This window comes from Virgibacillus sp. NKC19-16, from assembly GCF_021560035.1.
In the GTDB taxonomy this organism is placed as follows: Bacteria; Bacillota; Bacilli; order Bacillales; family Amphibacillaceae; genus Virgibacillus_L; species Virgibacillus_L salidurans.
The window spans coordinates 1,498,716-1,614,058 of record NZ_CP074373.1 but is presented as its reverse complement, the minus strand read 5'-3'; the positions used below and the strand labels follow the sequence as shown (position 1 = coordinate 1,614,058).

Genomic DNA, 115,343 nt, shown 5'->3' with positions numbered 1-115,343 from the left:
TTCTCCCGGTCCACCTATGAAAGCTAATGAAGGAAATAACAATTCCTGCATCAAAGGGCGGGTTACTACATTATTACTCAAGCATTCGGGATGGGCCCTTGCAGTAGTTATTAATTCCTCTGTTGTAAGACGGACTTCATTTTGCTTCCCTATCCATTCCCCATTATCACTGCGCATAAGCAATATTCGTTCATTATTTTTATGATAAAAAAGATGCCCGTCAGTAGAATCCACGTCAAGCGATAGGGAGTAGCCTTTTTGCTGTAATTGTGAAAAAGCAGCATACACGCCTTCGCTTATCTCAGGCTGGTTTTCAATTAATTGAATAAAATAACTACTTTCTAATTGACGGACTTTCGGATCTGCGGAATCAATTAACACTAAACCTTCCTCGGTAAATAATTGATAAATAACACGTGCAAAAAAATCCACATAGGTAGTAGATTTATCCAGACATCCTTTAACCGTTTCATATAAATCTTTCGTATATTGCGTTTCTGTTAATTGCTCAAATAGTTTATTTAACCATGCATTACTCTCTGACTCGTCCATATGGATATGTGATACAGAGTGTTTTTCAAATCCGCGTTGAAGAAGTTTGTGTTTTTTCATTTGCGCCTGATTCGGTAAGTATATATGATTGATTTCATCTAAATCATGATCCTCTCCAGCAATCCAGAAAACGGGTATAACAGGGATGTTTAAATCAGCTTCCTGTTGTTTGGCAAATTGGATGATTGAAATAATTTTATTAATCGTATACATCGGCCCTGTCATTAACCCAGCCTGTTGTCCACCAATAACAACAACACTGTTATCCTCTTTTAATCGTTCTATATTATGATAGGTTGAATCAGGAGCTTCCCATTGTTTATTAATCATACGTAATACGTTTGCTAAACCCACACGGTCAAAGGAGCGATTTTTCAAGTCTTTGACTCGCTGCTCGCCGCTTTCAAAAGGCATGTAATCAAAAAATTGTTTCATTTGATCACTTTTGTTTCGATAATCATAAATAAATTGACTTTGTCTATGTAACTGTATCGGGTCGATCTGCATAGATCTCATGCTCCTTCTATTCATAATGTCCACCATGTATTGTACATAAAACCAACATGAATTTCATTTAATCTGTTTTAGGAGGCTTCTATTAGAAAAAAATTCGCTGTATAACCCCTATCAATACTAAACAGATGTATAAAAACAGGAAAATTAAGAAGCACAGCCGCCAGAGTGTTTTAAATGCTTTTGTCAGTACTACTTCGGTTCTCGCCTTCCATTGCAGAATTATGATTCCGGCGAGCATACTTAAAAGCAAAACTAGCATAATTCCAATAAATTGCTGGTCAAAAATGTCGGATAAAAGTATCAGGACAGCTATCATATATAAAATAGTTGTCCAGTTAACGGAAATGCGGATCGCCTTCCATTGATGATCATATAATCTCAAGGATATTTTATATACAATCCAAGTGGCTAAGATGGGAACAGTTATAAAAAATGCTATGAAATATATAATAAAATCAACCATCACTAGTTAATTCCTTTCTTCATTTCGAATGCTTTTATAATATTCATTACCTCTCGCCTTTTTCGGTTATGTCCAGTTGTTATATTGTACCAAACAGATTACCCTTTTGGCTTTTATTTTTATAATTATTGGTTCTTTTATTTCATTCTGCTCTTATTTATATTATAATAAGTCTTAGAGATAATTCTGACATCAAAGGGGGAAGGGTTACCATGACAAATGTAAAAATCGAGAAGCTTTTAATAAATTATAAAACATTGGAAGAATTTAAGCACTTCAAAGAATACGGAAATCAGGAATTATCCATGATAGAGGACTTGCAAAATAATATCGTGGAAAATGACAGTGAATCTCCATTTTTCGGAATTTACTATGGTAATAATCTTGTAGCTAGAATGAGTTTGTATAGGGTTACAGCAAAATATGACGCTTATTTCGAGCCACCTCAAGACTATTTAACGTTATGGAAACTAGAGGTATTGCCTAGCTACCAAGGAAAGGGGTACGGAAAAGCATTGGTTGATTTTGCTAAAGCCAATAATTTACCTATTAAAACAAACCCTCGAATTAACTCTCATGGTTTCTGGGAGAAAATGGGCTTTCAAAAAGCACATTATGATATGGAGAGAGACCTGGGTGAAAATCCCTTAATTTGGCTCCCGGAAGGTGTTCAAGAACAAGAAATCCATTAAAAAGAACGAGACATGAATGTTCATTCTCATTCATGTCTTTTCTATGCAGGTACAGCTTCGCCAAAACCAGGTTTTCTAACATTCATTCTTTTTGGTTTGTCTTTACCCAGCCCCATAATTTCCCCATCTCACCCCAGGCACTATCATAACGCAGGAGTTGTTGTTTCAGGCGTTCATTCTCCTCTTTTAATTGATTCATTATCTTTTCTTGTTCTTGTTGGATTATATTATTTTCATCAGGATAATTTGATTTTATTTTTTCCAATAATCCAATAGCTGTTTCTATTGTATCTCTTTCTTGTGTATTAGGTTCTGTGAAACTCCAGATATCTTTCCTGCCAGTTTGTTTTCTTTCTTCCTTGGCTAGTTGAACGCGGTCCTGATAATCTTTGCGAATGGTTGCATTCCATCTGAATCCACATGCAGCTGATGTACGTGATAATTGTTCTGCCACTTCTTTAAACGCTTCTAGTTGCGTTTTACCATCCCGGATATGGCGCAATACAGTTTCAGCTAAAATAATATCCTCATCTTTTGTCCAAGCATCTTGACGGGTTGCGTTCATATCATCCCTCCTTATACGTTTGCTATCAATGTATGCAAAAAATAGGAGTGATAGAATAAATTCTTTACGCTTTTCGTGCGAAAAATTGCCGGACAGCCTCTTTATGTTCCATTGAATCCCATAGTTGAGAACAATTACGAACTTCTTCATTCATTAAAGAAGATAGTCCAAGACTGGATAGTTTTTTCTTATATTGGCTCTTTACTATTTTCATTTGATCATAAGATTTCTGAATATACGGTTGTAATAACTGATCGCGGTCATTCCAAACTTCAGCACTAACAATATGTTGTAGCCAGCCACGTTCTTTTAACTCACTTGCATCAAATGCATTCGCCTCCATCAACCATTGCAAGGCAAAACTTGGATTGACTTTTTCATATAAAAGCACGCCACCGCCCCATCCGGGAATAATTCCAAGTTTAGTTTGCACAAAACCAAACCTGCTTGTCTCTCTTGAAATTCGAATATCACAAGCAGTTGCAATTTCACAACCTCCACCCCAAGCATCTCCATTTAACAGGCAGATTGTAGGAACAGGAAATGATACAATTTCATAGAGAACTTCTTTCATCGGGTATAAATGTGTAAAAGCTTCATCTGATGTTAGATTTCCATGTAAATAATTTAGATCACCACCGGCGGAGAATATTTTTTCACCCGCTCCGGTTATAACTAAAAACGTGATAGAATCCTGTTTAGCTGTGTCCAGACTACTTTTTAATTCATCAACCATTTCTTCAGATATTGCGTTATGTTTTTCGGGTCTATTTAAACAAATTTCTCCGTAACCTGCTGAAGATTTGTGGTATGTAATCGTTTTACTCAATTAAAGTCCCACCCTTCATTCTATAATGGATAAAAAAACAGATCACCTTATAGTGACCTGTCTGTGAAATATAAAATTCCATTAGCTGCTTACAACTTCCTTACCATCATAATGTCCACATGATTTACAAACATGATGCGGTTTTGCTAATTCACCACAATTGGAACACTCTACCATGCCAGGTACGTGTAATTTTTTATGCGTACGGCGTTGATTTTTTACCTTTTTAGAAGTTCTTCTTTTTGGTACTGCCATGACTTACACCTCCTTCATATCACGAGAGCTTAGAATCCGAATCTTTACTGTTGCTTTTTATCATCATCTTTAAGTAAAGACTCCAGCTTTTTTAAACGTGGATCTATCTTCTTTTCATCTGATTTCTGTGAAACAAATTCCCATCCTTGCCCTTTCACAGGGGCTTTTTCCTGATCACCTTTTGAAAATACTCGAAATGGAACTTCCAATAAAATATTTTCTTTTATATATGGGGTCAAGTCAATTATTTCTCCATCTACTGGATGAATTTCACTTTCCTCTTCTTCTTCCCCATAGTATGGTGATGTTGAAAACACCTCATCCGCTTTTATCTCAAAAGGATAGGGTACATCCACCAATGTACGGGCACATGGTAAAATCATTTCTCCCACAATAGTAAATGAAAAAATGATTTGCTCGCCCTGATAGATATATCTACCATGAACTCGAACAGGTTTAATTTCACGTATATCATTTTTCATTGTTTCCAGTTCAGAAACATCTACCTTATCATCAAAAGGATAAGGCTCATGATTAGCATCTTTTCTAATTTGACCTAAAATAAATTTCATTTGTAATCACCTCAAGGCAACAAGAGTTATTCTAAAAGAAAAGTAGAGTTTTGTCAAGATATTTCTTTAGATACGGATAGCCTTCCCGTTCTCTGCAGCAGTAACCCTATTTTTTAATTGTGTAAAAGTGCATACATCGGTTTTTTTTGATACAATAATTACCATCTTATTTATAGGAGATGAAACCATGAAGGCATGTGGTCTAATCGTTGAATACAACCCTTTTCATAATGGGCATCAATATCATGTCCAGGAAGCAAAAGAAACTTCCGGAGCTGACTGCATGATTGCTGTTATGAGCGGGTCCTTTCTGCAAAGAGGTGAGCCGGCAATCATTGATAAATTTCATCGCACGCGTGCTGCACTGCAATCAGGTGTAGACATCGTTTTGGAATTACCATCCCCCTATGCTGTTCAAAGCAGTGATCTATTTGCAGCGGGTTCTGTTCATACATTACACGAAATAGGTGTTTCCAGTATTAACTTTGGCAGTGAATCTGGTGATATCTCTCATTTTATAACAAGTTATAAAACCTTTAAAGGAAAAGAAACTGTTTATAAAAAGAAACTTAAATCTCAGCTGGATCAAGGCGTATCTTTTCCAGAAGCAAGCAAGTTTGCCTATCAGCAAATCGGCTTAACAACCGGTACGATAGATTTGGCAAAACCAAACAATATACTCGGCTTCAGCTATGTTAAAACAATTCTGGAAAACAACCTGCCAATTCAACCATTAACCATACAGCGAACAAACAGCGGCTATCATGATCAAACGATCACTAGCTCTATTGCAAGTGCTACAAGTATCCGTAATGCATTATTTGAAAATGGCGGTATAACACCAAAAATTGCTGAATCAATTCCTGCAGAAACATATCGGCAACTCGAACAATATAAAAGTGAGGCTACTACGTGGCATACATGGGAGGAATATTTCCCGTTGGTTCATTACCGTGTGATGACAATGACACTGAATGAACTTGCCGCAATTAACGGGGTTGATGAAGGTCTGGAATATCGCATTAAAAAAACAGCAAAAGATGCAACATCATTTATGACATGGATCGAAGCAATTAAAACAAAAAGATATACGTGGACAAGGCTACAACGTATGTTTGTTCATATTTTAACAAATACCACCAAAATTGATATGAAAGAGATGCTAGCTTCGTCTTCCGTACCCTACATACGGTTACTTGGATTAAATCAAACAGGCAGGTCCTATATAAACCAGATTAGAAAACAGCTGGATATCCCTATTGTGAGCAAATTAAGCCGAAATATTGATCCAATGCTAGCTTTTGAAGAAAAAGTCAGCAATGCGTATTACAGCATTTTACCGCCAAGACAAAAAAATCAGCTACGCAAACAGGAAATACAACCACCAATAGGCATATAAAGACAGACCTTCGAATCTTTAAGGTCTGTCTTTATCTAGTTATTTGCTTTCTATCTCTTGTAAATAGGTCAATGCATCACTAAAGGTGTCTACTGGAATAATTTTCATATCTGCATCAATCTCTTCAGCCGTTTCTAGAGCCAATTGATAGTTGGAATCTTCGGCACCATTTTCATTTGGTGCAAAGAAAATATCAACACCTTCTCGGTTAGCAGCAACAATTTTTTTATCAATCCCACCTATTCTGAGCACATTCCCGTCATAGTCAACCTCGCCCGTACCAGCGATTTGATAACCTTTCGTTATGTCGGTTTCTGTCAGCTGATCGTATATTTCCAATGAAAACATTAACCCTGCACTCGGTCCACCAATGTTGCCACTGGAGAAGTTCACTTCAGGGTCAACGGTAACGCTCCGATCTGTTACTAAGCTGATTCCAATTCCAACTTTATTACCTGAATCACTAAATTCTTCTAATGTAATATCCTCTGTTAGTCTTTCTTCGTCGCGTACAATTTCAAGTGTTATCGTATCATTCGCGTCTTTATTTTCAACATAGCTAATCAAATCATCTGCTTCATTTATATCTGTACCGTCTATTCCAATGATACGATCACCCATTTGAAGCTTGCCATCGGCAGGCATTCCCTCCACTACGGAAACAACGTAGATACCATTATAATCAATCGTAATATCCTCATTCGCCGCTTCATAAGCAACAACTGTCGAAGCTTCCTGCGAGCTTTCCATCATTTGGAGTTGAGCTTGCATATATTCATCTTCCGTAATACCTTCAGGGCGAACATGATCAAGTGGTACGATCTCACTGTGTGGAAGAATCATCGCCCAAATATATTGGACAGGAGTCGCCTGCCCACCACTGATTGTGACAAGATGCATGTCCCCTTCACTCCCGTGGCCATCCTCCACTTCAACAATAGGGTTCAATGCATCTGCTGCACCAGGTTTTTGAATATAATAGTCAAGCTGGTATGCAGCAAGAAAATAAGCCACGATAACGACAACTATCAAGGAAATTATATGTTTTTTTGTGAATTTCATAAGTAAGGGGCCCCTTCCATATCCAACGCTGATTACGTGTAAATAATACAGCTGTAAAAAAAGTGTATGGCATAAATAGGATGTGTATGTGCGTATATTTATAGAGAGTTGTACAAAAACAAAAAAAACACATCTATATTTACTATAACAAGATAAAATTATTCTACTACTATCTACTTAAGATGTACAGAGCAAGGGTCATTCACTAGGAGGCTTTACTATTGAAACAAATATTGAAAACGATACTCTTATCGGGTGTTACAAGCTTTTTTGCTATTGCTTTACTAAAGTTTCCTGATCAGGCATTGGAGGCCAGTATCCGCGGATTAAACATATGGTGGGAAAGCGTTTTTCCGTCCTTGCTACCTTTTTTCATTACTGCTGAATTATTGACAGGGTTTGGTGTAGTTAAATTTATCGGGGTATTATTTGAACCCATTATGCGACCGTTGTTTAATGTTCCTGGTGTGGGAAGCTTCGGGTGGATGATGGGTATGTCAAGCGGTTATCCAACCGGGGCCAAAATCGCCGCTAGACTCCGTGAAAAAGAACAACTCTCACAGATAGAAGCGGAACGCCTTGTTTCTTTTACAAATGCCTCGAGCCCATTATTTATCTTCGGGGCAGTATCAATTGGTTTTTTTCATGATGCTAAATTGGGTGTTTTACTTGCGACATGCCATTATGTAGGTAATGCGATTGTAGGGATCTGTATGCGGTTTTACCGAAACAAAGAAGACAAGCACATCAAGCTTATAATGGGGAAAAATAAAGTATCCATTGGTCGAGCTTTTAAAGAGATGCATCGAACACGATTAAACGATGAGCGTCCGTTAGGCGAAATCATCGGAGACGCTATCTTGAATTCTATTAAGACGCTCGTGATGGTGGGCGGGTTTATAGTTCTTTTTTCTGTAATTACGAAATTACTATTCTTAATTGGTATATCTTCTACCATTGCTGCTGGTCTTGGACAAATATTTCATATATTCACATTGCCTGTTGAATCAGCGCTGCCCTTTTTATCAGGACTGTTTGAGATAACCATCGGCGCACAGGCCCTGTCTCAACTAACAACAGATACATTTCTGCAGGTAGCAATCCTTATAAGTTTTATCTTAGGCTTTAATGGCTTTTCCGTTCAAGCACAAGTTGCAAGCATATTAGCTAAAACGGATATACGCTTCGCCCCGTATTTTTTTGCACGATTTTTACATGGCATCATTGCTAGCATATTAACAATTATTTTGTATAAACCGTTGTATTTGGATAAACAAGCCTTTGAAATGAATGACGTACCTGTCTCCCAGGAGGTAGGCCAAAACTTCTGGGTCACTATCTTAGATATGTTAAACCAAGTAGGCCCATTAGTTACAATCAGCTTTTTGGGAATAGCTGTATGTATCATTTATAGAAGAAGTATAAAGAAAGATGCTGCATAGAACATTATGCATGCATCTTCCCCCCAAATTAATTATTGAACTTTTTCTTTAAAGCCTTTTCCACAACACCCGGAACAAGATCGGAAACATTAGCATTATATTTTGCTGCCTCTTTAATAATACTGGAGCTCAAGAATGAATACTGATTATTTGTCATCATATAAAATGTCTCAATTTCTGGATTAAGCTTTTTATTCATGGAAGTTAGTTGCAGTTCATATTCAAAATCACTGACAGCCCGCAGACCTCTTATGATGGCATCTGCTTTTTTTTCAGTAGCATAATCCATTAGTAAATAATCAGAAGAATCTACCGTAACATTTGGCAGGTCATTTGTAGCTTCTTCTATAAGTTTAATTCTCTCTTCAACCGAGAATAAAGGGGCTTTCGATTGATTATTAAAAACCGTCACTTCTACGTGCCCAAAAATCTTAGCGCCACGCTGAATAATATCTAAATGTCCAAGTGTAATCGGATCAAAACTCCCTGGACAAATCGCTAATTTGCTCATGGATGAGTGCTCCCTTCCTTAAATCTTTTCATAAATGGTAATTCCGATCATCCCGCCATAATTCTCTTGTTTCATTACAGAAAAATAGTCATGGCTCTTTGGTAGGTTTTCAGAAACATCATGCTCACAATAGATGAATCCACCTTTTTTTAGTAATTGGAGTTGAACAATCTCATTTAAATACGTCTCATAATTTACTGTCTTGTACGGCGGGTCAAATAAAATGAGTTCAAATTGTAAGCCTCTTTTGGCCACGGCACGCAGTGCGCGAAATGCATCTACTTTAAATACCTCCGTTTGTTCCTCTAGTTTCAATGCTTCTACATTCGCATGAATAGTATGTATCGCTTTTGGATGCTTATCAACAAAAATCGCTTGATCCATCCCTCTACTCATTGCCTCAATGCCCAATGAACCGCTACCTGCAAATAAATCCATTACAGCTCCACCTTGAAAATATGGACCGATAACCTGGAACAAGGCCTCTTTCACCTTATCTGTTGTAGGTCTTGTAGATTTTCCCGGAACAGCTTTTAATCGTCTACCCTTATATAGTCCTGAAATTACACGCATCAGCCCACCCCAATATACACTATTCGACATTAATCCTACCATAAAAACAGCTAAATTAGGTAGTAAATTGATAAAAAAATAGCATACAACGTATATTATTTTTTTCATTGTACATACTTACCTAATGAGGCAACTAATTGTTAGCTTGGTTGTTTCAAAACTCGGAGAAGACTTAAACTTCCCCATAAGTTCTTCCTCCGGTTTCTCCTCTCCCTTTGCCTTTTGTTTTTATAAAAGGGTCCTGCAGATGTAATTTCTGCAGGATTATTTTTTTGCTAAAGGCCATTTTCGTAACTATTATTGTTTTTAAAGCTTTGCAGTTGATACTTAAAGACGACGTAATTACCGTTTGCTATAAGTATCTGCTATAATCGGCCGTCCGGGATCGCTCCGGACCGTTGCGCACCTTAGGGCACGGCCTAAGCCTCCTTGCCCGGCAAGGGGTATGCCGAGTTGTCCGCAATGGACGGTTTTAGTCGGCCTTCCTTAGAATAGTCCTGCGGGGGATTCCCATGAAATGAAATTTTCACTATATCGTCTTTTATATCTTTTGTGCCAAAAGCAACAAATGTTTTCGGTGGGACGGACCTTTGGTGCAGTCCCCTTCTTTCAGAAAAAACCATGCTAAAAAACCTTGCGAACACAAGATTCGCAAGGTTTTTAAATACCCATTTTATAATCATATTGTTTTGCCTTATCCGGTTTTGTGTTTTCAAAATTTGTTTGGAGAAAGGGCTTATACGACCGATCTACTTTGGAAATAAATGAAAGCTTCAGTAATTTTTGCTCTATAGTTTCCAGTTCAGATTGATCAACATAGATTACAGCATATTTTAATTTTTTGGATGTATAAATCAGATTTCCATATCGTTTAATTTGCTTTATATTTTTCATATGTTGAAACCAAACGATAATTCCTTGCCGATTCACTCTCATAGTATGTCCTCACTAACATTTTATTTACTGGCAATATATTAAGACGCGCAACCACAAGTTCCACCGCTTCCACATCCACAGCCGCTATCCGTTAAAGCAGCACCGTCTTTGGGAGCTTTGATATCTTTACTAGTACTTAATGCTACATATTCGCTTATTTCATCCAGTAACTTCTGTAAATTACGCTCAGCTATTTTAAAAGAAGCAACCTTATCGTTCATATCCATTTCACGCTTGGAAGCACGAACTTGTTTCATTATTTCATTATAGTCCGGATGATACCTTCCAAATCGTTGTACATCGTCATAGTGACTCTTTATATCTTTAAATTTTTTAATTAACTTCTGTGCTTCATTATCTTCATTCAGCTCTTTTTGGGAATTATTGTATGCCTTCATCACGTCCGAATCCAATACCATCTTACCTAGCAGTTCTGAACGGTCAAGTATATCAACATATTCCATCGTAGCTATCATAATACAAACACCTCCACCATTATCATAGCATTTTATTACTCAGATGAAAATGGAAAAAGTATTAATCTTTCATTTCCTCGGCAAATCGAATAAGCATTCCAAACATTTGTACTTGATTGTTTATTTTTTCTAATTGTTGTGGGAATGTTTTTCCATAAAATTTTTTTGCCTCCTTTTCTATTTCATTGATTCGCTCTGGTTCCCTGGACAAATACCGGTACCAGATTGGATTATAACGAACAAACATAGCCAACCTGGGGTTTTTAGATAAATAGTTATAGTTAGCAGAATCCATCTTTTTCCTCCTTAATCCCTAAACAAATTAAAAAGTTCTTTTGGTTTATCGCTTGACTTTTTATTTTCCTGAAATTGATTGATTCCACCTTGTATCATGGAAATCGTATTGTTTAATTGATGTACTTGTTCTTGTACTTTGTCTAAATCCATATTTTTCGTAAGCTTCATCAGCTGACGGAATATTTCAGCATGTTTTTGTTCTCCCTTTTCATCGGTTTTATCATCCTTGTTTCGATATTGGCCCCAAAAAGGATCATCCTCACCAAGTAGTACCCATTTTTCATAGTATTCCTGCCATGATCTCCCATTTTTTCTTACTTCTTCAAGCAAAACTGGGTGTTTATTCATAAACTGTTTGAATTCCAACACAGTCGGATGCAGTTTATCCCCGCTCATTTAATTCACCTCATCACTATAGTCATCTATTACTAATTAATTTATGTTGATTCATAAATACCGTGCGAAATCAAAACGAAAAAAACCCACTCAGTATGTCAGCTGAGTGAGTTTATTTACGGTTTTTCCAGGAAATTTTGCGTATAGTAGAAACGATAAACACCAACCCCTAAATGCGTATAGTCTCCATTTAATAGTGCTTCCCGGTGCCCTTCACTATTCAGCCAACCTTCCATTGCTGCTGGTGCATCCGGATATTGCGCTGCAATATTTTCCCCTGCTGTAGCATAGAATATATCCTCAACGGACAGGCGCTCCTTTAATCCATCACCATTCTGACTGTAATGGGAGAAATAATTATTTTCAGCCATATCTTTACTATGTGAAAATGCTACTTCACTAACAGTGTCTTCCCAATTCAACGATGGTCTTTCATGCTGATGTCGCATGACATTCGTTATATCAAATATTTGCTTTTCCATTCCTTCTTCAACCTCAGCCCACTGCTCATCCGTTAAATCCGGTTCGTCCGGTAAATCACCGCGATATTCCAATTCATATGGTCGATGCTTAAGTAATGTGTCAGCTGTTAAAACGCGTATAGAAGATAACTCTTGTGTAAATGTATCAAAATAAATTTGTATAAATATATTATCCGAAACCTTGACTAATGGACGTGTCTTCAAATCATCCTGATTCAGTAGAAATATATAAGAAGAGAGCCCTTGACTGTATGTTAGCTCATTTGAAAATGACAACTGATCATCTACGGCATCGTATCCTTGTCCAACTTGAATCGGTTCTGTATCCAGGGCATTTCCAGCTGCGTAAACGGTTATTATTTTGTTATCTTGCATTCCAAATTGAATATATTTATCTTTACTGTCTGTATACACCCACCACGTGTATTCATAGGCGCTTCTGTCTGTGCGGTTAGGCTCACCTAGAGCCTCAACCAATACTTCCTGAGACTTACCTATCCATTGTAATAAATCTTCTTCTAGTAGCATATCTTCTTCTTTTTCAGGTGCTCTTTTTGTTTCAATCTGGCTATCTTTTTCTTTCACTACATCATTTATGCTATCGATTGCTTCTTCAGGAGAATTAGTATTTAGTTCAAATACATAGAAAGCTCCTATTCCAAGTAGCGCTAGTAAAACTATATTTCGAATAAAACGCATAACAGTGATCATCCTTTTGCATTTAATTTTATAGAATATGTTCAAAAGTCCGGCAAAAATGACACTTCGAATGTCTTCGTTGCCTTGTTTCTCCGCTCCTTGGAAAAGGAAAACCACTTTTCCTGCGTACAAGAACGTTTGCTCGAAACTACGTCGCCTCGAACTTATCGGTCCTTTTTATCCTCCTTTTTGAACACGCACTTATAGTATATATTTCAACCTATGATTTCATATAACCATCCATTCTCTTTTCTCTATTATTTCATATGTTTTTTTAAAATAAAAAAGAAACAAAAGCATATTATCTTTTCGATTGCAAGTTACTTCATTTCGTATTATTATAGGTTAATGAGGACAAATATGTGAGGTGATAAAATGAGATTAGAAAATACTGGAATAGAAGATGTTATGATTGATGTTAAACCTCTGGATCATATAACTGGATTACATGCTTTTATCCGTGCAGAGCAATGGGATTATGAACGAGTGACATATGATTATAGAATTGATTCAAAAGAAAAGAACATTACATACTATATTCGCGTACAAGGCTATGCGGTCGAAGGTGATGTAGATCGTGGAAACGCTGTAATCAAGCTCTTAACTCCATTACTCGGGAAACATTATTATCCACACGGTGTTGAATATGGTGAAGGTGAAAATTTCCCGGAAAACCTCGTCGAACGAGCAAACAATTTAGTAACAAAATTAGCAGAAGAAATTAACCAATATAAGAAATAAGTCATCAAAGTCATCCTTATAAAAACCAACTGCTCTATCAGGCATAATCACCAGGCAGTTGGTTTTTTAATCAAAAGATGCAAAACGCTGATCTAATAATTGACACGCTTATTATTTATGTAATCCTTTAGACTACTATGAAAGGAGACATCGTATAAACTTGCTTCGTTCTATTTCAAAACGTCAATGGTCGCTTATTTTTTTGTTTATAATACTTTTACTGTTTATAATCTTTATATTACCTGTTTCCGTTCCTTTAATACTTGCATTAATCACCGCTCTGGCACTTAATCCACTTATTCGGTTAATACAACGAAAGGGGAAGATGAGCCGACAAATATCCGTAATCATTGTTTTTCTGCTTTTTTTGATCATAATGGGAGTTGCTGGTACATTTGCAGTCACGAAAGCAACCACACAGGTTGTAAATTTCGTGGAAAATATCCCCACATATGTTAATGAGATAAATGAGATATATGAAGATTGGGAGACAAACCTTCAACAATATACAAATAATTTACCCCCTGAATTTGTTAATCAGGTATCAAATAGTATTGAGGATAACTTAACTGCATTGAGTGAAACAGCAAGAGATACTATTACATTAGATAATATAGCACAATTATTCGCTAAGGTTCCATCCTATTTAATCAGTTTTATTGTATATTTAATTGCTTTATTTTTATTTATGCTTGAATTACCTGTACTTAAATCAAAGACATATAGTTTATTCACAAAAGAAACGGCTGAAAAAGTTTCCTTTATGAATAAGCGCTTAACCGATGTTCTTTTAGGTTTTTTCAAAGCTCAATTTCTTGTCAGCCTTATTATACTTGCGGTCACATTAATCGGACTATATTTAATCGTTCCGGAAGTTGCGATAATCATGTCCTTGATTATATGGATAATCGACCTCATTCCTATTATTGGCTCAATCGCCGTTTTGGGCCCGTGGGCATTGTTCATGCTGTTAAGTGGGGACATTACGACGGGCATACAATTAGCTATATTGGCAATTATATTACTTGCTATAAGGCGGACAGTAGAACCAAAGGTGATGGGACAGCATATTGGATTATCACCGCTGGCAACACTAATTGCTATGTTTCTAGGCCTGCAATTACTAGGTATTCTGGGCTTTATTCTAGGGCCATTATTTGTTATTGCATTTAATTCAGCAAAAGAAGCTGGCATTATAAAATGGAAAATTAAAATTTAAGAACAAAGTCTTAAAGCGCCCGATTAGCAACGTACAAACCGCGCTCAGCGCTGCGGGTGGTTCAACGTTGCCACGCAAAGTGGTGGTTTTAGTTAAACCTCCTCTTCCGCAATGAGATAAAGGAAACATGCCCCTGCAAAAGCGGTGTGCCGACGCCTAAGCGTCTGGCCCGGTTTTAGTCGGCCTTCCTTCCAACCCTAAACCGATGTTGACTTACCGTAATGGAGGAATGTGAAGTTTGGGGCTGCGCTAAATGCTCGCCCCACCGTAAAGATTTGCTAGTTGCTGGGCGCTGGAGCCGGACGAGGCCTATTCGGCTGCTGAATTATCTATAACCTCAAAATTTTATAATTTCTTATGTAACATAGAAAAAGGGTGAGCAATATAGTTACTCACCCTTTTTTATGTTCCTAATATAGCTTTAATTAAACTTGTAGTTTCTCCTCCATCAAAGAAAACATACAATAACAGATAAACGATAAATCCGGTTATGGCACTGAAAAACCATATAATACTTGTATACGGACCTAATTTTCTATGTTTGATAATTTTTCGTTTAAACGCTAATGTCAATGAAGTAATACCAAATACAGCACCTGTTGTTGCTAGTGTAATATGGAAAATTAAAAATATGGTATAATAGATCTCTAATTCCTCAGGCCCACCAAAGCTTGTATTTCCAGCAAAAATGGTTCTGGATACATAGATAATAAAAAACAAGATTGCACTAATAGCAGCTGCTATCATCGTTTTTCTATGAGCTTCCGCCTTGCCCTTACTTATAAATCTCCAGCCAAAAGCTACTAAAATGGCGCTTAATAAAATAAAAAAAGTACTTAATGTCGGTAAAACAGGCATATTTTTCTTCACGTATCCTTTCTAATTGAGAAAACGCCAACTCCAAATGGAGTTAACTATTTTTTGTTAATTTATCTCCGCAGGTACAGGGTCTACTTTTTGACCTTCTTTATTAACCCATTTAAAGAAGACACTTGCCAGTAAGATTCCATACGTAATTTCCTGCACGACCTTCATAATAATGCCACCTAATTGCTGATCATACATTGTACTCAATGATGTAAACATCTCCGGCCCGGAAAGCGGAACCGCTATACCTGTTAACACATCTCCAGGTACACATAAGGCGAGTGCCTGCAACCATGCTCCGTCCTGTGTATACGCCGCGTATAATGGCTGGTCTGCGAATATAATTAACGCGCAGGCCGGCGTAATTAAAACACCGTTAGCAAGGATATAACCCATTTTTAAAACCGGACTCATAGTATCAAATTCTTTAAGCGGTGACACTATTGGCCACCATACAATGAAAGCAGCAATCAATATAATAATTGAAATAGATGAATGTGCAATCAATGATGATTTTGAAAAGTTAAAAATAGCAGGTATATGGTAAATTGAAAAAAGTGAATTAAATAGTAACAAGGAAACAATTGGTTTGGTTAAGACTTTCACAATAGGTTTAATTACTGGTGCATAAACAACCTTTCTCCAAATCCATGCTGGTATCCCCTTAATGATCAAAATAGGAAACACAAGATAATAGATCGCCATTTGAATCATGTGTGCCGTTAGCGTAATATGTGTTAACAAATCAATTGGAGAACCTTTTATAACATATAATAGAAATAACCCCAAGTAAAAATAGATTTGTTGCCTGCCGCTAGGCTTTTCAGTACCACCGAATTTATGACGATACGGACCCGTTATTAGAAAGTAAAGCAAAGCTAAAATTATAATATATGTTAAGAAATACGGACTCCACAACGCACGGAGGCCAAATATTTGCAGTTCCAGCCACATAATTACCCACCCTTAGAAAAACGTTGCTTACCACCAATTATTGGCGAAAGCTTTTATTTCTTATATTTAATCATTCGAAAGTTTATACCTACTAACATGTACATTGTAACGCAAATCATCAACTCGTACAGCTCTATATTGTGACGATTTTAGCAAAAAATATTTTAAGAAAGAAAAAGACCGGGAGAAAGATTCCCGATCTAATTAAATCACCACCAGGTGATCACAAGTAAAGCTGCAAGAACTAGGAAAGTGACGAATACACCACCATAGATAAATGCTGCTGGCATTTCATGTCCCTTGTCTTTCAGGTGCATAAAATAATAAAATTGAAAGCCAACTTGAATGACTGCTAAAATAATCAGCACTGGTATGATGAACATACTTTCCATTGCACCTGTCGCAACAAGAGAAAAGGCAATTATTGTAAGGCCAATCATTAAAGCAAACGAAATTACTTGTTTCTTCATTTCCTCTTTCTTTTTCTGTTTTTGGAAGGCATTCATTTTATTGGTATTCTCTGCCATAAATTACACCATCCCCATTAAATATACAACTGTGAAAATAAACACCCATACAACATCAATAAAATGCCAGTATAGACTGAATGTATTAAATTTTGGAGCGTTATATAAATTCAAACCTCTTTTAGCATTACGGACCATCAACGTAATAAGCCAGCTCAAGCCAAAGACCACGTGCCCTCCATGGAATCCAACTAATGTATAAAATGCAGATCCAAAAGCTGACGAACGGAAAGTGAAGCCATAATCAATAATATAGTGAGCGAACTCATATACTTCACATGCCAGGAAAGCAATCCCTAGTAACGCTGTGATCCCCAACCATAATTGCATCTTTTTAAAGTCATTATTTTTCATATGATACACAGCATACACACTAGTTAATGAACTTGTTAGAAGCAATACTGTCATAAGAAAAACAAGTTCCAATCCAAATATGTCATTTGAAGACGGTCCATCCGCTGTTGAGTTATTCAACGCGAGATAGGTACCGAACAAACATGCGAAAAGGACTGTTTCACCGCCAAGGAAGAACCATAAACCCAAAAATTTATTTTTACCCTCAAGGGTGGCTTTTTCTGGTTCCTGTGGCATTGTTTCAGGATTTAAGGAATGATCGTGACTCATCTTAGTCAGCCTCCCTTTCTAGTTCTTCTTTTGTAACATGGTGACCATGATCATCTTTCAACGATCTATACGCCATAGCACCAAGCGCTATTCCCATACCGACATAAACCGCAATAAGCCATGCACTATGATCCACTTGATAAATAAATCCGAAACTGGCGACAAAGAACCCGAATGTCATGATAAATGGTACAAAACTCGAATTCGGCATATGAATATCATCTACTGGTTCTGCGGGTGTAACCTTACCTTTGCCCTCCATTTTTTCAATCCATAAAGGATCCAGTCCACGAACCAATGGTGTTTGTTTAAAGTTATAATATGGCGGTGGTGATGAAATAGCCCATTCTAACGCCCGGCCATCCCATGGATCAGCTGGTGCTTTTGTTCCTTTAGCCGCTGTGTAAATAATATTAATCAAGAATACAATTACAGCAATAGCCATTAAAAATGCTCCAATCGAACTGACTAAGTTACCAGTATCTAATCCTTGATCTTCCAAAAACACCCAATAACGGCGAGGCATTCCCATTAATCCTAGGAAATGCTGGATAAAGAATGTTAAATGGAATCCAATAAAGAATGTCCAGAAAGTAAATTTGCCCATACCTTCGTGTAGAATACGTCCAAACATTTTTGGCCACCAATAATGTAGTGCTGCAAAAATTCCAAACACTGTTCCACCTACCATAACATAGTGGAAGTGGGCAACAACAAAGTATGTGTCATGGTATTGATAATCTGCTACAGCAGAAGCAAGCATAACACCTGTCATACCGCCAATAGTAAATGTAGGTATGAATGCTAAAGCCCATAGCATAGAAGAATTAATGGTAATACTTCCACCCCACATTGTCGCCAACCAGTTAAAGATCTTAATACCTGTAGGCACTGCAATAGCCATTGTTGCAATCGCAAAGATAGAGTTTGCTACAGGGCCTAGTCCAACTGTGAACATATGGTGTGCCCATACCATAAACCCTAGAAATGCAATCAAAATTGTTGCAAATACCATTGCTGTATAACCAAATAATCTTTTCTTGGAAAATGTTGGAAACACCTCACTGAATACACCAAATGCAGGGAGTATTAGGATATAAACTTCAGGGTGACCAAATATCCAAAACAAATGCTGCCAGATTACTGTATTCCCGCCTAATGCTACATCAAAAAATGCCGATCCGAACATACGGTCAAACATTAATAGAAATAAGTTAACAGTTAATGCAGGGAATGCAAATAATATTAGTACACTTGTGACAAAAGTAGTCCAAGTGAATAGTGGCATACGCATATATGTCATCCCCGGTGCACGCATGGTAACGATCGTAACCAGGAAGTTAATACCACCAATTAATGTTCCCGCACCCGAGAGCTGCAGTCCCATTACATAAAAATCAATTCCGTGTCCCGGTGACTGTAGTGATAATGGGGTATATGCAGTCCATCCTGCATCAGGTGCTCCTCCCAAAAACCAGCTACAATTTAATAATAGTCCACCGAACAAAAACAACCAAAAACCTAATGAATTTAAAAATGGAAATGCAACATCTCGTGCCCCGATTTGGAGAGGCATAATATAGTTCATTAGGCCAAGCAATAATGGCATTACTGCCAGGAAAATCATCGTCGTCCCGTGCATAGTAAACATTTCGTTATACAGACCTGCACTAATGAAATCATTTTCAGGTACTAATAGTTGAATACGTATAAACAAAGCTTCCAATCCACCGAGCAGGAAAAAAAATCCACCACCTATTAGATACAATATACCAATTTTTTTATGGTCTACAGTGGTTAAATAATCCCATAGCACAGCACCGAAGCCTCTCTTCTGAGTAGCTGCTATACTCAATGCTTAAACCTCCCTTTTTCATCTTCCATCCCAATAGTATAAATTATAAAATTAATCTCCTGCACTTTCCGGTGTTATTTCAGAAGGCTGCAATTGCATTAAATATTCTGCAATACTATTTGCTTCCTCTTCAGTAATATCATAATTACCGGTCATCTGGTTTCCAGGCTTGATCGATTCAGGATCCATAAGCCAATCGACCAAGTTTTCTTTTGTTGGTTCAAGAATACCTGCAATTTTAGAACGATCCCCAAACGATGTTAGATTTGGCCCAACTTGCGCCGGTGAAGAACCAATAGCGTGACAACCCATACAGCTATTCTCTTCAAATGCAGCTTTACCATCTTGTGCTACAGCATCTTCAGGTTCTGCTTCAGGGTCAACGTTTTGCATGTCTTCAACCCATTGATCGAACTCCTCAGGACTGACTGCAATTACTTTAAAGTCCATCAGTGAGTGTGATGGGCCACAAAGTTCTGCACATTTACCCCAGTAGACGCCTTCCTCATGCGCTTCTATATACATACTATTTTCGTTTTCAGGGTTGGCGTCCATTTTTCCTGAAAGTGCTGGCACCCAAAATGAGTGGATAACATCAGAAGCCATCATATTCAAATGCACCTTTTCCCCAACAGGGATGTACATGTCCTGACTTGTTTGAATTTCCTGCCCCTCATAATTAAAATGCCACCAATACTGATTACCGGTAACTTCTATATTCAACCCATCCTCTGAGCCTGTTTCATCAGCTAAATCAAATGTTGCCGTAACTGTTGGTACAGCAAGGATTATAACTAAAACAATCGGAATAACTGTCCAAACAGTTTCAAGTGTCTTACTACCTTCCACTTGCTTTGGTATGTAATTTTCTTGTCCCTTCTTTTTACGAAAACGTGATAGAACAATAACAAATACGAGAATTACAACGATAAACACAAACGTCATAATTATGGTGGAAAGGATAATTAAATCCATAGATGTCTCAGCGCCGTACCCCTTTGGTATTAGGGCTGATAAATTTTCTTGTCCACAACCGGCTAGAATCAGTGCTAATGAACCTAATAGGAATATAGCCTTCGATTTTCCCATCCAATCTTTCATCTATTCATACCCCTCTTTCTCCTTGTTGATTTTCTTAAAGCATATATTTTAAGCTAGTTATTCAGCTAAACATAGGTAATGTTACAACAACCATCATTAGAAAAAGTATCGTTAAGTAATTTATGGAATAAACAAAAATCGTATTCGCCCATTTCAGATTATCTTTTACGAATAGGCCTCTTAATCCGATAATGAGCCAACCAATATTAAGTAAAGTCGCAATCACTATGAACGTCGTACCAAGCGACGCTAAAAAAAACGGTAGTGGCAATAAGCTTGCAATATATACAATAATTTGTCGTTTTGTAAATTCAAATCCATGCACTACCGGTAACATCGGGATCCCAGCAGACTTATATTCCTTTGTCTTTTTCATTGCTAATGCTAGAAAATGCGGTGTTTGCCAAATAAACATGATTAAAAATAACACCAAAGGTACGACATGGAAATTGGGATCAATAGCTGCCCAACCAATTAAAGGTGGCACCGCCCCTGAAAAACTGCCAATGATAGTATTTAAGGTATACCTTCGTTTTGACCACATGGTATATAAAACGACATATACGAACCATCCAAACAATGCAAGTATTGTGGCTTCAACTGTTGTAAACAAGAGCAGTAGTAAACCAAGTACAGTAATTCCTATCCCCAGCCCCATAACTGTATGTAATGAAATTTTCCCAGTTACAGTAGGTCGATTCTTTGTTCTTGACATCACCAGATCAATATCAGCATCATACCAGTTATTAAGTATACATCCACCAGCAATAACTAATGCAACACCCGCCATTGTTAATAAAAATATATCCCAATACGCGAGAAATGAAGAATTAGTGAAATGGAGTGCTAACCAGAAACCCGCGAATGCAGTAATTAAATTAGAGTTTATAATACCAATTTTAACCAATGCTTTAAGATCAGAGAATAATGTTGTCTTTTGTGCTTTCGGGACAATTTCTTCGCCGCTAACCATGTGTGACGAAGGTGTCTCTATGTTGTCCATCTTGTATCCCCCCTTCTAATTCCACCGAAAGCATTATAATATCAAGTATACATGTTAACGATTAATATTATACGTTTATGCATACTGACAATTATTTTTATTGTATCATGGAATTCTATTACAATCTAATTAATTACATAACATTATTTTGCTTTATTTAAGCACTGACCTGACATAGTAACGCTTAACATAAGGAAATTATCCCTATATTATTTCTAGCAAACAAATGAACACAATGCAAGGGTTTTCTAAATTTTATACGGTGAAAATAGTAATAACCCCCCAGACTCTTACAATTCTGTGTCATTTGTCATTTTTTGAAGGTATTTCATTGCATTGTATAAAGGAAAAATATTATTATTAATCTATTGTAAGAATAAATTTTACATATATATGAAGTGAGGCTGTACTATGATTAAAACATTAAAATGGTTATCTGTTATCTCCACAGTAGGGATGACATTAATCTTACTGGGAGGAGCACTAGTTACAAAAACGGACTCCGGGGATGGATGCGGTGATAGTTGGCCATTATGTGAAGGACAGTTTTTACCATCAGTTATCTCACCTGAACTCGTAATCGAATTAAGTCACAGATTGGTTACAGGGGTTGTCGGTATTACTGTTGTCGCTTTAGCTATTATCGCGTGGAAATACATTGGTCATATTCGTGAAGTGAAATTCTTGTCTTTCATATCTGTCTTCTTTTTAGTTCTGCAAGCTTTCATAGGAGCAGCTGCGGTAATGTGGGGACAATCTGACTTCGTTTTGGCTGCCCATTTCGGAATTTCATTGATTTCATTTGCATCCGTCTTTTTACTTATGTTGCTCATATTTGAAATTGACAGGAAATTTGATACAACATCGTTGTTTATTCAAAAGAAGCACCGAATTGAAATTTATGCACTAACGATATATACATTGATGGTTGTTTACACTGGGGCTTTAGTACGGCATACCGAAGCAAATCTGGTCTGCGCGGATTGGCCTTTCTGTTCAAATACGTCACCGCTTGCTTTTGGAGGGTTTAGCTTCGAACAGTGGATACAGATGGGGCACCGCTTAGCAGCAGGAATTCTTTTCATTTGGACAATTGTCCTATTTATAAAAATGATGAAAAATTATAGGCATCATAGGATAATGTATTGGGGCTGGATTACTGCATTAGCACTAATTGCTTCACAAGTGTTTTTTGGGGCTATGATTATTTTCACCATGTTAAACCTGGGAGTCGCTTTACTACATGCTTTCGTCATCTCCTGTTTCTTTGGAATGCTGAGTTATTTCATTCTGCTGTCATCCAGGAGTGCTAAGTATGAAAAGGAACTACAAATAAACGAAGATAAACCTGCTTCGGGGAAATAATAAAAAACAGGTAGTAAGATTTCTTACTACCTGTTTTTTGGTTTTATTCAAATTCAATTAATAAGTCATCAACTGCAATTGATTCCCCATTTTCCACGTGTACATCTTTAATTACGCCTTCGTATGGAGCTTGAATGGTAGTTTCCATTTTCATCGCCTCGGTAGTTAGGATATAATCCCCTTTATTTACCTTGTCCCCTTTTTTACCAATTACTTCTATTACTGTTCCAGGCATTGTAGCACCTATATGTTTGTCATTGGACTTATCCACCTTAGGTCTTGTTGCCACAGTTGATTTGACACTTTCATCAGTAACGACGATCTCACGGGCTTGGCCATTTAATTCAAAATAAACGACACGGGTACCATCCGCTCTTGCTTCCGATATAGAAACCAATTTTACAATTAGCGTTTTTCCCTGTTCGATTTCGACTTCTATTTGCTCACCCAGTTTCATGCCGTAGAAAAATGTCGGTGTATCCAGAACAGACATATCCCCATACGTTTCAGAAAATTTATGGTGATCCATGAACACCTTCGGATACAATGCATGTGATATAAGATCAAAGCTTGTTACCTGGCGATCAAGCGATTGAAATAATGTTTCTTTTAATTGAGTGAAATCAATTGGATCCAGTAACTCTCCAGGTCGTACTTCGATTGCTTCTTTTCCCTTTAAAATAATGCGTTGCAGTTCTTTTGGAAAACCTTGATACGGTTGTCCAATATAACCTTGTGCAAATTCGACAACAGAATCCGGAAAATCGATGGACTCTCCGCGTTCATAGATATCTTCTTCAGTTAAATTATTCTGAACCATAAATAATGTCATATCACCTATTACTTTAGAAGATGGTGTAACCTTCACAATATCACCGAACATATCATTTACTTGGCGGAACATCCTTTTTACCTCATTCCATCGATCTCCCAGGCCTACAGATTTAGCTTGCTGTTTTAGATTACTATATTGGCCACCTGGCATTTCATGTAAATATATTTCAGTATGAGGTGCTTTCATGCCACTTTCAAAGTCTTTATAATATTCTCTTATTCCCTCCCAGTAATGGGAAAGTTCCTCATATGCATCTACATCAACGTTTGGCTGCCTGTGGGCACCCTCAAGTGCATGGTATAATGCCTGTGCACTAGGCTGGGATGTTAGGCCTGCCATTGGACTTACAGCGACATCCACTGCATCCACTCCAGCATCAATCGCACGAGAATACGTATGAATACCATTACCACTTGTATCATGTGTATGAAGATGGACAGGTAAATCTATCGTTTCTTTTAAACTGGATATTAATTGATACGCTGCTTCAGGCTTGAGTAAACCTGCCATATCCTTAATACCTAGAATATGAGCACCTGATTGTTCAAGCTGTTTTGCCAGGTTTAGATAGTAGGACAAATCATACTTAGAACGACCTGTATCTAATATGTCACCTGTATAACACATAGAAGCTTCAGCGATTTTATCATTCTCTCTAACAGACTCAATCGCTAGCTGCATTCCTTCAACCCAATTCAAACTATCAAATATTCGGAAAATATCTATTCCCGCATTTGCACTCTTTTCAACAAATTCATGAATGACATTATCAGGATAATTTTTATATCCAACCGCATTATTTGACCTGAGTAACATTTGCAAGAGTAAATTAGGCATTTTTTTACGTAATTTTAATAATCTTTCCCAAGGGTCTTCTTTTAGGAACCGGTATGCCACATCAAATGTAGCTCCACCCCACATTTCTACAGAGAAAAGATTAGGTAACATGCGAGCAGTTGGTTCAGCTATTCGATCCAGATCCTTCGTTCTTACCCTGGTTGCAAGGAGCGATTGATGTGCATCACGGAAAGTTGTGTCCGTAAGCTTAACTTCCTTTTGTTCCTTGAGCCATTTTGCTAAACCTTCTGGCCCTCGCTCGTCTAAAATCTGTTTCGATCCATTAGGGATTTCTGTTAAAATATCCGTTTTAGGTACGGTTAGAGCAGGAAAATCAGGTTTTTCCGAGTTTTCCACCCCTTCCATACCATTTACTGTTGTATGACCAATATATGCAAGCATTTTTGTACCACGGTCCTTGCGCTTTGGAAATACGAATAACTCAGGTGTTTCATCAATAAACGTCGTGTTATATTGCGCAGATAAAAATTTATCATGCAAGATAACGTTCTCTAGGAAAGGAATGTTCGTCTTAATTCCGCGAATTCTGAATTCCTTTAGATTTCGAACCATCTTTTGAGCTGCCTGCTCAAACGTTAATGCCCATGTAGAAACCTTAACCAGTAGGGAATCATAATGTGGAGAGATTTCTGCACCTTGAAATCCATCTCCAGCATCCAGGCGAACACCAAAACCGCCACCTGTTCGATATGCCATTATCCTTCCTGTATCCGGCATAAAGTTATTTAATGGATCTTCTGTCGTGACACGAGATTGTATCGCGTATCCATTCACTGTGATATTATTCTGCTCTAAATTGCCGATTGATTTATCAAGCATACTACGTCCTGCGGCAATTTTTAGCTGTGTTTGGACAATATCCACACCAGTAATCATTTCTGTAATCGTGTGTTCTACCTGTACACGCGGGTTCACTTCAATAAAATAATAGGCATCATCTGTTACTAAAAATTCAACCGTACCAGCATTTAGATAGTTTACTTTTTTCATTAATTGTACCGCGGCATCGCATATTTCCAGACGGCGACTTTCTGTTAAAGATAGACTTGGTGCAACTTCTACAACCTTTTGATGTCTTCGTTGAACGGAACAGTCCCTCTCATACAAGTGAACAATATTCCCTTCATCATCACCAATAATTTGGACCTCTATATGTTTTGGATTTTCAATTAATTTCTCCAGATAAATTTCGTCGTTACCAAAAGCTGACTTTGCCTCTGATTTCGCACGATCGTAAGCTTCCGGAACTTCTCCTTCACTTCGGACGATCCGCATGCCACGACCGCCTCCGCCTAGAGATGCTTTTATAATTATTGGAAACCCGTGTTCCCTGCCGAATGCTTCTACTTCACTTGCAGAATCAACAGGTCCATCACTACCTGGAATTACTGGCAGGCCAGCATCAACAGCCTGCTCTCTTGCTTTCACCTTATCCCCAAACATATTCAAATGCTCACTCGTAGGGCCGATAAAAATAATTCCTTCTTCTTCGCAGCGTCTTGCAAAATCGATATTTTCTGACAAAAATCCATACCCTGGATGAATAGCATCCACGCCCACACTTTTTGCTAGTTTAATAATCCCTTCAATATCAAGGTAAGCATCTATTGGCTTCTTGTCTTCTCCTATTAGATACGATTCATCCGCTTTATAACGATGATACGATCCCGAATCTTCTTTTGAATATATAGCAACTGTACGAATGTTAAGCTCAGTGCAAGCCCTAAAGACACGAATAGCAATTTCTCCTCGATTAGCAACTAACACCTTGTTCATTTGTTTTAACTCAGCCATGATTTTCCTCCTCTAGAATTAAACTTATTTCTTTCAGATATAGATTGTGAGTTTTCCTGTTCTGCTTCTGACTCTCTTTCCTGTTTCTTTACTGTCATTGCGATATTATTTAATATCCCCATTGAAATCAGCAGTACAAGTAATGATGACCCACCATAACTAACAAATGGCAAAGGAACACCTGTAATTGGCAAAAGACCACTTATTGCTCCAAGGTTAATAAACGCCTGTATTCCTACCATGGAAGATATACCTATCGCTAACAAGGCGCCAAAGCTGTCTCTTGTTTTTCTTGAGATAAAAATACCTCGTAAGACAATTGCAGCAAGCAACCCTATAACAATGATAACACCTATAAATCCTAGCTCTTCAGCAATAATGGCCATAATAAAATCAGTATGAGCTTCCATCAAATACCCTAACTTTTGCACACTTTGTCCAAGCCCTTCACCAGTCAATCCACCACCACCGATAGCAAGATAGGATTGGATTAATTGGTAGCCACCTGTTTCCGGTGCTTGAAATGGCTGATAGGCTCCTGTAAACCTTGCAATTCTAGTATCTGTAATCATATTTGGAGCAGCAATAGCAAATATAACTACCCCGATAAAGATAAGTATAAATAGATGTTTAAAGCGTATTCCGGCACTGAAAATAACTGCACATGCTATTAGAAAGATAATCGCTGCTGTTCCTATATCAGGCTGCATTACGATTAGACCTAAAATAACCCCTGTCAAAATTAATGGTGGCAAAACTCCTTTATTGAACTCACTAATATAAGCTTGCTTTTTGGAATAAACAGAAGCTAAATAAAGTATAAGACCTAATTTTGCAAATTCAGCAGGTTGTAAACTTATTGGTCCAACCACGAACCATGATCTGGCATTATTAACGGTAATCCCAAAAAATAGCACACCGATTAATAGCAGAATAACGCAGAATATGATAATTTTCATAAGCCTCTGGTAATACTTGTATGGAAATACACTACAGAATACAAATCCTACCATACCAATACCAAACCACAATGCTTGCCTGGTGAGGTAATGCGTACTCTCATTTCCTTCAACCACAGCAATTACCATACTGGCACTATAGATCATGACTAATCCAAAAGCCGTTAAAAGTATAGGCGTAATCATTAATGTAAAGTCATAATCTTTTAATCTCTTTATCATCTTACTTCTCCCCACTATGTAAGATAATTACAGATGAAATAGAATTATTAAATAGTATAACATAGTTTTAAACTATAAATTTCAATTTTCATCTTCTTTTAAAAATATTCTTACTGTACGACAGTAAACAAAAAAACCTTGCCACCCTTAGTATGCAGGCAAAGTTTTTGCTGTGTTACATTACGTCAGGAACGCGATTAATATGTGTATCACACAGACTTTTGCGTTGCTTCATGAAGTATATTTAGCTTCATCTCTAAATTTTCAAGAAGTGCTTTACCTTCATTTTCGCTGATTAAATTCAATCGTACAGCAAAGTCGATCTCCCGGGAGAGGCCAAACATTTGTGTATCCAGAACATCCTCATATACAGGACATTGTGGCATCGTTAAATTTTCAATTTGAACTTCTATCAGGCGCAAAATTTTATCAGCATCAGCCTTAAGAAGGGCATGGGCTTTTTCACTATGATTTACAGTCACCTCAGGCATCAAATTAATTCCCTCCGCAAAAAGACTTCTTCTATTCTTATATTATCGTTAGCAATAAGAAATTGCAAACATTTTTGTTATAAAAATTTCAATCGTTTACAAGTGAAATATTATATATTGTCTGCTATTCTAGGTAGAGATATATTGTGAGGGGATGAGATAATGATAATACCAATAATTGGAAATGTTACATATTCCATTACATTAGATCCGACTGTATGGATTTTTGATGACAGAAAAATATTACTGGACGAAGCATTTACAAGTTTAGATAAGCAAGACGAAACAGAAGATGAGCTAAAAAAAGCTTCCGAAGTTTGGGACCGGGCTATTGAAAAAGCCCCACCTGTGAATAGGAGCATATCGCGAATGGAAGGGAATAAAATATTAGAAAATTCCTATGTCATGCCGATTAATTACTTTTTAGACAACGCGGAAATAAATCCAAAAGCTGAAACAGCAACACTTGTAACAAATGATGAGGATGTGGAGATGCCACTTCATGATCTTTACAGGAGTTGTTTCTTATTCTCGGTGGAAGGAAAGCCTCTAAAAGAAGATGGGCCTGTACATCTATACTATATGGATGGTTCCAATAAGGAAGATCCAATCAAAAATGTTACCAAAATAATTATTAATTAATCGTTTAAGTGCGCTTTCAAATAGTTGTCGAATTAGAAGCAAGAAGGTCGAGGCGGCGTAGTTTTGAGCAGACGATCTTGCAAGCAGGAAAAGTGATTTTCTTTTCCATGGAACGAAACGTATGCTTTTAAATACGTGAGTAGCGAAAAACAAACCAACGAAGAGATTCATTGCTTATCATTCGATGACTTTTTGAACAACTCTTTAAAAAAAATGAACGTCTTCTTAGAAGCTGTTACACTATACTGCATGAGTTTTTTGTATATTTTTTCGTATTCCATCCAAAATAACCTTAAGTTGAGTATTATTTAGGAGGAATGCTGCATGAATATGCGGATAGCTATATTGCTTTTTGTTAGTGTATTCGTTATCGCTGGCTGCCAACAAGAAGAAGAACCTTTAGCAAATGAAGAAGACCAAAATAATAGAATTACACAAGTGGAAAACTCTGATCCAGCAGAGAGAAAAAATTTAAATAATGGTGAAATCGCCGACCACTTAGCTAATGTAGCAGGTGATGTACCAAATGTTAATGATTCAGCAGCAGTTGTTGCGGGGCCTTACACAGTTGTTGGGATTGATGTAGATAAGGATTTAGACCGCTCTAGAGTAGGTACCATCAAATATTCTGTCATGGAAGCACTCCAACATGACCCATATGGAAAAACAGCAGTCGTCGTAGCAGATGCCGATGTTATGGAAAGGATCCGCGGCATGGGAAATAAAATAAGACAAGGTCACCCTGTAGATGGCGTTGTAGATGAGGTCGCTGCAATCGTAGGAAGGTATATGCCTGAATTTCCTATAAATGAAGATCAGCCTCAGGAACCTGACCAAAACAAAGAGATCATGCCTGAAGAAGATGAACAACAGTTGGAAGATGTTGAAGAAGAACAATCCCACCATCAAAGTGAGGAATAAAAATAAAAAAGGTGATCCCTGCTTATGCTTGGGAATCACCTTTTTATGGTTTTTTAATTTGTATTTTCCTCTTTCACTTCATTATAGTATTGGACACCAAACTGCGAACCTTCATCGACCATTTTGGCATTGTCTCGCTGCGCAGGGCCACTGTCCGATGATTGATCTGGAATACCGGCATCTTCTAATAACGTATTCCCTGTATTTTTATTCGTTTTAAATTTATCTGTTACGTTTTTTGCGTTTTGTTTCAATTTATCCCGATTTTCTTGATCTTTTAAAAAATAACCTGTTACAGCAGCCCCTATGGCTCCTGCTGCTCCTGCAGATAAAATATACCTTTTTTTCATCAAAATCGCCCTCCCTATTTATTAATTTCTATTTTCCCCTATATAAATTTTTATAAACATGAAATACGTTTATAAGCGAACGCTTTCTATGTTATAGTATTTTACAAGCATTTATAATTTTGAGGTGAAAATTTATGCAGGTAAAATGTGTTATTTGTGATACTGTAGAAACGTTAGAAGATCATTCTCCAGAGGCAAAACGGTTAAGAAATCGCAGAGTCCATATGTATTTATGCGATACATGTTATGGGCGAATTGAATATAAAACGAAACAACGTCATTCTACAGGAAACTTCCATTTGTATAGAAAGAAGAAACAAAAGCATGACTTGATTTAAAGCTTGTTCACGACTTTAAATCCAAAAAAAACGCCTTATTCAGGCGTTTTTTTATGACTTTGATTTCCTTTTCTTTGCCTGTGCAATCTAAATCGATAAATCGCCAACACGAGCGAAATAACTATCAAGCTTTCTGTAATTGGCATTTGGAGAATACTAAATATGGTAATAATGTATGTACCAACAGCTAGCATGATATATACAAAAATCGTTTTTAAAAGTGGAAGTTTTCTTGCAAAACCTAATTTAAAAGCAATAGCTCCAAATATCAAATTAAGTACATAAAAAATCCAAAATACATTATCTGGAAAATTATTTAATACAAAATCAAAAATAGGACTGAAATTCGTGGCATCCATCTATCTTCCCCCATTGGTGCTGTTTGTAATTTTATTTCTTTATCCTTTACTCTCTCGTAGACTCTTTCACCATCATACTAAATGTTTAAGCTTCATGCCAGCCAAAGCAATTTGTTAACCACTCTAATTGGAACATTTACTAATTTTGTTATATACTATGTAGAGATTAATATAGAGGTGGTCCTATGAAAAACATTAACTTTCCCATGCTTTTATTAGCTATATTAGTAATTTCTCTGTTTGCAGCTGTAGGAGTGGGTATCGCCCTGCGCAATATTTGGCTTATATTACTTTTTCTTATTGCAGGTTTCCTGGTCATGGGATATGGCATTTCATTAAAACGAAAAAAAAGTGACTCCGTAAGCTAGGGAGTCACTTTTTTCCTTTTTGTAAATAATCGTTTATAATCCTCTTTTGAATGGTAGAATTGCAGGTCAGAACGGAGCTCTTATCAAGCATACTTACCGGATTTCCATCTATATCCGAAGTAATACCGCCTACTTCATCTGCAATAACAATACCTGCTGCTACATCCCAAGGGGCAAGACTCATTGATAAATAGCCATCCATCACACCTTCTGCTACATATGCTAATTCCAGTGCAGCAGAGCCGTATGTTCTGGATCCTCGAATCGTTCTCACAAAATCTTGCATCCGCTGCTCATCTACCAAACGATTTTCACATAACCAAAAATGATTCAGACCAAATATGACCTCTTCAAATTTTAAATTCGGATTTAAAGGAGCTAATTTCACATCATTTTTATAGGCTCCTTCATTTCTTTTAGCATAAAACAGAACATCTGCCATTACATCATAAATAATCCCTATTTCACCAACACCATCATGATATATGCCTACAGAAATGGCAAAATTCTTTTTCTGATGTACGAAATTCATCGTGCCATCGATTGGATCAATTATCCATACTGTTCCATTTAATGTTGTTAAATGATCCCCAAATCCCTCTTCACTTAAAATGTAGTGTTCAGGGTACGATGCTTTTATATTCGTTATAAAAAAAGACTCTGTTTCTTTATCCATTGTTGTTACAAGATCATTCGCATTTGATTTTGTAGCGATATCATATGGATCATTTATTTTATTTCGAATATTGGCTCCTGCTTCCAGAACCCATGATTTAGCCTGGTTAAAAAGGGTATCACGAAATTCTACATTCATATATTCTCCTCCGTTATTTTTCTGTCTACTATTCATATTATCAGATTAGAGGATTGGAGTCATTGTATTCGGATTGGTTTTTTTCTAATAAAAGACCTCCAATATGTATATTAAGATACGTTATTGGAGATCCTCAAATAGCTTTATTATTCATTTTCAGCTTTCTGTAACTGTAATCTTAGTTGCTCCAATCGTTCTTTTGCTTTTATAATTTGTACGTTATCATTGGCTTTTAGTGCATCATGAAGTGTTACAAGTTCATAATCAATTTCCATACGTATAACTGGAAGCTTTTCCTGGGCTTCTTTACGTCTTATTGCCTCCATTACATATTTCAAACTATTCACGCCCTCTCAGAACACTTTTAATATGTTTATGATTATTTTACAATTTTGGTACGGCAATTAACTTAAAATGAACGATTCATTTACTTTAATTTCCCCAAATGCCTTTATTTTTAAACATATTTTTTACTGTACATTCCTTGACTAAAACCTTTTTATACTTAATAATAATTAGTATCATTTACATGTATTACATGTTGAAAGGATGATAACATGTCATTTGAAGGTTTTGCGAAGAAAGATTTTAATACGTTTTTAATAGATGGTTTGGACGAACGAATGGAAGCAATTCAAACACGTATCCAGCCAAAATTTCAAGAAATTGGAAGTTATCTTGCTGACTATTTATCTGCTGAAATTGGCAATGAAATGTATTTACATATTGCAAAACATGCGAGAAGAACCGTTAATCCACCTAACGATACATGGTTAGCAATTGCTGATAATAAACGAGGGTATAAAAAGCATCCGCATTTTCAAGTTGGTTTATTTGATGACCATGTTTTCATTTGGTTGGCTTTCATTTATGAATTAGATCATAAAAGTAAAATAGCTGAAAGTTTTGTAGACGACTTTGAGAAAATAAAACAGCTTCCTGATCATTATGTCGTTTCGCTGGATCATATGAAAAAAAATAAAATAAAACTTAAAGACCTGCAACTAAAGGATGTGGAGCGGTTTCGTGATGTGAAAAAAGCAGAGTTTCTTATAGGCCAGCACTTACCTGTTGAGGACCCACGTCTAACGGATGGTGATGCGTTTTTAGAAACGGCAAAAGAGACATACAAAAGATTACTACCTTTTTACCAAAAAGCAATGGGAGCGAAATAATAAAGAATGAGGCAGCACGAGTTGCGATGTGCTGCCTCATTTCATTGATATTGTATTTGCTTGTGACTCCCTTGCCTTTTTTACAACTTGATAACTTGTATAGCCTGAAGCTGTTTCAAACTCCTTAAATAACGTTTTCTCTTCACTTTTAGATGGTACAATTTGCTTAAATTTGTTATACGCCTCTAATAATTCATCACGCTTCACTTGTTGCTCATACGCCTTTTCAATTAAACTGAAAAAACGAACGACATCAACTATTTCTTCTTTCGTCCATGTTTCATCAATGGGATAGTGGTAGTCCATAATAATCACCTCACATTTTTGACCATCTTTCGCTAACAGATTCTGCCTCTTTCCGAATGGATTGAAATAGTTCATTCACAGTCGGAATATCATTTATTCTTGCTGCGCCCTGTCCAGCCCAGCCAAAGCCTTTCGATTCGTCCCCATTGTTGATATAGCTTTTATTTGCTTCACCACTTATAAAATCTTTTAGTGACTCATACCCTTGATCCCTTTCTTCTATACGCAAGATTTGATCTGTCCAATGGTTTGATAGCGCTCTAGCTGGTGTACCAAGTGAACGCTTAATGACAACAGTAGCATTTTCATCAGCTTCAAGAATTGCTTGTTTATAATTCTTATGTGCATCAACACATTCCTTTGTAGAAATAAACCTCGTTCCCATTTCGATTCCTTCAGCACCAAGCGCCATTGCTGCCATCATACTACGGCCATCCACGATGCCGCCAGAAGCAATTACAGGAATAGAGACATGATCGACAACTTTTGGTGTTAATACCATTGCCCCTACATCTCCCCGACCTAGATGTCCTCCCCCTTCCTGACCAACTACCATTACAGCATCAGCACCTAATTCTTCGGCCTTTTCCGCTTGTCTCCTTGCAGCAACCAGAACAAGTTTTTTTATTGGATGGCCTTCCACCATATCTAGTACACCTTTTGGATTTCCACCCGTAACAGAAATCACTGGTACCTTTTCCTCAATAGCTACCTCTACCATATGTTCAAATGCGCGACCATGCTGTCCAATTGCAAAATTCACCCCAAATGGATTTGCAGTCATGGTTTTAGCACGTCTTATCTCCTTACGCAAGCTATCAGCAGAGGTTAAGCTCATCGCAGTTATTTGCCCTAAACCACCTGCGTTTGATACTGCTGCAGCCAAATCTGCATAAGCTAAATAAGCTAGCCCTCCCTGAATAATGGGATAATCAATATTTAACAGTTCCGTTACTCTCGTTTTCCATTTCATAAAAAAACGCTCCCCCTTGTTTGAACATTGTTATATGTATACTACCATTAATTGGTTAATGATGGCTAATCCTACTATCCAATCGAAAGCAGAAAAAGAGCTGCGATTCAACACAGCTCTTTTTCTCCTTTATCCGTTCAATTTTCATTACAAGTAGGACATGTTCCATATAGGGTAGTTACTTTCTCTTCATCATATGTTTCAATTACTTTATGACAATCTTGACAAATAATCGTTCCCATTGGCCCAGCTCCTTTTCTCGCTTAATATGTTATCATATTCATATTATAATATGTCACATTGAAAGTTACAACCCCAAATTAGTATAACGTTATTTAAAGTGTGCTATTTTATATGTTGCAGTTGAAAAAACAGCTAACCAAATGGCTAACTGTTTCATGATCAATATTTTTTATGCTGGCGTTTGTATTAAGTCCGGGTCAACCAGTTCATATCCCTTATCACGTAATCCATTAACAATATCGCTTAGAGCCTCTGATGTCCATTCCCTGTCATGCATTAATAAATTAGAACCAGCACTCAAAAATTCGGTATTAACCATAATATCTGCAAGGGCCTCTTTATCCATATATTCTTCATTCCAATCATAGCCATAGGACCAGTTCATTACTGTCATACCTTCTTCCTCAGCTACTTGGATGGAATAATCGGTATTAGCACCATGCGGAGCTCGGAAAAATGATGGGCGCTCTCCAATAATTTCTTCTACACGGTCGCTTAAACTGACGATTTCCTCTTTTTGTTCTTCCTCTGGTATTTCAGGTAATGTTGGATGACTATATGTATGGTTCCCAATTGCAAACCCCAATTCATGAATTTCCTTGAGCATTTCTTCTTCTTCAGGTGTATCCAAAAAATGCCCATTAACGAAGAAAATTGCGTCCGCATCCAGTTCATTTAACGTTTTAGCCATTTCAACCCCGTATTCATCCGGAGCATCATCTATTGTCAGCAGCACTACTTCTTCATCTGCATCATCTATCGGTACAACCGACCAGTTTTCTGAAATTTTATATTTAGGCTCCTCCGGTTCGGCTGCAACCTCTTCGTTTTCGACAATTTCTTCTGTTTCTTCCGTACCTTCTTCCACGTTTTCCTGATTGTTGTTTTCTGTCTGTTCTTCGGTATTTTCATTTTCTTGCTGACTGGATGAATCCGGTTCTCCAGCGGCAGGTTCATCGTTTCCATCGCATGCAGCCAAAACAAATAACAGTGCAATAGTAATATAAAATAGGCTTCTTTTCATTGTATGTACTTCCCCTCTTATAAATATATTTCTTCATCCATTATAATTGATAAGTATTGAAAATCCCACCTTAAATTAAGCAGCTTAAGGGTTTAGTTTTATTTTTACTGGGAATGTCAAATATAGTGGTTATAATTTCTCATTTCGTACAAACTAAGGGTAACTTGCACTCGAAAATTGTTGAAACATAATACTGATAAATGAAAGAATGATGTCATGCGGAATTTTAACCAGATGCTATGCTTTATGGTCAAAGAAAGACTTAAGGTTGCGTAACGATGCAAAAATAGAATAAATACAAAGGAGGTGCAAATAAGAGGCTGCTCCTAAACCACCACTTGGGGAGAAGCATAATGTAGCAGCAAGCGCACATTTTATTAGCTGTCAATGTCGAGAATTGACATGTTATCTAGGTATGTTATACTGCAAGAGTTTTGATAAAGTTTGTAGGGAGGTCTTATTATTAAATCCAAAAAAGTTACATCCGTTTTTTGGGTGTCTATTGCGTTAATATCAGTATTTATTATTTGGGGAGCTTTCTTCCCATCAAATGTTGACTATGTATTAGGCTTGATTGACGGTTTTATTTCGGAGACATTTGGCTGGTTTTATTTGTTGGTTACTACAGGGTTTGTTTTGCTTGCACTGTTTTTGATCTTTGGACCATATGGAAAAATCAAGCTTGGAAAGCCTGATGATAAACCGGAGTATAGCTATTTTACCTGGTTTGCATTTCTATTCACAGCTGGTATGGGGGTTGGTCTCGTATTCTACGGCGTGACGGAACCAATAACACATTATTATTCCCCTCCTTCTGCTGAACCTGAAACGATAGCTGCTGCAGAAGAGTCCATGCAATACACCTTATTCCACTGGGGATTCCATCCATGGGCTACATACGCGGTGCTTGCATTGGCTCTGGCTTATTTTAAATTCCGCCACCGGGCGCCTGCTTTGATCAGTTCCGCTTTTGCGCCACTGATCGGCGATCGATCTAAGGGCGGCCTTGGTGTTGCCATTGATACACTGGCCGTTTTTGCTACTGTATTTGGTATTGCAACATCGCTTGGACTTGGTGCGACACAGATTACAGCTGGTTTAAGCTATACCTTTGAAGGCATTCCAAATACACTGCTAACCAATCTATTGGTCATTTTAGTTATCACCGTGTTATTTATGCTTTCTGCTTCTACAGGCATTAACCGGGGTATCCGCTATCTGAGCTGGATAAATATTATTCTTGCTATTGCATTGATGGCCTTTGTATTCATTCTCGGTTCTTCTGTACAGATGATCGAATCATTTACAACAACACTTGGTAACTATATTCAAAACCTTCCAAGTATGACACTCGGCATGAATGCATTTACCGGTGAGAGAGAGTTTCTTAATGCATGGACACTCTTTTATTGGGCCTGGTGGATCGGCTGGTCGCCATTTGTTGGAACCTTTATTGCCAGAGTTTCCAGGGGAAGGACAATTCGTGAATTTGTCATCGGGGTTACTGCTATACCGGTAATATTCAGTGCCTTCTGGTTCTCCGTTTTCGGTATTGCCGGATTGGAAATGGATACAGCTCAAGGCGGCATTATCCACCAATTAATGAACGAAGCGGGCAATGAAGTAGCGTTATTTGCATTTCTTGAGTCACAGCCTATGGCAGCCGTTGTTATGGGTGTCGCAGTGCTCTTAATTGCATCCTTCTTCATCACTTCTGCCGATTCCGGTACATTTGTACTTGGCATGCTGACAACAGGAGGTAAGTTAAATCCAGGCCCGGGCGTGAAACTTATCTGGGGGATCATCCTTGCCGGAACTGCTGCGGTTCTATTGTGGTCCGGCGGGCTGAAAGCACTTGAAATGGCCATGCTGATTGCAGCATTCCCGTTCGCGATATTAATGATCTTTATGTGCATTGCGCTCATCAAAGCACTGAAAAGCGAACATGGCATTTTGCTAATGGAACACAAACAGCGCGAACATGATCCGCAGTTCCGGGAAAAGCAGAAGAAAGAACTGAGAAAAATGCGCAAAGGTTTCGAGGAAACACTTCCTGATGCTGATAAGGAAGAAATAGAAAATGAAAGAGATTCTTAAGTAAAAAGCTGTCCAGAAAAGGGAAGATACCCCACTCTGGACAGCTTTTTTGGTAGATGAGCTTCCTCGTATTATTCTCCTTCTCCATCCTCTGGCGCTTTTTGAAATAAAGCTTCCGGAATCATTTCAAAGCCTTCAATTACCGTGTTTTCTTCTACTTCCATCATTAAGAAACGTTTTCCATTGAAATGGACTTGGCGGACATATTTCAAGTCTTGTGGACTTATGGAGATATTCGCTATTTTCGTCTCTATTTTGATCGATTTTGAATTATATCTCGGTACAATGTTGTTTGCTTTAAATTCATAATGTTCATCATCAATCACTGTTTTAAAAGCAGACTCAACCTTTTCGGTACTGACATCTTCTATTCCACTGCTTTTTAACACGTTTTCTACATCTTTGTAGTCTAATTTCGGTGTATCTTCCTCTTCATTATCTTCTGCGACACGATGAATCTCTTCGTATACATTCGAAAGTGTGGAAGTATTGATATTTTGATCACCAGCTACGTTTTTCACAATTTCCTCAAAAACTAATTTATCCTGTGCAGCAGTCATGATTTCCTCCGCATTTAAAACTTCCTCCATAAAATGATAATCAGGTTCATTCTTTTTCCCTGAAGCATAAAGAACATGGTTCACGTCCTGCGCATTATACGTAATAGAAGGAAATAGAAATCCTGAAATAGGAGCTTTCAAATTGATAATTGGATCTACCACAATATTATATTTAAATTCCTTTTCAACATAATCAAATAGTAATTCTTTTTTCGGATCCTGTGTTTTATTCATACTGCATAAAATAAAGGGATGGGAATAAACCGTGTCACGTTCACTTACTTCCGCCTCACTACTTCTGTTCTTCATCGGCATCATATATTCTCCCCGAATAAATGTTACAACAATATCCATTTCGTATTGTTTATCCTTCAGCATTTTTTCTACGAGCTTGAGCATATGCTCCTTCCACTCTTCTGTATCATTACTTAAAAGGCCTTGATGAAGAATGAGCTGACTACCTTCTTCTACATCATGCTGAAACTTTAATTCAAATAACTTTTCATCCATTTGGCCGGATAGTACTTTTTTAAAATTATCTATAAACAGCTCTTGTTGATCAGTCTCCAGCATTTCAAATGGTGTACTCTGGTGATGGTAAATATCGCTGGATTCTTTCATGATGTACACATTAAAAATTTCATGTATTTTCAATAAATCATTATCCACTTTAAATTGCCTGCGGATATTTGCTATGTCATTTTTGTCCATCGTTGTCCCACTCCTATGTAGATTATCTGTATGTACCTTCGTATACACACATTCTACTATTTTATCATAGAAGTAAATAGTTTTTCCTGCTGTTTATAATAATTTGCAAACATAAAAGCTCTCTGATGGTAGACACCACCAGAGAGCTTTTTCACATACTCTATTACATACTATGAATTGGAGTTCCTAAAGCTACTTCTGCAGCTTCCATGGTGATTTCACCAAGTGTTGGATGTGCATGTACGGTTAAGGAAATATCCTCAGCTGTCATACCTGCTTCAATTGCTAGTCCAACTTCTGCAATCATATCACTTGCATTCGGTCCGGCGATTTGAGCTCCAATCACTAATCCATCCTCAACGCGCGTGACTAGTTTCATGAAACCATCACTATCATTTAGCGACAGGGCACGACCGTTTGCTGCAAATGGGAATTTAGATGCTTTTGCTTTATAACCGGCATCTTTCGCTTCTTTTTCTGTATAACCAACAGATGCGAGTTCAGGGTCTGTGAACGCAACAGCAGGCATTCCAATATAGTCAACTTCGGATTTTTCACCACTGATTACTTCAGCAGCTATTTTTCCTTCATAAGAAGCTTTATGTGCAAGCGGTGAGCCTGGTACGATATCACCAATTGCATAGATGTTATCAATATTTGTACGGCTTTGTTTATCAACTTTAATTAAACCGTTGTCGTCTGTCTCAATACCTACTTGTTCTAACCCAATTTCTTCTGTATTTGGACGACGACCAACTGTAACTAATACGTAATCAGCTTCAATCGTTTCTTCTTTACCGTCAACTTCATAGCTGACTTTCACACCATCTTTAGATTCTTCAACGCCTTTAGCCATTGCTTTCGTAACAACTTTTGCGTCTTTTTTCTTCAAGCGTTTTTTAACAACTTGTTTCATTTGTTTTTCGAAACCGCCAAGTATATCATCGGCACCCTCTAAAATAGTAATGTCTGTACCAAAGTTCGCATAGGCAGAACCAAGTTCCGTACCAACATAACCGCCACCGATGACAACCATTTTCTTAGGAATTTCTTTCAAATCAAGCGCGCCGGTAGAATCCAGTACACGATCAGAAAATTTGAAACTTGGAATTTCAATTGGTGATGAACCTGTTGCGATAATACAATTATTAAATTTATAGGTCTGAGAATCTTTTTCATCCATAATTTTTGCTGTATTTTTGTCAACAAAGTATGCCTCACCTTTTAAAATATCCACTTTATTCCCTTTCAAAAGGCTCTCAACACCTGAAGTAAGTTTATTAACTACGCTGCCTTTCCACTCTTGAACTTTAGAAAAATCTACAGAAACATTTTCGGTTGAAATACCTAATTCTTCATTGCCGTGAGCTTGTTCTGTTAAATGTCCTGCTTGAATCAAGGCTTTTGATGGAATACATCCAACGTTTAGACAAACTCCCCCGAGTGCCCCTTTATCAACAATTGTAACCTTCTGCCCTAATTGTGCTGCACGAATGGCTGCTACATAACCGCCTGGACCGGCTCCTACGACCAGCGTGTCTACCTCAATTGGAAAGTCTCCTACTACCATAATTCTACGCCTCCATCATAATTAATTGTGGATCACTTAGTACTCGTTTGATTTGATTTAGAGCTAATTGTGCAGTAGCCCCATCAACAATACGGTGATCAAAGCTCAATGATAATGTAAGTACGGGTGCTACTACTATTTCTCCGTCCCTAACAATTGGTTTATCAGCAATACGTCCGATTCCCAGAATAGCTGCTTCAGGGTAATTTAGGACAGGTGTGAACCATTGTCCACCAGCTGAACCGATGTTTGAAATTGTGTTTGAAGCACCTTTCATTTCATCTGGTTTCAGTTTACCATCTCTTGCCTTTTCTCCCAACTCATTTATCTCTTGAGAAATTGAAAAAATGGATTTGCGATCAGCATCTTTCACTACTGGTACCATTAAACCCCTATCTGTATCTGCTGCGATACCAATATTATAATAATGCTTGTTAATAATTTCGTCTGTTTCATCATCAATGGAAGCATTCATAATTGGATATTTTTTCGAAGCAGAAACTAACGCTTTTACAACATAAGGCATGTACGTTAATTTAATGTCCTGTTCTGCAGCGACTGGTTTAAATTTCTTGCGATGTGCCACTAGGTCTGTAACATCTACTTCATCGTGCAGGGTGACATGTGGAGCCTTCGTTTTTGAATTAACCATTGATTTGGCAATTGATTTACGAATACCACTCATTTTCTCACGCGTTTCCGGATATTCTGCTTTTGGAGCAGCAGAAGTCGTTTGTTTTTCTTCTTGATCCGCTGTTTCAGTTGTATCAGCTGTTTCAGCTTTTTGATCACCACTTAAGAAGCTATCGATATCTTCTTTTAAAATACGACCGTTTTTACCTGTGCCATTTACTGCTTGAATCTTCACATCATTATCACGTGCATATTTTCTCACAGAAGGCATTGCTATAACACGCTTATCATCTGTTTCATCATCACTTTCAGACGTTTTAGCCGCTTGTTTTTCTTGCTCTTCTTTATCTTCTTCACCTTTTGAGGCTGTCTCCGCTTCTTTTTCTTCTCCGCCTTCATCTGAAGCATCCGCTTCATCAGATTCATAGCCTTCTGCATCAAAGGTAATGAGTGTGTCACCAACAACTGCTACAGAGTCTTCCTCTACGTGAATCTGTTTAACAGTCCCATCTACCGGGGAAGGAATTTCAACAACAGATTTATCATTTTGAACTTCACACAATACGTCATCTTCTTTTACTTCATCGCCTTCTTTGAAAAACCATTTCACAATTTCGCCTTCGTGAATGCCTTCACCAATGTCAGGCAATTTAAATTCATATGCCATTATTACTTACCTCCTATCACGATTTTAATAATTAATTACGGTATTTACTTTTTCTATGATGTCTTTTTCGTTAGGTAACCAGATTTCTTCCGCATCAGAGAATGCAAATACAGTGTCTGGAGCTGTAACACGTAGTACGGGTGCTTCCAAATGCAGAATTGCTCTTTCTTGAATTTCAGCAACAACATTTGCAGCGACACCCGCCTGACGTTGTGCTTCTTGGACAACAACCACATGATTTGTTTTCTCCACAGACTCAATAATTGTTTCAATATCAATCGGTGAGACGGTGCGCAAATCTATAACTTCAGCATCTATATCATTTTTTTCAAGTTCGTCTGCCGCTTTTAAAGCTGAATGAACCATTGCACCATAGGCAACAATTGTTACGTCTTTTCCTTCGCGTTTCACATCAGCTTTCCCGAGATCAATGGTATATTCTTCCTCTGGTACTTCTCCACGGAATGAGCGATACAATTTCATATGTTCTAAGAATAGAACCGGATCATTATCGCGAATAGCCGAAAGCAATAAACCTTTTGCATCGTATGGTGTAGAAGGAATAACAACTTTCATCCCTGGTTGTTGAGCAATTAAACCTTCCAATGAATCTGCGTGCAGCTCTGGTGTATGCACACCGCCACCAAATGGTGCTCTGATTGTGACCGGAGAATTATGTGCCTCACCGGAGCGATAACGCATACGAGCCATTTGTCCATTAATAGAGTCCATTGTTTCAAATACGAAGCCGAAGAATTGAATTTCCATTACCGGTCGAAAACCTTGTAAACCTAGACCGATTGAAAGGCCACCAATTCCGGATTCACCTAATGGCGTATCAAATACACGGTCTTCACCGAACTCATCCTGCAGGCCTTCAGTTGCACGGAATACGCCGCCATTTTGGCCAACATCTTCACCAAATACAAGCACATTCTCATCATTCTTTAATTCGGTCTGCAAGGCATTGGTGATTGCTTTAATCATTGTCATTTGTGCCATGATCTACTTCGACTCCTTTTCTTTGTATTCTTCCATTTGTTCTTGCAGGTTTACTGGAAGTTCTTCATACATATTACCAATCAAATCCGTTACTTTTTGTTTTGGATAGTTATCAGCTTCTTTAATTGCTTTTTTAATGTCTTCTTTTGCATCTTCTACAACTTTGTTTTCTTCCTCTTCTGACCATATTCCCTTGTCTTCCAAGAATGTGCGGAATCGTACGATCGGGTCTTTTTTCTCCCATTCGTCATTAAGCTCATCCGTACGGTAGCGTGTTGGGTCATCACCGGACATTGTATGTGGCCCATAACGGTATGTTAATGTTTCGATTAGCATAGGACCGTCTCCGTTAATCGCACGTTCACGAGCATGTTTAGTTACAGCGTACACTGCTAAGACATCCATGCCGTCCACTTGTATTCCTTCAATTCCAGCAGCAACCGACTTTTGCGCCAATGTTTTTGTAGATGATTGCTTTTCTACAGGTACAGATATGGCAAAATAGTTATTTTGAACAAAGAAGATCGCTGGCGCCCCGTATGCTCCTGCAAAGTTAATACCTTCATAGAAATCCCCTTGAGAAGTTCCACCATCGCCTGTATAGGTTACTGCGACAGTCTTCTTACCTCGTAGTTTCATTCCTAAAGCTACCCCGGCAGTTTGAACATATTGTGCACCTATAATAATTTGCGGACTTAGAGCATGTACATCTTCTGGCATTTGGTTCCCATGGAAATGTCCTTTTGAGAACAAGAAAGCTTGATATAGCGGAAGGCCTTGCCAAATAAGCTGAGGTACATCACGATACCCCGGCAATAGAAAATCATCTTGCTCCAAAGCAAATTGACTTCCTAATTGAGAAGCTTCCTGACCAGCAGTTGGCGCATAGAATCCTAAACGTCCTTGACGATTTAGGGCAATCGAACGCTGATCTAATATGCGCGTATAAACCATTCTACGCATAAGCTCTTTTAATTCTTCATCTGATAGATCAGGCATATCATCTTTGTTGACAATTTCTCCATCTTCGTTCAGAACTTGGAACATTTCGAACTGACTTTCAACACTTTCAAGTACGTGTTTCAAAATAGTTCACCTCTTCCTTTCTTTATATCCATTTTTAAAGTTTTCTTTACTAGCCTTCCCAAATAAGAAAAAAATCTGTACCATTTTCACCTATTATTAATGTACCCTTTTTACCTATTCATCAATCACATAATGGATTTGCTTATATATATCTGTTACATAATTTAAGCGAAATTTATTAGTACAATTTTTAATCTAGTTAAATTCTATCCCATAAAGTATATTTGGTCAAATACTTTGTATTAGATAGTTTATTTTTACAAAAGTGTTCTAATACAATGTGAAAGTAACATCCTGTTCTGTTATACTCAAATCGTAAAACTGTACCATTTTTGATAACAAACTAAAAAAGGGAAGAAATAATCAATTGATTATTTCTTCCCTTACAATTACATATTTATTCAGACGTTCCTTCGTCCTCATCACCGGCCGGATTCTCTTCATATTCTACATCTATACCAGCTAATTCATAAAATTCCTGTTTTAAGGCATTATATTCAACCGTATATTCATTAAATTGTTCATTCGCTTCAAGTACTTGCTGATAACTTTCATTTATGGTGTTAATATGATCTGTTAACGTTTCCTGTTCCAAATCTTCCTGCTGCAGCATGGTGTACAATTCTCTTTCCAATTCCAAAGATTCAGTATATGCCGTATACAAATCATCATAAGCAGTATAACGATTATCCATTACATTATACATTTCCTCCGCTTTGGCTTTGGTCTCTTCTTCTTCAAGATCTTCAATCAAGTCTGAAACCTGATTGAATTCTTCTTGAGATGCATCAATACTCTCTTTTTCCAACTCTATTTTTTCCGATCGTTGGTCAACGATATCAATAGCCTGCTGGGAAATTTCTTGAATTTGGTCAAATTCATCCGTGCCTAAATCAATAAGTTGGCTATATAATTCCTGTTCCTGCTTTTCTAATTCGGTGATTTCCTCTTGCTGTTGTTCAAATCCTTCTTCTAATGAAACAGCCTCTTCCAAATGATTATGTATTTGTTGTTCCGTTGATTCTCCACTACATCCAGCTAAGATTGTACTTAAGCTGATTGAAAGAATAATGATTGATTTTTTTAAAGGGATACGCATACTTACCTCCTAATTCCTAACTCCATGATTTACTTTTCATAGTATAACACAAAACTGTATAAAAATAGCATCAATTTTTAGCTTGTCGTGTAGAAAATTTATGAAATATAAGCTCTAGTTATGATAAAATAGATATTGATGTGAGTATAAGGAGTGATTGTTATGATAACAATGAAAGATATTGTTCGCGAAGGCCACCCATCTTTAGTGACAATGGCAGATGAGGTGGAAGTTCCTTTAAGCGATGAGAATAGACAATTATTAAATGATATGATTGCATTTTTAAAAAATAGTCAGGATGAAGAAACAGCTGAAAAGTATGACCTGAGAGCAGGCGTCGGATTAGCCGCTTCACAATTGGGCATTAATAAGCGACTAGCAGCCATCCACTTCGAAGATTCTAATGGTAAACTTTACAATTATGGATTAGTTAATCCGAAGATCATTAGTCATTCGGTTGAAAAAGCATATTTATCAAGTGGCGAAGGATGCCTCTCTGTTGATCGGAATGTCGATGGGTTTGTTCCACGTCATGCACGTATTACGGTAAGAGCAACCGATATGGATGGCAACCCCTTAAAATTACGATTAAAAGGATATCCTGCCATTATTTTTCAGCATGAGATTGATCATACCAATGGCATTATGTTTTACGATCATATCAATAAAGATGATCCATTCGCAGTACCGGAGAACGCAAAACCAATTGAATGAAGTAGAGTAGGAGGAGGGCTTTCACCCTCCGACCTCTCGTCAAACCGCACATGCGGATTTCCCGCATACGGCTTTCACTCCGTCAGTTCCCCATTTCCGGGAGTGAGTTTGTTTCCTTATTTCACTCGCGAATTAGGAACGGTTGGTGAATAAGTCAACCAATGAGAGTAGTCCAGCTTGTGTCAATGCTTTGTTTGGTATGCGCCAATTGGATTCCATTGATCTCTTTTTCCTCATATAGGATCGAACTCTCATTCGAATCCATTCATCCAGTCGGGTGAACTTTTTCTTCACATTACCGATTTTGAAATAGTTGGCAAATCCACGAATTACTTCATTCAATTTGCGAATCATCTCTTCAAGGCTTTTCCCCTGTTGCCTTCTGGATAAAATTCTTATTTTATCCTTATACTTTCTGACCCTTTCCTCTGGAAGTACCATGTAATCTTTCCAAAAATCAAAGCCTAGAAACCGAAAACCTTCGTCAAAATGAACAACTTTCGTCTTTTCAGGATGCATCGTGAGTTTAAGATGATCTTCTAGGATTCCTTTAGCTGCTTTATAGGCACGTTCAGCTTTTGTTTTTGTCTTACAGAATACAATCGCGTCATCCGCAAAACGCACAACTGGAAACCCTTGTTGATTCATTTTCCAGTCGAATTCATCCAAATATACGTTCGCAATAAGTGGACTGATGACACCGCCCTGCGGAGAGCCGACTGTTGTGTCATACAACTGATCATCTTCCATGACACCTGCTTTTAACCACATTTCAATGAGGTCAAGCACTCGTCCATCGGCAATTTTAGTTTTAATCTTCTCCATGAGCTGGTCATGTGGAATCGTATCAAAATACGATTGAATATCCAGATCCACTACATATTCATATCCACTTTGTTTAGCCCTTTTCACTGTATCCAGCGCTTGATGTTGCGAATGTCCTTTTCTGAATCCGTAGCTGTGCCTATAGAACTCACGGTCAAACAAGGGTTCAATCATTTGTCTGACTGCTTGTTGGACAATTCGATCTCTAACTGTAGGAATCCCAAGCGGACGTTCTTTCCCATTATCCTTTTCAATATAGTGGCGAAGCACAGGTTCAGATCGATAACGTTTTTCTCTTATCAGACGCTGAATCTCTGTGAGATTCTGGCTTAATTGTGCCTCAAACCATTGGATGGTTTCTCCGTCCACTCCTGCACTTCCTTTATTTGCCTTGACGGCATTCCAGGCCTCGTGCAAGTTGGTCATACGATAGACCTTGTCAATAATTGAATAGTATTTACGCTTTGGTCGCATTTTTATCACCACCTTCGCGCTTACTCACCACATTGGTCTTATAGTCGCTACAAGAAACGATTCCTTTCTCATTCCACCGCAAGGAATTACGTGTCTAGGTTAAACCAATCGCTCCTATCCCTTACGATATACTCAGGTCGCCAGTTCACCTGTATCCTTACATGACTGTTCATGTTCGGCGGGACATTTCCCCTCTTGATGAACCTACTCTCATTTAAGGCGTTACGTTTCCCACTCACTTCCATTCACAATGTTGACGAAGCAGGTCCCTTCACCTCCATATCGTAACTTTTGATTACGCTATGGGTTGGATGACATCATGCATCCACTCATCCGAGTTTTCCCCTCCAAACTGTCACCAGCATTCATCGGCTCGGATTTCATCACTACTACGGAGCCATCCGCCACCTGCAGTACCATCGGTTCGGCTTTCCCTTTTTAGATTATACCTCCCCTACCTATCGATATTTACCGATAGGAGTCTACAGTGCTTCCCCCAGTAATTACACATTCTATTCCATCCATCCTGACCCTAATCACGTCGATGCGCCCAACAGGTCGTTTCCCTTTACTAGTTTTCCTGCAGGATATGCTTTACATAGGCTTCCCCGTTATCTTGGCGGGTCACCCGACATCGCCGCCACCTCTGGTTCACACACTGTTCCGGGCTGGAATTTGCCTGCAGACCTTTCAGATTCCTCTTCACAGAGGACACCCTGTCCATCCTTCTCCAAATCGGAGGGAGGATATCTACTTCGGCTACGTTACTTTAAAGGGAAAAGTTAACGGGTGGATTTGAACCACCTAGATTGTGCAACAGTAGGGCACACAAAACAACAGCTACCTGGAGAAGTAGCTGTTGTTTTTATTTTTAGCTCTTTTCAGTATTACTGCTTTTAAAACTTCGTAGTTGATATAAACTGCGACGTAGTTACTGTTTGCTATACGTATTTGCTATAATCGCCGTTCGGGAGCAGAGGCCTAGGTGAGACCCCGCAGTGCGCCAGCACGAGGAGGGCTCAGCAGCTGCCCGCGGAAAGCGAAGTGTATTACCGGAGCGGTGGATTAACAATCATATCAAGAAACGTCGCATTCTATATCTTTTGTGTCAAAAGCAACAAATGTCTTCGGTGGGACGAACCTTTGGTGCAGTCCCAATATTTTAGAAAGTAGCTTTATTTTTAAATTAACCCGAGCCTCCTCAGCCCTTTAGCAATGCCGTCATTTTCCACATCATCCGTAATATAATCCGCTATTTGTTTGAGCTGAGGCGCCCCATTTCCCATCACTACACCTGTACCTACCTCAGAAGTCATTTCCATATCATTCATCGCATCACCAAAACTGTAGGAATCGTCGATATGTAAACCACTTGCTTCTATCAGTTTTTTAACACCTACAGCTTTTGATCCCCCACCAGGCAACACATCACAAGAGTATTCATGCCATCTAACAAATTCCAATGACCCATGATTTTGGATAAAAGGTTTCTCTTGGTTCACTTCACAAAATAATAATGCCTGATATATTGTGTTAACTTTAAAAAAGTCCGGATCAACTTCCGGGTAATCAAAATGCAGACTATCCATACTTTTTGTGATCTGAGGATGATCTCCCTCAGATGCTCGCATATATTTCTCATCCATAAAAACCATGGGATAATTCCGTTCCCTTGCGTTTTCATAAAGCATAGCAAGTTCTTCCTGTCCCAGTGGATTGTTGTAAATGGTTTCTCCTTCAAAAACAACATATTGGCCGTTAAAACTAACAAATGATTCAATACCCAATTCCTTTCGAATATCTTCAAACATAAACGGTGCCCGGCCTGTTGCTATTGCGACATACACCCCATTTTGTTTCAACTTTTCAATAGCTTGTTTTGTTGATAAGGGAATTTTTTTATCATGATCCAAAAGTGTGCCATCAATATCAAAAAAGACAATCTTTTTATTCATTCCATCTCCTCCTCCCATCATTTTAGTATAAGAATCACTTCTCTGTAAAAAATAGGGGTAATAATAAATTTTTCGTACAAATGAAGTATTATTATTTCAATTTCCCTCCAATCGTACTATACTATAGATAAGAGGGATTGGATCGGTTGAACGTTTTTTGTTGCTTTTCTTAAATTTTCAGGAAGGAGATGTGTGTCCACATGCTAAAACGCCTAAGAGAAAAGCTAAAGAAACGCTGGAAGGACTTTTTAGGCCAAGGACGTGTACCTACAACTTGTGAAAAAGACAACCATTGATAAAACCAATCACAACAACAAGGTACCATTGAATATATAGCTATGTTACGGAAACACATTTTACGGAAGCCTTTTAAATACGGAATCTTTAAATAAATAACATTCAAGCTAAAGGTACGTTTTGTCTTTTGAGAACATGCTTGCCTTTAGCCATCTTAAAAATTGTAAATACAATAGAAAATGAAATTAAGGAGAGATGAAATGATTTATAAAGTATTATTTCAAGAATTACCACATGAAGTTCCTGTTCGCGAACGCACAAAGAGTTTATATGTAGAAGCAGAATCTGAACGTGAGGTACGCAATAAATTAAGCGATCGCGAGTTAAATATCGAGTATATCCATGTATTAAATGAAGCACATTTAAATTACGAAAAGCAATCCGAGAATTTCACTACGGAGAATGTGTAAATAGATGAAGTTTGTGAAAAATGATCAAACAGCCGTATTTGCACTAGGTGGGCTAGGTGAAATAGGGAAAAACACGTATGCCGTACAATTTCAGGATGAAATAATTTTAATCGATGCAGGCATGAAATTTCCTGAAGACGAATTACTCGGCATCGACTATGTCATCCCAGATTATAGCTATCTAGTACAAAACCAAGATAAAATAAAAGGATTATTCGTAACACATGGACATGAAGATCACATTGGAGGTATTCCATATCTCTTACGTGAAATTAATGTACCAATTTATGCTGGAAAACTCGCGCTCGGTTTAATTAAAAACAAATTGGATGAACATGGTTTATTAAGAAATGCTAAATTAAATACAATTCAAGAAGATGATGTTATTAAATTCCGTAAAACTTCTGTCAGCTTTTTCCGTACAACGCACAGTATTCCCGATTCCTATGGCATTGTTGTTAAAACACCTCCTGGAAATATTGTTCACACCGGTGATTTTAAATTTGATTTCACCCCTGTTGGCGAACCGGCCAATCTGACAAAAATGGCTGAAATAGGCAAAGAAGGCGTACTTTGCTTGCTTTCAGATAGTACAAACAGTGAAATTCCGGGCTACACTATGTCGGAAAAAGTGGTTGGGGAAAATATTAATGATATTTTTGGCCGGGTTGACGGCAGATTAATTTTTGCAACGTTTGCCTCCAATATTTACCGGCTTCAGCAGGTTATAGAAGCTGCCGTGAAGCACAATCGTAAAGTTGCTGTGTTTGGCCGCAGCATGGAGTCAGCAATCAATCTCGGCCAGGAGCTGGGCTACATTCAAGCTCCTAAAGATACATTCATTGAGCCAAATCAAATCAACCGTCTCCCTGCACAGGAAGTAACAATTCTCTGTACAGGATCCCAAGGTGAGCCAATGGCAGCTCTTTCCCGTATTGCAAATGGCACACACAGACAGATACAAATGATACCTGGGGACACTGTTGTATTTTCTTCATCACCAATCCCGGGAAATGCAGTTAGTGTTGGTAGGACAATTAATAAATTGTATCGTGGTGGCGCAGAAGTTGTTCATGGTCCCTTAAGTAATATCCACACATCAGGGCATGGAACGCAGGAGGATCAAAAACTGATGCTTCGCCTTATGCAACCGAAATATTTCATGCCAATTCATGGTGAATACAGAATGCTGAAAGAACATTTAAAGCTTTCGGACGCAACAGGTATTGATCCAACCCATTCATTTGTTATGGATAATGGTGATGTACTGGCACTGGGGAAAGATAATGCAATAATAGCCGGAAAAATTCCTTCCGGGTCGATATATGTTGATGGTAGTGGTATTGGTGATATTGGAAATATCGTACTTCGCGATCGTCGCATTTTATCTGAAGAAGGCTTGGTTATTGTTGTTGTAAGCATCAACATGAAGGAATTTAAAATTGCTTCAGGTCCGGATATTATCTCACGGGGATTTGTTTATATGAGAGAATCAGAAGACTTGATAAATGAAGCACAGAAAAAGGTTTCTGCCCACTTGGAAAAAGTGATGGAAAGAAGAACGACTCAATGGTCAGAAATCAAAAATGAAATAACCGACACAATAGCACCATTTCTTCATGACAAAACTAAACGCAGGCCAATGGTACTGCCGATTATAATGGAAATATAAAGAAGACATTGCTGGTAAAATAAATACCAGCAATGTCTTTTTAATGATGGCTGTTTTCTAAAAGATTGGGACTGCACCAAAGGTTCGTCCCACCGAAAACATTCGTTCTGAGCAGGAGTCAACGGTCCTTCGCTCGCCCGAACTGGTGAGGTGGTTATGTTTTGAATATTGATTACTAATGCAATTTAAAGGCAGTAAACACAATATTAGCGGAGGAAACACATGGAGACTCCTGCGGGAGGAAAGGCCTCGGTGAGACTCCGCAGTGCGCTAGCACAAGGAGGCTCACCAGCCGCCCTAAGGTGCGCGAAATGTGTTTCCGGAGCGAATCCCTGCTCTCAACCAGCGTTTGCAAAGGAATTATCACTACGTCGTCTTTTATATCAACTCCGACGATTTAAAAGCAACAATGCTTACGAAAACTTAATTATCAATGACAAGATGTTTCTCAAACCGGGATATGTCTTTATCTGCACCTATTACAATAAGAATATCCTCATCCTTCAATACCTCGTCAGCTCGTGGGGATACATTAATTTCCTCTCCTTGTCTAATTGCTACTATGTTACATCCATAATTTGCTCGGATATCAAGATCCACTAATGTTTTTCCTGCCATTTTCCTTCCAGCTTTCACTTCCACAATACTATGATCATCCGATAATTCGATATAATCCATAATGTTGTTGGAAAATATATGATGGGCGATACGCTTTCCCATATCTCGTTCCGGATGTACAACCTCATCGATGCCGATTTTATTTAAAATCTTTTCATGATAATCATTTTGAGCTTTTACTGTTATTCTTTTTATATCTAAATCAGTTAATATTACGGCAGTTAAAATGCTTGCCTGAATATTCTCTCCAATAGCTACAATAACATGATCAATATTTTTAATACCTATTTCTTTCAGAGCAGCTTCATCCGTTGAATCAGCAATGACTGCATGTGACGCTATATTTTTAAATTCATTCACTTTTTCTTCATCATTATCAATGGCTAGTACCTGCATCCCTTCCCTGCTTAGTTCCTGGCAAATACTACCACCAAATCGCCCTAATCCAATAACCGCGAATTCCTGTTTCATAGCTATTCCTCCATCTAACTGCTTTACGAACTATGTTTATCATACATGAGAGGATGAAAAGAGGGCAACCTTCGTGTCAGAAAGTTGCTATCTTTTTATATTGCATCTAGCATTTGAAATTGTGACTTGATTAAACCAAAGTATTCTCCACGTTGTGCCATTAACTCCGCGTGGTTACCGTTTTCCAGGATTTTGCCATTTTCCAATACAAAAATATTATCCGATTCCCTAATAGTTGATAAGCGATGTGCAATAATTATGGCTGTTCTCCCTTTTAAGAGCTTCGTTAAGGCTGCTTGAATTTTTACTTCCGTTTCCGTGTCAATACTTGCTGTAGCTTCATCCAAAATCAAGATACTAGGATTAGCAAGCAATGCTCTTGCAAATGATAATAATTGACGCTCCCCTGCTGATAGTACGTTCCCCCTCTCCTCCACTTCCGTTTCATACTCATCTGCCAGTCGCTGAATAAAGTCGTCTGCCCCTACAACGATTGCAGCATCCATCACTTCCTGGTCGGTAGCATCCGGCCTGCCAAATCGAATATTTTCCATAATCGTTCCGGAAAAAATAAATGTATCTTGCAAAACGACACTGATTTTTTGGCGTAAACTATCTACTTTAACATCTTTTAAATCATATCCATCAACTTTAATTGAACCTTTTGTTGGATCGTAAAAGCGACTGATTAAATTTGCTATTGTTGACTTCCCGCTGCCAGTATGACCAACAAGAGCGATCGTTTGACCCTGTTTAATATCGAGGGAAATTTCATGTAAAGCGACGCGATCCGCATCATAAGAAAATTCCACATGATCAAATTCAATGTGACCCTTCATATCTGTAAATGTGTATGCATTTTCTTTTTCTTTCACATTTGGTTGTTCATCCAGAAATTCAAATATACGTTCAGATGAAGCCATCGCCATTAATAACTGATTATACATTTGTCCAAGTCTGGAAATCGGCTCCCAGAACATCCCCAAGAAGAAGGCAAAGGTTACAAATGTACCCACCTGAATATTACCACTCAAAATTAAATAGGCTCCATACGCAATAAGGATAATTGTTCCTATGGCGTTACATATTTCCACAAGTGGACCAAACATGGCGCTTTTCTTTGTTGCTATTCGGAATCGTTGAAAGTAGTCTTCATTTATCCCATTAAAGAATTCAGCATTCTCCCTTTCCTGGGAAAAGGATTGTGTAATACGTATACCCTGAAGCCCTTCATTCAAATGTGAATTTAATCTGGATTGCTGGATACGTACTTCCTGCCATGACCGTCGGATCGTTCTTCTTAACTTTGTGGAAATAAAAAACATAAGCGGCAATACAATCAGAACTGCCAGAGCAAGTTCCGGGCTTAACACAAATAAAACAACCATAATACCCGTCAGCATCACTGTATCCATCAATAAATTAATGATCCCATTCGTAAAAAGCTCTTGCAGTGAATTAATATCATTCATAATTCGAACCAAAATAGAACCCGCTGACCGTGAATCAAAAAAACGATGTGACAGCCGCTGTACATGTGAAAATAAATGCTGCCGCAAATCATAAATAACATTCTGTCCCAGTAGATTTACCCATTTAATACGAAATGTATTTCCTACATAACTCAGTAAATATAAAATCCCTATCCCTATAACAAGATAGGTAAGCATGCCTAGATCCTCATTAAAAATAACGATATCAATGGCGACTTTTCCGATTAGAATAGGCACTGTTAAACGTACAGCGGTAGATATTAGCATGGCAATTACCGCACCGGGAAGATAGGTTTTTGAATAAGGTTTTAAATAGTTGAGCAGACGAATCATTTGTTTCCAGTTAAACGGCTTTTCAATCGCCTGATCGACTGTATAATGAAACCGCTTGAGATGGCGACTTTTTTCTTGTTTTGCTGCAAGACCCACAAGTATCCCTCCATACCTTTATTAATTTGCTGGATCCATAATAGCTTCCCTGTCCTGATATTGGATATTATATATTCGTGCGTAAGGGCCATTATTTTTAAGTAGCTCCGCATGTGTCCCCCGCTCTGTTACTTCTCCTTCATCTAAGACCAATATTTCATCTGCGTGTTTTAATGATGAAATTCGATGAGCAATAATAAATGATGTTCTGTCTTTCATGACTTCTTTTAAAGCCTTTTGAATGGAAAATTCTGTTTCCATATCCACTGCTGAAGTTGCATCATCAAGTATCAAAATACTTGGATTGATACAAATAGCTCGAGCGATGGCTATACGCTGTTTTTGACCTCCGGAGAGCCCCATCCCGCGTTCCCCAAGCATAGTGTCATATCCTTGTGGCATTTCCATAATAAAATCATGTGCCTGTGCTCTTTTTGCTGCATCGATGATTTTTTCCTCTGGCATATTCGGATTTCCATATCTTATATTTTCCCGAATAGACGTGGAAAATAAAAAGGCTTCCTGCAGGACAAATCCAATATATTTTCGAAGCGTTTTTAATTTATAATCAGAAACTGGTCTTCTATCAACCAGGACTTCTCCTTTTTCCGCTTCATAAAAACGGGTAATCAACTGCGTAATACTTGTTTTCCCAGAACCTGTAGCACCTATTAATCCAACAACCTTTCCAGAAGGTGCATCAAAACTGATATCCTTTAATGCCGCATCATCGTCCGTTGTGTATGTCAATGTTACATCTTTAAATGTTACATGGCCCTCTATTGCCCTGTCGATTGCATTCTCTTTTTCAACAATATCCTCCCTTGCATCCAAGATTTCTAAAAGTCGCTCTCCAGAAGCTTTTGCCTGTGAAAATTGGTTAATAATAAAGCCAAGGTTCATAAGCGGATTCATCATATACCAAACCAAGCTAAAAAATGCAACTAACTCACCTAATGCTAGATTTCCATTGATAACTAGATATCCTCCAAATGCCAGTAGTGCAACCACACAAATATTGCCGATAAACTCCATTAATGGAAAATATTTTGCCCAAATCCCGGACGTCGTTAAATAATTTTGCCGGTAATTTTGGTTACTGTTTGAAAACCTGCCAATCTCAAAATCCTCTCTGGATAATGACTTTACCGTATTCATACCACTGATATTTTCTTGTACACGAGTGTTTAATCTTCCGAAAGATTTTCTGATTGAGCGAAAAGCCGGATGAACCCGCCTGTCAAATCGATATACAACAATAATTAAGAAGGGCATTGCAGCCATTGTCACAATGGTAAGTGGAATGGAGTAAAAAGACATAACGATAATACTGCTTACAAACAACAATGTCGCTTGTATCAGGTCTGCAAAGCCAAATGACAGAAAGTTGCGGAACATTTCCACATCTGCTGTTAACCGTGACATTAAATCACCGGTTTTCGCATTGTCATAATATTTAAATGATAAGGTCTGTAATTTTCCATACAAGGCCTCACGTAGCTTATAAACTGCTGTGATCCCAAATAGGTCTCCTAAATATTGAAAAGAAAAAGAAGAAACAGCTTTGATAGCCATTAACACAAAAAATATAACTGCGATATACGGTATCAGATAGTATTGATCAGCCAATACAACATTATCAATCGTTTGTTGTAATACGATTGGGTATACAACTGTAATAGCGGTTACAAAAATCAAAAAGAATATGGACCAAAAGAAGTACCGTATATATGGCATGTAAAATCCTTTTAACTTTTTTAATGTATTCATCACATTCCCTCCCCAAATGATGTTTTTGCACAATGCACAATTACTAATATAACGGTTTTCGAAATAAATATCCACTGTTTTCACTAAATTTTTTAAACTTTTTTCTATTTCTTATATTGAAAAGAAAACATAAAAATACGCTTGCTCATTTAGCAAGCGCAGTTGTTAAAATTCCTATCAATTTGTACTAGCCTAGAACACGATTTATTCGTTTTCTCAGCATATTTATACCTCCACCATTACCGCCCTGAAAATGTCTTAGTTTTCCTTCATGATCAAATAAATAATATGCAGGAACATATCTCGTGCGAAAAGCATTTGTTAATTTATGCTCAGTGTCTATGATTATTGGCTGTGAAATCTCTTGTTCTTTGGCGACGCTGCGTATCTGATCAAGATTGAGATCACTTTCGGAACGCGGCATATGAACTGCTATTATATTCAACTCATCACTATAGGCATCTCTGAATGTATTCACTTTAGGCATATCTTTTTTACATGAATCACAGCTTACAGACCAGAAATGAATTAATGTAGGTTTATCTCCGATTATGTCCTTTTTCTCTAATGGTCTACTATTTAACCAGTCCGTTCCTCCATCTAATTCAGGCATTTGGTCTCTTAATTTCATTTTTACACCCCTTCCTTGATATTAAAAAAGAAGCTGAATCCATGAATGTTGACCCAGCTTCTTTATCATATTCAGATTTATGATTAACGTTTCTTGAGGTTAAGATAATTTTTCATTCACCATTTGACAGATATCATCTGCATTTTGACCTGTAGCATTTATAACCGGACCTGCGATACTTGTTGTTGCTATTCCTGTCATATCTTTATCCTGACCGGTTATGATACAGCAATCGCAATAAGCCGCATCTTCCGGTGAACGCAACTCAACTACTTCATGCCCCATTTCCATTAATGCCTCTTTCACATCCGTTAATGCCCCTTCTACTCCAATACGCGCCATCCTTTAACCTCCCTAAATATGAATATTCATATTTAGTCTCTGTATAGAGGGAAAAGTTATACAACACACTTTGACAAAGTAAAGTTTGCATGCAAATTAAAACCCTTCCCTGAATGCTTATAAGGGCTAAGACTGTTTAGGATTTTGATGTGTATATATCTCGTTTTAACCGTTTTAAAATTGCTCTTCTGGTTAGAATACCATCAAAATACCCTTCTTTATCCGCAACGCAAACAAACGAATGATTGATAACAGCATTCATCCCGTTCAAAAAGGTATCCTCTTTTAATAAGCAGGGTATATCATCATTCATTACTTCATCAACGCGTATATCAGAAAGCTTCTCAAATTCAATATGTTCCAGTCCTAATATTTGATTTAAAATGCTTGTCATTCCGATAGTGCCTACTAATTTATAAGATGCGTCTAAAACAGGCACAGCGGAGTAACCAGTTTTAATCAACACTAACAACGCATGTTCTAACGGATTGTTCACTTGTACATGCGCAACTTTATCCGAATCGATCATTACATCACCAACGGCTATATCTGTCAATTGATTATCCTGTGTTATACTCATAACAAAAAACGCCCCCTATTTAAACTCTTTTCATACATTTTTATCGCATTTCATTTGTCAAAATCTTTAAAAAGAAACCGCTTACCTATACATATCTACATTTTATTTTACCATATATCATAGAAAGAAACATCTCTTTTAAATTATGATATTGACCTACTTTAAAAATTACATTATAATATGTGCATATGAGCATATTATATAGGAGCTGAGATAATTGACGTATGATCCTATTGATGAAAATTTAATCGACACTATCTCACAAACATTCAAAGCATTATCCGATCCAACACGAATTAAAATCCTGCATTTGCTTTATCATCAAGAATGTTCGGTAAGTGAGATCGCAAATCTATTGGAAATGAACCAATCCACTATTTCTCATCAACTAAAATATTTAAAACAGATGCGATTGGTTAAAAATAGACGTGATAAAACAAAATATTTCTATTCCCCTGATGATCATCATGTGATGAATTTACTAAAGCAGACAATTGAACATGCAAAGCACACGCGTTAGGAGGTAGACCTTTTTCATGGGACATAATCATAGTCACGATCATTCTCATCATACAAGCAACACCCGCGTTTTATCCGTGAGTTTTATATTAATATTTACATTTATGATTGTAGAAGCAATTGGTGGATTTCTAACGAATAGCCTTGCTCTCCTGTCAGATGCTGGGCATATGTTAAGTGATGCAGCAGCACTCGGATTAAGTCTGCTCGCGTTTAAGGTTGGCGAGAAAAAGGCAACCCAGGATAAAACATACGGATACAGGCGTTTTGAAATCATTGCCGCGTTTATTAATGGAATAACGCTAATAGCAATATCTATATATATTTTCTATGAGGCATTTCATCGATTTTCAGACCCTCCCACGGTAAGTGCAAGTATGATGATTATTGCATTTATCGGATTGGTAGTTAACATCATTGTCGCCTGGATGTTAATGCGTGGTGATTCCAAGGAAAATTTAAATATTAGAAGCGCACTGCTTCATGTATTTGGTGACTTACTTGGCTCAGTTGGAGCACTAATTGCAGGTATTCTTATTTTCTTATTTAACTGGAACGTTGCTGACCCGATTGCAAGTGTTATTGTAGCATGTCTGATTATCATCTCAGGATTCAGGATTACGAAAGATGCCATCCACATTTTAATGGAAGGAAAACCTGACCATATAAACATGGATAACATAATCGAAAACTTATCCAGGTTAGATGGTGTGAAAGATGTCCATGATCTCCATGTGTGGTCCATTACATCTGAATTCCCTGCAATGAGCTGCCATGTAATTGTCGATGATACAGTTGACCGGGATCGTTTACTACAAAAAATCAATGAAATACTGAAAGTCAATTTTAATATTTCCCATTGCACCATACAAATGGAGGGGTTAAACGCATCCATCCATAATGAATCTGATTACTGTGATTAGATATTGAATTAAAGGCGTCATAGAAGTTGAGCAATTTCCCGATAATTATGATTATATTTTTTCGCCAATATTTTTGCCCTTATTCGTGCTATAATCTTATTAGCTTCATGTATGAGGTTATAGAAAGGTTTGACAATAATGAACAGACGAACGTTCTTGAAGAAAGCACTTGGCAGTTTTTTAGCACTTGTTGGTCTAAGTGGCGGTACATACTATTACGCCCGGGAAATTGAACCGTCATTGCTTCATATAAATGAAAATAATATTACATCTAATAAGATTCCAGCTTTATTTCATAATTTCAAAATCGTACAATTCTCCGATACACACATCGGTTTTCATTACACACTCGAACAATTTAATGAATTAGTAGCGGAAATTAACGCACTTGAACCAGATTTAATTGTGTTTACAGGGGATCTTGTCGATAACCCCTTTAATTACCATTGGAGTGATAATCTAACGGAACTATTAAACAAATTAAACGCTTCACATGGGAAATACTGGATATACGGTAATCATGACCATGGTGGTTATGGTACTGAAATAGTTAAGGATGTAATGGATCAAGCTAATTTTAACCTATTAATAAATAGTCATTCCATTATTGAAAAGGATAACGAACACATCGTATTAGCTGGTATAGATGATGTCATGCTTGGTCATCCGGACTTGAACACAACCCTGCATCAAGTTAATTCCGATCTATTTACTATTTTGCTGGCACATGAGCCGGATTATGCGGATACAACGGCGAATTTTCCTGTGGATATTCAATTATCGGGACATAGCCATGGTGGACAAGTTCGGTTTCCGTTTATCGGCCATTTGCACACACCACTATATGCGCAAAAATATGTAGAAGGTAAGTACACCTTCGATAATGAAAGACTCTCACTATATGTCAATCGCGGTATCGGAACAACTCGACTGCCTTATCGTTTTTTATGCAGACCTGAAATTCATGTATTCACATTAAATAGTGTAACCTGAAGCAAGTAGTCTATGCTGACAAATTGTCATAGATATGTCGATTTAAAACATTTATTCTAGTGTTATACTGTATCTAAAGCAAAATAAAGGCTTACGTAGAAAGGTAGGGTGAACATGAAGCGATTCCAGATTTTAATATTAGGTGGTTTAGTCCTATTTCTTGTTGCCTGTGGAGAAGATATTGAGACAAATATGTCTGAAGATGTGGCAGATTTTGAGTTTACAACACAGGATAACGGGACATTAAGTCTTGATGATTTAGAAGGAGAATGGTGGGTAGCGGATTTTGTTTTCACGAATTGTACCACCGTTTGCCTCCCGATGACATCAAATATGTCCAGTTTACAGTCAATTATGGAGGAAGAGAATCTTGATGCACAACTTGTTTCTTTCAGTGTTGATCCGGAATATGATACACCTGAAGTATTGAAAGAGTATGCTAATGAATACGATGCTGATTTAAGTAACTGGACATTTTTGACAGGGTATGACTTTGAGACCATTAAGGAATTTTCCATCACATCATTTCGTTCAATGGTAGCAGAACCACCATCTGATTCAGATCAAGTAACCCATGGAACCAGTTTCTTCCTGGTTAATCCGGAAGGGGAAGTCATTAAACAGTACAATGGCGTGGATTCCAGTGAAATGGAAGTAATAGCTGAGGACTTAAAAGCTGTATTATAGAAATTGCTGCAAAGGAGTTTCCGCATGAAAAAGAAGACATTGATTCTTGTATTGGTTTTAATAGGTATCATTCTTATTGCCGGGTTTACTATTCCTAAAAAGACCCACCCCTCTGCCGACACAAGAATTATTCTTGAACATAATAAAAGCACTTATATTGCACCGTCCTGTTTTGAACAATCTGATCCGACAAATTTTCTTGAAGATGCCGAATTGCAAGATGCAGAAGACCTAAACTATGAAGCTAATGGCGCGTGTACAGAGGACGCCTTCGAAAGCGAACAGGACTCACTTGTTGTTAGTCTCCTTAAGGATATAGGCATTTTAGATAAAAAATGGGATAATATTTAGAGCTAGCTAAAGAAGAGCAGAAATATATATTTCTGCTCTTCTTTATTAGAGACTGTTTACTAAAAGATTGTTGCTTTTGGCACAATAGAAATAAAAGACGACGTAACTTAAAATTAAGGATGCTTCTTATTACCCGCTGCGGAAATACATTTCGCTTTCCGCGGGCGGCTGGTGAGCCCCCTCGTGCTATCGCACTTCGGGGTCTCACCTATGCCTTTCCTCCCGCCGGAGTCTCCATGTATTTCCTCCGCTAGTGCTGTACTGTTTTACGACTTCATCACATTTATTTACTTCCTGTTTAATTAAACAGCAGCTACCCACTTTTGATGGTTGATTGGAGCGGAGGACCGTTGACTCCTGCGGGAAAAGCACGAGTCTGAAGACCCCGCAGGAAGTGGTTTTCTTCCGAGGAGGCTGAAGCCGTGCCCGCGGAAAGCAACGGTCCGCAGCGGAAATCAACAAGCACTTATATCGTCTTTTATATCAACCGCGAAGATTTAAAGGCAAAAATACTTACGAAAAGAGCCTTATTAAAAAACATTTGCACTTGGACAGGCTTTACGATAGGATAAAGACAAGCATTATGAATATGATAGAAAAGGAGGAAAAACAATGAAGGAGAATATCCAGTTAAGTGATCTTGCGAAAGCTTTGTTTACCATTAACCGTCATGCAAAAACGGCACCTGAGCCTCAACATTTATATTTTATAAAAAAAGAAGCAATCAACCGCCTGTTGAAGGAAAAACGAGCTACAAAAGTAGGACTCCATTTCTCGGACCAGCCAAAATTAAGTAATCAGCACTCCACCCTGCTTGTAAAAGTAGACAGTTATTATTTTCATATACCTCCAGCAAAGGAAGACTTCAAAGAGCTTGAACATTTAGGTTCACTTGATCATAATTACCGTAATCCACAAACAAAGATGTCCTTATCACAAGCTAAGAAAATAGTCTATCGTTATATCGACTGGAAACCAAAGGAGAAAAGGAATGCTTCCGTGCCCAGAAAAAGGCATACTTCTTCCTATTTCACCCCATCCTCATTAGGGAAAATGGAATGGCCACCAAAGAAAACACATCGAAATTATTAGTATCACGTTTCAATCCTCCTATAGGAAGGTATTATACTAGTAAAAGGAGGACTTTACATGATAGAACTTAACGCCTTCATGTCTGAACTAAAAGGATATGCGGGACAAACGCATAAGTTAAAAGATCATTATGAAAAATTATCTGAATCAGAAAAAAAGCTGGTTATGGACGCAGCACCAGAGCGTTTAGATTCACCTGAAGAAATATTTCATCCAGTATTCCGCTGGTTGGAGAATTTGCAGAATGAACTAGATGTGAAAGACGGAAAGTAATAACTTTAAAAAGCGTATCGCTTTCATGCATACGCTTTTCTAATTTATTTTCTTAATAAATCGCCGGTAACTATAGAATAAGATAAGTACAACCCCAAAAACAGCTAAGGTTTGTAATGTGATTTTCAACAAATTAATCCGTAAATGATGTAAGTCTCCTATGAATAAAACCACTACAAAACAACTAACAATAACCAATAAGCTGCTAATAATATAACTTAGTAATTTAGCAGACCGGTTCGCTACAAACCATTTAATAAAAGGTTGTACGAAGACATAGCTAATTATTATTCCTATGGCTATAATCAAAAAGTAGATATGCTCTTCCTTTATTCCTAAAGGTGTAAGCCGCGATAAATTAATCCAACTTCCTATAAACATATATTCTCCCCTATTCCACACTCCGACTACATTTAGTTATAGTCTCAACATTTATTATTTCAAATATACGTTCATATATCCTAATTTTGTCATTTATTTGATATAATCAGCTTAAAGCATAAAAAGGGTGGTATGATACGTTGAATAAAGCTTTTTTATTCATAATTATTGGTGCTGGTTTGTGGGGGACCATTGGCTGGTACGTGAAGAATTTATATGCATTTGGGTTTACACCTATGGAGGTCGTTACACTAAGGGCGTGGTCTTCTGCCATTTTATTATTACTCTATTTAGTTATCGTCTCACCCAAAAAGTTGAATCTACATACACCAAAAGATATAAGATACTTTTTAGGTACAGGCATTTTAAGCATCATCTTTTTTAATTATTGCATGTTTACAGCAATGGAATTATCTACAATCCCTGTTGCAACAGCATTACTTTATACAGCACCGGCTTTTGTAACAATTATGTCTTTTTTTCTATTTAAAGAACCCCTGACAAGGATAAAAATAATTGCCCTAATAATTACGTTGTTTGGTACTTGCTTGGTTGTTGGGGTAATTCCACTGAACTTACAAGCACTTCAGATTAGCAGCATTTTATTTGGACTTGGATCAGGAATTGGTTATGCGCTATACAGCATCTTTAGTAAATTTGCATTGAAAAAATACACAAGTTTAAGTATCACAACGTACACATTTATCGTCGCAGCAGTTGCTTTATTGCCTTTTTTTCCATACCAGGAAAAGGCTCATTTGCTTGCAGATCCGACTGTATTGTTTTATGCATTCGGACTCGGATTCCTGCCAACAGCATTTGCGTATATCATTTACACCTATGGACTGCAGCAGACGGAAGCATCAAAAGCTTCTATCTTAACGACAATTGAACCCGTTGTAGCAACGTTTATCGGTGTTTTTATTTTCCAGGAGGCGTTTACGTTTATCCAGATGGTGGGAAAGGCTTTAATTATTGGCGCGGTCGTGATCATTCAGGTGAAACCACATACAAAAAACGCAGGAGCGACTTAATGTCGTTCCGGCGTTTTTTCTGTTGCATCTGCCTGCTTTTTGTCCAGTCTCATTTCTAATTGGGAAAGGCTTTTTTCATCATCCAATAGTTCCCTTTTATTTTGCTGAACGAGTTGTTCAAAGTTTAATGACTTTGGTCTCATAATATAATACACTCCTTTTTTTATCCTTTAGTACTAGTATACCCTATTTTTCCTCCTTATAGGTTACAATTGTTTGAACATTTTATGAAATTTTTATATTATATTTAATTTGGGGCTTAAACACATAGTCTTCGGCATAAAACGTACAAATCATTAAAACTATAAAATTATGATTAAGAATGATTGAAAAATATAGGGTTGGATGTACAGGAAAGCATTGTATAGAAGGAAAACCTAGCATTAGACAAGCTTATAGCAATATGCTAGATACTAAGTTATAAACTAATCTGTTCGACTTTGTTTCATCGTATCATAGTGGTTCAATAATAGATCCAATTCCTGACTGAGTTCAATGGAATCAATGTGGGTAAAGCCCTTTTCCGTTGCAACTTCAGTCATCTGTTGGCGCAAAAATTCTATTCGTTTTAAAAGTTTATCTTCAGGATACATTATAATTAAATTTAGTACCTCCTCAAGTTTTTTCTTTACTTTAGCACAGGTAAACAGATAATGACAAGCCTTATCTAATGTTCAGCCTACAACGAAGTTTTATCCCTAGAATCCTTGTGTTCACTATGATAATATAGTATTGAAATATCTTTTTTGGAAGATAGGAATGTTTAATAAGTACAGGCTTTAACGATTGGCAAGTTGTCTAAAGAAAGGATGTATCTGTTGGCTGAAGCGAAAAAGAAAAACGAATGGCTCGAATGGGCAAAGGCGATTATTATTGCTATCATAATAGCTTTCATTTTACGAACCTTTATATTTGCCACTTCGATCGTTGAAGGAGAAAGTATGGAGCCAACGCTAGAAAGCGGTGAAAGAGTAATCGTTAATAAGGCGGTTTACCTACTTGATGAACCTGAACGTGGAGATGTTGTCATCATTCAAAGACCTTCGAAAAATTATGTGAAGCGTGTCATTGGCTTACCTGGTGAAACAATTGAAATAAATGACAGTGCGTTATTTATTAACGGCGAGAAGTATCAGCAAAGATTTTTAAATGAAGAGGACTTACAACGAACTGGTAGTACAGGTCCCATTCAAATACCTAGTGACTCTTACTTTGTAATGGGAGACAATCGCGGGTTAAGTAAAGACAGCAGGAATGGTTTGGGATTTATTGCAGAAGATGAAATTATTGGAAGGTCTGAATTTATCATATATCCATTCAGTGAATGGGGCAAGACAAGATAAGGGTCGGGTGTTTGTCCGACCCTTCTTTCTATTCTAGGAAATTATAAAATTTTGATGTGTGTGGATAAATTAATAGCCAAATAAGCTTCATCCGGCTCCAGCACCCAGCAAATCTTTACGGTGGGGCGAGCATTTAGCGCAGCCCCAAACTTCACATTCCTCACTACGATAAGTCAACATCGGTTCGCTAGGCTAAAGGAAGGCCGACTATAACTGGGCGCTTTCGCCTTTGTTCTACTATTCTCTATCAAAAAGGCAGTAACCTACATTCAAAACGATTATTCCTAAACAAACAACTCCGAAAGCAATCTCCCACATGAGCGTGACCTCCTTCATATTATCTATGTACCGTTTAGAACATCTCTAGAAAATATAATATTCCTCCCTACTATCATACCAAGATCCTTCCCCTAAATAAAGTAATATATGATCTAACAATATAAACAAATTAGCCGATGATCATTTTTTCTTTTGGATAATGGTAATTTCCGCTTTTTTTATTCCTTTTAAATATGAATAAAATCGTGATTATACCAACCCTGCCAATAAACATGAGAAACATAAGGATAATCTTACTAAATGCAGACAATTCACTTGTTATACCAAGAGAAAGACCTACAGTTCCAAAAGCTGATGTGACTTCAAAGAGAATTTGGCTTAAGGAAAATGGCTCTGCAACCGAGATAAGTATAATAGAGCTAAATACAAGTACAATCGCCAGTAAGGCAACGGTGACAGCTTTCAACAAGTCTTCCTCATATACTTCCCGATTAAAAATACGAATGCTTCTTCTGCCTCTAGCAAATGTAATGATAAAAATGACTACAAGAGCAAAAGTTGTTGTTCGAATACCACCGCCCGCACTGCTGGGAGATGCTCCGATAAACATTAAAAAAGACATAAACAGATGATTTTGCTCTGTCAGCTGACTGACATCCATTGTGGCAAGGCCACCACTTCTTGTTGTTACCGATTGAAATAATGCATAAAACAATGATTCATGCCATGATTTTCCTGTAAAAAAATTTCCGACATCGAGTAAGTAAATAAAGATAGTACCTGTGACGATCAGTATTAGAAAAGTAGTAGTCGTAACTTTTGTAAACAAACTGAATCGCATTTTTCCTCGTTTGCCGATTTTTGATAAAATATATTCTTTTAATTCAATTAGAACTGGGAAACCAATAGCACCAAAAATAATTAGGATCATGTTTATTAACTGTACGAAGTAATCATCTTTAAATAGAACTAACGACTCTCCTGTAATATCAAATCCACCATTTGATACAGCACTTATCGTTCCAAAGAAACCTTGCAAATAAGCTTCTCCCACAGTTGGAAAATACTGCAGATAATAAGTTCCCAATATTAAAAAACTAATCAATTCGACCGTTAATAATAAATAAACGATTTGTTTAATCAATCGAACCATGCCTTCAAAAGAAGTTTGATTTTGGTCTGTCATAATTAAACGACGTTCTTTCAAGCCAATTTTCTTACCTAAAAGAAGCCAAATAAAAGTACCGATTGCCATAACCCCTACTGCACCCAACTGCATAATAAATGCAAGGACGATAATACCAGTTGTGCTGAGTGTGTCCGTAATTACTATGGTACTTAATCCGGTAACACTTAATGCGCTTACTGCTGTAAAAAGAATATCGATAAACGGAATATTTGCATCTTCCTGATAGTTGACAGGGAAGGACAAAATTACAGTTGATAAAATAACAGTGATAAAATAAAAAATCAATAAAATCTGTACAGGTGAGAGTTTATTTATCCACTGAGAAAATGGATATCGATGGTTCATATATATTTCTCCTTACAGCTCATAATAATTAATGGAAAAAATCACCATCTTTTTAGTCTAACCTTTTGTTTATTACTTCCTTAAATTTCTTTATCAAATCATTTCCCTGATATCCTTCATCAATTAAAGCTATTAGGATTTCTTCCACTTTATTTTTACGTCGATCAACAATTGAGCCTAAAAACAACACATTCATATGTTCTCCAATTTCATTAACTCCGATAATGGACGTTATAAATGTAGCTGGTTCATTACTCTCTTTTGTGATTTTCACTTGAACCATAATCTCATTTCTTTTCTTCAAGTCCTTACAATAATCCAGATATGAATAGTCAATAAAGGCTTCGATAACCCATTGATTATTATCATCTTCCCGATTAATGGCAAGACCATCTTTTAAGGGAATTTTCTTTGGCATAAGATTGTCATCTCTTTGTTCAATAATTTCCAATGATTTCAGCTTAAATGTTTTCATCTACTCCCTCCCCTTTTGTTTCTTCATAATTGTAACAAAAAAACCTGACAATTAATATTTTATTCTCAATGAAAAAATATCACTAAAATGTTTTTCTGTTAATACCCCTGTTAACTTTTTTAAAATATTGTATAATTGATATATTCGTTCGTACACTTCACGCTGAGTACTTCATTGCCTTGACGAATTGATAAACCATTTTATAATTGGGGCGAGTTTATGAAGAAATGTTTATTAGGTATAACGATCCTTTTATTGCTATCAGCATGCGCCAACAGTGAACCTGCTATCGTGAAAGAAGAAACCGTGCCCGAACCTGATAGTGAGCCTGAATTAGTTGAAGAGGAAATTGACGACGCGGAGCAGGTAGATGAATTTATCGAATTCCCGCTGCAAGATGAACAAATCACTGTTAACTTAGAAATGGTTCCGATATTAAGTGAATACTTAAGTGCAATTCCGGATCGAAAAAAGGAAATTGAAGAAATGAGGATAGATCGCCTAACTTCCAAAGATGAAAGTATTTACCTACTTGAATTCTCATGTCACAATGAATTATGCTCTTATTTATTGTTCAGTCAAGAAAAAGAAAAACAGGCATATCTTTTAGCAGATTTGGCAAAAGCGAGTAATATTATCACATCACCGGATAACACAAAATTATTATTCCAATTTAATCGTGAAGGATCACTTCCGCTTCCATTAGCAAATATAGTTGTTATTGATATCGAAAATTGGAAGACCGTATCGTTGAGTAATTATACAAATGACGCTAACATATTAGACTATACTTGGCCCCTACTGCAAGCAGAATGGATCGATAATGAAACGATCTCCGTGGAGAAGCCATCTGTAATCGAACCAACCGATGAACTTATAGATGAATGGCTAAAAACAGAAGAGGCAAGTACGACGAATATCATTATGCGTACAAATTAAAGGAGTTATTATTAATGAACAACACAGTAGAAACTATGCTCAATCATCGTTCTATACGTAAATTTAAAAAAGAAAAACTAAGAAAAGACCAAATACATACCATCGTAAAAGCAGCACAACAAGCTTCGACCTCGAGTCATGTTATGGCATATACCATTATTGGAATCACGGATGAGAATATAAAGGCAGAATTATCAGCTGTATCAGGACAACCTTATGTAAAAGATAATGGTCACCTATTTGTATTCTGCGGAGATTTGAATCGCGTTTACCAACAAGCCTCTAAGGAAGAGCAATTACAAATGCAGGAAAGTATGGAAAGTACAGAGCAATTTATCGTAACAACCATTGATGCAGCGTTAGCAGCGCAAAATGCATCCATAGCAGCAGAATCAATGGGACTCGGTATTTGTTTTTTAGGTAGCCTGCGAAATGACATAACGCGTGTAAGCAATTTACTTGGACTTCCAGAACGCGTCATCCCTTTGTTCGGGCTGGCAGTTGGCTATCCGGATCAGCAGCCTGAAACCAAACCGCGATTGCCTCTCGAGATTGTGTATCATGAAAATGAATATGAAAATGATGAAAAGCAGCAATCCTTAATAACCGATTTTGATAATCAGCTCACGTCCTATTACCAAAATCGCTCAAGCAACACACGAAAAGATACATGGACGAACCAAATGATCCGTAAGTACAAACATCCCATACGAATGGATGTTACACCATTTATGAGGGATAAAAAGTTTAATAAAAGATAAATCTAAGCAGTACATCCGCAGTGATTGTACTGCTTTTTTATTTTCTAATTTCCCTAAAGGAAGAATGTAGAAAGTATATTTACACATCAAAACTCAAATTATAACTAATGACGTTATGAAAAAGGAGGATTCATATGACTGTAAGCAGCCAATTAAAACAAACCATTGCAGGACTTAAAAGTGCTCAGGCAAGTTTCGAGCAATTTGCACTGCAAACTGAAAATAAACAAGCAAAACAAATGTACGAAAATGCCGCTCAACAAACACAGACAGTCCTGCAAAGTGTTGAGCCAAGATCACAGCAAATCGAACAAGAAGAACCACAATACAAAGGATTTTAATATACTTTAAACTTGAGGTTGGTGGTTCGCCAACCTCCCATATAACGCATAAACAAAGAAATGGGTGAAATGGATGAACACCTTCAAATCGATTTTATTTATCAGCTTCGCACTTTTGCTAATTGGCTGTGGACCAACTCCCGAATCGCAAGGAAATAATAATAATATTGAATTGAATCAAATCTCTACAACATCAAATGCCATTGATCAAGGACCTGCAAATCAAGCAAAGGAATACTTAAGTAACTACGAAGAAATTACTTCCATAAAAGCAGTTAATACATCAAAGAAGTTGATGATCGCCATTGAAATTGAGCATCATGAACGATTTGGATTAGCTAATTTTCGAGAAAAACGAAAGAAGGAAATGAAAGAAAAATTTCCAAACATGGAAGTCGATCTCTCTACAGATAAAAAAATAGTCCTAGAACTTGATCGAATAGAAAAAGCACTTGAATCAGAATCAGTAACAAAGAAAGAACTTGAGAAAGCATTGGATAAAGTTATTGGTTTATCAAAAGAAGAGACTTAGGAGAAAAGAGTGAAATAACATGGCAGATAAAAAAAAGAAAAATTTACCCCCTGAAGCACAATCATACCAGGCATTTCAAGACAAACGTGAAGTAAAAAGACCCTTATTAAAAAACTGTATAAAAGCATTTTTAGTTGGTGGATTCATCTGTTTTATCGGCCAAATTATTACTACTTTCTATATTTACTACTTTAATTTCACCGAGCAAACAGCAGGAAGTCCCACCGTGGCAACACTCATTTTCATAACAATGCTACTGACCGGGTTCGGTGTTTATGATCGAATTGGGCAATTTTCCGGTGCAGGGTCAGCAGTACCTGTAACAGGATTTGGTAATGCGGTCATTTCTTCAGCTATCGAATATCGGACGGAAGGGTTTATCTTAGGTGTAGGCAGTAACATGTTGAAACTAGCCGGGCCGGTTATTGTATACGGTGTGTTTGCTTCATTTGTCGTCGCTCTCATAAAAACAATTCTTATAAAGTGGGGTGGGTTATAATGTTGGTCGGACATCAAACATGGACCTTTGAAAATAAGCCTGTCATTATCTCCACCGGTACAGTAGGTGGTCCATTTGAAGCAAATGGAAACATTCCGAATGACTTCGATATTTTGCATGAAGATATGTGGCAAGAGCAGGCATCTTTTGAAAAGTCACAGCAGGTAATGATGGAAGAAGCCTGTCAAGTAGCTGTTAAAAAAAGCATCATCGAAAAAGAGCAGGTCGATTTTTTTATAAGCGGTGACTTAATCAATCAAATTACACCCTCAAACTTTGCTGCAAAAACAATGGGTCTTCCCTATCTCGGTTTATTCAGTGCCTGCGCTACATCAATGGAAAGTTTGGCGTTAGCTGCTTTTTTCATAAATGGAGACGGCGCCAACTATGTATTAAGCGGAACGTCTAGTCATAATGCGGCTGCTGAGAAGCAATTTCGCTACCCTACAGAATATGGTGGTCAGAAACCACCAACTGCACAATGGACAGTTACTGGTGCAGGGTGTGCTTTAGTTGCTAAAGACGGTGTAGGGCCAGTTGTTACATCCTCTACCATTGGCAAGGTTGTCGACATGGGATTAACAGATCCATTTAATATGGGGGGGCTATGGCTCCAGCGGCTGTAGACACCATTGAGACACATTTCAAAGAAAGAAATGTGGATCCTAGCTTTTATGACCTAATCATTACAGGTGACCTCGGTCATATTGGTAGAAAGGTTTCACTGGATCTTCTGAATGACCGTGGTTTGGATATCAAAGAGGAACAGTATGTTGATTGCGGGCTTACCATTTACCGGGAAGGTCAGCCTGTTCTAGCTGGTGCAAGTGGACCTGCATGCTCGGCTATCGTGACATATGGACATTTTTTAAATCAAATGAAAAAAGGTGATTTTAAGCGAATACTTGTTGTCGCGACCGGATCCCTTCATTCACCAATGAGTGTACAGCAAAAAGATCCCATTCCTTGTATCGCTCACGCAGTTTCCATTGAGTCAGGAAGTGATACATGATGATATTTTTCTGGGCCTTCGTGGTAGGCGGACTTATTTGTGTTATTGGACAGATTATGTTTGATGTATTTAAATTAAGTCCTGCTCATACGTTAACTATTTTTGTTGTCTCAGGTGCTGTGCTTGATGGAATAGGATTATATGAACCATTGATTGATTTTGCCGGTGCAGGCGTTACCGTACCAATTACAAGCTTTGGCAACCAATTGGTTCACGGGGCAATGCAAGAAGCTGAACAGCATGGACTAATAGGGGTTGTAACCGGTATGTTTGAAGTTACCAGTGCAGGTATTTCAGCAGCAATTATTTTCGGTGTAATTGGTGCAATACTGTTTAAATCAAAAGGTTAGGAGTGGATTTTATGACGGTCGGATCACAGGTAAAAAGCTGTTATTCATCGGTGAAAAGTATTGAAGCAAGCTTGAATATGCTTTCTAATAAAGCGCAAGAACAGGAAACAAAGGATGCATTTAACAATGTACAACAAATCATGAACGAAATAAAAATTGACCTGCAGCAACAGGTTATACATCTTGAAAGAGAAGAACCACAATATTAGTCTAATTTCTGCCAAATAAAAAAGAAAGGTATGATTTCTATGCCGGATTGGATTATGATTATCTTAAGATCACTTACATTAGTAGCTATTTTATTTTTTATGACAAAATGGCTTGGTGCAAAGCAAATGTCACAACTAAATGTCTTTGAATACATTTCCGGCATTGTTCTGGGTGGAATTGTGGCAATTCATACAATAGATCCAAACAGCAATCTCATATATGGCATTTTAGCCATGGTTATCTGGTTCTTAGTGCCTTTTACTGTCGAGTTTCTTTCACTTAAAAGTAAATCCTTTCGTAACTTCACCGAGGGAAAAAGTACTGTATTTATTCAAGATGGCAAAATCATGGAGGATAACTTAAAAAAAGAAGGTTACTCGACCGATGACTTACTTGCGAAATTACGTGATAATAATGTATTCCTCACATCTGATGTTGAATTTGCATTACTCGAGCCATCAGGAACATTAAGTGTTCTACCCAAAAAAGAGAACCGGCCTTTAACAGCAAAAGACTTAGGAATAAAGCTTGCACCGGAAAAGGAACCCCAAACGGTGATCATGGACGGGAAAGTCTTACTCGAACCATTGGCAAATTTAAATTTAAATACAAATTGGTTAGAAACAGAACTGGATAAAATTAATGTCAGTATTGAAAACGTGTTTCTAGGCCAAGCAGATACAAATGGCCAGTTAACCGTTGATTTATATGATGACAAATTGGCTGTACCAAGCCCTTCAGAATTACCCCTTCTCCTTGCTACAATGAAAAAGTCCCAGGCTGATCTGGAGCTGTTTGCATTAGCTACGGAAAATGAGAACGCAAAACAAATGTATGAAAAAAACAGTAAAAAAATGCAACAAGCAATTGATATGGTCAGCCCTTATTTGAGTTAATAAAGCTCTTTTCGTAAGTATTGTTTTGTTGCTTTTAAATCTTCACCGCAGTTGATATAAAATGCGACGTAGTGACAATTCCTTCACACTATTTAAGTGCAAGGATAAGGATACCGCTACGGAAATACATTCCGCTGGTAGTCTGGTCACTAACGCTAAATTGTTCATAATCACTATTAAAAATTTCAAACCACCTTGCCAGTTCGGGTCAGCGAAGGGCGATGACTCCTGCGGGAATAGCACGTGTATGAAGACCCCACAGCGGCGGTTTTCCGCGAGGAGGCTGAAGCCGTGCCCTAAGGATGCGCATCCGCCCTTCGCTGACCCGAACGGCGGTTATAGCAAATACCTATAGTTTAGAAAACAGCCATTAATAAAGCTAGTAATCCTCTACTAGCTTTATTCTATACGTAAAGCAACTTTCCCGAATTGCTTCCCTTCCTTCAAATAGTCAAAAGCTTTCTCAGCCTCGTCCAATGAGAAAGTCCGATCAACGACAGGATGCATTTTAAAATTTTCTATATGTTCCAGCATTGCTCCAAGTTCCTGTCTGCTACCCATGGTTGTTCCGAACAACTGATACTGTCCATAGAAGAATTTACGTAAATTAAAGTCTACTGTATCGTCTGTGGTTGCACCAAATATTACGATTCGACCACCTTTTTTCAAAATCTCCAATGAACGGTTAAATGTGGCTTGTCCCACACTGTCGATCACTAAGTCAACCGTTTCATTTTCTAATTCTTTCGGCCAGTCGCTAGCTGTATCTAATACAATGTCGGCTCCCAATTCTTTGGCTTGTCTTTGTTTTTCCGCATTTCGGGAAGTGACAATTACTTTTGCCCCAACATTTTTCGCAAACTGAATGAGGTATGTTGCCACGCCACTGCCTGCCCCGGGAATAAATACGGTATCCCCTTCACTCACCTGCCCTTTTGTAAAAAGCGCCCGGTATCCTGTTAACGCGCCTAACGCTAGCACACCTGCTTCTTCCCAGGATAAATGGTCTGGCTTTTTCTCCACTTGTTCTGCATATAGGACAATTTTTTCAGCAAATGTACCATCATCGGGCATCCCAAGAATATCAAAACCCTTTGGCGGTGCGTCACTGTTATGCTCCCAACGTAAAGAAGGATTAATGATAACTTCATCACCCACTTTTACATTTGTAACACCCTCACCTGCCGACGCAATAACTCCAGCACCATCAGAGCCAAGTACTAACGCTTCTTCCTCGTCACCCCTTCGATTTGGAAGTCCCACATCACGTCGATTTAAACCTGCCACACTTAGGGCAACGACTACCTCTCCGTTCCCTGCAACCGGATCCTGAACGTCGTCTTTTAACTTCAATTCACCATATTCATGTACAAATGCTTTCATTCCTGTCACCCTTTCTCATAATATGTACTAAAGTCCGCTAATTGTTCTATATTCGTTACATCATGTGAGAATAACGGTACATAGATACGTTCCTGCTTTTGAAATGTTTCTTCAATCATGGATACATATTGTTTTTCATGCTCTCTTCGCTGCAACAAAAACTGTCCATCTGCATCATCGGGCAGGACTTTATTCACGATTACGGTCTTTACATGTAAATGATATTTATCCAGCAATTTAATAGCCTTTTGCGTTTCTAAAATCGGAAGTCTTTCCGGGTTCAAGACGAAAATAAAACCTGTCTCCCTCCCATCCAGCATAACCTCTCTGGCTTTTGAAAAGCGTTCTTGCCTTTCCCTGAGCACATCATAAATCGGATCCTCAACCGGGTCCCCATCATTTAACAGCTGGGAATAATTTTCATTCGTTTTTCTTCTTTTTTGCAGCAACCCATCTATCCAGACACCCATTAATTCAGGCAGTGATAATAACCGTATGGTATGCCCTGTCGGCGCTGTATCAAAAATCAGTTTATCAAAATGTGCCCGTTCCTCTAAAATAATGGATATCAGCTTATCAAATAAAGCCGCTTCATCTGCTCCCGGTGAGGCCTTTGCTGTGTCCAATTGCCGATGAACCTCTTCCATCATACTTGATTGTACGGTACCCTTAATATTTTCTTTCACACCTCTTATATATTTTTCTGTTTCTATATCAGGATCTATTTCTAGTGCAGACAGATTATTTGCAACCCATGTTGTTTTACCACCAATAGATTGCTTAAAAATATCTCCTAAATTATGTGCCGGGTCTGTGGACACAAGTAGTGTTTTATTGCCGGATTTCGCAGACTTCCAGGCAATTGCAGCAGCGGAAGTAGATTTTCCCACACCGCCCTTTCCACCAACAAAAATTATATTCTTTGCTAATACTTCCACGTTTGGTGCCTCCTTCTTCTTTACCATTACCTAGCAACAGCGAATTCCTGTTAGAGGCGATTTATCCATTCCCATACGCAAATGCCAGTCATGAAAATTCTCGATCATATATGGGTAAAGTTCCAACGTATAATAGTAAATCGGATTTGGTATACCAATCATCTCGGAATACAACAATAACAGAAACAAATCATCCTCATCCCGCAGTTCACGGGCAATTTCCTGACGGTGTGGCATGCTTAATACTTCGTCATAAAATTGAATCAACTTTTTTACATGCTCCAACATTGTCTCTACACCTCGCTTACTAAGATCTAAAGAAGAGACCATTCATCAATGATCTCTTCCCTATCATGTATTCCATTAATCATTATCAATTGGGTTATCATATTTTTTCGTCAGAACATTAAATGCGGTAAGCACAATCCACACTGCGAAAACGAATATGATCGCCCCAAGAACAAATAATAACATATCTGACTCTGTTCCATACCATGCCCATTCAAAGAAAACCTGCTGGAACATCGCGTATAATGTCATAAACATTAAGAAAATCATTGGTATCAACGTAATCGCATAATTACGTCCTTGTCGCTTCAGCCAAATAGAGATTAGCAATAGACTTATCCCCGCGAGCAATTGATTCGATGTTCCAAATAAAGGCCAGATTAGATAGCCACCTGAACCAAAGCCATTTGGACCTTGAGGAAGCAGTACTAATGCCGCACTTGAAACAACAGCTACAGATGTAGCCACATGTTTTTTGGATAATGCAGGTACTTTATACTCAATACCTAATTCACCAATAATATAGCGTAACAATCGTACAGAAGTATCTAGAGATGTAGCAGCAAAGCTTACAACAATAATAGATACAATTGTTGTAGCAATATCAGGCGGGATTGCTATACCTGAAGCAAGATTAGCAGCACCCACTACAAACACATCAAGACCCGCGCCATTCGCTTCTGTAAAGCTGCCATAAGTGGCAAAAAATGCATCCGAATTTGCAAAAAAGGTGCCGGCAGCAATAATCGAAATTAACGCTAATATCCCTTCACCGACTGCACCGAAGTAACCAACAAAACGCGCATCCGTCTCCTTATTCAGCTGTTTGGATGAAGTTCCGGATGAAACCAGTCCGTGAAAACCAGAAATAGCTCCACATGCTATCGTGATAAATAGAAGCGGAAACCAGGACGTATCAGGATTCGAATTTGTCACAGGTGCAGTCATTTCCGGATTTAAGAAAAGCAAACCTAAATATAGAATAGCGAGTCCCACAACAAGCTGATGCGAATTAATAAAGTCCCTTGGTTGCAGCAATTTCCAAACAGGTAAAGTTGATGCAAAATATACATAACCCATTAATATAATAATCCAAATTAGAAATGCGGACGACACAGCTCCTAAGCCGAATAAACCCGTACTTCCCTCTCCACCGAAGTATCCAACCAGATCAATTTGCAGGAAATCAACTCTACTTGTTATGATAGCTGTCGCATACATAACTACAAGCCCAATTATGGAAGGCCCCAACATCTTTCTATTGCCTTTGTAGACAGCATATCCGATCCAAATTGCAATCGGTATTTGAATAAATACCGGCAATACACTAGAAGGATACTGAATAAATAAATTTGCAATCACCCATGTAAATACGGCATTAACCATTAATAATAAAATTAAGATAATAAATAAAAATAGAATCTTCGCCCGCTGGCCAATTAATCGGTTTGCGAGTGTTCCGATCGATTGCCCTTTATTCCGAACGGAGACAACCAGTGTACCAAAATCATGTACCCCTGCAGCAAAAACAGTACCAAGGATAACCCATATAAATGCAGGAAGCCATCCCCAATATAAAGCGACAGCTGGACCCATTATTGGCGCTGCGCCTGCAACCGATGTGAAATGATGCCCCCATAACACAAATTTATTTGTTGGCACGAAATCCACACCGTCTTTGTACCTATGCGCTGGTGTAACATAATCAGGATCCAGGCGGTAAATCTTTTCTGCCACAAACTTTGAATAATAACGATATCCTAGGGCTAATACAATAATACCTATTAGCGCAACTAAAATTCCTGGCATTTTTCTAACCTCCCCCATGTTTTTTAGGAATCATCTGACTTTTTTCTGTACAATTCATTTCTAATTCAGACTTATCCTAATTAACGCTATGTTTATTTGTTTCTATGTAGTACAACTTTCATTTTATTTAATTATGATATAATTGTAAACTATTTAGAACTTTTATTTAAGAAAAAAGAGCCATCTCTATGTAGAAACAGCTCTGTCAATCCTTAGTATAATTTTCCCTGCCGAAAAAGCACCGTTGATAATTTCATTACTGCATGGATATAACAATTTTTCCGTAATGGAAACGCGTCCCCGAAATACTGCGGAAGTACCACATCAAGCGTCTCCTGCATTTTATCATGAAGGCGTTCATACACCTCTTCCTCTGATAAAAATTGTGTATCTCTCCCTTGCAGCCATTCAAGATAAGATACGATTACCCCACCGGCATTCGCTAGAATATCCGGTATGATAATAACTCCCTGATCACTTAAAAAGTCATCAGCCTCTGTCGTAAGCGGAGCATTGGCACCTTCTACAATAACTCTTGCCTTTATGCCCTCCATATTTTCTTTATGAACCTGATGTCCCAATGCTGCTAAAAATAACACATCAACATTCAGGGTCAATATATCATCACGATCCATGATGTCAGCCTTTATATCTACATCTTTAAGTTCTTTTTCACTGACAGGCAGTTCATTATTATTACGAGTAGTAAATTTCAGCAATTCAGGGATATCGATCCCATCCGAATTATAAAGGGTCACATTCTTATCACTTACAGACACAACTTTATTATTTAAATGGGGTGATTTATAAGCCTCCAGTGCTACAACGGAACCCACATTACCGAATCCTTGAATGGCTAGCGTTAAAGATCTCCCTTCATGATCCAGTGCCGTTTTCACAAAAATATTGTCCCGCTCTTTTAACCATTGATGTTGCGCATTCAAAAAATCATGCATCAGATAACGGAACGTAAAGTAAACGCCCTTTCCGGTTGCTTCTCTTCTTCCTAAGGATCCCCCATTTACAACACTCTTGCCTGTAAAGCTACTGCGGTATTTCATGCCAGGGCGAATGCTCTTATATTCTCCCATCATCCAGTCCATCTCACGCGCGCTGGTTCCAACGTCAGGTGCAGGGATGTCCTTTTCCGGTCCAAGAATATCACTGAAATATTGCACATACTTTTTACTAATTAAATGAAGTTCCTTCGTTTCATAATCTCTGGGATTAATAACAACTCCGCCTTTCCCACCACCAAAAGGAATATCATGCAAAGCACTTTTTAATGTCATAAGCGATGATAATTCAACTACTTCATCTTCATTTATAGCTTCATGAAAACGAATCCCACCTTTATACGGGCCCATAATATTATTATGCTGCACCCGAAAAGCCGGAATTCGCACAACTTTTCCGTTTTCCAAAGGCACTCTCAAAAAAGATTTATGCACATGATTTGGGGTGGACAAAATAGAAACGAGTGAACTAAAAGCTTTTTCCCTTGTTGCACTATGTAAATCCGGTAGGAATGTTTCATCATCCAATAATGCGTTTAATGACGCTTCGACAATTGTTTTTGTCCCCGATATATCTGCCATGTAAAGTCCTCCTCGTAAAGTCAATTCTTATTATTTCCAACGTAGTACATTTTAACCAAATTGTAACAAAAGTAAAAGCCCAAACCAATGTAGGCGGTTTAGGCGCGCGTAGTTCGTTAAAAAATAATTACAGCAAGAATTGTTGACAGGAATAAGCCGAGAATAACCGGGAAAAAGTTTTTACGAACAAGAGCCATCACAGAAACACCGCAAAATCCGGCAATTGCAATGAGTGACGACCATGCGACAAGCGTTCCTCCACCAGTCCATATCGATCCCATTTGCCCTATAGCTGCAAGTGTAGCAGCATCAATTGAACTTGTTTCGAGTGAGGCAGCCAGGGCACCGGTGAGCGGCAATCCGGAGAATCCTGAGCCATCAAGACCAGTAATTATTCCAATGATCAATACACTAAAAGCAGCGAGTAGGGCACTTTCAGGTAGAAATGCTTGTGTAGATTGTACAAGATCAAACAGCAATGCCGGAGGATTTTCATCTAGGCCCAAAATACTTCCGGAAAAATCCGCACTTCCCAGGAAGAAAAAACCTGCAATTGGAATAACCGGACCCATTGCTTTAAAAGCAAATACAAATCCATCTGTGATATGGTTCGAGATATAATCCAATGCATGCTCACGTCCAAAAGCGACAGTGGATAATAACAATAGAATTACAGCAACTCCACCAATAAAAGCTGCTCCATCGCCACCTTCAAGTCCACTCATTCTGCCGGATATAAGCTTTTCGTAAACCATGTAAACCACAACGCCCACGAGAACTAATGGGACCAGAACAGCAAATAACTTACTCCACATCGTTAAATGCAAGGACTGTGGTTTATTTGTTGATGCTGTTGTCGACTGTAATTTCTCAAGATCAATGTCATTTAATTTATCCTCTTTGGAACGGATTGATTTTCGATAGAGAAAATATGCCAAAAGGATCGCAGTCCCCCAGCTATTAAAGATAGCACTAACGCTTTATCGGCAACCAAAGCAGTGTCAATGCCAGCAGAAGTAGCTGATAGACTAGGTGCTACTTGCACAATATAATCAGAGGAAAGAGCCATTCCCTGACCGGAAATAGCAATCGCAACTGCAGCTGTCATTACAGGCAACCCTGCCCTTACTGCAGCAGGAACAAGTAAAGCGCAAATTAAAGGAACAGCGGGTGTCGGCCAGAAGAAAAGCGAAATAACATACGTCACGCCAACAAGAACAAAATAAGAAACATGCCCATTAATCATCATCTTCTGGATGGGCTGAATCATTTTCCGGTCTGCACCAAGATCACGTAAGGAATGCAGAAGCGCCAACATAAAAGTAATGATTAAAAATATGCTGAAAAGCTCCTGAGCGGCTACAAGATTCGCATTAAAAATGGCTGTAAATCCTTCAATGATACTTCCTTTGTATACCCAAGCAATTACAAATGTCCCTAACAGTGAAGGGAGTACAACACCTCTTCGAAAAATCATTGTTCCTATAATCGCAAGTGTAAATAAACCATACAACCAGTGAGCAATAGTCAGCTCCATATACGCTTCCTCCCATGATGAATAGTTCTATAGCCTATGCATGGAAGAAGAAAAGCGCGACAAACAAAAGGGAGCTTAACATGTTTTAGTTAAATGATAGATGGGAATGTTAATTATATAAAGCGAAGGAGGAGTTAAATATGAAACCATTCATTAAAGGATATTTCAATGATGAACACTTAAAAACAGATGTAAGTATATTAAAAGATAAAGGCATAGATAAAGATGATGTTTATATTCTATCACATGATGATGATAGAACAGATCGCGTTGCAGGCGGTGCTGATGCAAATACAATTGGTTTAAGCGAAATGGACTTCAAGGAAGCAGTTGGAAATATGTTCAACAGTAAAGGCGATGAATTAAGAACAAAACTTGAAGAAATGGGCTTCACCCAAGCAGAAGCAGAAAACCATGAAGAAGAAATGGACGAAGGCAAGATTTTCTTGATCGTAACCAACAATGAGAATGTAGGTAGCTACCTATTTTAAGATAGATAGGACAACCCAGTTTGCGGTTGTCCTTTTAATTTTCATTTTGCGGAACACAGTCTTCGCATAAAAGTTGCCCATCTTCATGTACCCCAGCAAAAAATCCGTCTTCACAATATACATTTTTCCCGCATGTTTGGCACGGACCAATTAATTCATGCATCATTTATCTCCACCTTTATATATAAAGGTAACCTCTAACTTGGAGGTTACCTTAACGCGAGCGAATAATCAATATTTTTATGCCGCCTTTAGTAATGTCTTTGGCTGCTTATGGAATAGAAAGAACACAATTGCGGTACACAATATAAATGAAGGAAGCATGTAGGATATATTGTAAACGAGTGAATAGATCCAGACAGGCTGCCCCTCAATCGCAGACTCAAAGAACACAATACCGGCAAAATAATGTGCGATAAAACGTAGACTTGATGCCAAGAGCACGCCTAACGTGATATAAGAAAGATAAGCTTTTGTTCTACCATCTTTAACCGCTTGCTGAACTTGACTGGCAAAAACACCTGCAAAGCCAAGGACCGTAAAGGCAAGCCCGTATTCAATCAGCCCTTGCAGCGGGTGCAGGATGTAAGCTGTACCTACAGCAACCTGCAAGATCCCCATAAAAACCCGGACACGAGTCCTCCTTTTAGTCCCCAGCGGAATGCGACAATAAAAATTGGTATCATCGCAAATGAAATGGAGCCACCCATCGCCCATATTTTAAAGGATAGGCCCGGGATAATATCCAGAAGCAATGCGAGTGACGTGAAAATCGCGACCTCAATTAGAAATAATATCTTGTTGGAACTCAAACGTTACTACCTCCCCTTTTTAAAGCAATTTCAAATCACACAAAAAAAGCAATGCCAAGGGGAAGACTTCCTGATGGAGGAATCTGCTCACATTACTTTTTATTCCATCAAAAAACCACCATCCCTACGCTAGTACTAACTAACAGGTTCGAAGGGTAAGAACAAAATCGTTCACTCTCAGCCAAATGGCTCCCCCTGTAGGCTTTTCATTCACTTTCTTTGTTATCATCATTGTACCTTATCTATCAGACTATGACAATGGATACTCAGCTTTTTAGTTATAGTTCCATAAATTCTTCTACATCATTGATACATAATTGAATAGCATTCTCCCAGAAATCCGGTTTCGTTAAATCTACATTCAGATGTTTTTCTGCCAAATCTTCCACGTTCATGCTGCCTGTATCACACAATAATGCGATATAATCATCTTCAAAGCTGCCGCCTTTTTCCTTCGCATGCGCATAGATACCAAGGCTGAATAAATAACCAAACGTATAAGGGAAATTATAAAACGGTACTCCTGTAATATGGAAATGTAATTTCGAAGCCCAAAAGTTTGGATCATAGTCTGTAACTGCATCATTGTATGCTTCTTTCTGAGCCCCAACCATTAACTCATTTAATCGGTTAACAGAGACCATCCCCTGTTTACGTTCTTCATAATAGCGATTTTCGAAAATAAACCGTGCATGGATATTCATGAAAAATGCCACACTCCGTTTAATTTTATCTTCCAACAACGCCTTTTTCTCGTCACTATTTTTTGCATTTTTAACAGATGCATCAGCTACAATCATTTCTGCAAATGTTGAAGCAGTTTCAGCAACATTCATCGCATATCCTTGATTTAATCCATTAACATCATTCATAACATGTTGATGATACGCATGTCCAAGTTCATGGGCCAAAGTCGCGATATTGGACGGAGTACCGGAATACGTCATGAAAATCCGTGTTTGTTCACTGTCCGGAAAACTTGTACAAAATCCTCCCGGGCGCTTTCCTGGCCGGTCTTCTGCTTCAATCCACCGTTTGTCAAATGCCATTTGTGCGAAATCGGCCATCTTCGGGCTGAATTCACGAAAATGGTCAATAATAAATTCTGCCCCTTCTGTATAACTCGATTGTTTAACTGAATCTGTCAAAGGTGCTCCAACATCGTACATACTTAATTTTTCTAATCCTAATAGTTCCGCTTTCTTCTTTAGATAATCAACAAAATGACTTTTGTTGTTTGTGATAGCAGTCCACATCGTATCAAGAGTTTCTTTCTTCATTCGGTTAATGGCTAATGGTTCTTTTAACACACTTTCCCAGTTACGGTGTTTATATTTCTGTAGACGGAACCCAGCCAAATGATTCAGTGTCTGGGCAAATAAATCAGCCTGACTGCTCCACGCTTTATCCAATTGTTCGGATACATGTTTACGTACAGATCTTGCCGGGTTGCTTAATTTATTGGAAGCCTGTCCGACAGAATAAGATTTAACCTCCCCATCCTCTTCAATCTCAACACTCATATTTCCGACTATTGTTCCATACATCTGATTCCACGCATGATAGCCGTCAACCGCCAAATCATTCATTAATACTTCTTCTTTTACAGATAATTGCTTTTTCGCTTGTTCTCTACTTTCATTTAATATAAAAGAAAGTTCCACTAGCTCCGGCTGGGTCAGCAGTTCTTCCCATGTTCCATCATTAATTGCAGCTAAATTTTGATTAAAATTTGTTCGGATCCCGCTCATTTCAGCCTTTAGAACATTACGCTGTCCTTCTAAAAGATTTGCTTTTTCATCCTTCACATCCTGTGCAGTTAAACAGCTGACAAAAGCAGAAGCTTCACGTAATTTTTTCATCGCACTTTCAAGCTGCTGAACAATGACAAGCAGATCCTGATTATTTTCTTTTCCTGATGCTGGGGTATAATTATTTACAGTAGCTGCAAGCTTTTCCATATCATTTCTTATGTTATTGACATATGTATGAAATTCCTCAGACTCGCTGCCCCAGGAAAAATAACATCCAGATCCCATGTTGGACTATACGTTTGTTGCATCAAACCACTCCCTTAATAAAGAATGTCTATCAACCTATCTTCTCATTATAGCGAAAAATAAAAATATTTTCATCCCAAAATTAAAGAACAGGAAAAATAAATTTCCTGTCCCCCATGTTTAATTCTGCTTCTTATCTCCCGTTAAACCCTTCTCGAGCAACGCTTCTTTTTGTCTATGCCCCTTTTTAGTTACATAATTATTCTTAAACCAAGCCATTAAAGAAGTAATAATGGTAAATAGAACAGATAGAAATTGTTCCACAAATACACTATCGATTGGCAGTGGTGATTTATCAAATAAAACAAGAATTTGATTTACAAGAGCTACTAGTAATGCAATGGTGCGAATTAATGTACCTTTGTCCATCGTCTCACCCCCCAGAAAAAATAAAGTATATACTATTATTTTCAATTCATTACGAAATGGGAACGGCGAATACGATAATTAGTCTTTATTACTAGCTATACATGCAACAATGTTTAACAAAGATAAATTAGGGTATTAATATAAGTGGATAATTTTCAAATCTAGTTCTTGACATTATCCGTTTATCATTTTATACTAGGTAACAGAAAGTAACCAGCGTGTTACATACCATATTTGGAGGGATTTATAATGACAAGAACAGTTTGGAACGTAGACACAGCTCATAGTGAGATTGGATTTTCCGTAAAACATATGATGATTTCAAAAGCAAAAGGTTCATTTGATGACTTCAGTGCTGAAATCGAAGCTAATGTTGACGATTTAACAGATTCAAAAGTGGAAGTAAAAATCGATGTAAGCAGTATTAACACTCGCCAAGAAGGCCGTGATGAGCACTTGCGTTCAGCAGATTTCTTCGATGTTGAAAAATATCCAAACATCACTTTTGTTGCAACTGATATCAAGAAAAAATCAGACAATAACTATGATGTTACAGGAGATCTAACAATGATCGGAACCACCAAACCGGTTACATTTGATATTGTATTTGAAGGTCAAAGCAAAGACCCAATGAGCGGTAATACAGTTGCAGGTTTCAGTGGCGAAACGACAATTAACCGTAAAGATTTTGGTTTAAATTGGAACGCTGCAGTTGAAACTGGTGGGGTACTAGTTGGCGAAGAAGTTAAAGTTCATGTAGAAATCGAAGCACACAAAGAAGCATAAATAGAAAAAGTCAAACGAGCTGTATTTTCCAACCGAAAATACAGCTTTTTTTATAACAATATAAAATAGCATGATTTTCCGACTTTCTAAATATTATTAGTTTTAATTGTCTGCGTCTGAGGTAAACTATAAGAGGAACTGTTATGAAAGGGAGGAATAATTTATGGGCTTAAATGTTACACAAAAACTGATAAAGGATCACCTTGTATCAGGAGAGATGAAACAAGGTGAGGAAATTAGTTTAAAAATTGATCAGACATTAACGCAGGATGCTACAGGTACAATGGTTATGCTGGAATTAGAGGCAATGGGTTTGGATTATGCAAAAACAGAAGCCTCTGCTCAATATGTAGATCATAATTTAATCCAAGTTGACAGTAAAAATCCGGATGACCATCTATTTCTCGAAAGTTCTGCTAAACGATTCGGACTCTACTACAGCAGACCAGGAAATGGTGTAAGTCACCCTGTCCACATGCAGCGATTAGCTAAACCAGGTAAAACACTTCTCGGTTCAGATAGTCATACACCTGCAAATGGATCCATGGGAATGTTTGCGATGGGGGCTGGTGGTATTGACGTTGCAATGGCCATTGCAGGCGAACCTATTTATATCACCATGCCTCAAGTGTTTGGGGTTAAATTAACCGGTAAACTGCCTGACTGGGTGAGTGCTAAAGATGTTATCTTAGAAATGCTTCGACGTTATGATGTAAAAGGCGGTGTAGGAAAAGTCATCGAATATTATGGCCCAGGACTTGATAATCTCACAGCAATGGATCGCCATGTTATTGCAAATATGGGAGCTGAACTTGGCGCAACTACAACAGTCTTCCCGTCAGATAAAGAAGTGAAGAAATTTTTAGCAGAGCAAAACCGAGCAGACGATTGGGAGGAACTGATTGCAGATAAAGACGCAACTTATGACCTCCATGATGAAATTAATCTTTCTGAGCTGGAGCCATTAGTCGCAAAACCGACCAGTCCGGGGAATGTCGTTTCTGTCAGTGAGGTCGCAGGAACACCAATCTACCAATCCTATATTGGTTCGTCAGCAAATCCTGGCTACAGGGATTTTGCTATAGCTGCTGAAATTGTCAAAGACAAAACCATCGCGCCAGGTCTTTCATTTGATATAAATCCTACATCGCGTCAAATGTTAACAAACCTTGTAAAAGAACTTCATATCGCAAGTCTCTTGCAAGCTGGAGGCAGACTGCATCAGGCTGGTTGTAATGGATGTATCGGTATGGGGCAGGCGCCTGCATCAGGCAGAAATAGCTTACGAACAACACCAAGGAATTTCCCTGGAAGATCAGGAACGAAAGAAGACAGTGTCTTCCTCACCGGTCCTGAAGTAGCTGCAGCTTCTGCTTTAACTGGTAAAATTACGGATCCGAGAACACTCGATTTCGACTATCCAAAAGTGAAGGAAGTTAAGAATGCAAATGTAGATGATGATCTATTGGATCCGCCACTTCCTGTTGAAGAAGCAAGACAGGTTGAATTAACCAAGGGGTCAAATATCGTGTCCATTCCCGAAATGGATGCATTGCCAGATACATTAGAAATACCCGTATTATTAAAGATGAGAGATAACATCTCCACAGACGAAATTCTTGCAGGTGGAGCGCGTGTACTTCCATATAGAAGTAATCTTCCGGAAATCAGTAAATTCACCTTTGAATCTGTTGACTCCACATATGTTAAACGAGGTCTTAACAGCAAGGAAAAAGGCGGTCATGCGATTGTCGCAGGGTTTAATTACGGTCAGGGATCCAGCCGTGAACATGCTGCCCTCGCACCAAGGTATCTAGGCTTACGTGCTGCCATCGTAAAAGATTTCGCACGAATTCATTGGCAAAATCTGATCAACTTTGGTATATTGCCACTGACATTTGCAGATGAAGCGGATTACGATAAATTAGAGGAAGGCGAAGTTCTTACATTCAACGACGTACGAAATCAAATAAAGCAAAGTGATCATTTGATCGCTAAGCTACAAGGAAAAGAAGAGGAAATCAAAGTAGAACACAACCTCTCCCCTCGTCAAAAAGATATTGTCTTACATGGCGGATTAATCAACTGGATTAAAGCAAGACAAGAACAAGAGCAAAAATAAACAAGATGCCCTGATCGGGGGCATCTTTTTATTTAAGATTTGAAGCGTATTCAATCGTATCGGAAGCATAGACCGTAACAACCATATTTCCATTATCTGCTTTTGCACGAAGCAAAATGGGCTCGTTATACATGTTTTTAAATACAAAATCCGGGCCCCACCAGCTAACAGTCGCATCACGGCCTGGTGGTACATATGGAACCGATCTTGAGTGTGCATATCTCTCCACAATCTCGATTCCTTCTAAATCAACAGCGTTATAAAGCGTTGAAGATACCTGACATATTCCTCCACCAATATCTTCGGCCAGCTCCCCCTTTACAATAACAGGTGCCTGCATGTACCCTTTTTCCTCTGTCCGTTCCCCCACTACTTCGTTAAAAGAAAATGTTTCCCCGGGAAAAACGACATGGTTATTAATAGCTTCTGTGGAAAGTGCAATATTATGGGACCGTTCGACATTGCTTTCCTTAAACGTTGTAACATAGCTTCCTATCTCCTGGTTACTAATTTCATCCAACAGTTCACTATCCACTGTCGGATAAATTTGTTGCTTCGGCACGTTTAGTTTCTTGTCGCTTTCTGTGTAAAAGGATTCTCGAAATAAACCCTGAAATTCCTCCTTGTCTAAAGCGAAACCAGGTTCTCCATCAAGGATCTCCCCTTTCTCATCCAACCTTGCATTGACAGGTGCTTGATATATTTTTTCTTCGAGGTCTTCGATAAGGCTATTCAGTTTATCTTCATCAATGAAAGGCATATCTAAAAATGGCAGCCCATACTGTTTGATTTCAGCTTTTTCCAGCATTACATCATTGTTAGTGATATTTTCATTTGCTGAAACATAATTTGCCGGGATAAGTAGTATAAGCATAAATAAAAGAATGATTTTTTTCATCAGTTATACCTCCTTGTCATCCTAGTATTAGAAAAAGGCAAAAAAATAACCAGGATTTCTTATAAGGATGTCACTGATGGGAGTCATAAAGCCGAGGTTTTGGGAAGGTGGTTTAATACGGGCACCATGGGAGCTTCTTGGCGACCAAAATCGCTACAAAACTGTCTATTCGGTCGCCATGAAGAAAATATGGACATAGTTTCTATACTAAAAAATATAAATAGCAAATGCGATTAATGATAAGAGGATCGCTATTGTGTAAATCCAAATTTGTGCAGTAATGTTTGACTTGGAAGTTGTTTCATAATCATGCGAACGTTTTAATTCTTGTTCTATGGTTTCTCCTTCTTCTTCATATTTTTTCATTTTGTTTTCTTCCTGTCTAAATGCAAAAAAGGTTCCACCGATAGCTCCAATAAATAAAATTATTAATATGATAATTAGTCCAGTGCTCATGCATTTACCCCCCTATACAAATAATACCGTGAACTACCCGCCACTTATTTGGCCTTACGCTCAAATTGAAGTGGGGGGCTTCTCGACTTATCGTTACTTTTACTAGTTAAAAAGGCTGTTTTTGAAAAGATGTTGCTTTTGACACAAAAGATATAAAAGACGACATAGTGACATTTATTTTGCAAACATTGGCTGAGAGCAGAGATTCGCTGCGGAAAGCATCCGCCGAACGACAATTATAGCAATATAGCAAACAGTAATTACATCCTTTTTTATATCAACCACGACATATAAATGCAATACCGCTTACAAAAAGAGCCTTAAAAAAATTGACCATTCAGCATTTACCTAAATGGTCAATTTTCCTTACATTTATCTATAGTCCCTTGTATCCTCTAAATAGTCACTTGCAAGTCTGTATCCTACTAATGAAATGAGGACAAGTAATATCCCACAAAGTGTTTTTTTCATTAAAAACCTACCTCCTCACATTTACGTTTATAGCTTAAATAATCAGCAATATATGGTAAGTAGCCCTATATTAAAATGGACGTATCTTTCCTTTTTTCAGAACTAATTTCGGTCCGCCAACAAGGAATAAGGAACGGTTATCAACTACTTTTTTCATTGCAGCCGCTGATTTTCCGCGGAGTTTGTAATCATCAAGCACCGTTCCGATACCATCTGTTACACCTAGCGACGCTACCGTACCTTTACTTTTGAATACAAATTCTTCTAATGGACGATTATCAAGCAGTGCTTTTAGGTTATTCGCTGCAACATCAGCTTCCTGTGTTGCCAACTGGGCAGTCGGGCCGTATGGACGGTCTGCTTCTTTGTCCCATACCCATGAACAATCCCCTAAAACGAAGAAATTCTCTTCACCAGGCAAACGAAGATCTGCATCAACATTTACTTTGCCTTTTGTTAATTCAAATCCAGAATTCTCAAGAACAGAGCTTCCTTTTACGCCGCCTGTCCAAACAACGGTCCCTGCTTTAATTAATTCCTTGTCGTCACCTACAATAAATCCATCCGGTGTACATTCAGAAATAGGAGCACCAATTCGGAACTCTACGCCGCGATCTTCAAGCGATTTTTTCGCATAGTCTACCAAATCTTTATCAAACATAGGTAGAATAGATGGTGCTGCTTCCACACTGATGATGCGAGCCTTACTGCGGTCAATATCGAATTTTTTACATAGCTCAGGAACTTTTTCAGTAAGTTCACCTAACAATTCAACACCGGTGAATCCGGCACCACCAATTAGAATATTCAAGCTATCATCATCCGCATTTTCGTCCGTTTTGTATTTTGCAAATTGATACTCCATATGCTCACTGATTAAGCGACTGGAATCAATGTCCTCAATAGCAAAGGCATGTTCATCCATTCCTTTAATCCCAAAGTCATTCGACTCAAATCCAAGCGCGAAAACAAGGTAGTCATATGTGATCTCGCTATTTTCCAAAACAACTCTTTGTTCATCTTTTTTCACTTCAACAACGGAATCATAAATAAGACGAACTCTATTCGGGTTAACAATATCACTAAGCATGACGCGGGCCTGATTTGGATTAATAGTACCTGCAGCTACTTCATGAAGCCATGTCGATTCATAGTGGTAATTATGTTTATTAACTAGTACAATTTCCGCTTCTTCCGGGTGTAATTTCTGCGTGAGGCGTCTGGTAGTAGTCAACCCTGCATAACCTGCACCGAGCACTACAATTTTTGGCTTACTGGTATTCATACAAAATTCCCCTTCCTTTTTCCATTTCATTATATAAATTCTGTTATGTAATAAGCACTTTTAAATATGAATTATTTCACAAAGTTGTATTACAGGCATTCAAAACCGCTTATTGAATAATAACTACGAAATATTTCATATCAATAATATCAAAGTTCCATTCATTAAGCTAATGATTTAACTAATTCCTGAAAAAAGATGAAAACAACTATATCAAACCGGCCTTACTGTTATCTCATTCACATTCACATAATCAGGTTGCGTTACCGCATATACTACAGCTTTGGCGATGTCATCAGTTTCCAGCGGTTTCCGGTCTTTTGGCTTATTACTTGCCGTTAGATCTGTATCTACCATTCCGGGTGATATGTTTGTCACTCGTACTCCTGTCCGCGCTAATTCCTTTTCCAGCCCCATTGACAGGGCGCGTGATGCAAATTTCGTTGCACTGTACACCGTGCTTGATTTTGTTACTTCATGACCTGAAACAGAAGAGATATTTACAATATGCCCTGCTGAACGTTTTATCATGCTTGGCAGAACTGCATTAATTCCATATAAAACACCTTTAATATTTACATCGATCATATCTTCCCAATCTTCTACGTTGCCCTCTTGCACAACAGAACGTAGCATCAGACCAGCATTATTTACATAAATATCAATATCTCCGAAAGCATCAGTTGCTTGCTTTACCAATTTTTCCACATCAGAACGATTGGAAACATCAGCCCCGACAGCTAGTGCTCGTCCATCATCTTTTGTATTTATATCATCCGCAACGGCCGTAAGCTTTTCCTTTCTTCTTGCAGCAAGTATAACATTTGCTCCTTCCGTTGCAAGGTGAATTGCTATTGTAGCACCAATTCCACTGCTTGCTCCTGTAATAATTGCTGTTTTTCCTGTTAGATTTGGCATGTGGCTTCCTCCTTATTGATTGATAGATTTTTCTTTGGTTTCCTTGCCAGTTTCTTCGCTCTCACCACCACCAGATGTGTCCTCATCTGTTTCTGTGGGTTCTTCAGGATCTGCTGGGGAATCAGGAGCCTTAGGTTCCGTTGGAGATGGAGATCCATCATCTGGAGATTGTGGTTCCGTTATTTCGTCATCTTCATTGTTTTCTTTGTTTTGTTCATCTGCATCTTTATTTTCAGGTATTTTCTCCTCTTTTATGGTATCATCACCATTTTGATTATCATTACTTGGAGGATTATTATTCTCTCTTGAGTCATTTATCTCCCTGGTATTTGTGTTTGTATTCTCTGTTGGCGTATTAGGCTCAGAACTATTATTTGTCGTATTCTCAGGTTGATAAGTTGGTTCACTACCCCAATTCGAATTCGCATCATACCCAGCATCTACTTCTGTATCAATTTCTTCTCCATTTTCCTCCATTTCCACATACTCATCGCCTTCTTCATCATCCTCGACCTCTATATCATCACCTTCTTCATCCTTTTCCTCATCTAATTCCCTATCCTCATTTTCCAAAACAAGTGATTTCTTCTTCTGAGGTGTCAGTGAGCTAACATTATGTTTCGCCCGGGAATCAATTTGTCCCGTATCATTCTTTTCCTCTTTTTGCCGCTCCTTACTACCGAATTTATCCTTTGATGCCTCAGTCTGATATATCCCAGTACTCACAACAATAATGAATGCGAGTAAAGTAAAGGTATTAATAATAAGTAGTTTTCTGTTTTTCATATCATCGCTCCTGAAAATTATGTATCTATTCGTCGAATTTAATCTACCCCTATTGTAAGCTTATACTGCTGTCATTTTCAATTACTTTTAGAATTTATTTAAGATTTAACCCCAATAAAATTAAACTTCATAGTGAAACGCTTACATATTTTATGTTATACTATTTATAATTAAATAAAATTTTATGTAAAGATAGTGAAGATAAGGGTGGGATACAATGGTCGATACAGAGGTACGTGTTGTAAATAAATACGGAAAAGACGTGGCACCAAATGGAATGGAAATTGGTGAAATCATTGTGAAAGGCAATGGATTTACAGAGAATGGAAATGAAGCGAATCAAGATGGATGGTTGTACACTGGTGATTTGGGAACCAAAGATGAGCAGGGACGTATTACGATCGTGGAACACAAAAATGATCCAATAAATAATAATGAAAACAATATATCATCACTGGAGGTTGAAGGGGTATTATATGAACATCCCGCAGTGCAGGAGGTTGCTGTCATTGTTACACCTCATGAGGAATTGGGCGAGATTTCCCATGCATTCATTGTTTCACGGACAGGTTCTACAGTAACTGAGCAGGAATTAATGACGTTCTCAAGGGGGAAACTGGAAAACTTTAAATGTCCACGAACAGTTACTTTTATGGAGGAGCTACCTAAAACTGTCAGCGGAAAGATCCTTAAAGTGAAGTTAAAGGATATGTATTAAAAGCTACCAGACCTAATAGTGAAAGCTTGTATCCTAATGCAAGGATACAAGCTTTATTTAATAAATCGTGGGTGACCATAGAGCTCTATTTCACGAATTGTCTGAGGCAAATAATGTGGAAAGTATAACTTGTATAGTACGCTTACTCTTTTTCTTTTTGTAAATAACGTCTACCTCTTTCCAACCATTCCTGTTTTGCCTGCTTTTTTCTTCTTATCTCTTGTTGTTCATATTTCTCCTGTTGATCATAGTCCTCAAAATAGGGTTCTGCGTAGCGTAGCATTTCTTCCCATGTTGAAAAGAATAAAACCGCCACTTCTTTCACACCATTACTTTTTTCAACTTGTTCATTACTGGAAATACCATAAATTCGATTTGTTTTTTCTAATAGACTATCTACTAGCGTTTCTTGATTATTTTTTGCAGAACAAATTTTTTCAGCCTTGCCTAGATAATTGGAATCATGTTCATTAAACGCAAGCTTGTCAAAGCGCTTGCTACTATAATAAATCTTTTTATTGCTGGCATTAATCCAAATTAATGTTCCATGCGGCAAATCACTTCGAAGACTGAATGTTAGCTTCTTCATTGTATCATCCTTATTTCTTGGAGGAATATTAGCATCAAATTACAATTCATAAAATATCCGTTTGTTGAATTATGCTTCCCTCCTATACAAGTATACACTAATTTACGATAAAATGCTTTTTAAACAGGATTTTTAAAGCGTTTATGTGTAAGAAAATGCAATTTGTATTCGGATATATACTAGCTACTTCTTAAACTCCATCTTCCAGCTATAATAATCATTATTCGAGTTTTTCTCATACCGTAAATAAGCATTGAACTTCTTACCCTTCTTGCTAGTAAATCCTTTTACATAGGCTTTTTTATTTTTCAATAGATTTTTAACCAGCGTTTTTGTTGGTTTTTTCTTCATAGTTGCCAGGTATTTGTCGTTCTTCCAGATCATAAATTTGCAGCCGCTCTTCCAATTGCTGCAACCAAATCCTTTATAGCCGTCCGTAATCTTGCCACCGCACTCTGGACAGGTACCTAGTACTTCATTCATTTTGCCGGTGGCTGTAATTTCATTAATGATCTCATCTTTTCCACTCTTGATCGTTTCCACAGATTCATTGGTAAATGAAAAAATGAAATGTAAAAATTCCTTCTTGCTAACAGTTCCTTTTTGTATATCTGATAGGACTTTTTCCAGGCGGCCGGTAAATTCCAAGTCAAACAAGTCTTTAACCGGAAATGTTTCCACAAGCTTTTGACCCAACTGTGTACATAACAGATTTTTACCTTGCGTGGAAATATAGCCAACATCTTTTAATTTCTTAATCGTTTCCGCCCTCGTTGCAGGAGTTCCAATACTGAATCCAGTCAAAATACTTCCTGTTAATTCCTCATTCTCATCCTCTTTAAAACTCTTTCCACATGTCTCCATCAAACGTAATAATGTCCGCTCCGTATGATGCTTTGGGGGTTTTGTCACATGAGAGGTGACCTCTGAATCTAGAAGACTAACACTATCTTTGATCTGAACGAGAGGTAAAACAGTCTCTTTGGATACGATGTTTTCAACCTTTTTCCACCCCTCGACAAGTTGCACCTTCCCTTTTGAAGCAAAAACTCCTTTTACGTTTTCTACTTTCGTCGTTAATTTCGTCTCTTCATATTCAGCAACAGGCATAAATTGCATAATAAAACGGTTCTTAATCGCTGTATAAACCATTTGCTCATCGCTTGTAAGGCGTTTGGGTTTTAAATAGGTTGGGATGATAGCACTATGGCTTTCCACTTTCGCATTATTAAACACTCTTTTCGTTTTCATGAACTTTATTTCATCTTTATACGGAAGATCCTCTGCATGGATTTGTAATACCTTAGCAGTTTTTCCAACTAGGCTCTCTTCCAAGGCTGTACTGGAAGTCCTGGGATACGTAATAAATTTTTTCTCATAAAGGGATTGCGCGACTTTTAATACTTTATCAGACGTCCATCCCTTATATTTGTTCGTAATGTAGCCCTGCAAATTGGAAAGGTTGAATAGAAACGGCGCAAATTCTTTCTTTTTTTCCACCTGCTTATCAATAATACTTCCCTGTTTATGTTGAATGGCATCATGAATGGTTTCCAAGTCCTCTTTCTTCTTGAATTTTTCCTTGTTGTCTTCCACATATGTACCTTGATACTGCTGTTCGTCCTTTGTTTGAAACGTTGCATTTAGCTTAAAATAGTCTTCCGGAACAAAATTTTCGATTTCCTTATCCCGATCATAAATGATTTTCAATGTAGGTAGTAACACCCTGCCGATATTGAGTGCTTTTCCCTTCCCTTTCTGATATTTTAATGTGGCGACAGACATTAAATTAATTCCAATCACCCAATCCGCCCATTGCCTGCTGACACCAGCATCTCTTAGCGGTTTCATCGTTTCATTGGAGGTTATCTTTTCAAGCCCTTGAAGAACTTCTGCTTGCGTCCATTCATTTAACAATAATCGATACACTTCTTTGTTTGGCTTTTTCCCACCACGGTAAATGATGCTGTCACCAATTATTTGACCTTCCCGATCATAATCACACGCGGAAATAATCATATCAACATCATTTCGTTTCATTAAATAATGGATCGTTTTTAGCTGTTTCGCTGCACCACCATCGGATTGTTGCCTGTTCCTTGGGTTGCTTTTTACTTTGTATTTAAAATCAGAAGGAATAAACGGGAAGTTGTCCATTTTCCAGCGTGCCATTTTACTATCATAATCTTTCGCATCATAAAGCTGCACCAGATGGCCAAATGCCCATGTAATGATATAGTTATTTCCTTCAAAATAACCGTCTTGCTTGGATTTAATTTTCAATGCATCCGCAATGTTCTTTGCTACGGAAGGTTTTTCAGCTAGTATTAATGTAAGTCCCATTTATAGGTCAATCCCCCTTACCATTATATTCTTTATGATATAAGTATTGTTCGACTTTTTTATAAAGTTTAAGTACCCTTAAATCATTAATAATCATAATCTTCCTCTTTTAATGTTTCACTTTTGGCTTGAAACTTTACGATATTATCTTTTTTATCATCTATCGTAAGTTCACCTATTTTTATACTCTTAGCAAATTCTTCAATATAACAAGCGGGATCTCTGAATGTTTCTGTTAAAGCATAATTCACTGTATCTGATTATGTGTACTACTTCGTTTCTTACTTTGGCCAATTATCTATCAGATCCTATAATATTGTTAATAAATCTATCTAATAATGCTTGCTGATTCTGGTTTGCTTTTTCTAAATAATTGGATTCGCTCCTCCTTTTTTCAATCTGTTCTGATAACCTTTGAGAGTATCCTGTAGCCGGTTAATTTTATTTACGAGTCTGTCCAATAAATAGTTATAAGGGAGAAGGTAGTTGATTAGAAATTCTTTATTTTCATAATGCTTTTCCACTACGTCTAGAATATCAAATACATCCAATTCTTTTGTCTCTGATAATTTAATAGTTCTTTTTTCTTTACTAAATTGTATTCATCTATTAGATGTTTTCGCTTTGTCTTCCACGAAAAGTGTCTCATTTGTTTTCTTATAGGTAAAATCAATTTTATATATCTTTCTGACCTTTTTTCCCGTTCTTATCGATACTAACTTAATCCTTGGCCTATGCTTTAGAACTTTTTCATTTCATAAATATTTTTAAGACCTGGATAAAAAGTTCTCTTTCATTTAAAAAAGTTAAAAGAAAAGATATAGTACCCTAAAATCATGATCTAACGACAATAGACATTAAACGAATCGCAAAGTTAAGGTCTATGTTAAGAGTTTTAGATGATGAATAAAATCGGTACGAAAGGCATCTTAGATGACATAGAAAAAGCGACAACATTGAGAAAGTTGATTGTAGAATATGATGAGAATCACAAAAAGAAATCAAAATTTACTTATAAAGATATTTATGAATTCATCGATAAAGTTGATTTTTATCCAGGTATACATGGTTATAAAAAATGGCTGATTGGATGGGGAAATACTTCTTTCGTTGTCTTGCTCTTTAGTCCAATAATGAACGAAGGTGTACCTACAATTTCCCCGCCTTGTTTTCTATAGTATTTTATCGCTTTCCAGATAAATCTATAATTACTACCCTCCATTTAGTATCCCCCAGCGCCTTAACGAACGTTTATTCCCATTTTTAGTTTGAACGATCTAGCTTAAAAAGTCAATCAAATAAAACATTTTATTATTGAATAAGTTTTGGTTTTCGATTATCATAGTCTAAATCATAAATGGTCAGAAAAATAAAGAGCGACATATATTAGACAAGACTAATTTGTATTAATTTTACTTCGTTACCCAAACACGCTCGATTTCGATAAATTATTAATTCAAGCTTAGTGGAATTTCTGAAGGTTTTCGATTTTTAAGAAGGAGACCTCGCCGCATCTTTTACAAAACGTAAGGATCAAGGGGCAACTTCCCAAGATTTTATTGACAGGGATAACACTTGTATTACCATTGCCCAAATGGATGGGGAGAATTATTAGGAGATCCAGGCATTACAACAGCCATTCTGGACAGGGTTTTTACATTGCGCGGAAGTTATTCATTTCCGGGATGATGACAGTTATCGCATGAAATATCGTTCTTCCATTTTTATGGAAAAAAGTGTTCAACATTAATTAGCAAAAAATGTCCATTTTGACTTGACGGTTACAAAAGCCTAATTCTGTAGTAGTGCTTATTAACTGTTCAGTAATTCTCTATCCTGCTTTTATATAATAGAACCTAAAAACAAAGGGATCTTAACCTTAGAAAGCCAGACCCCTTTGTTTGAGATACAGATATTATTGAATTCCAGCCGGGATTTTTGCAAATTGATGCCCCAAAGGACAGGAAGGATAAAATAGACTGCTAAAACAATCAGCATAATCGAATCAGGTTTAGCTAAAATCCGTTTTTAACCATCTCAATGATTTTCACTTTACCTGTTCCAAACATAATAGCGTTCAGCGATGTTCCAACTCGAAGCATAAATGCAAGGTTTGCGGCAATTGCTAATGAAGCTACCAACGGAAGAATCACTGTAGCTGCTGCCATGTTCGATGTAATTTCTATAAGGGACAATACAACAGCGGTAGATACAAGAACAATAATAATAAAGTTCATGCCTTCAAGTACCTGTAATTGCCGGTCGCAGTGAAACCTGCAGCAATGGCAAGACCACCCAAACAAAAGCAGAACACCCCAGCGAATTTCCTTAGAATCATCCCATTTCATCAACTTTGGTTTATCCTGCCGTTTTATTTTCTTCTAAATTATTAACATTTAAAGTACCTTCAGATTTAGAAACTAGTAAAGCAGTTGCAGCATCTCCAACAATATTCGGTACAATTCTACCCATATTCATAATACGATCGATACCAGCTAATAATGCTACACCTTCCAATGGTAAACCTGCAGCCTGGAGTACAATTACAGACATGATCAATCCAGATCCAGGAACACCAGCAGTACCTATAGATGCTAATGTCGCGGTAAGCATTACCATTAATTGAGTTGTTATAGAAAGTTCTACACCATAAATTTGAGCGACAAAAATAACAGAAACCGCCTGATAAATAGCTGTACCGTTCATATTTATAACTGATCCTAAAGGAACAGCAAAGTTTGTAGTATCTTCATCTGCTCCTAATCTTAAAGTGGCTTTTAAAGTTAAAGGTAGAGTTGCAACACTAGAACAGGTTGCAAAAGCGAAAGCCATTGCATCTTTCATTTCTCGTAAAAATCTTATTGGAGATATTTTTACAAATCCGCCTACTAAAATTCCTGCTTGTACAATTAATATAAATAAAATACAAGCCAGGAAAAGTGCGAAAATTGCTTTAGAATAAGGGAAAAGTATATTTAAACCAGCATTCCCCACAACATCTGCCATTAAACCAAATACTCCAATCGGAGTAAATTCTAAAACGATTTCTGTTAATCTCGTCATCAAATTTTGCCCTGTATTGAAAAAATCTCGTGCTTTTTTTCCGCTTTCGCCCAATCCGAGGATTGAAAAACCAAGCAGAAGTGCAAAAAAGATAATTGCAAGTAAATTGTTTTCTGCTAAAGCTTCAAAAATACTAACTGGAACAATATTCACGATTGTATCTGTTATAGAAAATTCTTCAGCAGATTCCATTGCTTCCGTTGCATCACCTGGTGTTGGAATAGTTACCCCGGTTCCCACATTCAGCAGATTAGCAAAGAATAAACCTATAAGTATTGCAAAAGCCGTTGTTCCTATGAACCACATGACGGTTTTTAAGCTAATTCGACCAAGCTTCTTATTATTCCCCTTACCTACATTTGCGATAGCACCTACAATCACACAGAAAATTAAAGGGGCAACGATCATCTGTAGTAAATTCACTAAAATAGTACCTAAGAAAGCAAACATTGCCGCTTCTTCTTGGAGTATGAGGCCTGCTATAATACCCACGGCAAAACCAATCATAATTTTCGTAAATAAATTCATTTCCATAAACCTTTTAAATACACTCTTTTTTTCCTCAGGTTTCTTTTCGCCCATAATGATTCTCTCCTTTCATATAATGAGTTGATAATTCATTATCCAACATTATTAAACATTTTTTTATTCGTTAACAATAAACATTTTATCCTCTTCACTTTTATTTGCAATCGCTTACTTTTTTTGTATCTATTATAGTTAACGTATATATTACGGGGGGCAAATTCGACTATAAAAAACACCAATGTACACGCTTTTTAGTGATAGATAAAAGTATTCTTGCACTTTATTCCGCAGTCCCTAAATATAACATCAAAGACAGTCATCGTACGTAATTTTTTAGTTTCCCAATACTCGTTACCTCGACTTCGACAGTGTCTCCAGATTGTATTGTGCAGCTGCCAGAAGGAGAACCCGTAGCCAAAACATCCCCAGGTTCTAGTGTCATAATTTGTGATAACCAACTAATTAAATATGGGATTTTTAACGTCATTTCACTTGTATTGCCGTTTTGTACAATTTTATTATTTATCCTTGATGTAATTTGCAAATTAGATGGATCAAGGCCAGTTACTACATGTGGGCCGAGAGGGCCGAATGTATCAAACCCTTTACCCCTTGTATATTGCGGGTCATCCCTTGTAAGGTCTCTTGCTGTAATATCATTAAAGATGGTACACCCAAAAACGTAATTCATCGCTTCTTCTTCTGATATGTTTTTCCCTCGTTTGCCAATGATCAGCGCCATTTCCCCTTCTAACTCAACTTGTGATGTCATTTTACTATGCGGAAGGACAATTTCTTCCTTGTCTGCAATTAGCGCTGATAATGGTTTTAAGAATAGAAAAGGTTCTTTAAGATGAGCTTTACCACCTGTTTCAATGGCGTGTTCAGCATATGTCCAACCAAAATTCACAATTTTGGTTGGCTGAACAGGTTCTAATATTTTCACATTGCTGTATTGATGTACGACACCATCTTTCTTAAAATCTCCATTAGCAATTTCAGAAAAACCACTTGATAATTGTATGATATGGTTATCCTCACACAAACCATAATGTGATTGATCATCAGCTAAATAACGAACAATCATTTGTGTCTTTACTTTTAACAAATTACCATCTCCCTTTTTGACCTATCCATAACCCGAAAATTTCATTTACATTTTTATAAGAAGGTGAAGAGAGGCACACCTGGAAGATATACCCCACTTAGATTTCAATGAAATTCATCTTATTCATTTGAACTATAGTGTTTTTAGTTGATATAAGCCTTCTTTTGCTCCAAATTCAATGTTTTTAATAGTTGATATAAGTCCTCTTTTGCTTCAAATCCAATACCTGGAACATCTGGGAGACCAACATAACCATTATCTATGGCGTAACCATCCGCAAAGCCGCCAAAGGGTTGAAAGACACCGGGGTAGGACTCATTTCCATATAATTTCAATCCCGCTGCAATGTTTAGTGACATTTGATGACCTCCGTGCGGAATGCAATTTCTAGAAGACCAATCGTTCTCTTCAAGCATCTTTAAAATCTTCATGTATTCTACAAGTCCGTAACTTAGCGCACAGTCGAACTGTAAAAAGTCTTCTTTTGGGTTCATGCCCGCATATCGAATTAAATTGGTGGCATCCTGAACAGAGAAGAGATTCTCCCCTGTTGCGATAGCATTTGGATAGACTTTTGATAATTCTGCTTGTAAGTGATAATCTAGTGGATCACCAACTTCTTCATACCAGAATAAATTATAATCTTTAATGGCCTCACCAAACCGAATAGCTTCTTCCAAATTAAATCGCCCATTCACATCGACCATTAAATTTTGTCCGGATCCGACAACATCAATAACAGCTTCAATTCGTTTAAGGTCTTCTTCGAGAGGAACACCTCCAACTTTCATTTTCACTTTTGAATAACCCATATCCAAATAGGATTTCATCTCATCTTGTAATTCAGGAAGCCCCTTGTTTGGATGGTAGTACCCGCCTGCCGCATATACAAATACTTTTTCATCAATAGTTCCATCGCCATACTGATCCGCAAGAAATTTGTAAAGAGGTACATCCTCTATTTTCGCAACCGCATCCCATACAGCCATATCTAAGGTACCCACTGCGACAGTTCTTTCACCGTGGCCCCCGGGTTTCTCGTTATTCATCAACACTTGATGTATCTTCTCTGGGGATAAGTTAGTACCTGTATCATTTACAATTTCCTCCGGAGACGCTTCTAGTAAACGAGGGATGAATCGCTCCTTCAATAAACCACTTGGTGCATATCGACCATTGGAATTGAATCCATATCCCACTACAGGTTTACCATTACGAACGACATCTGTTTCTACTCCAACAATAGAAACATTCATTTTACTAAAATCGATGAATGCATTGCTGATATTACTACTAATTGGGACGGCTTTTTCTTTGACACTTACAATTTTCATTGATTAATCACTCCTTATTTATTTTCACTTATTATTTTGCAAATTCTGTGCCAACTATCGCAAAACTGTTTTGAAATTAATCTAATGTTATAACATCACTATTCTTCCTAACCCAAAAAAATGGCTACTATCGGCGTGCTAATAGGAAACATAAAAGCAAAATAAATCCCAATTTATTTTCAACATTAATTACAAAAGTTAAATTATGGATCATGAAAAAGGTAAGCCATTTTAAAGAAAATAAAAAACCATTTCAAATATGAAATGGTTTATTTCCCGTTTGAAATTTTTCGCCACAATGTTGTCGAACTAATGTTGTATTTCTGACAGAACTGTTCTTTGGTACCGATGAATTGGTGAAAGAGTTTCTTCCATAATTCTTTCTCCATATCTTTATAGGAGTCCAGCACTGGAATAAGGATTTCCTTTTTTCTTTTTTTCAAGGATGTTTTGAAGAATTGTTCTACCCCATCTTTTGTAATTTCATTGTGCGGATATGTAATGACTATACGTCGAATGATATTCTGAAGTTCTCGTGTGTTACCCAACCATGGATAAAATAGTAGCGGTGAAAATGGTGACGTGTCCTGCCACGTTAAATACCGGTTTTCCCTATCCATTTCGGTCTTTAAAAAATGGAGGGCTAAAGGTATGATATCGTCTTTTCGATTTCGTAAAGGCAATATATCAAGGGGTAGAGTGGAGATACGATAAAAGAAGTCTTCTTTAAACTCCCCTTGTTCAATGAGATTTTCGATTGGTACATTGGAAGCACATATAATTCTTACATCAACTGGAATATTACGTTTGCCACCGACTCGTCTAACTTCTTGCTCTTGCAAAACCCGAAGCATTTTTGTTTGGAAGGCACGTGACATCTCATTAATCTCATCCAAAAACAGCGTCCCCTCATGTGCCAGCTCTAAAAGTCCAGCTTGTCCCCCGCGCTTTGCACCAGTGAATGATCCTTCTTCATAACCGAACAATTCGCTTTCCAATAAAGATTCACTTAATGAACCACAATTTAATGATACAAAAGGGTTCTTTTGTCGGTGGCTAGCATTATGGATACTTTGTGCAAACAATTCCTTACCCGTGCCCGTTTCACCATAAATAAGAACCGTGCCTTCTGAACGCGCATAAACCGCAGCCGTTTGTATTAAACTTTTCATTTCTTCATTTACGGTTATAATGTCTGAAAACGTATGTTTAGCGATCAAACCTTTTTTAAACACTTCTTTTCGAATTTTTAATTCTAATTGTTGAATATCATCAAGTTTTTCAAACATTTGAATGGCACCAGCGTTCAGTCCGTTTGTTCTCGTTATTAAGGTTGTGGCCAGTACTTTTTGACTTTCAACTTCAACTAAAATATTCCGATGATCTTCTTGATTATCGATGTGATGAATGAGGGTATCGTTCGAAACCACTTTGCGATATGCATTAGATTGACTCAAGCGCGGAAAAATCGCTTTTGCCTTCTCATTATACGTTTTAATCTTGTTCTTATCATCAACAACAATAACTGCTTGTTGCATAGAGTGTAAAATCAACTCAAGTTCTTTGATTTTACTTTGTTCTTGGTATTTCAATTCAATTGTCCGAATCGCTTGTTCCAATGCTAGTTGTAAAGCCTCTTGACCAGACTTTATAAGACGTGTATCAAGACTGTATTGACCAGCAGATAACACTGCACGTCGGTCTCCAATAATCACATCAACCTGTTCCGTTTTAATTAGATACTGAAGCACTTGATTTAAATCTTTTGAATGGTTATAACTTAGGACTTGTACTGTTGCATCCTTAAAATCTAAAGAAAATGCTTCTGCATCATTTATTATTTGGTGGAACATCAAAACAACTATTTTCCGGTACCCTTTCACATATACCTGAGCAACTGCACGTAATAAATCATACGGAGTAACTGGTATATGTACATAAGGAATTTGGGCTTCAGTATGTAAATATTCGCCGAGTCCACCTCTAGAGACAATAACACTTGCGGATGCAGGGATCTTTTGTAATGTTCTCTCATATGGGAACAAAGTTTCTATGAAAGTCACTTTATAAGGTCGATCAATCATCTGTTCTTCCATTAGATATATTTGCTCTTTTGTCAAATCGAAAGGAGCAATAACATAAATATTATCCATCATTATCCCTCCAAAGAAAAATATTTTTCTACCCATGTACGGAAGTGACCGCTTAAAAGTATTCAATTTTCCTTAACATTCCGTCTCTTTCATCCGTTATCTTTGGCCCGTTTATTGCATAAATAATCTTATAAATTAGTTTAACACAAAATTTAATCAGACATGATTCCAAGATATACATTAAATAATCTTGAATTATACAATAACTAAACCACCATTGTCAACCATAAATTTGCTATATTTTAGATTACATGATACTATATACTAAGAATAGTCTTGAGACACCATTCGATAATCGTACGCATCTTCTTCCAGACAGAATTTGAGTGCGATTTTAAATTTGAAAACTTATTTTCGTTCAATGCGATCAAATGACTCTATTGAAAGCAGGCTAGGCTAACCCAAATATTTTATACAAGGAGAATGGTTTAGTGAATTTAATTAATGAAGAAATAACGCATAAAGTCTTTGGTGAAGGAAATATCGTGGATCAGGATGCATCTTTCGTCACCATTAGTTTTAATGAAGATATTAAAAAATTCGTGTATCCTGATGCTTTTGGAAGTTTTATCACACTAAACGACCGGGATACTGCGAAATCTTTGAAGAAAATCCTTTCGCAAAGAGAAATGGAAGAAGAAGCACTTGAAAAAAGACGTGCAGAAGAAAAAGAGCGACAGGTGCTGGAACAGCAGCGTAGAGAAAAACTAAAGAACCTTAAAATTCATGAAAGCTCACAAATTGTTTTCTGGCTGGACGAAGAAGAGCAACAAAATGTATTTACCGACTGGCAAGTATATACCGGCACGGTCCAAAGCGGAAAAAATAAAGGTCAGCCAAACAGAGTAACTCGGGTGAGTCCGAACAGCGCAGGGCTTCTGACTGCAAGAGAGTCGGATCAGGCCGAAACAGAAAGACGGATTATCGGTCTCTACATGGTAAATGAAACGTTTTCCGGTAATTTTCACGATGATGGAATGGTACCGGCCCATGCAGAATTTAGAATTAAGCTTAACGATCAAGAAGCGGAGAAAATGCTCTTCTGGAATTATTATATTAATAAGAGCTATCCTCATCGAACTTCATGGAATTCTGGTAAATATCGTTATTTTGATAACGTTTGGACTGCTCAAATCCTAAAAGATATCATTGCATTAAAAACGGATGAAAAGGAAATCAAAGAAACTACAAACTTTCTAGAATACTTCTGTCAAATGAACGCCCTTGATATGGATAACATCCCAGAGGCGAAGGGAGCTTTAAAGCAATAAAAATGAGATGACATATAAGAATGGTTCACATGATCTGAAAACATTTGCAAACGACTTCCTTTTCTTGCTTAGGAAATGATTAAACTTTCGTGTTGTTTGGGCATCTCTATTTTACAATCGTCAGCAATAGGTAAGCCTTTGAAGTTATCTCTAGGTTTTCTCTTCTTCTACACGAAGCATGCTAATTTCCCAGCTCTTCGCGTTCCATCTAACGAAATTACTCTATCATAAGTTTCTCGTTACTCACGTGTTTAGGATTATTTAATCAATCCTAGTCCGCATTTTTCGCGGTACTTGACTTATAACCATAGACTTAGTCATGTCAAATTTACGTATGAGTACGTCAATAATCTTTTATCGGTATAATGGATTAAACGATGTACCCCTCCATATGGTCAAGATGCCATATTGGATATTGGTGTAGGGCCCTGTCCACCGTATAGGATAGTAAACCGTGAAACTCCTTTGTAACGTGCTTGGCCTCTCCAATTAATTTGTCCAATCCACCTTTGTAAATACGCCTACCAATCTCATTGGCCTAAGCCAATTCTAGTTCATGATGATTAATTTCCTTGTCAAAAAACATTCATCCCGGATTGAGAAAACTAACAATAAAAGAGCATTCCCAAATGAGAACACTCTACCTGAAAGTAAACTATTTACATTCTAACAAAACCATCAATTAGCAGCTTTTTTAACTGCTTCTACTTCATACCTTCCACCCTCTGTACTTATCAAGTATTCAGGTTTTGGTTTACCTCTATTTGCTTTGTGGCCAGCTAAATGGGCATCGCTCTTTTCCCATTGTTTCCAATGTTCTTCTGATTCCCAGCGCATCATTACAACAACTTCTTCTTCCCCGCGCTTAGCTTTTTGTTTCATGACAGTCAAATCAACAAATCCCTCTTGTTCCTCTATAACACCTGGACTACTAAATCTTTCCACGACTTTATCCGCATTACCTTCCGTAACAACCATTTTCCTCAAAGTAACAAACATATGATCATCTCCCTTTACTATGTACTATACGCTAATGAGATTCATTGCCAACGAAAGCACATTACATTTCAGACTTCTGTCCAACCATTTCACATGCTGTATCTACCAACTTTTTACATCGCTCTAATTCCTCTGAATTCGGCTCCAAATCTACTATTATTCTATCCGGAACCATGCTAGCGCCCAGTGTTTCCAATTGTTCATAGACCATACCAACTGCAGTGCCATATTGTTCATAAGAGGTATCGGCTGAACCAAACACACCACAAACTTTTCCTTTTAAATCCATATCATATAATTCATCGTAAAAATCCTCTGCTTCAAATGGCAAGTCTCCATCGATCCACGTGTAAAGACCTATTAATATGGCATCATAATCTAAAAGCTCCCTCGTCTCTATCACGTCATCCTCAAATGATTTCGTAACCACTTGATGATCATATTGTTCCAATTGTTTTAACACTGCTTCTGCCATCATTTCAGTATTGCCAGTTAGACTAGTGTAAAGTATTAAAATCTTGCTCATGTCTAACCCCCCTTCCATCATAATGCTATCTACTCTCAACATTACTGATAATGAGAATCATTTGCAAGTAAAAGAATCTTTATAGGAGTCAATGCTTGAATTACTCTTTCATAAACACTATAGTTACTATAGTGTTTATGATTAACCTGAAAATATTAAAGAAATCAGGAGGTGAATGCTGTATGAACAACCAGAAGCTTTATTCCATAGGGGAAGTTGCAAAGTTAAATAATATTTCCATTCAGACACTTCGATATTACGACAAAATCGATTTGTTTAAACCCGCTTCTATAGATCCATCAAGCAATTACAGGTACTACCATGAGAAACAATTCTTTTATCTAGATATTATAAAATATCTAAAATACATCGATACCCCACTAAGTCAGATTAAAGAAGTAATGACAAAAGACGCAGCACAACTATTACCTTTTCTAGAAGAACAAGATCTTATAATTGATCAAAAAATAAGCCAGCTCAAACAAGCCCAAAAAATGCTTCATAATCGAAAACTTCAGCTAAAAGAACAAAACATCTTAGCAAATCGACCACGAGGACAAGTCTACACTCGATTTGTAGAAGCACAGGATCAGCTGCACCTGTCCACTACAGATCTTACACCTTATGGGAATCCGGATGTATATATGCGTGATTTAGCACATTTATTAGAAACAAAGGAGAACAGGGTCGTTGATAACTTTTATGGATGTGTTTACGATTTAAAAGATTATAAAGACACGGAACAAATCGTTTATTCAAGTATCTATACATCATTAATTGGTAATGAACAATTATCCAATAAGCCAAAACCTGATATAACAAAAAAACATATGTCAGAAGGAATGTATGTATGCATTTGTTTCAAATGGTCCGAACCTCATTATTTTCAGCACTACAAAACGTTATATGATCACATTATAGAACATAACATTATTACCAAAAATCCTGTTTACGAAGTTTCTTTGCCCAACAGATATTTTTCTTATGAAGAAGATGACTTTATAACGGAACTTCGAATTAAGATGAACGAAAGTGCTTGACCCTATAGTTAGTATAGGGTCTATGATTCAAGCATGGAGGTTGATATTTATGACGAAAACAATACGATTAATAGCACCTGATTGGCAAGGAGCAAATAAGCCGGCGTATCATTTTGGTGCAGAACTACTTTCATGGTTAGTTCCTAAAAATGATAATCAAAAAGAGATAAAATTGGAGATTGAGCAACCGAAAAATGAGCAATTAGAAAAAGAAAATGGTGTCGTTGGGCAATCCACTGTAAAACGGAATGTAAGTATGGCTGCTGAAGTATTAGAAAACGAATCACCGGATAGAATTATTACGTTTGGTGGAAATTGCTTAGTATCCCAAGCCCCATTTGATTACCTTCATGGTAAATATGGAGATAAACTAGGGGTCGTTTGGATAGATTCTCATCCGGATATTTCAACTCCAGAAATATATCATCATGAACATGCGATGGTTTTGGGGAATTTATTAGGAGCAGGCGATCCAGAATTATCTAAGAGCGTCAAATTTCCGTTTGATCCAGATTCATTTTTATATGTTGGAATGCAAGAACCAAATGATTTAGAAGTCAAAGAATTAGAGGATTTAAATTTAAATTATATGGTTCAGGATAAAAATAATTTAAAATTGAATGAAATACAAAAATGGATTGAAGAGAATGGCTTTACTAAAATAGCTGTTCATGTCGATCTGGATGTATTAGACCCAACATTATTTAGATCTTTATACTTCTCCGAGCCAGGAGTTACTGAATTTCCATCAGAGTCAGGCAAAATGACACCTGAAGAATTGTTAAATATACTAACAGGGCTTTTTAAAGAAAACGATGTTGTGGGACTAACAGTGGCAGAGTATTTGCCTTGGGATGCTATAAATTTAAAAAATACATTATCTGAGTTAGATATTTTTAAATAATAAGTTACAAAGAGGTCTGATTTTCACAGACCTCTTTGTTTTAAATCCACAGATTTAACCATTATGGCAACGCTCAATAATCCCGATTCACAATATAATTCAATAAATGCCTCAAATAGGCTGTGTGATATTTAAGCCCCGGCAACACTTCCATTGCAAGGCAATAATGCTCCCACATCTCCATTCTAGCACCATCAGCTCCCAGGATGGAAACAAAAGTCGAACTGTCGTTTTCAGCATCTTTTCCAGCTTCCTTTCCGAGTGCTGCCTGATCCCCCTCAACATCAAGCAAGTCATCCTTGATCTGAAAAGCAATGCCCGCATGATAGGCAAATTTTTTCAGGACTTTCAGTTCTGATTCCTGTTTACCTGCCAGAATTGCAGGCATGACGAGGGAAGCTTCGAATCCAATCCCGGTTTTATAAAAGCAAATTGTATTTAATTGTTCTAGTGTCAATTGTTTCCCTTTGGAATCTAAGTCCAACGCCTGACCCTTACACATATCCGCTATCTTTCCAGCTGCATAATGAATCAAGTGAATTACTGCTTTCGAATCAAACCGTTCGAGAGATGCTTGTTCCTCCACCGCTTTCTGAGTCAGATAGAGACCGGTTAATTCCGCCATAGCCGTATTGTACACCCGATGTAGCGTGGGAAGTCCCCTGCGAATGGACGCATTATCCTGTGATGGAAGATCATCGTAGATCAGGGAAGCAGTATGCATATATTCCAATGACTTAAGAAGTGGCACGATTGCTAAACTGTCCAGTCCATATTCATTAACACCCATTACCCAGGTTATTATTGGCCGAAGCCGCTTTCCGTTACCTTCCAGACTGTAATTTGCAGCATCAGTAATTGGCTCTTTCATGGAAGATAAATCATCCGCTTTAGGGATATATAATAGATTGTTAATCTGTTTGTGTACAATTTTGATCGTATCTAAAAAATCCTCCCGCTCCTTTTGTTCCTTTTTAAAATTAGTACTGATATGGTCCCGAAGCAGTTTATCAAAGAAATCCACATCGTCTGCTTTTCGAACCATTTTTTGTATTAGTTTATGGAACTTCCTATTTCCGGAAGCAAATAGCTCCATTACTTCGTTATATTTTTCCTTACCTATTCGTTCTTTAAATCGTTTCTGACCATTTATCGCACGATCCAAAATCACTTCACATGACTTGGGATCCGAGTGATACACGTTATGAATCAAGTTAGAGATAACCGTCCAGTACAATTCAAAAGGATTTATCAGATCCGGGCGCTTATCATGATATTTTATATAATAGGTATAGGGTGTAACCGAACCAGCCTCCAGGTCATCAAACATATCCGTAAAATCATCAGATAGCTGATTGTAGATACCGTAAAAGAATGTTCGATTGTCAACCCCCTTATCCTCTTGGGCACTGATTACGGAACGGACCATCAATCTGGAAGAAGCGGATTTTAAAATGACTGGTATATAAAGCTCTTCATTCGTGTAATTTGCATTAGATAAATCCTTTAATCGATCCACTTCCTGCGAATGGAAAAATATATAGGATTGATCAAAGAATTTTTCTCTTGTCTCCGGTCGCAGATGAGTCTTAATATACTCAAATGCCTCGCAGAGTTCCGAATGAATATATTGGATCAGTTCTTTATTATTCCCAGTCCAGAATAATTCCGGTACAGATTGTGTTACAATGGATTGTCGTATTAAACTTGAATATTCGATTTTCTCGTGATCAGATAAGACTTCTGAATCCAGAAGATCATCAATAAAGGGATAAGTTAGTCCATAAGAATAACCCAGCTTTATCGCTCTATCTAACTTCCTAGCACGTTCTTCAGGCGATATCTCATCATGATTCTCTTCTATTTGGTGTATGATAACCCCAGCAATAATTTTAATCAGTTTCCGCTTAGCTTCCTCAGCATTCATCTCCTTTGGAATATAAGAGGAAACCTTCTTGATTTTGTTTAGTACCCAGATCATGGCGGGTTCAATGCCCTCTTTCTGGGCGAACCGGTACAACCAGGTCATGCTAAAGAGTTCCGTTTTGCCATGCTCAGTAGCTGTGGCGGAATGCATCAGGTGTTGCTTTAAATCGTTCACGACATGCTGAATCCTGTCTTCTGTATCTGATGAATTCAGATCTTTGCCCAGATCCCGCATGAAAATATAGGAAATACTTCGTTCAAGGTAATTGTCAAGCTTGCCTGTGTAATCCAGCCAAGAGATATAATTGTGATAATCTCCAAAATCCTTTTTTCCTTTAAAAAGGTATAGTAATGAATGATGATGAATATGATTCTTTTTCCAGGCATGTATATCTTTTGTTAAGGTCGCAGCATAGGTCTTTTTCGCAAGCTGTACGGAAAGTGAGTCAAAATAATCAACAGCTTTCTTCTCCGCCAGTTGGTAACCTGCATCAGCATTTAATTGTTTATTCATACTTTATTTCCCCTACTTCATGTTGTCTTAATTAACCTTACAACAATTAACTGCAAACGAAAAGAGTCCAAGCTTTATTCCCAGTATATTACTATTTCATTGTGAAAATTACACTTTTAACACCAGTAGGCTTATTCTGTTTTGTCTATCACTATAGAAACTGATTTCAAATTTTTTCATAGCTTAAATGTTTAGTTGAGTAAAGTGAAACATCTTGCAATATTCACTAGTTGGAATAGAAGAAAGGGCTGGAAATCGAGAGAGGGGATCTCGAAACCAGGAGAGCCAAGCTCCAAAGCGGGAGAGAACACCTCGAAAACGGGAGAGCCGAGCACCAAAACAGGAGAGTCGCGTTTAGGAAAAGATGCAAAAAGATTAGCCCCTATATTTAGATGGCCTATTCTTTATCTCTCTCGGCCCAAGAATCATTGCAACAATCCCCATAAAACCATAGATTAAGAATGTAACATTAAATCCAACAAGGTCAATAAGCATACCTGCAAATGACGAACCTATGACTTGCCCGACAGCGAGAAGTAAAAAGGGTGTACCTATCCCTAAAGAAGCATTGGTAATAAATACCCTAATTCCCCAAACCAACAGAATGCCTGTAATAAAGATATAAGCTATCCCAAATAAAGCTGCCGAAATGTAAGCCGTAAGCCAGTTTTCCGGGTTCAAAGCAAGTAAGATCGATGCAACACCAATGACGAGACCCGCCCATTTGTAAGCCCATGGAAGTCCGAATTTTTCAATGAGTGATCCAGAAAACCCCCCTAATATTCCAAAGACACCGATGATAACCCAAAACAGTGATAGTTGCCAGTCGCTATAAGAGCCAGTTGATCCGATAAAGTCAATGGAAAAGGTCCAAAATGCCGCCGTCGATATTCCTAGGACGGTCGAGCAAATGATTAAAGGTATGGCACCTTTCACCCCTCTGAAAGAAAATTCCCCCTTATGAAAAGTTACATGAGGGTCAGATCCGATTTTAGGGATCACTTTTGCATTCCATATGAGTACTAGTAGCGCAATTAGCGCATAGATAAGATAGGTTAATCGCCACTCTGAAGCAAGGATAAGCGCCCCTGCTCCTGCAAGAATAATACCGAAACTGGTACCGGAATTAATCCATGTATTGGCTTTTCCTTGTTTTTTATATTCAATCCAAAGTGAAACCGATGCACCGTACGGCGGCGACACAAGACCTGTACTTGCACCAGCAAACAGGACCCCTAATCCTAACAGCCACACATTAGGAGATAGCCCCATGATTAATAACCCAAGAAAAGCAGAAGCACCGGCAGTGAGAATCATGACACGAGGTCCCTTATCGGTCGTTAAAACGGTAGAGAAAATGATGGCAAAGCAATAAGCGAGATAGAAAAGCGAAGAGATTATACCGGAAACAAACGAGGACATTTCCAAACTACTACTGATATTTGGAAGCAACAACCCGTAGCTAAATCTTGCAAGCCCATAGGTGACGGCAATCATTGTGATTCCTGGAATGACCAATCGTGAAAACTTCATTATACCCTCTCTCCAATCAAAATTATATAGAACGACCTTTCTACTTAGATTGTAAAAAAATTACGATGGCTATTGAATAATCTTTTTAGCCATCGCCATAGAATATTCCGTCGCTTTCTCTGCCCCAATCAATGTTGTCATCGATGTTGCTCCTTCAAGCAACAATGTAAAATAATTAGCTAGATCATCGTGAGTGTCTTCGCTGTATTGGTTGGCCAAAATTTGAAAATAACGCAGGAGTTTTGACTTGTGTGAACGGGCAATATTTTCAATATCATTATTGGCTCCCGTATAATCTTCAATAGCTCGTAAAAACATATCCCCTTGATAGGACTCTTCTTCCAGCCATTTTCCATGGGCTTCTACTGCATTAAGAAAAGCAGAATTATTCTCTCCTTGCACATAATTATCCAAGTACCACCAATATCTTTCTTCTCTTTGCTTTAAAACCTCCTCAACTAAATGGTCTTTAGATGAAAAATGATTATAAAGTGTCATCGTCGCCACATCTGCCTCACTGATAATTTGCTTGAGACCCACACCTCGAAATCCATGTTCATAAAATAGTCTTTCTGCCACATTTAAGAGAGCCTCTTTTTTTACTGATGTATTCATACCATACCCCTTTATAGATAGAATGACCTTTCTATTTTAGAATAACATTTTTAATTATAATGATCAATAAACTGACACATAATCAATTTAAATGGCCACCCAGAGTAGGTAGCCATTTAAATATCATTTTTCAACACTGTTATCGGATTATCTTAGCGACTCATCACAGAATACATTTCACGCTTGAATCAGCTTTTTCTCAACAATATTATATTTTACGTCTGCCACGTTTTCAATGAATGCTTGATCATGGGTAACAAAGAGAATCGTTCCTTCATAACCAGATATAAACTTTTCTAATGCTTCAATGGCTTGGATATCTAAGAAATTTGTAGGTTCGTCTAATAGTAATATATTATATTCCCCTAAGAACAGTTGACAAAGCTGAAGGCGAATAGCTTCTCCGCCACTTAACGATTTCACACTTTTTTGTATATCTGTACCGACGAACTGCATCGAATGTAAAACGCTTCGTAAAAACCCTTCATCGTATTCGGAAGCATTTTTCACAAATTCGAGTACCGTTTTATCACTTATAAATTGATAACTCATTTGTTGGAAGTAGCCAATTTTTGCTTTTGGAGAGATCGTTAACCCTACTCCATTATTCGCAATTTGATGAAGCAATGTACTTTTTCCACTGCCATTTGCGCCCGTAATTGCAATCTTTTTCCCAAGTGGAATCTGAAAATTCTCTTCATCCAATAATACTTTGCTATCCATTTGGAGAGTAAATTGGTCTGCCATAATCGGGAATTTATTATGCAATTCCAATGCTTTTGACTGCCTGAATACGATTTGTCTTTCTTCTTGTACAGCCTCAACTTCCTTCAAGTTTTCCATTCGATGTTCAATTGATTTTGCTGCACGCTGCACGGCTTTTTGGCTTGATCCCTTTGATTTCGTCATGAACGACTTATTCGGCATGGCGTTTGCTTCTTTTTTTGACATTTTCCCCGCTTGAGCAATTTTTTCAGCCTTTTTCATTTTTTCCTGTGCAGCTTTTTCGAGTCGACTTTTTTCCTTTAGGAATTGTTCATGAGCTTGACTCTGTTGTTCGATTTCCAGTTGCTTTTGTTCCATGTAGTCACTGTAATTCCCTGAATAAACACGCACCTTGCCTTCATGTACTTCCCAAATCGTTGTGACGAGTTCGTCGAGTACAGCGCGGTCATGACTAATTAACACAAGCGCTCCATAGTAATAGCGTAATTCATCAAGTACAAACGAAATACCGCCTTGATCCAAGTGTGTTGTCGGCTCATCAATTAGTAACGCTTCATGGTAATGAGTAAACAATTGTGCAAGTTTGCGTCTTGTTTGCTCTCCGCCGCTTAGCCAATTAGAATTTTTTTCAGTAGCTAATTTCCCAAGTAACGCTGGATCAGCTTCTCTGTCAGCAGGAGCCTCAACTTGCTCGAAATAACCAGACTCTACATGCGTGTTCACTTTCCCGCTTGATGGCTGAATAATTCCAGCAAGCAGTTTTAATAACGTACTTTTTCCTGCACCATTTTTCCCGACGATACCGATGCGGTCAAATTGATGTACAGCTAGCCGGTCAATCTTTACTATTTCTTTATCTAAATAGGACACTTCAACATTTTCTAATTCAAAACATATTTGTTCCATATTCGCTACCTCCCGAAATTTTGTGATTTCGTATCGATAGCCAGGATCGATACGAGCTTTTATTTACGTTCAAGCTCGTATCAAAAGAATAATAAGAATTGCATACGTCAACCTCCTTCACCTTCATTACTTACTACGACTGCATTAAAAAAATCACAAGCATCTGCCTGTGATTAAGAGTAAAGGGAAAGAGACCAAGTAGGAGCTATTAGGAGCCCCGTAAATTAACCCAACTAGAATAATAGGGAAGCGAAATTTGACATAAATAAAGAAAGGTAGAACAATCCACCTTTCTGAACATTACATATTCTTATACCTATACATTGTCATTTGCCAATATGGTCAAAATGTATTTATCTAAAATA

Annotated in this window: 117 protein-coding genes, 5 pseudogenes and 1 riboswitch (1 of these 123 only partly in view); of the genes and pseudogenes, 43 read left to right on the top strand and 79 right to left on the bottom strand. The window is 37.7% G+C overall.

Going from position 1 to position 115,343, the window contains the following annotated elements; all coding sequences use genetic code 11:
• Both bshC and KFZ58_RS19355 read right to left on the bottom strand, forming a co-directional pair.
• Window positions 1-1,059, bottom strand: the 5' portion of a protein-coding gene (gene bshC, locus KFZ58_RS08345) for a bacillithiol biosynthesis cysteine-adding enzyme BshC (RefSeq protein WP_235794340.1). It extends 561 nt beyond the left edge of the window; the window shows 1,059 of its 1,620 coding nt (coding positions 1-1,059); the start codon lies at window positions 1,057-1,059; its stop codon lies beyond the left edge, outside the window.
• Window positions 1,060-1,150: 91 nt separating this feature from the next.
• Entirely contained in the window at window positions 1,151-1,531 is a 381-nt protein-coding gene (locus KFZ58_RS19355; protein WP_370642473.1) for a DUF3397 domain-containing protein, read from the bottom strand.
• A gap of 212 nt (window positions 1,532-1,743) precedes the next feature.
• Here KFZ58_RS19355 and KFZ58_RS08340 point away from each other — a divergent pair, with 212 nt between their 5' ends.
• Window positions 1,744-2,223: an N-acetyltransferase gene (locus KFZ58_RS08340; RefSeq protein WP_235794339.1), complete on the top strand. Its 480-nt coding sequence runs from the start codon at window positions 1,744-1,746 to the stop codon at window positions 2,221-2,223.
• Window positions 2,224-2,305: 82 nt separating this feature from the next.
• Here KFZ58_RS08340 and KFZ58_RS08335 read toward each other — a convergent pair whose 3' ends face one another.
• From KFZ58_RS08335 to KFZ58_RS08320, 4 genes are all read right to left on the bottom strand, one after another.
• Window positions 2,306-2,788: an RsfA family transcriptional regulator gene (locus KFZ58_RS08335; protein ID WP_235794338.1), complete on the bottom strand. Its 483-nt coding sequence runs from the start codon at window positions 2,786-2,788 to the stop codon at window positions 2,306-2,308.
• Window positions 2,789-2,852: 64 nt separating this feature from the next.
• The gene (locus KFZ58_RS08330) at window positions 2,853-3,617 is read right to left on the bottom strand and encodes an enoyl-CoA hydratase/isomerase family protein (protein WP_235794337.1); all 765 of its coding nucleotides are present in this window, start codon (window positions 3,615-3,617) and stop codon (window positions 2,853-2,855) included.
• A gap of 81 nt (window positions 3,618-3,698) precedes the next feature.
• Complete coding sequence (gene rpmF / locus KFZ58_RS08325) at window positions 3,699-3,872, bottom strand: 50S ribosomal protein L32 (protein WP_235794336.1); 174 nt, start codon at window positions 3,870-3,872, stop codon at window positions 3,699-3,701.
• A 44-nt stretch (window positions 3,873-3,916) separates the two neighbouring features.
• Window positions 3,917-4,444: a YceD family protein gene (locus tag KFZ58_RS08320; protein WP_235794335.1), complete on the bottom strand. Its 528-nt coding sequence runs from the start codon at window positions 4,442-4,444 to the stop codon at window positions 3,917-3,919.
• Between the two features lie 187 nt (window positions 4,445-4,631).
• On the opposite strand from KFZ58_RS08320, the gene KFZ58_RS08315 reads away from it, so the two are divergent.
• Window positions 4,632-5,843: a nucleotidyltransferase gene (locus KFZ58_RS08315; protein WP_235794334.1), complete on the top strand. Its 1,212-nt coding sequence runs from the start codon at window positions 4,632-4,634 to the stop codon at window positions 5,841-5,843.
• Window positions 5,844-5,882: 39 nt separating this feature from the next.
• Here KFZ58_RS08315 and KFZ58_RS08310 read toward each other — a convergent pair whose 3' ends face one another.
• Window positions 5,883-6,905: a SepM family pheromone-processing serine protease gene (locus tag KFZ58_RS08310; protein ID WP_235794333.1), complete on the bottom strand. Its 1,023-nt coding sequence runs from the start codon at window positions 6,903-6,905 to the stop codon at window positions 5,883-5,885.
• Window positions 6,906-7,126: 221 nt separating this feature from the next.
• Between KFZ58_RS08310 and spoVV the strand changes: the two genes are divergently transcribed.
• Entirely contained in the window at window positions 7,127-8,347 is a 1,221-nt protein-coding gene (gene spoVV, locus KFZ58_RS08305) for a dipicolinic acid transporter SpoVV (protein ID WP_235794332.1), read from the top strand.
• 28 nt (window positions 8,348-8,375) lie between these two features.
• On the opposite strand, the gene coaD is transcribed toward spoVV, so the two are convergent.
• The 7 genes from coaD to KFZ58_RS08270 form a co-directional block, all read right to left on the bottom strand.
• Window positions 8,376-8,858: a pantetheine-phosphate adenylyltransferase gene (coaD, locus tag KFZ58_RS08300; RefSeq protein ID WP_235794331.1), complete on the bottom strand. Its 483-nt coding sequence runs from the start codon at window positions 8,856-8,858 to the stop codon at window positions 8,376-8,378.
• 18 nt (window positions 8,859-8,876) lie between these two features.
• The gene (rsmD, locus tag KFZ58_RS08295; RefSeq protein ID WP_235794330.1) at window positions 8,877-9,431 is read right to left on the bottom strand and encodes a 16S rRNA (guanine(966)-N(2))-methyltransferase RsmD; all 555 of its coding nucleotides are present in this window, start codon (window positions 9,429-9,431) and stop codon (window positions 8,877-8,879) included.
• Window positions 9,432-10,091: 660 nt separating this feature from the next.
• Window positions 10,092-10,367, bottom strand: a complete 276-nt coding sequence (locus KFZ58_RS08290; protein WP_235794329.1) for a YlbG family protein — start codon at window positions 10,365-10,367, stop codon at window positions 10,092-10,094.
• A 38-nt stretch (window positions 10,368-10,405) separates the two neighbouring features.
• Entirely contained in the window at window positions 10,406-10,843 is a 438-nt protein-coding gene (locus KFZ58_RS08285; RefSeq protein WP_235794328.1) for a YlbF/YmcA family competence regulator, read from the bottom strand.
• Between the two features lie 61 nt (window positions 10,844-10,904).
• Entirely contained in the window at window positions 10,905-11,138 is a 234-nt protein-coding gene (locus tag KFZ58_RS08280) for a YlbE-like family protein (protein ID WP_235794327.1), read from the bottom strand.
• 11 nt (window positions 11,139-11,149) lie between these two features.
• Window positions 11,150-11,536: a spore coat protein YlbD gene (ylbD, locus tag KFZ58_RS08275; RefSeq protein ID WP_235794326.1), complete on the bottom strand. Its 387-nt coding sequence runs from the start codon at window positions 11,534-11,536 to the stop codon at window positions 11,150-11,152.
• A gap of 116 nt (window positions 11,537-11,652) precedes the next feature.
• Window positions 11,653-12,717: a CAP domain-containing protein gene (locus KFZ58_RS08270; protein ID WP_235794325.1), complete on the bottom strand. Its 1,065-nt coding sequence runs from the start codon at window positions 12,715-12,717 to the stop codon at window positions 11,653-11,655.
• 375 nt (window positions 12,718-13,092) lie between these two features.
• Here KFZ58_RS08270 and KFZ58_RS08265 point away from each other — a divergent pair, with 375 nt between their 5' ends.
• Together KFZ58_RS08265 and ytvI are read left to right on the top strand one after the other, a co-directional pair.
• Window positions 13,093-13,458 carry a YugN family protein gene (locus KFZ58_RS08265; protein WP_235794324.1) on the top strand — a complete coding sequence of 122 codons (366 nt, stop codon included), beginning with the start codon at window positions 13,093-13,095 and terminating at the stop codon, window positions 13,456-13,458.
• 160 nt (window positions 13,459-13,618) lie between these two features.
• Window positions 13,619-14,677 carry a sporulation integral membrane protein YtvI gene (gene ytvI / locus KFZ58_RS08260; RefSeq protein WP_235794323.1) on the top strand — a complete coding sequence of 353 codons (1,059 nt, stop codon included), beginning with the start codon at window positions 13,619-13,621 and terminating at the stop codon, window positions 14,675-14,677.
• Between the two features lie 402 nt (window positions 14,678-15,079).
• Here the strand turns inward: ytvI and KFZ58_RS08255 are convergent, their stop codons facing one another.
• The 7 genes from KFZ58_RS08255 to cyoE form a co-directional block, all read right to left on the bottom strand.
• Window positions 15,080-15,535, bottom strand: coding sequence for a DUF420 domain-containing protein (locus KFZ58_RS08255; RefSeq protein ID WP_235794703.1), 456 nt, complete (start codon window positions 15,533-15,535; stop codon window positions 15,080-15,082).
• Between the two features lie 66 nt (window positions 15,536-15,601).
• Window positions 15,602-16,498, bottom strand: a complete 897-nt coding sequence (gene ctaG, locus KFZ58_RS08250; RefSeq protein ID WP_235794322.1) for a cytochrome c oxidase assembly factor CtaG — start codon at window positions 16,496-16,498, stop codon at window positions 15,602-15,604.
• Between the two features lie 209 nt (window positions 16,499-16,707).
• Window positions 16,708-17,025 carry a cytochrome c oxidase subunit IVB gene (ctaF, locus tag KFZ58_RS08245; protein WP_235794321.1) on the bottom strand — a complete coding sequence of 106 codons (318 nt, stop codon included), beginning with the start codon at window positions 17,023-17,025 and terminating at the stop codon, window positions 16,708-16,710.
• A 3-nt stretch (window positions 17,026-17,028) separates the two neighbouring features.
• Window positions 17,029-17,649 (bottom strand): cytochrome (ubi)quinol oxidase subunit III, encoded by a 621-nt coding sequence (locus KFZ58_RS08240; RefSeq protein WP_235794320.1) that lies wholly within the window; start codon window positions 17,647-17,649, stop codon window positions 17,029-17,031.
• Window position 17,650: 1 nt separating this feature from the next.
• Window positions 17,651-19,504 (bottom strand): cytochrome c oxidase subunit I, encoded by a 1,854-nt coding sequence (ctaD, locus tag KFZ58_RS08235; protein WP_235794319.1) that lies wholly within the window; start codon window positions 19,502-19,504, stop codon window positions 17,651-17,653.
• A 51-nt stretch (window positions 19,505-19,555) separates the two neighbouring features.
• The gene (gene coxB / locus KFZ58_RS08230) at window positions 19,556-20,605 is read right to left on the bottom strand and encodes a cytochrome c oxidase subunit II (protein WP_235794318.1); all 1,050 of its coding nucleotides are present in this window, start codon (window positions 20,603-20,605) and stop codon (window positions 19,556-19,558) included.
• A gap of 61 nt (window positions 20,606-20,666) precedes the next feature.
• Window positions 20,667-21,608, bottom strand: coding sequence for a heme o synthase (gene cyoE, locus KFZ58_RS08225; protein ID WP_304956826.1), 942 nt, complete (start codon window positions 21,606-21,608; stop codon window positions 20,667-20,669).
• Window positions 21,609-22,019: 411 nt separating this feature from the next.
• Here cyoE and KFZ58_RS08220 point away from each other — a divergent pair, with 411 nt between their 5' ends.
• Window positions 22,020-22,973, top strand: coding sequence for a COX15/CtaA family protein (locus KFZ58_RS08220; RefSeq protein ID WP_235794317.1), 954 nt, complete (start codon window positions 22,020-22,022; stop codon window positions 22,971-22,973).
• 43 nt (window positions 22,974-23,016) lie between these two features.
• On the opposite strand, the gene pyc is transcribed toward KFZ58_RS08220, so the two are convergent.
• The 3 genes from pyc to KFZ58_RS08205 form a co-directional block, all read right to left on the bottom strand.
• The gene (gene pyc, locus KFZ58_RS08215) at window positions 23,017-26,460 is read right to left on the bottom strand and encodes a pyruvate carboxylase (protein WP_235794316.1); all 3,444 of its coding nucleotides are present in this window, start codon (window positions 26,458-26,460) and stop codon (window positions 23,017-23,019) included.
• The gene (ftsW, locus tag KFZ58_RS08210; RefSeq protein ID WP_235794315.1) at window positions 26,448-27,641 is read right to left on the bottom strand and encodes a putative lipid II flippase FtsW; all 1,194 of its coding nucleotides are present in this window, start codon (window positions 27,639-27,641) and stop codon (window positions 26,448-26,450) included. The genes pyc and ftsW overlap by 13 nt, the downstream gene beginning before the upstream one ends.
• Before the next feature lie 209 nt (window positions 27,642-27,850).
• Window positions 27,851-28,132 carry an Fpa/YlaN family protein gene (locus KFZ58_RS08205; protein WP_235794701.1) on the bottom strand — a complete coding sequence of 94 codons (282 nt, stop codon included), beginning with the start codon at window positions 28,130-28,132 and terminating at the stop codon, window positions 27,851-27,853.
• 162 nt (window positions 28,133-28,294) lie between these two features.
• On the opposite strand from KFZ58_RS08205, the gene KFZ58_RS08200 reads away from it, so the two are divergent.
• Both KFZ58_RS08200 and KFZ58_RS08195 read left to right on the top strand, forming a co-directional pair.
• Window positions 28,295-28,774: a hypothetical protein gene (locus KFZ58_RS08200; RefSeq protein ID WP_235794314.1), complete on the top strand. Its 480-nt coding sequence runs from the start codon at window positions 28,295-28,297 to the stop codon at window positions 28,772-28,774.
• 324 nt (window positions 28,775-29,098) lie between these two features.
• Window positions 29,099-29,695: a YhcN/YlaJ family sporulation lipoprotein gene (locus KFZ58_RS08195; protein ID WP_235794313.1), complete on the top strand. Its 597-nt coding sequence runs from the start codon at window positions 29,099-29,101 to the stop codon at window positions 29,693-29,695.
• A gap of 53 nt (window positions 29,696-29,748) precedes the next feature.
• Here KFZ58_RS08195 and KFZ58_RS08190 read toward each other — a convergent pair whose 3' ends face one another.
• Window positions 29,749-30,045 (bottom strand): YbyB family protein, encoded by a 297-nt coding sequence (locus KFZ58_RS08190; RefSeq protein WP_235794312.1) that lies wholly within the window; start codon window positions 30,043-30,045, stop codon window positions 29,749-29,751.
• 134 nt (window positions 30,046-30,179) lie between these two features.
• Here KFZ58_RS08190 and KFZ58_RS08185 point away from each other — a divergent pair, with 134 nt between their 5' ends.
• Complete coding sequence (locus tag KFZ58_RS08185) at window positions 30,180-30,383, top strand: YlaI family protein (RefSeq protein ID WP_235794311.1); 204 nt, start codon at window positions 30,180-30,182, stop codon at window positions 30,381-30,383.
• A gap of 35 nt (window positions 30,384-30,418) precedes the next feature.
• Here the strand turns inward: KFZ58_RS08185 and KFZ58_RS08180 are convergent, their stop codons facing one another.
• Window positions 30,419-30,742, bottom strand: a complete 324-nt coding sequence (locus KFZ58_RS08180; protein WP_235794310.1) for a YlaH-like family protein — start codon at window positions 30,740-30,742, stop codon at window positions 30,419-30,421.
• Window positions 30,743-30,927: 185 nt separating this feature from the next.
• Between KFZ58_RS08180 and KFZ58_RS08175 the strand changes: the two genes are divergently transcribed.
• Window positions 30,928-31,110 carry a DUF5325 family protein gene (locus KFZ58_RS08175; RefSeq protein WP_235794309.1) on the top strand — a complete coding sequence of 61 codons (183 nt, stop codon included), beginning with the start codon at window positions 30,928-30,930 and terminating at the stop codon, window positions 31,108-31,110.
• A 4-nt stretch (window positions 31,111-31,114) separates the two neighbouring features.
• Here the strand turns inward: KFZ58_RS08175 and KFZ58_RS08170 are convergent, their stop codons facing one another.
• On the bottom strand, window positions 31,115-31,924 hold the full coding sequence (locus KFZ58_RS08170; protein ID WP_235794308.1) for an inositol monophosphatase family protein: 810 nt from the start codon (window positions 31,922-31,924) through the stop codon (window positions 31,115-31,117).
• A 146-nt stretch (window positions 31,925-32,070) separates the two neighbouring features.
• Window positions 32,071-32,262, bottom strand: a complete 192-nt coding sequence (locus KFZ58_RS08165) for a YkzI domain-containing protein (RefSeq protein WP_235794307.1) — start codon at window positions 32,260-32,262, stop codon at window positions 32,071-32,073.
• 219 nt (window positions 32,263-32,481) lie between these two features.
• Here KFZ58_RS08165 and KFZ58_RS08160 point away from each other — a divergent pair, with 219 nt between their 5' ends.
• Window positions 32,482-33,099, top strand: coding sequence for a YktB family protein (locus KFZ58_RS08160; protein ID WP_235794306.1), 618 nt, complete (start codon window positions 32,482-32,484; stop codon window positions 33,097-33,099).
• A gap of 36 nt (window positions 33,100-33,135) precedes the next feature.
• On the opposite strand, the gene KFZ58_RS08155 is transcribed toward KFZ58_RS08160, so the two are convergent.
• The 4 genes from KFZ58_RS08155 to KFZ58_RS08140 all read right to left on the bottom strand — a co-directional run bounded on the left by KFZ58_RS08155 (window position 33,136) and on the right by KFZ58_RS08140 (window position 35,645).
• Window positions 33,136-33,405 (bottom strand): UPF0223 family protein, encoded by a 270-nt coding sequence (locus KFZ58_RS08155; RefSeq protein ID WP_235794305.1) that lies wholly within the window; start codon window positions 33,403-33,405, stop codon window positions 33,136-33,138.
• 10 nt (window positions 33,406-33,415) lie between these two features.
• Window positions 33,416-34,378 (bottom strand): NAD(P)H-dependent flavin oxidoreductase, encoded by a 963-nt coding sequence (locus tag KFZ58_RS08150; RefSeq protein ID WP_235794304.1) that lies wholly within the window; start codon window positions 34,376-34,378, stop codon window positions 33,416-33,418.
• A gap of 137 nt (window positions 34,379-34,515) precedes the next feature.
• A complete protein-coding gene (locus tag KFZ58_RS08145; RefSeq protein WP_235794303.1) occupies window positions 34,516-34,620 on the bottom strand; it encodes a GapA-binding peptide SR1P in 105 nt (34 codons plus the stop codon).
• Window positions 34,621-34,790: 170 nt separating this feature from the next.
• Window positions 34,791-35,645, bottom strand: a complete 855-nt coding sequence (locus tag KFZ58_RS08140) for a polysaccharide deacetylase family protein (RefSeq protein WP_235794302.1) — start codon at window positions 35,643-35,645, stop codon at window positions 34,791-34,793.
• Between the two features lie 495 nt (window positions 35,646-36,140).
• Here KFZ58_RS08140 and KFZ58_RS08135 point away from each other — a divergent pair, with 495 nt between their 5' ends.
• Window positions 36,141-37,742, top strand: coding sequence for a BCCT family transporter (locus tag KFZ58_RS08135; RefSeq protein WP_255695085.1), 1,602 nt, complete (start codon window positions 36,141-36,143; stop codon window positions 37,740-37,742).
• A 71-nt stretch (window positions 37,743-37,813) separates the two neighbouring features.
• Here KFZ58_RS08135 and KFZ58_RS08130 read toward each other — a convergent pair whose 3' ends face one another.
• The 6 genes from KFZ58_RS08130 to KFZ58_RS08105 all read right to left on the bottom strand — a co-directional run bounded on the left by KFZ58_RS08130 (window position 37,814) and on the right by KFZ58_RS08105 (window position 45,070).
• Entirely contained in the window at window positions 37,814-39,013 is a 1,200-nt protein-coding gene (locus KFZ58_RS08130) for a DUF4317 domain-containing protein (RefSeq protein WP_235794301.1), read from the bottom strand.
• A 163-nt stretch (window positions 39,014-39,176) separates the two neighbouring features.
• Window positions 39,177-40,583 (bottom strand): dihydrolipoyl dehydrogenase, encoded by a 1,407-nt coding sequence (lpdA, locus tag KFZ58_RS08125; protein WP_235794300.1) that lies wholly within the window; start codon window positions 40,581-40,583, stop codon window positions 39,177-39,179.
• Window positions 40,584-40,587: 4 nt separating this feature from the next.
• A complete protein-coding gene (locus KFZ58_RS08120; protein WP_235794299.1) occupies window positions 40,588-41,883 on the bottom strand; it encodes a dihydrolipoamide acetyltransferase family protein in 1,296 nt (431 codons plus the stop codon).
• Between the two features lie 24 nt (window positions 41,884-41,907).
• Window positions 41,908-42,885 carry an alpha-ketoacid dehydrogenase subunit beta gene (locus KFZ58_RS08115; protein ID WP_235794298.1) on the bottom strand — a complete coding sequence of 326 codons (978 nt, stop codon included), beginning with the start codon at window positions 42,883-42,885 and terminating at the stop codon, window positions 41,908-41,910.
• A 3-nt stretch (window positions 42,886-42,888) separates the two neighbouring features.
• On the bottom strand, window positions 42,889-43,971 hold the full coding sequence (gene pdhA, locus KFZ58_RS08110) for a pyruvate dehydrogenase (acetyl-transferring) E1 component subunit alpha (protein WP_304956825.1): 1,083 nt from the start codon (window positions 43,969-43,971) through the stop codon (window positions 42,889-42,891).
• Window positions 43,972-44,368: 397 nt separating this feature from the next.
• Window positions 44,369-45,070, bottom strand: coding sequence for a YkyA family protein (locus tag KFZ58_RS08105; RefSeq protein ID WP_235794297.1), 702 nt, complete (start codon window positions 45,068-45,070; stop codon window positions 44,369-44,371).
• 162 nt (window positions 45,071-45,232) lie between these two features.
• Here KFZ58_RS08105 and def point away from each other — a divergent pair, with 162 nt between their 5' ends.
• Window positions 45,233-45,784: a peptide deformylase gene (def, locus tag KFZ58_RS08100; protein WP_235794296.1), complete on the top strand. Its 552-nt coding sequence runs from the start codon at window positions 45,233-45,235 to the stop codon at window positions 45,782-45,784.
• Window positions 45,785-45,916: 132 nt separating this feature from the next.
• On the opposite strand, the gene ltrA is transcribed toward def, so the two are convergent.
• Complete coding sequence (gene ltrA / locus KFZ58_RS08095) at window positions 45,917-47,083, bottom strand: group II intron reverse transcriptase/maturase (RefSeq protein WP_235794295.1); 1,167 nt, start codon at window positions 47,081-47,083, stop codon at window positions 45,917-45,919.
• Between the two features lie 1,181 nt (window positions 47,084-48,264).
• Window positions 48,265-49,038 carry a Cof-type HAD-IIB family hydrolase gene (locus KFZ58_RS08090; protein ID WP_235794294.1) on the bottom strand — a complete coding sequence of 258 codons (774 nt, stop codon included), beginning with the start codon at window positions 49,036-49,038 and terminating at the stop codon, window positions 48,265-48,267.
• Between the two features lie 497 nt (window positions 49,039-49,535).
• Here KFZ58_RS08090 and KFZ58_RS08085 point away from each other — a divergent pair, with 497 nt between their 5' ends.
• Both KFZ58_RS08085 and rnjA read left to right on the top strand, forming a co-directional pair.
• The gene (locus KFZ58_RS08085; protein WP_235794293.1) at window positions 49,536-49,745 is read left to right on the top strand and encodes a DNA-dependent RNA polymerase subunit epsilon; all 210 of its coding nucleotides are present in this window, start codon (window positions 49,536-49,538) and stop codon (window positions 49,743-49,745) included.
• Window positions 49,746-49,749: 4 nt separating this feature from the next.
• On the top strand, window positions 49,750-51,417 hold the full coding sequence (rnjA, locus tag KFZ58_RS08080; protein ID WP_235794292.1) for a ribonuclease J1: 1,668 nt from the start codon (window positions 49,750-49,752) through the stop codon (window positions 51,415-51,417).
• Between the two features lie 423 nt (window positions 51,418-51,840).
• Here rnjA and KFZ58_RS08075 read toward each other — a convergent pair whose 3' ends face one another.
• The 6 genes from KFZ58_RS08075 to cbpB form a co-directional block, all read right to left on the bottom strand.
• Window positions 51,841-52,506 (bottom strand): potassium channel family protein, encoded by a 666-nt coding sequence (locus KFZ58_RS08075; protein WP_235794291.1) that lies wholly within the window; start codon window positions 52,504-52,506, stop codon window positions 51,841-51,843.
• A gap of 95 nt (window positions 52,507-52,601) precedes the next feature.
• Window positions 52,602-54,332 (bottom strand): ABC transporter ATP-binding protein, encoded by a 1,731-nt coding sequence (locus KFZ58_RS08070; protein WP_370642498.1) that lies wholly within the window; start codon window positions 54,330-54,332, stop codon window positions 52,602-52,604.
• 117 nt (window positions 54,333-54,449) lie between these two features.
• Window positions 54,450-56,198 carry an ABC transporter ATP-binding protein gene (locus KFZ58_RS08065; RefSeq protein ID WP_235794290.1) on the bottom strand — a complete coding sequence of 583 codons (1,749 nt, stop codon included), beginning with the start codon at window positions 56,196-56,198 and terminating at the stop codon, window positions 54,450-54,452.
• A gap of 187 nt (window positions 56,199-56,385) precedes the next feature.
• Window positions 56,386-56,829 (bottom strand): redoxin domain-containing protein, encoded by a 444-nt coding sequence (locus KFZ58_RS08060; RefSeq protein WP_235794289.1) that lies wholly within the window; start codon window positions 56,827-56,829, stop codon window positions 56,386-56,388.
• 99 nt (window positions 56,830-56,928) lie between these two features.
• Window positions 56,929-57,171, bottom strand: a complete 243-nt coding sequence (locus tag KFZ58_RS08055; protein WP_235794288.1) for a YkuS family protein — start codon at window positions 57,169-57,171, stop codon at window positions 56,929-56,931.
• Window positions 57,172-57,307: 136 nt separating this feature from the next.
• Window positions 57,308-57,751: a cyclic-di-AMP-binding protein CbpB gene (cbpB, locus tag KFZ58_RS08050; protein WP_235794287.1), complete on the bottom strand. Its 444-nt coding sequence runs from the start codon at window positions 57,749-57,751 to the stop codon at window positions 57,308-57,310.
• 217 nt (window positions 57,752-57,968) lie between these two features.
• On the opposite strand from cbpB, the gene KFZ58_RS08045 reads away from it, so the two are divergent.
• The 8 genes from KFZ58_RS08045 to KFZ58_RS08010 all read left to right on the top strand — a co-directional run bounded on the left by KFZ58_RS08045 (window position 57,969) and on the right by KFZ58_RS08010 (window position 64,004).
• On the top strand, window positions 57,969-58,271 hold the full coding sequence (locus tag KFZ58_RS08045; RefSeq protein ID WP_235794286.1) for an ArsR/SmtB family transcription factor: 303 nt from the start codon (window positions 57,969-57,971) through the stop codon (window positions 58,269-58,271).
• A gap of 16 nt (window positions 58,272-58,287) precedes the next feature.
• Complete coding sequence (locus KFZ58_RS08040; protein ID WP_235794285.1) at window positions 58,288-59,193, top strand: cation diffusion facilitator family transporter; 906 nt, start codon at window positions 58,288-58,290, stop codon at window positions 59,191-59,193.
• Between the two features lie 138 nt (window positions 59,194-59,331).
• Window positions 59,332-60,186: a metallophosphoesterase gene (locus KFZ58_RS08035; protein ID WP_235794284.1), complete on the top strand. Its 855-nt coding sequence runs from the start codon at window positions 59,332-59,334 to the stop codon at window positions 60,184-60,186.
• A gap of 114 nt (window positions 60,187-60,300) precedes the next feature.
• Complete coding sequence (locus KFZ58_RS08030; protein ID WP_235794283.1) at window positions 60,301-60,873, top strand: SCO family protein; 573 nt, start codon at window positions 60,301-60,303, stop codon at window positions 60,871-60,873.
• A gap of 24 nt (window positions 60,874-60,897) precedes the next feature.
• Entirely contained in the window at window positions 60,898-61,224 is a 327-nt protein-coding gene (locus KFZ58_RS08025; protein ID WP_235794282.1) for a hypothetical protein, read from the top strand.
• A 612-nt stretch (window positions 61,225-61,836) separates the two neighbouring features.
• Window positions 61,837-62,316: a YkyB family protein gene (locus tag KFZ58_RS08020; protein WP_235794281.1), complete on the top strand. Its 480-nt coding sequence runs from the start codon at window positions 61,837-61,839 to the stop codon at window positions 62,314-62,316.
• A gap of 57 nt (window positions 62,317-62,373) precedes the next feature.
• A complete protein-coding gene (locus KFZ58_RS08015; RefSeq protein ID WP_235794280.1) occupies window positions 62,374-62,589 on the top strand; it encodes a hypothetical protein in 216 nt (71 codons plus the stop codon).
• Window positions 62,590-63,110: 521 nt separating this feature from the next.
• On the top strand, window positions 63,111-64,004 hold the full coding sequence (locus tag KFZ58_RS08010; RefSeq protein WP_235794279.1) for a DMT family transporter: 894 nt from the start codon (window positions 63,111-63,113) through the stop codon (window positions 64,002-64,004).
• Here KFZ58_RS08010 and KFZ58_RS08005 read toward each other — a convergent pair.
• Window positions 64,001-64,147 (bottom strand): FbpB family small basic protein, encoded by a 147-nt coding sequence (locus tag KFZ58_RS08005; RefSeq protein ID WP_235794278.1) that lies wholly within the window; start codon window positions 64,145-64,147, stop codon window positions 64,001-64,003. The genes KFZ58_RS08010 and KFZ58_RS08005 overlap by 4 nt on opposite strands.
• Window positions 64,148-64,429: 282 nt before the next feature.
• Entirely contained in the window at window positions 64,430-64,597 is a 168-nt protein-coding gene (locus KFZ58_RS08000) for an aspartyl-phosphate phosphatase Spo0E family protein (protein ID WP_235794277.1), read from the bottom strand.
• Window positions 64,598-64,813: 216 nt separating this feature from the next.
• Here KFZ58_RS08000 and lepB point away from each other — a divergent pair, with 216 nt between their 5' ends.
• Window positions 64,814-65,347, top strand: a complete 534-nt coding sequence (gene lepB, locus KFZ58_RS07995) for a signal peptidase I (RefSeq protein ID WP_370642497.1) — start codon at window positions 64,814-64,816, stop codon at window positions 65,345-65,347.
• A gap of 448 nt (window positions 65,348-65,795) precedes the next feature.
• On the opposite strand, the gene KFZ58_RS07990 is transcribed toward lepB, so the two are convergent.
• A complete protein-coding gene (locus KFZ58_RS07990) occupies window positions 65,796-67,160 on the bottom strand; it encodes a TrkH family potassium uptake protein (RefSeq protein ID WP_235794275.1) in 1,365 nt (454 codons plus the stop codon).
• Between the two features lie 52 nt (window positions 67,161-67,212).
• A complete protein-coding gene (locus tag KFZ58_RS07985) occupies window positions 67,213-67,635 on the bottom strand; it encodes a YwpF family protein (protein WP_235794274.1) in 423 nt (140 codons plus the stop codon).
• A gap of 219 nt (window positions 67,636-67,854) precedes the next feature.
• Here KFZ58_RS07985 and KFZ58_RS07980 point away from each other — a divergent pair, with 219 nt between their 5' ends.
• The 9 genes and pseudogenes from KFZ58_RS07980 (at window position 67,855) to KFZ58_RS07940 (ending at window position 73,175) form a co-directional block, all read left to right on the top strand.
• Window positions 67,855-68,574, top strand: coding sequence for a hypothetical protein (locus KFZ58_RS07980; RefSeq protein WP_235794273.1), 720 nt, complete (start codon window positions 67,855-67,857; stop codon window positions 68,572-68,574).
• Between the two features lie 14 nt (window positions 68,575-68,588).
• Window positions 68,589-69,335, top strand: coding sequence for an oxygen-insensitive NADPH nitroreductase (gene nfsA / locus KFZ58_RS07975; protein ID WP_235794272.1), 747 nt, complete (start codon window positions 68,589-68,591; stop codon window positions 69,333-69,335).
• Between the two features lie 134 nt (window positions 69,336-69,469).
• The gene (locus KFZ58_RS07970; RefSeq protein ID WP_235794271.1) at window positions 69,470-69,676 is read left to right on the top strand and encodes a DUF1657 domain-containing protein; all 207 of its coding nucleotides are present in this window, start codon (window positions 69,470-69,472) and stop codon (window positions 69,674-69,676) included.
• Between the two features lie 73 nt (window positions 69,677-69,749).
• Window positions 69,750-70,208, top strand: a complete 459-nt coding sequence (locus KFZ58_RS07965; RefSeq protein ID WP_235794270.1) for a hypothetical protein — start codon at window positions 69,750-69,752, stop codon at window positions 70,206-70,208.
• Window positions 70,209-70,227: 19 nt separating this feature from the next.
• The gene (gene spoVAC, locus KFZ58_RS07960) at window positions 70,228-70,707 is read left to right on the top strand and encodes a stage V sporulation protein AC (RefSeq protein WP_235794269.1); all 480 of its coding nucleotides are present in this window, start codon (window positions 70,228-70,230) and stop codon (window positions 70,705-70,707) included.
• A pseudogene (gene spoVAD / locus KFZ58_RS07955) lies at window positions 70,707-71,719 on the top strand (stage V sporulation protein AD). Before spoVAC ends, spoVAD begins: the two are co-directional and overlap by 1 nt.
• A complete protein-coding gene (gene spoVAE / locus KFZ58_RS07950; protein ID WP_235794697.1) occupies window positions 71,719-72,069 on the top strand; it encodes a stage V sporulation protein AE in 351 nt (116 codons plus the stop codon). Before spoVAD ends, spoVAE begins: the two are co-directional and overlap by 1 nt.
• Window positions 72,070-72,080: 11 nt before the next feature.
• Window positions 72,081-72,278: a DUF1657 domain-containing protein gene (locus tag KFZ58_RS07945; RefSeq protein WP_235794268.1), complete on the top strand. Its 198-nt coding sequence runs from the start codon at window positions 72,081-72,083 to the stop codon at window positions 72,276-72,278.
• Window positions 72,279-72,317: 39 nt separating this feature from the next.
• On the top strand, window positions 72,318-73,175 hold the full coding sequence (locus KFZ58_RS07940) for a DUF421 domain-containing protein (protein WP_235794267.1): 858 nt from the start codon (window positions 72,318-72,320) through the stop codon (window positions 73,173-73,175).
• 399 nt (window positions 73,176-73,574) lie between these two features.
• Here the strand turns inward: KFZ58_RS07940 and KFZ58_RS07935 are convergent, their stop codons facing one another.
• From KFZ58_RS07935 to KFZ58_RS07910, 6 genes and pseudogenes are all read right to left on the bottom strand, one after another.
• On the bottom strand, window positions 73,575-74,558 hold the full coding sequence (locus KFZ58_RS07935; protein WP_235794266.1) for a zinc-binding dehydrogenase: 984 nt from the start codon (window positions 74,556-74,558) through the stop codon (window positions 73,575-73,577).
• A gap of 5 nt (window positions 74,559-74,563) precedes the next feature.
• Complete coding sequence (locus tag KFZ58_RS07930) at window positions 74,564-75,496, bottom strand: ArsA family ATPase (RefSeq protein WP_235794265.1); 933 nt, start codon at window positions 75,494-75,496, stop codon at window positions 74,564-74,566.
• A 30-nt stretch (window positions 75,497-75,526) separates the two neighbouring features.
• Complete coding sequence (locus tag KFZ58_RS07925) at window positions 75,527-75,784, bottom strand: cory-CC-star protein (RefSeq protein WP_235794264.1); 258 nt, start codon at window positions 75,782-75,784, stop codon at window positions 75,527-75,529.
• A 75-nt stretch (window positions 75,785-75,859) separates the two neighbouring features.
• Complete coding sequence (locus KFZ58_RS07920; protein WP_235794263.1) at window positions 75,860-77,593, bottom strand: carbon starvation CstA family protein; 1,734 nt, start codon at window positions 77,591-77,593, stop codon at window positions 75,860-75,862.
• 212 nt (window positions 77,594-77,805) lie between these two features.
• Window positions 77,806-79,191 carry a Glu/Leu/Phe/Val family dehydrogenase gene (locus KFZ58_RS07915; RefSeq protein ID WP_235794262.1) on the bottom strand — a complete coding sequence of 462 codons (1,386 nt, stop codon included), beginning with the start codon at window positions 79,189-79,191 and terminating at the stop codon, window positions 77,806-77,808.
• Between the two features lie 116 nt (window positions 79,192-79,307).
• Window positions 79,308-80,728: pseudogene (locus KFZ58_RS07910) on the bottom strand (hypothetical protein).
• Between the two features lie 140 nt (window positions 80,729-80,868).
• On the opposite strand from KFZ58_RS07910, the gene KFZ58_RS07905 reads away from it, so the two are divergent.
• Window positions 80,869-81,219, top strand: coding sequence for a YflT domain-containing protein (locus KFZ58_RS07905; RefSeq protein WP_235794261.1), 351 nt, complete (start codon window positions 80,869-80,871; stop codon window positions 81,217-81,219).
• Window positions 81,220-81,253: 34 nt separating this feature from the next.
• On the opposite strand, the gene KFZ58_RS19165 is transcribed toward KFZ58_RS07905, so the two are convergent.
• The 4 genes and pseudogenes from KFZ58_RS19165 to KFZ58_RS07890 all read right to left on the bottom strand — a co-directional run bounded on the left by KFZ58_RS19165 (window position 81,254) and on the right by KFZ58_RS07890 (window position 84,460).
• Window positions 81,254-81,385: a hypothetical protein gene (locus KFZ58_RS19165; RefSeq protein ID WP_255695137.1), complete on the bottom strand. Its 132-nt coding sequence runs from the start codon at window positions 81,383-81,385 to the stop codon at window positions 81,254-81,256.
• Between the two features lie 74 nt (window positions 81,386-81,459).
• Window positions 81,460-82,031: pseudogene (gene thiT / locus KFZ58_RS07900) on the bottom strand (energy-coupled thiamine transporter ThiT).
• A 104-nt stretch (window positions 82,032-82,135) separates the two neighbouring features.
• Window positions 82,136-82,237: riboswitch (TPP riboswitch) on the bottom strand.
• Between the two features lie 72 nt (window positions 82,238-82,309).
• Window positions 82,310-84,093: pseudogene (locus KFZ58_RS07895) on the bottom strand (M3 family oligoendopeptidase).
• A gap of 118 nt (window positions 84,094-84,211) precedes the next feature.
• Window positions 84,212-84,460: a phage holin gene (locus KFZ58_RS07890; RefSeq protein ID WP_235794260.1), complete on the bottom strand. Its 249-nt coding sequence runs from the start codon at window positions 84,458-84,460 to the stop codon at window positions 84,212-84,214.
• Window positions 84,461-84,709: 249 nt separating this feature from the next.
• Here KFZ58_RS07890 and KFZ58_RS07885 point away from each other — a divergent pair, with 249 nt between their 5' ends.
• Window positions 84,710-85,246, top strand: a complete 537-nt coding sequence (locus KFZ58_RS07885; RefSeq protein WP_235794259.1) for a YceI family protein — start codon at window positions 84,710-84,712, stop codon at window positions 85,244-85,246.
• A gap of 163 nt (window positions 85,247-85,409) precedes the next feature.
• Window positions 85,410-87,368 (top strand): aconitate hydratase, encoded by a 1,959-nt coding sequence (locus KFZ58_RS07880; protein WP_235794258.1) that lies wholly within the window; start codon window positions 85,410-85,412, stop codon window positions 87,366-87,368.
• Between the two features lie 28 nt (window positions 87,369-87,396).
• On the opposite strand, the gene KFZ58_RS07875 is transcribed toward KFZ58_RS07880, so the two are convergent.
• Window positions 87,397-88,266 (bottom strand): VanW family protein, encoded by an 870-nt coding sequence (locus KFZ58_RS07875; RefSeq protein ID WP_235794257.1) that lies wholly within the window; start codon window positions 88,264-88,266, stop codon window positions 87,397-87,399.
• A 76-nt stretch (window positions 88,267-88,342) separates the two neighbouring features.
• Here KFZ58_RS07875 and KFZ58_RS19160 point away from each other — a divergent pair, with 76 nt between their 5' ends.
• Window positions 88,343-88,465 carry a hypothetical protein gene (locus KFZ58_RS19160; protein ID WP_255695084.1) on the top strand — a complete coding sequence of 41 codons (123 nt, stop codon included), beginning with the start codon at window positions 88,343-88,345 and terminating at the stop codon, window positions 88,463-88,465.
• Between the two features lie 8 nt (window positions 88,466-88,473).
• Here the strand turns inward: KFZ58_RS19160 and KFZ58_RS07870 are convergent, their stop codons facing one another.
• The 4 genes from KFZ58_RS07870 to KFZ58_RS07855 form a co-directional block, all read right to left on the bottom strand.
• Window positions 88,474-88,722 carry a hypothetical protein gene (locus tag KFZ58_RS07870; RefSeq protein ID WP_235794256.1) on the bottom strand — a complete coding sequence of 83 codons (249 nt, stop codon included), beginning with the start codon at window positions 88,720-88,722 and terminating at the stop codon, window positions 88,474-88,476.
• Between the two features lie 541 nt (window positions 88,723-89,263).
• Window positions 89,264-90,478, bottom strand: coding sequence for an NAD(P)/FAD-dependent oxidoreductase (locus tag KFZ58_RS07865; protein WP_235794255.1), 1,215 nt, complete (start codon window positions 90,476-90,478; stop codon window positions 89,264-89,266).
• 213 nt (window positions 90,479-90,691) lie between these two features.
• On the bottom strand, window positions 90,692-91,396 hold the full coding sequence (locus KFZ58_RS07860) for an SDR family oxidoreductase (RefSeq protein WP_235794254.1): 705 nt from the start codon (window positions 91,394-91,396) through the stop codon (window positions 90,692-90,694).
• A 12-nt stretch (window positions 91,397-91,408) separates the two neighbouring features.
• Window positions 91,409-92,182 (bottom strand): prolipoprotein diacylglyceryl transferase, encoded by a 774-nt coding sequence (locus KFZ58_RS07855; RefSeq protein ID WP_235794253.1) that lies wholly within the window; start codon window positions 92,180-92,182, stop codon window positions 91,409-91,411.
• Window positions 92,183-92,399: 217 nt separating this feature from the next.
• Here KFZ58_RS07855 and KFZ58_RS07850 point away from each other — a divergent pair, with 217 nt between their 5' ends.
• The gene (locus KFZ58_RS07850) at window positions 92,400-92,900 is read left to right on the top strand and encodes a class I adenylate-forming enzyme family protein (protein ID WP_235794252.1); all 501 of its coding nucleotides are present in this window, start codon (window positions 92,400-92,402) and stop codon (window positions 92,898-92,900) included.
• Window positions 92,901-93,042: 142 nt separating this feature from the next.
• Here KFZ58_RS07850 and KFZ58_RS07845 read toward each other — a convergent pair whose 3' ends face one another.
• The 3 genes from KFZ58_RS07845 to KFZ58_RS07835 form a co-directional block, all read right to left on the bottom strand.
• Window positions 93,043-93,489, bottom strand: coding sequence for a hypothetical protein (locus KFZ58_RS07845; RefSeq protein ID WP_235794251.1), 447 nt, complete (start codon window positions 93,487-93,489; stop codon window positions 93,043-93,045).
• Between the two features lie 183 nt (window positions 93,490-93,672).
• Entirely contained in the window at window positions 93,673-95,832 is a 2,160-nt protein-coding gene (locus tag KFZ58_RS07840; protein WP_235794250.1) for a type IA DNA topoisomerase, read from the bottom strand.
• 86 nt (window positions 95,833-95,918) lie between these two features.
• Entirely contained in the window at window positions 95,919-96,083 is a 165-nt protein-coding gene (locus KFZ58_RS07835) for a hypothetical protein (protein WP_235794249.1), read from the bottom strand.
• Between the two features lie 651 nt (window positions 96,084-96,734).
• Between KFZ58_RS07835 and KFZ58_RS07830 the strand changes: the two genes are divergently transcribed.
• Window positions 96,735-97,010, top strand: coding sequence for a hypothetical protein (locus KFZ58_RS07830; RefSeq protein WP_235794248.1), 276 nt, complete (start codon window positions 96,735-96,737; stop codon window positions 97,008-97,010).
• 412 nt (window positions 97,011-97,422) lie between these two features.
• Window positions 97,423-97,582 (top strand): annotated as a pseudogene (locus KFZ58_RS07825) (ATP-binding protein); the annotation flags it as partial.
• Window positions 97,583-97,847: 265 nt separating this feature from the next.
• Here the strand turns inward: KFZ58_RS07825 and KFZ58_RS07820 are convergent.
• The 5 genes from KFZ58_RS07820 to KFZ58_RS07800 all read right to left on the bottom strand — a co-directional run bounded on the left by KFZ58_RS07820 (window position 97,848) and on the right by KFZ58_RS07800 (window position 104,018).
• The gene (locus tag KFZ58_RS07820) at window positions 97,848-98,183 is read right to left on the bottom strand and encodes a transporter permease (protein ID WP_235794247.1); all 336 of its coding nucleotides are present in this window, start codon (window positions 98,181-98,183) and stop codon (window positions 97,848-97,850) included.
• Window positions 98,184-98,190: 7 nt separating this feature from the next.
• On the bottom strand, window positions 98,191-99,477 hold the full coding sequence (locus tag KFZ58_RS07815; protein ID WP_235794246.1) for a dicarboxylate/amino acid:cation symporter: 1,287 nt from the start codon (window positions 99,475-99,477) through the stop codon (window positions 98,191-98,193).
• Between the two features lie 262 nt (window positions 99,478-99,739).
• Complete coding sequence (locus tag KFZ58_RS07810) at window positions 99,740-100,531, bottom strand: fumarylacetoacetate hydrolase family protein (RefSeq protein WP_235794245.1); 792 nt, start codon at window positions 100,529-100,531, stop codon at window positions 99,740-99,742.
• Window positions 100,532-100,674: 143 nt separating this feature from the next.
• On the bottom strand, window positions 100,675-101,865 hold the full coding sequence (locus KFZ58_RS07805) for a mandelate racemase/muconate lactonizing enzyme family protein (RefSeq protein ID WP_235794244.1): 1,191 nt from the start codon (window positions 101,863-101,865) through the stop codon (window positions 100,675-100,677).
• Window positions 101,866-102,134: 269 nt separating this feature from the next.
• A complete protein-coding gene (locus KFZ58_RS07800) occupies window positions 102,135-104,018 on the bottom strand; it encodes a sigma 54-interacting transcriptional regulator (RefSeq protein ID WP_235794243.1) in 1,884 nt (627 codons plus the stop codon).
• Window positions 104,019-104,449: 431 nt separating this feature from the next.
• Here KFZ58_RS07800 and KFZ58_RS07795 point away from each other — a divergent pair, with 431 nt between their 5' ends.
• Window positions 104,450-105,289, top strand: coding sequence for a malate synthase (locus KFZ58_RS07795; protein WP_235794242.1), 840 nt, complete (start codon window positions 104,450-104,452; stop codon window positions 105,287-105,289).
• Between the two features lie 678 nt (window positions 105,290-105,967).
• Here the strand turns inward: KFZ58_RS07795 and KFZ58_RS07790 are convergent.
• Window positions 105,968-106,288, bottom strand: a complete 321-nt coding sequence (locus KFZ58_RS07790) for an antibiotic biosynthesis monooxygenase (protein ID WP_235794241.1) — start codon at window positions 106,286-106,288, stop codon at window positions 105,968-105,970.
• Window positions 106,289-106,349: 61 nt separating this feature from the next.
• Complete coding sequence (locus tag KFZ58_RS07785; protein ID WP_235794240.1) at window positions 106,350-106,814, bottom strand: flavodoxin domain-containing protein; 465 nt, start codon at window positions 106,812-106,814, stop codon at window positions 106,350-106,352.
• Between the two features lie 182 nt (window positions 106,815-106,996).
• On the opposite strand from KFZ58_RS07785, the gene KFZ58_RS07780 reads away from it, so the two are divergent.
• Window positions 106,997-107,854: a MerR family transcriptional regulator gene (locus KFZ58_RS07780; protein ID WP_235794239.1), complete on the top strand. Its 858-nt coding sequence runs from the start codon at window positions 106,997-106,999 to the stop codon at window positions 107,852-107,854.
• A 49-nt stretch (window positions 107,855-107,903) separates the two neighbouring features.
• Window positions 107,904-108,758 (top strand): arginase family protein, encoded by an 855-nt coding sequence (locus KFZ58_RS07775; protein ID WP_235794238.1) that lies wholly within the window; start codon window positions 107,904-107,906, stop codon window positions 108,756-108,758.
• Between the two features lie 73 nt (window positions 108,759-108,831).
• Here the strand turns inward: KFZ58_RS07775 and KFZ58_RS07770 are convergent, their stop codons facing one another.
• The 4 genes from KFZ58_RS07770 to KFZ58_RS07755 form a co-directional block, all read right to left on the bottom strand.
• Window positions 108,832-111,198: a polyprenyl synthetase family protein gene (locus tag KFZ58_RS07770; protein ID WP_235794237.1), complete on the bottom strand. Its 2,367-nt coding sequence runs from the start codon at window positions 111,196-111,198 to the stop codon at window positions 108,832-108,834.
• Window positions 111,199-111,573: 375 nt separating this feature from the next.
• A complete protein-coding gene (locus KFZ58_RS07765) occupies window positions 111,574-112,731 on the bottom strand; it encodes an MFS transporter (RefSeq protein ID WP_235794236.1) in 1,158 nt (385 codons plus the stop codon).
• A 69-nt stretch (window positions 112,732-112,800) separates the two neighbouring features.
• Complete coding sequence (locus KFZ58_RS07760) at window positions 112,801-113,346, bottom strand: TetR/AcrR family transcriptional regulator (protein ID WP_235794235.1); 546 nt, start codon at window positions 113,344-113,346, stop codon at window positions 112,801-112,803.
• A 177-nt stretch (window positions 113,347-113,523) separates the two neighbouring features.
• Window positions 113,524-114,978: an Msr family ABC-F type ribosomal protection protein gene (locus tag KFZ58_RS07755; RefSeq protein WP_235794234.1), complete on the bottom strand. Its 1,455-nt coding sequence runs from the start codon at window positions 114,976-114,978 to the stop codon at window positions 113,524-113,526.
• Between the last annotated feature and the right edge of the window lie 365 nt (window positions 114,979-115,343).

Coding starts and splice junctions, on each gene's coding strand:
- KFZ58_RS19355 (WP_370642473.1), bottom strand. CDS start 1,531: ATGGTTGATTTTATTATATATTTCATAGCATTTTTTATAACTGTTCCC.
- KFZ58_RS08340 (WP_235794339.1), top strand. CDS start 1,744: ATGACAAATGTAAAAATCGAGAAGCTTTTAATAAATTATAAAACATTG.
- KFZ58_RS08335 (WP_235794338.1), bottom strand. CDS start 2,788: ATGAACGCAACCCGTCAAGATGCTTGGACAAAAGATGAGGATATTATT.
- rpmF (WP_235794336.1), bottom strand. CDS start 3,872: ATGGCAGTACCAAAAAGAAGAACTTCTAAAAAGGTAAAAAATCAACGC.
- KFZ58_RS08320 (WP_235794335.1), bottom strand. CDS start 4,444: ATGAAATTTATTTTAGGTCAAATTAGAAAAGATGCTAATCATGAGCCT.
- KFZ58_RS08315 (WP_235794334.1), top strand. CDS start 4,632: ATGAAGGCATGTGGTCTAATCGTTGAATACAACCCTTTTCATAATGGG.
- KFZ58_RS08310 (WP_235794333.1), bottom strand. CDS start 6,905: ATGAAATTCACAAAAAAACATATAATTTCCTTGATAGTTGTCGTTATC.
- coaD (WP_235794331.1), bottom strand. CDS start 8,858: ATGAGCAAATTAGCGATTTGTCCAGGGAGTTTTGATCCGATTACACTT.
- rsmD (WP_235794330.1), bottom strand. CDS start 9,431: ATGCGTGTAATTTCAGGACTATATAAGGGTAGACGATTAAAAGCTGTT.
- KFZ58_RS08290 (WP_235794329.1), bottom strand. CDS start 10,367: ATGAGAGTGAATCGGCAAGGAATTATCGTTTGGTTTCAACATATGAAA.
- KFZ58_RS08285 (WP_235794328.1), bottom strand. CDS start 10,843: ATGATAGCTACGATGGAATATGTTGATATACTTGACCGTTCAGAACTG.
- KFZ58_RS08280 (WP_235794327.1), bottom strand. CDS start 11,138: ATGGATTCTGCTAACTATAACTATTTATCTAAAAACCCCAGGTTGGCT.
- ylbD (WP_235794326.1), bottom strand. CDS start 11,536: ATGAGCGGGGATAAACTGCATCCGACTGTGTTGGAATTCAAACAGTTT.
- KFZ58_RS08270 (WP_235794325.1), bottom strand. CDS start 12,717: ATGCGTTTTATTCGAAATATAGTTTTACTAGCGCTACTTGGAATAGGA.
- KFZ58_RS08265 (WP_235794324.1), top strand. CDS start 13,093: ATGAGATTAGAAAATACTGGAATAGAAGATGTTATGATTGATGTTAAA.
- KFZ58_RS08255 (WP_235794703.1), bottom strand. CDS start 15,535: ATGCCTGTTTTACCGACATTAAGTACTTTTTTTATTTTATTAAGCGCC.
- ctaG (WP_235794322.1), bottom strand. CDS start 16,498: ATGTGGCTGGAACTGCAAATATTTGGCCTCCGTGCGTTGTGGAGTCCG.
- ctaF (WP_235794321.1), bottom strand. CDS start 17,025: ATGGCAGAGAATACCAATAAAATGAATGCCTTCCAAAAACAGAAAAAG.
- KFZ58_RS08240 (WP_235794320.1), bottom strand. CDS start 17,649: ATGAGTCACGATCATTCCTTAAATCCTGAAACAATGCCACAGGAACCA.
- coxB (WP_235794318.1), bottom strand. CDS start 20,605: ATGAAAGATTGGATGGGAAAATCGAAGGCTATATTCCTATTAGGTTCA.
- cyoE (WP_304956826.1), bottom strand. CDS start 21,608: ATGGACAACATAGAGACACCTTCGTCACACATGGTTAGCGGCGAAGAA.
- KFZ58_RS08220 (WP_235794317.1), top strand. CDS start 22,020: ATGATTAAAACATTAAAATGGTTATCTGTTATCTCCACAGTAGGGATG.
- pyc (WP_235794316.1), bottom strand. CDS start 26,460: ATGGCTGAGTTAAAACAAATGAACAAGGTGTTAGTTGCTAATCGAGGA.
- ftsW (WP_235794315.1), bottom strand. CDS start 27,641: ATGATAAAGAGATTAAAAGATTATGACTTTACATTAATGATTACGCCT.
- KFZ58_RS08205 (WP_235794701.1), bottom strand. CDS start 28,132: ATGCCTGAGGTGACTGTAAATCATAGTGAAAAAGCCCATGCCCTTCTT.
- KFZ58_RS08200 (WP_235794314.1), top strand. CDS start 28,295: ATGATAATACCAATAATTGGAAATGTTACATATTCCATTACATTAGAT.
- KFZ58_RS08195 (WP_235794313.1), top strand. CDS start 29,099: ATGAATATGCGGATAGCTATATTGCTTTTTGTTAGTGTATTCGTTATC.
- KFZ58_RS08190 (WP_235794312.1), bottom strand. CDS start 30,045: ATGAAAAAAAGGTATATTTTATCTGCAGGAGCAGCAGGAGCCATAGGG.
- KFZ58_RS08185 (WP_235794311.1), top strand. CDS start 30,180: ATGCAGGTAAAATGTGTTATTTGTGATACTGTAGAAACGTTAGAAGAT.
- KFZ58_RS08180 (WP_235794310.1), bottom strand. CDS start 30,742: ATGGATGCCACGAATTTCAGTCCTATTTTTGATTTTGTATTAAATAAT.
- KFZ58_RS08175 (WP_235794309.1), top strand. CDS start 30,928: ATGAAAAACATTAACTTTCCCATGCTTTTATTAGCTATATTAGTAATT.
- KFZ58_RS08170 (WP_235794308.1), bottom strand. CDS start 31,924: ATGAATGTAGAATTTCGTGATACCCTTTTTAACCAGGCTAAATCATGG.
- KFZ58_RS08160 (WP_235794306.1), top strand. CDS start 32,482: ATGTCATTTGAAGGTTTTGCGAAGAAAGATTTTAATACGTTTTTAATA.
- KFZ58_RS08155 (WP_235794305.1), bottom strand. CDS start 33,405: ATGGACTACCACTATCCCATTGATGAAACATGGACGAAAGAAGAAATA.
- KFZ58_RS08150 (WP_235794304.1), bottom strand. CDS start 34,378: ATGAAATGGAAAACGAGAGTAACGGAACTGTTAAATATTGATTATCCC.
- KFZ58_RS08145 (WP_235794303.1), bottom strand. CDS start 34,620: ATGGGAACGATTATTTGTCAAGATTGTCATAAAGTAATTGAAACATAT.
- KFZ58_RS08140 (WP_235794302.1), bottom strand. CDS start 35,645: ATGAAAAGAAGCCTATTTTATATTACTATTGCACTGTTATTTGTTTTG.
- KFZ58_RS08130 (WP_235794301.1), bottom strand. CDS start 39,013: ATGGACAAAAATGACATAGCAAATATCCGCAGGCAATTTAAAGTGGAT.
- lpdA (WP_235794300.1), bottom strand. CDS start 40,583: ATGGTAGTAGGAGACTTTCCAATTGAGGTAGACACGCTGGTCGTAGGA.
- KFZ58_RS08120 (WP_235794299.1), bottom strand. CDS start 41,883: ATGGCATATGAATTTAAATTGCCTGACATTGGTGAAGGCATTCACGAA.
- KFZ58_RS08115 (WP_235794298.1), bottom strand. CDS start 42,885: ATGGCACAAATGACAATGATTAAAGCAATCACCAATGCCTTGCAGACC.
- KFZ58_RS08105 (WP_235794297.1), bottom strand. CDS start 45,070: ATGCGTATCCCTTTAAAAAAATCAATCATTATTCTTTCAATCAGCTTA.
- def (WP_235794296.1), top strand. CDS start 45,233: ATGATAACAATGAAAGATATTGTTCGCGAAGGCCACCCATCTTTAGTG.
- ltrA (WP_235794295.1), bottom strand. CDS start 47,083: ATGCGACCAAAGCGTAAATACTATTCAATTATTGACAAGGTCTATCGT.
- KFZ58_RS08090 (WP_235794294.1), bottom strand. CDS start 49,038: ATGAATAAAAAGATTGTCTTTTTTGATATTGATGGCACACTTTTGGAT.
- KFZ58_RS08085 (WP_235794293.1), top strand. CDS start 49,536: ATGATTTATAAAGTATTATTTCAAGAATTACCACATGAAGTTCCTGTT.
- rnjA (WP_235794292.1), top strand. CDS start 49,750: ATGAAGTTTGTGAAAAATGATCAAACAGCCGTATTTGCACTAGGTGGG.
- KFZ58_RS08075 (WP_235794291.1), bottom strand. CDS start 52,506: ATGAAACAGGAATTCGCGGTTATTGGATTAGGGCGATTTGGTGGTAGT.
- KFZ58_RS08070 (WP_370642498.1), bottom strand. CDS start 54,332: ATGATTCGTCTGCTCAACTATTTAAAACCTTATTCAAAAACCTATCTT.
- KFZ58_RS08065 (WP_235794290.1), bottom strand. CDS start 56,198: ATGAATACATTAAAAAAGTTAAAAGGATTTTACATGCCATATATACGG.
- KFZ58_RS08060 (WP_235794289.1), bottom strand. CDS start 56,829: ATGAAATTAAGAGACCAAATGCCTGAATTAGATGGAGGAACGGACTGG.
- KFZ58_RS08055 (WP_235794288.1), bottom strand. CDS start 57,171: ATGGCGCGTATTGGAGTAGAAGGGGCATTAACGGATGTGAAAGAGGCA.
- cbpB (WP_235794287.1), bottom strand. CDS start 57,751: ATGAGTATAACACAGGATAATCAATTGACAGATATAGCCGTTGGTGAT.
- KFZ58_RS08040 (WP_235794285.1), top strand. CDS start 58,288: ATGGGACATAATCATAGTCACGATCATTCTCATCATACAAGCAACACC.
- KFZ58_RS08035 (WP_235794284.1), top strand. CDS start 59,332: ATGAACAGACGAACGTTCTTGAAGAAAGCACTTGGCAGTTTTTTAGCA.
- KFZ58_RS08030 (WP_235794283.1), top strand. CDS start 60,301: ATGAAGCGATTCCAGATTTTAATATTAGGTGGTTTAGTCCTATTTCTT.
- KFZ58_RS08025 (WP_235794282.1), top strand. CDS start 60,898: ATGAAAAAGAAGACATTGATTCTTGTATTGGTTTTAATAGGTATCATT.
- KFZ58_RS08020 (WP_235794281.1), top strand. CDS start 61,837: ATGAAGGAGAATATCCAGTTAAGTGATCTTGCGAAAGCTTTGTTTACC.
- KFZ58_RS08015 (WP_235794280.1), top strand. CDS start 62,374: ATGATAGAACTTAACGCCTTCATGTCTGAACTAAAAGGATATGCGGGA.
- KFZ58_RS08005 (WP_235794278.1), bottom strand. CDS start 64,147: ATGAGACCAAAGTCATTAAACTTTGAACAACTCGTTCAGCAAAATAAA.
- KFZ58_RS08000 (WP_235794277.1), bottom strand. CDS start 64,597: ATGTATCCTGAAGATAAACTTTTAAAACGAATAGAATTTTTGCGCCAA.
- lepB (WP_370642497.1), top strand. CDS start 64,814: ATGTATCTGTTGGCTGAAGCGAAAAAGAAAAACGAATGGCTCGAATGG.
- KFZ58_RS07990 (WP_235794275.1), bottom strand. CDS start 67,160: ATGAACCATCGATATCCATTTTCTCAGTGGATAAATAAACTCTCACCT.
- KFZ58_RS07985 (WP_235794274.1), bottom strand. CDS start 67,635: ATGAAAACATTTAAGCTGAAATCATTGGAAATTATTGAACAAAGAGAT.
- KFZ58_RS07980 (WP_235794273.1), top strand. CDS start 67,855: ATGAAGAAATGTTTATTAGGTATAACGATCCTTTTATTGCTATCAGCA.
- nfsA (WP_235794272.1), top strand. CDS start 68,589: ATGAACAACACAGTAGAAACTATGCTCAATCATCGTTCTATACGTAAA.
- KFZ58_RS07970 (WP_235794271.1), top strand. CDS start 69,470: ATGACTGTAAGCAGCCAATTAAAACAAACCATTGCAGGACTTAAAAGT.
- KFZ58_RS07965 (WP_235794270.1), top strand. CDS start 69,750: ATGAACACCTTCAAATCGATTTTATTTATCAGCTTCGCACTTTTGCTA.
- spoVAC (WP_235794269.1), top strand. CDS start 70,228: ATGGCAGATAAAAAAAAGAAAAATTTACCCCCTGAAGCACAATCATAC.
- spoVAE (WP_235794697.1), top strand. CDS start 71,719: ATGATATTTTTCTGGGCCTTCGTGGTAGGCGGACTTATTTGTGTTATT.
- KFZ58_RS07945 (WP_235794268.1), top strand. CDS start 72,081: ATGACGGTCGGATCACAGGTAAAAAGCTGTTATTCATCGGTGAAAAGT.
- KFZ58_RS07940 (WP_235794267.1), top strand. CDS start 72,318: ATGCCGGATTGGATTATGATTATCTTAAGATCACTTACATTAGTAGCT.
- KFZ58_RS07935 (WP_235794266.1), bottom strand. CDS start 74,558: ATGAAAGCATTTGTACATGAATATGGTGAATTGAAGTTAAAAGACGAC.
- KFZ58_RS07925 (WP_235794264.1), bottom strand. CDS start 75,784: ATGTTGGAGCATGTAAAAAAGTTGATTCAATTTTATGACGAAGTATTA.
- KFZ58_RS07920 (WP_235794263.1), bottom strand. CDS start 77,593: ATGCCAGGAATTTTAGTTGCGCTAATAGGTATTATTGTATTAGCCCTA.
- KFZ58_RS07915 (WP_235794262.1), bottom strand. CDS start 79,191: ATGGCAGATATATCGGGGACAAAAACAATTGTCGAAGCGTCATTAAAC.
- KFZ58_RS07905 (WP_235794261.1), top strand. CDS start 80,869: ATGAAACCATTCATTAAAGGATATTTCAATGATGAACACTTAAAAACA.
- KFZ58_RS19165 (WP_255695137.1), bottom strand. CDS start 81,385: ATGATGCATGAATTAATTGGTCCGTGCCAAACATGCGGGAAAAATGTA.
- KFZ58_RS07890 (WP_235794260.1), bottom strand. CDS start 84,460: ATGGACAAAGGTACATTAATTCGCACCATTGCATTACTAGTAGCTCTT.
- KFZ58_RS07885 (WP_235794259.1), top strand. CDS start 84,710: ATGACAAGAACAGTTTGGAACGTAGACACAGCTCATAGTGAGATTGGA.
- KFZ58_RS07880 (WP_235794258.1), top strand. CDS start 85,410: ATGGGCTTAAATGTTACACAAAAACTGATAAAGGATCACCTTGTATCA.
- KFZ58_RS07875 (WP_235794257.1), bottom strand. CDS start 88,266: ATGAAAAAAATCATTCTTTTATTTATGCTTATACTACTTATCCCGGCA.
- KFZ58_RS19160 (WP_255695084.1), top strand. CDS start 88,343: ATGGGAGTCATAAAGCCGAGGTTTTGGGAAGGTGGTTTAATACGGGCA.
- KFZ58_RS07870 (WP_235794256.1), bottom strand. CDS start 88,722: ATGAGCACTGGACTAATTATCATATTAATAATTTTATTTATTGGAGCT.
- KFZ58_RS07865 (WP_235794255.1), bottom strand. CDS start 90,478: ATGAATACCAGTAAGCCAAAAATTGTAGTGCTCGGTGCAGGTTATGCA.
- KFZ58_RS07860 (WP_235794254.1), bottom strand. CDS start 91,396: ATGCCAAATCTAACAGGAAAAACAGCAATTATTACAGGAGCAAGCAGT.
- KFZ58_RS07855 (WP_235794253.1), bottom strand. CDS start 92,182: ATGAAAAACAGAAAACTACTTATTATTAATACCTTTACTTTACTCGCA.
- KFZ58_RS07850 (WP_235794252.1), top strand. CDS start 92,400: ATGGTCGATACAGAGGTACGTGTTGTAAATAAATACGGAAAAGACGTG.
- KFZ58_RS07845 (WP_235794251.1), bottom strand. CDS start 93,489: ATGAAGAAGCTAACATTCAGTCTTCGAAGTGATTTGCCGCATGGAACA.
- KFZ58_RS07840 (WP_235794250.1), bottom strand. CDS start 95,832: ATGGGACTTACATTAATACTAGCTGAAAAACCTTCCGTAGCAAAGAAC.
- KFZ58_RS07830 (WP_235794248.1), top strand. CDS start 96,735: ATGAATAAAATCGGTACGAAAGGCATCTTAGATGACATAGAAAAAGCG.
- KFZ58_RS07815 (WP_235794246.1), bottom strand. CDS start 99,477: ATGGGCGAAAAGAAACCTGAGGAAAAAAAGAGTGTATTTAAAAGGTTT.
- KFZ58_RS07805 (WP_235794244.1), bottom strand. CDS start 101,865: ATGAAAATTGTAAGTGTCAAAGAAAAAGCCGTCCCAATTAGTAGTAAT.
- KFZ58_RS07800 (WP_235794243.1), bottom strand. CDS start 104,018: ATGGATAATATTTATGTTATTGCTCCTTTCGATTTGACAAAAGAGCAA.
- KFZ58_RS07790 (WP_235794241.1), bottom strand. CDS start 106,288: ATGTTTGTTACTTTGAGGAAAATGGTTGTTACGGAAGGTAATGCGGAT.
- KFZ58_RS07785 (WP_235794240.1), bottom strand. CDS start 106,814: ATGAGCAAGATTTTAATACTTTACACTAGTCTAACTGGCAATACTGAA.
- KFZ58_RS07780 (WP_235794239.1), top strand. CDS start 106,997: ATGAACAACCAGAAGCTTTATTCCATAGGGGAAGTTGCAAAGTTAAAT.
- KFZ58_RS07775 (WP_235794238.1), top strand. CDS start 107,904: ATGACGAAAACAATACGATTAATAGCACCTGATTGGCAAGGAGCAAAT.
- KFZ58_RS07770 (WP_235794237.1), bottom strand. CDS start 111,198: ATGAATAAACAATTAAATGCTGATGCAGGTTACCAACTGGCGGAGAAG.
- KFZ58_RS07765 (WP_235794236.1), bottom strand. CDS start 112,731: ATGAAGTTTTCACGATTGGTCATTCCAGGAATCACAATGATTGCCGTC.
- KFZ58_RS07760 (WP_235794235.1), bottom strand. CDS start 113,346: ATGAATACATCAGTAAAAAAAGAGGCTCTCTTAAATGTGGCAGAAAGA.
- KFZ58_RS07755 (WP_235794234.1), bottom strand. CDS start 114,978: ATGGAACAAATATGTTTTGAATTAGAAAATGTTGAAGTGTCCTATTTA.